Source organism: Mesorhizobium sp. B3-1-9, from assembly GCF_006439595.1.
GTDB lineage: Bacteria > Pseudomonadota > Alphaproteobacteria > Rhizobiales > Rhizobiaceae > Mesorhizobium.
The window spans coordinates 170,678-283,489 of record NZ_VFTJ01000001.1; the positions used below are offsets into that span (position 1 = coordinate 170,678).

103 protein-coding genes and 2 pseudogenes (2 of these 105 only partly in view) are annotated in these 112,812 nt (G+C 64.2%); 58 read left to right on the forward strand and 47 right to left on the reverse strand.

Annotation, left to right across the window (positions count from 1 at the left end):
* Positions 1 to 665, forward strand: the 3' portion of a protein-coding gene (locus FJW07_RS00785; protein ID WP_140853818.1) for an L-fuconate dehydratase. 613 nt of this gene lie to the left of the window's left edge; the window shows 665 of its 1,278 coding nt (coding positions 614–1,278); the start codon falls outside the window, past its left edge; its stop codon occupies positions 663 to 665.
* A gap of 67 nt (positions 666 to 732) precedes the next feature.
* On the forward strand, positions 733 to 1,392 hold the full coding sequence (locus FJW07_RS00790) for a DUF2161 family putative PD-(D/E)XK-type phosphodiesterase (protein ID WP_140853820.1): 660 nt from the start codon (positions 733 to 735) through the stop codon (positions 1,390 to 1,392).
* A gap of 47 nt (positions 1,393 to 1,439) precedes the next feature.
* Here the strand turns inward: FJW07_RS00790 and dgoD are convergent, their stop codons facing one another.
* Positions 1,440 to 2,588 carry a galactonate dehydratase gene (gene dgoD / locus FJW07_RS00795; protein ID WP_140853822.1) on the reverse strand — a complete coding sequence of 383 codons (1,149 nt, stop codon included), beginning with the start codon at positions 2,586 to 2,588 and terminating at the stop codon, positions 1,440 to 1,442.
* Between the two features lie 14 nt (positions 2,589 to 2,602).
* Positions 2,603 to 3,292: a FadR/GntR family transcriptional regulator gene (locus FJW07_RS00800; RefSeq protein ID WP_140644844.1), complete on the reverse strand. Its 690-nt coding sequence runs from the start codon at positions 3,290 to 3,292 to the stop codon at positions 2,603 to 2,605.
* A 268-nt stretch (positions 3,293 to 3,560) separates the two neighbouring features.
* Here FJW07_RS00800 and FJW07_RS00805 point away from each other — a divergent pair, with 268 nt between their 5' ends.
* The 13 genes from FJW07_RS00805 (at position 3,561) to FJW07_RS00865 (ending at position 17,483) form a co-directional block, all read left to right on the forward strand.
* A complete protein-coding gene (locus FJW07_RS00805; protein ID WP_140702368.1) occupies positions 3,561 to 4,553 on the forward strand; it encodes an arabinose ABC transporter substrate-binding protein in 993 nt (330 codons plus the stop codon).
* A 67-nt stretch (positions 4,554 to 4,620) separates the two neighbouring features.
* A complete protein-coding gene (gene araG, locus FJW07_RS00810; RefSeq protein ID WP_140853824.1) occupies positions 4,621 to 6,132 on the forward strand; it encodes an L-arabinose ABC transporter ATP-binding protein AraG in 1,512 nt (503 codons plus the stop codon).
* An 11-nt stretch (positions 6,133 to 6,143) separates the two neighbouring features.
* The gene (gene araH, locus FJW07_RS00815) at positions 6,144 to 7,094 is read left to right on the forward strand and encodes an L-arabinose ABC transporter permease AraH (RefSeq protein ID WP_140853826.1); all 951 of its coding nucleotides are present in this window, start codon (positions 6,144 to 6,146) and stop codon (positions 7,092 to 7,094) included.
* A gap of 103 nt (positions 7,095 to 7,197) precedes the next feature.
* Positions 7,198 to 7,974, forward strand: a complete 777-nt coding sequence (locus FJW07_RS00820) for an SDR family oxidoreductase (protein ID WP_140853828.1) — start codon at positions 7,198 to 7,200, stop codon at positions 7,972 to 7,974.
* A gap of 367 nt (positions 7,975 to 8,341) precedes the next feature.
* Positions 8,342 to 9,073 carry a FadR/GntR family transcriptional regulator gene (locus FJW07_RS00825; protein WP_140853830.1) on the forward strand — a complete coding sequence of 244 codons (732 nt, stop codon included), beginning with the start codon at positions 8,342 to 8,344 and terminating at the stop codon, positions 9,071 to 9,073.
* Positions 9,070 to 10,272: a PLP-dependent transferase gene (locus tag FJW07_RS00830; RefSeq protein WP_140853832.1), complete on the forward strand. Its 1,203-nt coding sequence runs from the start codon at positions 9,070 to 9,072 to the stop codon at positions 10,270 to 10,272. Before FJW07_RS00825 ends, FJW07_RS00830 begins: the two co-directional genes overlap by 4 nt.
* A 25-nt stretch (positions 10,273 to 10,297) precedes the next feature.
* A complete protein-coding gene (locus FJW07_RS00835) occupies positions 10,298 to 11,575 on the forward strand; it encodes a sugar ABC transporter substrate-binding protein (RefSeq protein ID WP_140853834.1) in 1,278 nt (425 codons plus the stop codon).
* Between the two features lie 231 nt (positions 11,576 to 11,806).
* Positions 11,807 to 12,730, forward strand: a complete 924-nt coding sequence (locus FJW07_RS00840) for a sugar ABC transporter permease (protein ID WP_140853836.1) — start codon at positions 11,807 to 11,809, stop codon at positions 12,728 to 12,730.
* Positions 12,730 to 13,578, forward strand: a complete 849-nt coding sequence (locus FJW07_RS00845; protein ID WP_140853838.1) for a carbohydrate ABC transporter permease — start codon at positions 12,730 to 12,732, stop codon at positions 13,576 to 13,578. Before FJW07_RS00840 ends, FJW07_RS00845 begins: the two co-directional genes overlap by 1 nt.
* Before the next feature lie 3 nt (positions 13,579 to 13,581).
* Positions 13,582 to 14,649: a sn-glycerol-3-phosphate ABC transporter ATP-binding protein UgpC gene (gene ugpC, locus FJW07_RS00850; protein WP_140853840.1), complete on the forward strand. Its 1,068-nt coding sequence runs from the start codon at positions 13,582 to 13,584 to the stop codon at positions 14,647 to 14,649.
* A 202-nt stretch (positions 14,650 to 14,851) separates the two neighbouring features.
* Positions 14,852 to 15,337, forward strand: coding sequence for a hypothetical protein (locus FJW07_RS00855; protein ID WP_140644786.1), 486 nt, complete (start codon positions 14,852 to 14,854; stop codon positions 15,335 to 15,337).
* 115 nt (positions 15,338 to 15,452) lie between these two features.
* Positions 15,453 to 16,892: an aldehyde dehydrogenase family protein gene (locus FJW07_RS00860; protein WP_140853842.1), complete on the forward strand. Its 1,440-nt coding sequence runs from the start codon at positions 15,453 to 15,455 to the stop codon at positions 16,890 to 16,892.
* Between the two features lie 9 nt (positions 16,893 to 16,901).
* Positions 16,902 to 17,483 carry a DUF1349 domain-containing protein gene (locus FJW07_RS00865; RefSeq protein WP_140853844.1) on the forward strand — a complete coding sequence of 194 codons (582 nt, stop codon included), beginning with the start codon at positions 16,902 to 16,904 and terminating at the stop codon, positions 17,481 to 17,483.
* Between the two features lie 7 nt (positions 17,484 to 17,490).
* On the opposite strand, the gene FJW07_RS00870 is transcribed toward FJW07_RS00865, so the two are convergent.
* Positions 17,491 to 18,270, reverse strand: a complete 780-nt coding sequence (locus FJW07_RS00870) for a helix-turn-helix transcriptional regulator (protein WP_140853846.1) — start codon at positions 18,268 to 18,270, stop codon at positions 17,491 to 17,493.
* A 110-nt stretch (positions 18,271 to 18,380) separates the two neighbouring features.
* Here FJW07_RS00870 and FJW07_RS00875 point away from each other — a divergent pair, with 110 nt between their 5' ends.
* The 8 genes from FJW07_RS00875 to FJW07_RS00910 all read left to right on the forward strand — a co-directional run bounded on the left by FJW07_RS00875 (position 18,381) and on the right by FJW07_RS00910 (position 29,195).
* On the forward strand, positions 18,381 to 20,522 hold the full coding sequence (locus tag FJW07_RS00875; RefSeq protein WP_140853848.1) for a hydantoinase/oxoprolinase family protein: 2,142 nt from the start codon (positions 18,381 to 18,383) through the stop codon (positions 20,520 to 20,522).
* Positions 20,523 to 20,536: 14 nt separating this feature from the next.
* A complete protein-coding gene (locus FJW07_RS00880) occupies positions 20,537 to 22,732 on the forward strand; it encodes a hydantoinase B/oxoprolinase family protein (RefSeq protein WP_140853850.1) in 2,196 nt (731 codons plus the stop codon).
* Positions 22,733 to 22,737: 5 nt separating this feature from the next.
* Complete coding sequence (locus FJW07_RS00885; RefSeq protein ID WP_140853852.1) at positions 22,738 to 23,256, forward strand: acetone carboxylase subunit gamma; 519 nt, start codon at positions 22,738 to 22,740, stop codon at positions 23,254 to 23,256.
* A 52-nt stretch (positions 23,257 to 23,308) separates the two neighbouring features.
* Entirely contained in the window at positions 23,309 to 24,079 is a 771-nt protein-coding gene (locus tag FJW07_RS00890) for a glucose 1-dehydrogenase (RefSeq protein ID WP_140853854.1), read from the forward strand.
* 18 nt (positions 24,080 to 24,097) lie between these two features.
* Positions 24,098 to 24,925, forward strand: coding sequence for an SDR family oxidoreductase (locus FJW07_RS00895; protein ID WP_140853856.1), 828 nt, complete (start codon positions 24,098 to 24,100; stop codon positions 24,923 to 24,925).
* Between the two features lie 83 nt (positions 24,926 to 25,008).
* The gene (locus tag FJW07_RS00900; protein ID WP_140782496.1) at positions 25,009 to 25,947 is read left to right on the forward strand and encodes an ABC transporter substrate-binding protein; all 939 of its coding nucleotides are present in this window, start codon (positions 25,009 to 25,011) and stop codon (positions 25,945 to 25,947) included.
* 93 nt (positions 25,948 to 26,040) lie between these two features.
* Positions 26,041 to 27,102 carry a betaine/proline/choline family ABC transporter ATP-binding protein gene (locus tag FJW07_RS00905; RefSeq protein ID WP_140782497.1) on the forward strand — a complete coding sequence of 354 codons (1,062 nt, stop codon included), beginning with the start codon at positions 26,041 to 26,043 and terminating at the stop codon, positions 27,100 to 27,102.
* Positions 27,099 to 29,195, forward strand: coding sequence for an ABC transporter permease subunit (locus FJW07_RS00910; protein ID WP_140853858.1), 2,097 nt, complete (start codon positions 27,099 to 27,101; stop codon positions 29,193 to 29,195). The genes FJW07_RS00905 and FJW07_RS00910 overlap by 4 nt, the downstream gene beginning before the upstream one ends.
* Here FJW07_RS00910 and FJW07_RS00915 read toward each other — a convergent pair whose 3' ends face one another.
* From FJW07_RS00915 to FJW07_RS00930, 4 genes are all read right to left on the reverse strand, one after another.
* Positions 29,196 to 30,479 (reverse strand): O-antigen ligase, encoded by a 1,284-nt coding sequence (locus tag FJW07_RS00915; RefSeq protein WP_140853860.1) that lies wholly within the window; start codon positions 30,477 to 30,479, stop codon positions 29,196 to 29,198.
* Positions 30,480 to 30,520: 41 nt separating this feature from the next.
* A complete protein-coding gene (locus FJW07_RS00920) occupies positions 30,521 to 31,612 on the reverse strand; it encodes an acyltransferase (RefSeq protein WP_140853861.1) in 1,092 nt (363 codons plus the stop codon).
* Positions 31,613 to 31,732: 120 nt separating this feature from the next.
* Positions 31,733 to 32,914, reverse strand: a complete 1,182-nt coding sequence (locus FJW07_RS00925) for a polysaccharide biosynthesis/export family protein (protein ID WP_140644846.1) — start codon at positions 32,912 to 32,914, stop codon at positions 31,733 to 31,735.
* Positions 32,915 to 33,100: 186 nt separating this feature from the next.
* Positions 33,101 to 33,778, reverse strand: a complete 678-nt coding sequence (locus tag FJW07_RS00930) for a sugar transferase (RefSeq protein WP_140650473.1) — start codon at positions 33,776 to 33,778, stop codon at positions 33,101 to 33,103.
* A 607-nt stretch (positions 33,779 to 34,385) separates the two neighbouring features.
* Here FJW07_RS00930 and FJW07_RS00935 point away from each other — a divergent pair.
* Positions 34,386 to 34,658 carry an exopolysaccharide production repressor exox gene (locus FJW07_RS00935; protein ID WP_140650471.1) on the forward strand — a complete coding sequence of 91 codons (273 nt, stop codon included), beginning with the start codon at positions 34,386 to 34,388 and terminating at the stop codon, positions 34,656 to 34,658.
* Here FJW07_RS00935 and FJW07_RS00940 read toward each other — a convergent pair.
* The 6 genes from FJW07_RS00940 to FJW07_RS00965 all read right to left on the reverse strand — a co-directional run bounded on the left by FJW07_RS00940 (position 34,632) and on the right by FJW07_RS00965 (position 40,538).
* Entirely contained in the window at positions 34,632 to 36,527 is a 1,896-nt protein-coding gene (locus FJW07_RS00940; protein ID WP_140853863.1) for an ABC transporter ATP-binding protein, read from the reverse strand. The two genes, FJW07_RS00935 and FJW07_RS00940, sit on opposite strands and share 27 nt — an antisense overlap.
* Before the next feature lie 8 nt (positions 36,528 to 36,535).
* Positions 36,536 to 37,402: a serine kinase gene (locus FJW07_RS00945; protein WP_246680639.1), complete on the reverse strand. Its 867-nt coding sequence runs from the start codon at positions 37,400 to 37,402 to the stop codon at positions 36,536 to 36,538.
* 212 nt (positions 37,403 to 37,614) lie between these two features.
* Positions 37,615 to 39,525 (reverse strand): lasso peptide isopeptide bond-forming cyclase, encoded by a 1,911-nt coding sequence (locus FJW07_RS00950; protein ID WP_140853865.1) that lies wholly within the window; start codon positions 39,523 to 39,525, stop codon positions 37,615 to 37,617.
* Between the two features lie 3 nt (positions 39,526 to 39,528).
* Positions 39,529 to 39,945: a lasso peptide biosynthesis B2 protein gene (locus FJW07_RS00955; protein WP_246672384.1), complete on the reverse strand. Its 417-nt coding sequence runs from the start codon at positions 39,943 to 39,945 to the stop codon at positions 39,529 to 39,531.
* Positions 39,929 to 40,228, reverse strand: coding sequence for a PqqD family protein (locus tag FJW07_RS00960; RefSeq protein ID WP_140644804.1), 300 nt, complete (start codon positions 40,226 to 40,228; stop codon positions 39,929 to 39,931). The genes FJW07_RS00955 and FJW07_RS00960 overlap by 17 nt, the downstream gene beginning before the upstream one ends.
* A 157-nt stretch (positions 40,229 to 40,385) precedes the next feature.
* Entirely contained in the window at positions 40,386 to 40,538 is a 153-nt protein-coding gene (locus tag FJW07_RS00965; RefSeq protein ID WP_127229803.1) for a lasso RiPP family leader peptide-containing protein, read from the reverse strand.
* A gap of 500 nt (positions 40,539 to 41,038) precedes the next feature.
* On the opposite strand from FJW07_RS00965, the gene FJW07_RS00970 reads away from it, so the two are divergent.
* The 9 genes from FJW07_RS00970 to FJW07_RS01010 all read left to right on the forward strand — a co-directional run bounded on the left by FJW07_RS00970 (position 41,039) and on the right by FJW07_RS01010 (position 50,750).
* On the forward strand, positions 41,039 to 42,349 hold the full coding sequence (locus tag FJW07_RS00970) for a nucleotidyltransferase family protein (protein ID WP_246680619.1): 1,311 nt from the start codon (positions 41,039 to 41,041) through the stop codon (positions 42,347 to 42,349).
* A 4-nt stretch (positions 42,350 to 42,353) separates the two neighbouring features.
* Positions 42,354 to 43,394, forward strand: coding sequence for a glycosyltransferase family 2 protein (locus FJW07_RS00975; RefSeq protein WP_246680620.1), 1,041 nt, complete (start codon positions 42,354 to 42,356; stop codon positions 43,392 to 43,394).
* A gap of 125 nt (positions 43,395 to 43,519) precedes the next feature.
* Positions 43,520 to 43,897 (forward strand): hypothetical protein, encoded by a 378-nt coding sequence (locus tag FJW07_RS00980; RefSeq protein WP_140644806.1) that lies wholly within the window; start codon positions 43,520 to 43,522, stop codon positions 43,895 to 43,897.
* Between the two features lie 130 nt (positions 43,898 to 44,027).
* Positions 44,028 to 44,912: a glycoside hydrolase family 16 protein gene (locus tag FJW07_RS00985; protein ID WP_140853867.1), complete on the forward strand. Its 885-nt coding sequence runs from the start codon at positions 44,028 to 44,030 to the stop codon at positions 44,910 to 44,912.
* Positions 44,913 to 45,045: 133 nt separating this feature from the next.
* A complete protein-coding gene (locus FJW07_RS00990) occupies positions 45,046 to 46,377 on the forward strand; it encodes a UDP-glucose/GDP-mannose dehydrogenase family protein (protein WP_140644808.1) in 1,332 nt (443 codons plus the stop codon).
* A gap of 90 nt (positions 46,378 to 46,467) precedes the next feature.
* Positions 46,468 to 47,916, forward strand: a complete 1,449-nt coding sequence (locus tag FJW07_RS00995) for a GMC family oxidoreductase (protein ID WP_140853869.1) — start codon at positions 46,468 to 46,470, stop codon at positions 47,914 to 47,916.
* Between the two features lie 11 nt (positions 47,917 to 47,927).
* Complete coding sequence (locus FJW07_RS01000) at positions 47,928 to 48,371, forward strand: hypothetical protein (RefSeq protein ID WP_140853871.1); 444 nt, start codon at positions 47,928 to 47,930, stop codon at positions 48,369 to 48,371.
* 34 nt (positions 48,372 to 48,405) lie between these two features.
* Entirely contained in the window at positions 48,406 to 49,626 is a 1,221-nt protein-coding gene (locus FJW07_RS01005) for a glycosyltransferase family A protein (RefSeq protein ID WP_181182528.1), read from the forward strand.
* 44 nt (positions 49,627 to 49,670) lie between these two features.
* On the forward strand, positions 49,671 to 50,750 hold the full coding sequence (locus FJW07_RS01010; protein ID WP_140853875.1) for a glycosyltransferase: 1,080 nt from the start codon (positions 49,671 to 49,673) through the stop codon (positions 50,748 to 50,750).
* A 4-nt stretch (positions 50,751 to 50,754) separates the two neighbouring features.
* Here FJW07_RS01010 and FJW07_RS01015 read toward each other — a convergent pair whose 3' ends face one another.
* Both FJW07_RS01015 and FJW07_RS01020 read right to left on the reverse strand, forming a co-directional pair.
* The gene (locus tag FJW07_RS01015; protein WP_140853877.1) at positions 50,755 to 51,777 is read right to left on the reverse strand and encodes a phosphoribosyltransferase; all 1,023 of its coding nucleotides are present in this window, start codon (positions 51,775 to 51,777) and stop codon (positions 50,755 to 50,757) included.
* A gap of 46 nt (positions 51,778 to 51,823) precedes the next feature.
* Positions 51,824 to 53,320, reverse strand: a complete 1,497-nt coding sequence (locus FJW07_RS01020; protein WP_140853879.1) for a lipopolysaccharide biosynthesis protein — start codon at positions 53,318 to 53,320, stop codon at positions 51,824 to 51,826.
* 195 nt (positions 53,321 to 53,515) lie between these two features.
* Between FJW07_RS01020 and FJW07_RS01025 the strand changes: the two genes are divergently transcribed.
* The 6 genes from FJW07_RS01025 to FJW07_RS01050 all read left to right on the forward strand — a co-directional run bounded on the left by FJW07_RS01025 (position 53,516) and on the right by FJW07_RS01050 (position 61,092).
* The gene (locus tag FJW07_RS01025) at positions 53,516 to 54,691 is read left to right on the forward strand and encodes a glycosyltransferase (RefSeq protein WP_140853881.1); all 1,176 of its coding nucleotides are present in this window, start codon (positions 53,516 to 53,518) and stop codon (positions 54,689 to 54,691) included.
* 23 nt (positions 54,692 to 54,714) lie between these two features.
* On the forward strand, positions 54,715 to 55,704 hold the full coding sequence (locus FJW07_RS01030; RefSeq protein WP_140853883.1) for a glycosyltransferase family 2 protein: 990 nt from the start codon (positions 54,715 to 54,717) through the stop codon (positions 55,702 to 55,704).
* Positions 55,704 to 56,642, forward strand: a complete 939-nt coding sequence (locus FJW07_RS01035) for a glycosyltransferase (RefSeq protein WP_140853885.1) — start codon at positions 55,704 to 55,706, stop codon at positions 56,640 to 56,642. The genes FJW07_RS01030 and FJW07_RS01035 overlap by 1 nt, the downstream gene beginning before the upstream one ends.
* Positions 56,632 to 57,618: a glycosyltransferase family 2 protein gene (locus FJW07_RS01040; protein ID WP_140650432.1), complete on the forward strand. Its 987-nt coding sequence runs from the start codon at positions 56,632 to 56,634 to the stop codon at positions 57,616 to 57,618. Before FJW07_RS01035 ends, FJW07_RS01040 begins: the two co-directional genes overlap by 11 nt.
* A 28-nt stretch (positions 57,619 to 57,646) precedes the next feature.
* A complete protein-coding gene (gene galU, locus FJW07_RS01045; RefSeq protein WP_140650430.1) occupies positions 57,647 to 58,543 on the forward strand; it encodes a UTP--glucose-1-phosphate uridylyltransferase GalU in 897 nt (298 codons plus the stop codon).
* Positions 58,544 to 58,710: 167 nt separating this feature from the next.
* On the forward strand, positions 58,711 to 61,092 hold the full coding sequence (locus FJW07_RS01050) for a polysaccharide biosynthesis tyrosine autokinase (protein ID WP_140644818.1): 2,382 nt from the start codon (positions 58,711 to 58,713) through the stop codon (positions 61,090 to 61,092).
* A 10-nt stretch (positions 61,093 to 61,102) separates the two neighbouring features.
* On the opposite strand, the gene FJW07_RS01055 is transcribed toward FJW07_RS01050, so the two are convergent.
* The 3 genes from FJW07_RS01055 to FJW07_RS01065 form a co-directional block, all read right to left on the reverse strand.
* Positions 61,103 to 61,816, reverse strand: a complete 714-nt coding sequence (locus FJW07_RS01055) for a metallophosphoesterase (RefSeq protein ID WP_246680621.1) — start codon at positions 61,814 to 61,816, stop codon at positions 61,103 to 61,105.
* Positions 61,817 to 61,966: 150 nt separating this feature from the next.
* Positions 61,967 to 63,046 (reverse strand): acyltransferase, encoded by a 1,080-nt coding sequence (locus FJW07_RS01060; protein WP_140853889.1) that lies wholly within the window; start codon positions 63,044 to 63,046, stop codon positions 61,967 to 61,969.
* A 122-nt stretch (positions 63,047 to 63,168) separates the two neighbouring features.
* On the reverse strand, positions 63,169 to 65,076 hold the full coding sequence (locus tag FJW07_RS01065) for a propionyl-CoA synthetase (protein WP_140853891.1): 1,908 nt from the start codon (positions 65,074 to 65,076) through the stop codon (positions 63,169 to 63,171).
* Between the two features lie 270 nt (positions 65,077 to 65,346).
* Between FJW07_RS01065 and FJW07_RS31935 the strand changes: the two genes are divergently transcribed.
* The 4 genes from FJW07_RS31935 (at position 65,347) to FJW07_RS01085 (ending at position 67,629) form a co-directional block, all read left to right on the forward strand.
* The gene (locus FJW07_RS31935; protein WP_246680622.1) at positions 65,347 to 65,538 is read left to right on the forward strand and encodes a DUF2259 domain-containing protein; all 192 of its coding nucleotides are present in this window, start codon (positions 65,347 to 65,349) and stop codon (positions 65,536 to 65,538) included.
* 392 nt (positions 65,539 to 65,930) lie between these two features.
* Positions 65,931 to 66,218 (forward strand): PqqD family protein, encoded by a 288-nt coding sequence (locus FJW07_RS01075; RefSeq protein ID WP_140644822.1) that lies wholly within the window; start codon positions 65,931 to 65,933, stop codon positions 66,216 to 66,218.
* Positions 66,218 to 66,649 carry a lasso peptide biosynthesis B2 protein gene (locus FJW07_RS01080; RefSeq protein WP_140853893.1) on the forward strand — a complete coding sequence of 144 codons (432 nt, stop codon included), beginning with the start codon at positions 66,218 to 66,220 and terminating at the stop codon, positions 66,647 to 66,649. The genes FJW07_RS01075 and FJW07_RS01080 overlap by 1 nt, the downstream gene beginning before the upstream one ends.
* Positions 66,646 to 67,629: a serine kinase gene (locus FJW07_RS01085; RefSeq protein WP_140853895.1), complete on the forward strand. Its 984-nt coding sequence runs from the start codon at positions 66,646 to 66,648 to the stop codon at positions 67,627 to 67,629. The genes FJW07_RS01080 and FJW07_RS01085 overlap by 4 nt, the downstream gene beginning before the upstream one ends.
* A gap of 121 nt (positions 67,630 to 67,750) precedes the next feature.
* Here FJW07_RS01085 and FJW07_RS01090 read toward each other — a convergent pair whose 3' ends face one another.
* From FJW07_RS01090 to FJW07_RS01165, 16 genes and pseudogenes are all read right to left on the reverse strand, one after another.
* Positions 67,751 to 68,734: a formyltransferase family protein gene (locus tag FJW07_RS01090; protein WP_181175214.1), complete on the reverse strand. Its 984-nt coding sequence runs from the start codon at positions 68,732 to 68,734 to the stop codon at positions 67,751 to 67,753.
* A gap of 7 nt (positions 68,735 to 68,741) precedes the next feature.
* Positions 68,742 to 69,764: a nucleotidyltransferase family protein gene (locus tag FJW07_RS01095; RefSeq protein WP_140853897.1), complete on the reverse strand. Its 1,023-nt coding sequence runs from the start codon at positions 69,762 to 69,764 to the stop codon at positions 68,742 to 68,744.
* Positions 69,765 to 70,045: 281 nt separating this feature from the next.
* Positions 70,046 to 71,032, reverse strand: coding sequence for a dihydroxyacetone kinase subunit DhaK (gene dhaK, locus FJW07_RS01100; protein WP_140782523.1), 987 nt, complete (start codon positions 71,030 to 71,032; stop codon positions 70,046 to 70,048).
* A gap of 79 nt (positions 71,033 to 71,111) precedes the next feature.
* The gene (locus FJW07_RS01105) at positions 71,112 to 71,543 is read right to left on the reverse strand and encodes a hypothetical protein (RefSeq protein ID WP_140782524.1); all 432 of its coding nucleotides are present in this window, start codon (positions 71,541 to 71,543) and stop codon (positions 71,112 to 71,114) included.
* Positions 71,544 to 71,550: 7 nt separating this feature from the next.
* Positions 71,551 to 73,125 (reverse strand): phosphoenolpyruvate--protein phosphotransferase, encoded by a 1,575-nt coding sequence (gene ptsP, locus FJW07_RS01110; protein WP_140853899.1) that lies wholly within the window; start codon positions 73,123 to 73,125, stop codon positions 71,551 to 71,553.
* A 41-nt stretch (positions 73,126 to 73,166) separates the two neighbouring features.
* A complete protein-coding gene (locus FJW07_RS01115) occupies positions 73,167 to 73,469 on the reverse strand; it encodes an HPr family phosphocarrier protein (RefSeq protein ID WP_140782526.1) in 303 nt (100 codons plus the stop codon).
* 19 nt (positions 73,470 to 73,488) lie between these two features.
* The gene (gene dhaM / locus FJW07_RS01120; protein WP_140650393.1) at positions 73,489 to 73,878 is read right to left on the reverse strand and encodes a dihydroxyacetone kinase phosphoryl donor subunit DhaM; all 390 of its coding nucleotides are present in this window, start codon (positions 73,876 to 73,878) and stop codon (positions 73,489 to 73,491) included.
* Positions 73,878 to 74,477, reverse strand: coding sequence for a dihydroxyacetone kinase subunit DhaL (gene dhaL / locus FJW07_RS01125; RefSeq protein ID WP_140853901.1), 600 nt, complete (start codon positions 74,475 to 74,477; stop codon positions 73,878 to 73,880). Before dhaL ends, dhaM begins: the two co-directional genes overlap by 1 nt.
* 11 nt (positions 74,478 to 74,488) lie before the next feature.
* The gene (locus FJW07_RS01130) at positions 74,489 to 76,129 is read right to left on the reverse strand and encodes a dihydroxyacetone kinase subunit DhaK (RefSeq protein ID WP_140853903.1); all 1,641 of its coding nucleotides are present in this window, start codon (positions 76,127 to 76,129) and stop codon (positions 74,489 to 74,491) included.
* 69 nt (positions 76,130 to 76,198) lie between these two features.
* Positions 76,199 to 77,212 (reverse strand): ABC transporter ATP-binding protein, encoded by a 1,014-nt coding sequence (locus FJW07_RS01135; RefSeq protein ID WP_140853904.1) that lies wholly within the window; start codon positions 77,210 to 77,212, stop codon positions 76,199 to 76,201.
* A complete protein-coding gene (locus FJW07_RS01140; RefSeq protein WP_140853906.1) occupies positions 77,205 to 78,311 on the reverse strand; it encodes an ABC transporter ATP-binding protein in 1,107 nt (368 codons plus the stop codon). Before FJW07_RS01140 ends, FJW07_RS01135 begins: the two co-directional genes overlap by 8 nt.
* A gap of 2 nt (positions 78,312 to 78,313) precedes the next feature.
* Complete coding sequence (locus tag FJW07_RS01145) at positions 78,314 to 78,517, reverse strand: hypothetical protein (RefSeq protein WP_140702469.1); 204 nt, start codon at positions 78,515 to 78,517, stop codon at positions 78,314 to 78,316.
* 214 nt (positions 78,518 to 78,731) lie between these two features.
* Positions 78,732 to 79,682 carry a carbohydrate ABC transporter permease gene (locus tag FJW07_RS01150; protein WP_041001244.1) on the reverse strand — a complete coding sequence of 317 codons (951 nt, stop codon included), beginning with the start codon at positions 79,680 to 79,682 and terminating at the stop codon, positions 78,732 to 78,734.
* Positions 79,679 to 80,626 carry a sugar ABC transporter permease gene (locus tag FJW07_RS01155; protein WP_140644837.1) on the reverse strand — a complete coding sequence of 316 codons (948 nt, stop codon included), beginning with the start codon at positions 80,624 to 80,626 and terminating at the stop codon, positions 79,679 to 79,681. Before FJW07_RS01155 ends, FJW07_RS01150 begins: the two co-directional genes overlap by 4 nt.
* Positions 80,627 to 80,734: 108 nt before the next feature.
* Complete coding sequence (locus FJW07_RS01160) at positions 80,735 to 82,066, reverse strand: ABC transporter substrate-binding protein (protein ID WP_140853908.1); 1,332 nt, start codon at positions 82,064 to 82,066, stop codon at positions 80,735 to 80,737.
* A gap of 253 nt (positions 82,067 to 82,319) precedes the next feature.
* Positions 82,320 to 83,008, reverse strand: a pseudogene (locus FJW07_RS01165) (PIG-L deacetylase family protein).
* Between the two features lie 21 nt (positions 83,009 to 83,029).
* Between FJW07_RS01165 and FJW07_RS01170 the strand changes: the two are divergent.
* The 5 genes from FJW07_RS01170 (at position 83,030) to nhaA (ending at position 90,512) form a co-directional block, all read left to right on the forward strand.
* On the forward strand, positions 83,030 to 83,920 hold the full coding sequence (locus tag FJW07_RS01170) for a DMT family transporter (protein WP_140650370.1): 891 nt from the start codon (positions 83,030 to 83,032) through the stop codon (positions 83,918 to 83,920).
* Positions 83,921 to 83,977: 57 nt separating this feature from the next.
* Positions 83,978 to 86,440, forward strand: coding sequence for an ATP-dependent helicase HrpB (gene hrpB, locus FJW07_RS01175; protein WP_140853910.1), 2,463 nt, complete (start codon positions 83,978 to 83,980; stop codon positions 86,438 to 86,440).
* A 380-nt stretch (positions 86,441 to 86,820) separates the two neighbouring features.
* Positions 86,821 to 88,146 carry an ActS/PrrB/RegB family redox-sensitive histidine kinase gene (locus FJW07_RS01180; RefSeq protein WP_140853912.1) on the forward strand — a complete coding sequence of 442 codons (1,326 nt, stop codon included), beginning with the start codon at positions 86,821 to 86,823 and terminating at the stop codon, positions 88,144 to 88,146.
* A 292-nt stretch (positions 88,147 to 88,438) separates the two neighbouring features.
* Complete coding sequence (locus FJW07_RS01185; protein ID WP_140853914.1) at positions 88,439 to 89,002, forward strand: ActR/PrrA/RegA family redox response regulator transcription factor; 564 nt, start codon at positions 88,439 to 88,441, stop codon at positions 89,000 to 89,002.
* A 319-nt stretch (positions 89,003 to 89,321) separates the two neighbouring features.
* Positions 89,322 to 90,512, forward strand: coding sequence for a Na+/H+ antiporter NhaA (gene nhaA / locus FJW07_RS01190; protein ID WP_140853916.1), 1,191 nt, complete (start codon positions 89,322 to 89,324; stop codon positions 90,510 to 90,512).
* Positions 90,513 to 90,564: 52 nt separating this feature from the next.
* Here nhaA and FJW07_RS01195 read toward each other — a convergent pair whose 3' ends face one another.
* The gene (locus tag FJW07_RS01195; protein ID WP_181166940.1) at positions 90,565 to 91,065 is read right to left on the reverse strand and encodes an MmcB family DNA repair protein; all 501 of its coding nucleotides are present in this window, start codon (positions 91,063 to 91,065) and stop codon (positions 90,565 to 90,567) included.
* Positions 91,066 to 91,127: 62 nt separating this feature from the next.
* Between FJW07_RS01195 and FJW07_RS01200 the strand changes: the two genes are divergently transcribed.
* Together FJW07_RS01200 and FJW07_RS01205 are read left to right on the forward strand one after the other, a co-directional pair.
* Positions 91,128 to 91,712 carry a hypothetical protein gene (locus FJW07_RS01200; RefSeq protein WP_140853920.1) on the forward strand — a complete coding sequence of 195 codons (585 nt, stop codon included), beginning with the start codon at positions 91,128 to 91,130 and terminating at the stop codon, positions 91,710 to 91,712.
* Positions 91,709 to 92,092, forward strand: a complete 384-nt coding sequence (locus FJW07_RS01205; RefSeq protein WP_140853922.1) for a hypothetical protein — start codon at positions 91,709 to 91,711, stop codon at positions 92,090 to 92,092. The genes FJW07_RS01200 and FJW07_RS01205 overlap by 4 nt, the downstream gene beginning before the upstream one ends.
* Before the next feature lie 6 nt (positions 92,093 to 92,098).
* Here FJW07_RS01205 and FJW07_RS31575 read toward each other — a convergent pair whose 3' ends face one another.
* From FJW07_RS31575 to FJW07_RS01215, 3 genes and pseudogenes are all read right to left on the reverse strand, one after another.
* A complete protein-coding gene (locus FJW07_RS31575) occupies positions 92,099 to 92,266 on the reverse strand; it encodes a hypothetical protein (protein WP_181182529.1) in 168 nt (55 codons plus the stop codon).
* Between the two features lie 710 nt (positions 92,267 to 92,976).
* A pseudogene (locus tag FJW07_RS01210) lies at positions 92,977 to 93,893 on the reverse strand (IS1595 family transposase).
* An 83-nt stretch (positions 93,894 to 93,976) separates the two neighbouring features.
* Entirely contained in the window at positions 93,977 to 94,198 is a 222-nt protein-coding gene (locus tag FJW07_RS01215) for a hypothetical protein (RefSeq protein WP_140853924.1), read from the reverse strand.
* Between the two features lie 143 nt (positions 94,199 to 94,341).
* On the opposite strand from FJW07_RS01215, the gene FJW07_RS01220 reads away from it, so the two are divergent.
* Positions 94,342 to 94,812, forward strand: coding sequence for a nucleoside deaminase (locus FJW07_RS01220; RefSeq protein ID WP_140853926.1), 471 nt, complete (start codon positions 94,342 to 94,344; stop codon positions 94,810 to 94,812).
* A gap of 13 nt (positions 94,813 to 94,825) precedes the next feature.
* On the opposite strand, the gene cueR is transcribed toward FJW07_RS01220, so the two are convergent.
* Positions 94,826 to 95,215, reverse strand: a complete 390-nt coding sequence (gene cueR, locus FJW07_RS01225) for a Cu(I)-responsive transcriptional regulator (RefSeq protein WP_140650341.1) — start codon at positions 95,213 to 95,215, stop codon at positions 94,826 to 94,828.
* A 226-nt stretch (positions 95,216 to 95,441) separates the two neighbouring features.
* Here cueR and FJW07_RS01230 point away from each other — a divergent pair, with 226 nt between their 5' ends.
* A complete protein-coding gene (locus FJW07_RS01230; protein WP_140682918.1) occupies positions 95,442 to 96,059 on the forward strand; it encodes a L,D-transpeptidase in 618 nt (205 codons plus the stop codon).
* A gap of 158 nt (positions 96,060 to 96,217) precedes the next feature.
* On the opposite strand, the gene FJW07_RS01235 is transcribed toward FJW07_RS01230, so the two are convergent.
* The 3 genes from FJW07_RS01235 to trpS form a co-directional block, all read right to left on the reverse strand.
* Entirely contained in the window at positions 96,218 to 96,787 is a 570-nt protein-coding gene (locus FJW07_RS01235) for a NifU family protein (protein WP_140650336.1), read from the reverse strand.
* A gap of 184 nt (positions 96,788 to 96,971) precedes the next feature.
* Positions 96,972 to 97,463, reverse strand: coding sequence for a universal stress protein (locus FJW07_RS01240; protein ID WP_140647347.1), 492 nt, complete (start codon positions 97,461 to 97,463; stop codon positions 96,972 to 96,974).
* A 102-nt stretch (positions 97,464 to 97,565) separates the two neighbouring features.
* Complete coding sequence (gene trpS / locus FJW07_RS01245) at positions 97,566 to 98,633, reverse strand: tryptophan--tRNA ligase (RefSeq protein ID WP_140853928.1); 1,068 nt, start codon at positions 98,631 to 98,633, stop codon at positions 97,566 to 97,568.
* 234 nt (positions 98,634 to 98,867) lie between these two features.
* Between trpS and FJW07_RS01250 the strand changes: the two genes are divergently transcribed.
* Positions 98,868 to 99,113, forward strand: a complete 246-nt coding sequence (locus FJW07_RS01250; protein ID WP_095766111.1) for a type II toxin-antitoxin system VapB family antitoxin — start codon at positions 98,868 to 98,870, stop codon at positions 99,111 to 99,113.
* Entirely contained in the window at positions 99,113 to 99,517 is a 405-nt protein-coding gene (locus tag FJW07_RS01255) for a type II toxin-antitoxin system VapC family toxin (RefSeq protein ID WP_140853930.1), read from the forward strand. The genes FJW07_RS01250 and FJW07_RS01255 overlap by 1 nt, the downstream gene beginning before the upstream one ends.
* Here the strand turns inward: FJW07_RS01255 and murJ are convergent.
* Positions 99,492 to 101,099, reverse strand: a complete 1,608-nt coding sequence (murJ, locus tag FJW07_RS01260) for a murein biosynthesis integral membrane protein MurJ (protein WP_140853932.1) — start codon at positions 101,097 to 101,099, stop codon at positions 99,492 to 99,494. The genes FJW07_RS01255 and murJ overlap by 26 nt on opposite strands.
* 40 nt (positions 101,100 to 101,139) lie before the next feature.
* Entirely contained in the window at positions 101,140 to 103,941 is a 2,802-nt protein-coding gene (locus FJW07_RS01265) for a [protein-PII] uridylyltransferase (protein ID WP_140853934.1), read from the reverse strand.
* A gap of 186 nt (positions 103,942 to 104,127) precedes the next feature.
* Here FJW07_RS01265 and FJW07_RS01270 point away from each other — a divergent pair, with 186 nt between their 5' ends.
* The 4 genes from FJW07_RS01270 (at position 104,128) to FJW07_RS01285 (ending at position 108,876) form a co-directional block, all read left to right on the forward strand.
* Positions 104,128 to 106,632, forward strand: a complete 2,505-nt coding sequence (locus FJW07_RS01270; protein WP_140853936.1) for a heavy metal translocating P-type ATPase — start codon at positions 104,128 to 104,130, stop codon at positions 106,630 to 106,632.
* 41 nt (positions 106,633 to 106,673) lie between these two features.
* On the forward strand, positions 106,674 to 107,063 hold the full coding sequence (locus FJW07_RS01275) for a DUF305 domain-containing protein (RefSeq protein WP_140650320.1): 390 nt from the start codon (positions 106,674 to 106,676) through the stop codon (positions 107,061 to 107,063).
* Between the two features lie 105 nt (positions 107,064 to 107,168).
* Entirely contained in the window at positions 107,169 to 108,029 is an 861-nt protein-coding gene (locus tag FJW07_RS01280; RefSeq protein WP_140702510.1) for an aldo/keto reductase, read from the forward strand.
* A gap of 214 nt (positions 108,030 to 108,243) precedes the next feature.
* Positions 108,244 to 108,876, forward strand: a complete 633-nt coding sequence (locus FJW07_RS01285) for an MBL fold metallo-hydrolase (RefSeq protein ID WP_246680623.1) — start codon at positions 108,244 to 108,246, stop codon at positions 108,874 to 108,876.
* 5 nt (positions 108,877 to 108,881) lie between these two features.
* On the opposite strand, the gene FJW07_RS01290 is transcribed toward FJW07_RS01285, so the two are convergent.
* From FJW07_RS01290 to mutS, 3 genes are all read right to left on the reverse strand, one after another.
* Positions 108,882 to 109,451 (reverse strand): TetR/AcrR family transcriptional regulator, encoded by a 570-nt coding sequence (locus FJW07_RS01290; RefSeq protein ID WP_140853938.1) that lies wholly within the window; start codon positions 109,449 to 109,451, stop codon positions 108,882 to 108,884.
* 122 nt (positions 109,452 to 109,573) lie between these two features.
* A complete protein-coding gene (locus tag FJW07_RS01295) occupies positions 109,574 to 110,038 on the reverse strand; it encodes a nuclear transport factor 2 family protein (RefSeq protein WP_140702512.1) in 465 nt (154 codons plus the stop codon).
* 90 nt (positions 110,039 to 110,128) lie between these two features.
* Positions 110,129 to 112,812 carry the 3' portion of a DNA mismatch repair protein MutS gene (mutS, locus tag FJW07_RS01300; RefSeq protein ID WP_246680624.1) on the reverse strand. 43 nt of this gene lie beyond the right edge of the window, so the window shows 2,684 of its 2,727 coding nt (coding positions 44–2,727); the start codon falls outside the window, past its right edge — the gene reads right to left on this strand; its stop codon occupies positions 110,129 to 110,131.

The window sequence follows — 112,812 nt, forward strand, 5'->3', positions numbered from 1 at the left end:
GCCAGGAAGCGGTCGACGATGGGTTCAATCACATCAAGCTGAAGGTCGGCCGCGACCGCGCCGACGACATCCGCCGTCTCAGGATCGCCCGCGAGGTCATCGGCCCGGACCGCTATCTGATGATCGACGCCAACCAGGTCTGGGAGGTCGACCAGGCGATCGACTGGCTGAAGGACCTGGCCTTCGCCAAGCCCTTCTTCATCGAGGAGCCGACCAGCCCAGACGACGTCGCCGGTCACGCGAAGATCCGCAAGGCTATCGCGCCGATCAAGGTCGCGACCGGCGAGATGTGCCAGAACCGCATCATGTTCAAGCAGTTCATCGCCGGCGGCGCGATCGACATCGTGCAGATCGATTCCTGCCGCATGGGCGGGCTGAACGAGGTTCTGGCGGTGCTGCTGATCGCCGCCAAATTCGGCCTGCCGGTCTGGCCGCACGCCGGCGGCGTGGGCTTATGCGAATATGTCCAGCATCTGTCGATGATCGACTATGTCGCCGTGTCAGGCAGCAAGGACGGACGCGTCATCGAATATGTCGACCATCTGCACGAGCATTTCCTCGAACCCTGCGTGATCCGTGATGCCGCCTATATGCCGCCGGCTGCGCCCGGCTTCTCGATCGAGATGAAGGCTCGGTCGATCGAGGATTACCTGCATCGCGCCTGAAGCATCGGCGCTGCAAACCGTGCCGCGGCACGCGACCGGACCGCCGCGAATCGGCTATGCCTGTCGCATGCAGGAAACATCCCTCTACGAGCCGGTGAAGCGGTTCCTCGAGAGCATGGATTTCGCCGTCAAGGGCGAGATCGGCGGCTGCGACGTGGTCGGCGTCCGCGCCGGCGAGCCGCCGGTTGTCGTCATTTGCGAATTGAAGCTGCAGTTCAACCTCGAGCTTGTTTTGCAAGCCGTCGACCGCGCGGCGGCCTGTGACGAGGTCTGGCTGGCTGCTTTGATGTCGGCGCGCGGCAAGGGCAGGGAGCACGACCGCCGCTTCCGCGCGCTGTGCCGCCGTCTCGGCTTCGGTCTGTTGGGCGTCGGCAAGAAGGGCGAGGTCGAGCTGCTGCTCAGTCCCGCCGCCCTGCCGCCGCGCCGCGATCCCAGGCGGCGCTCGCGCCTGGTCGAGGAACATCACCGCCGCAAGGGCGATCCGTCCGTCGGCGGCAGCACGCGCAGGAAGCCGATCATGACTGCCTACCGGCAGGAGGCGCTGGCCTGCGCCGCCGCCATGGCCGACGGCCCGAAACGGCCGCGCGACCTCAAGACCCTGTCGCCGCGCGCGGCGACCATCCTGCAACATAATTACTACGGCTGGTTCGCCCGCGCCGAGCGCGGCATCTACGCGCTGACCGAAGCCGGCCTCGCAGCGATCACACCCGCGGCGGTGGCCCTATAAACTATCGCGTGGCGAAAAATTCGCCGGCTTACCACTCGGCGCCCGGCTTACCATTCGGCGAACGAACCGTCCTTGTGGCGCCAGACCGGGTTGCGCCAGCGATGCCCTTCCTTGGCGCGCTCCTTCACATAATCCTCGTCGATCTCGACGCCCAGGCCCGGACCGTCGGGAATGGCGACATAGCCATCCTCGTAACGGAAGACATCCTTGTTGGCGGCATAGTCGAGCAGGTCGTTGCCGGCATTGTAGTGGATGCCCAGGCTCTGCTCCTGGATGAAGCAATTGTAGCTCACGGCGTCGAGCTGCAGGCAGGCGGCCAGCGCGATGGGCCCAAGCGGACAATGCGGCGCCACCGCCACGTCATAGGCCTCAGCCATCGCCGCGATCTTGCGGCATTCGGTGATGCCGCCGGCATGCGACAGGTCCGGCTGGATGATGTCGACGACAGCTTCCTCGAACACCGACTTGAAATCCCAGCGGCTGTAGAGCCGTTCGCCGAGCGCGATCGGCGCCGAGCCGAGCGCGGCGATCTCCTTCAGCGCCTCGCGGTTTTCGCTCAGCACCGGCTCCTCGATGAACATCAGCCGGTAGGGCTCCAGTTCCTTGACCAGGATGCGCGCCATCGGCCGGTGCACGCGGCCGTGGAAATCGACGGCGATGCCGATATCGGGGCCCACCGCCTCGCGCACCATGGCAACCCGCTCGACCGCGGCATCGATCCTGTCATGGCTGTCGACGATCTGCAGTTCCTCGGTGCCGTTCATCTTGAGCGCCTGGAAACCGCGCGCCACGACATCCCTGGCGCCGGCCGCAACTTCGGCCGGCCGGTCGCCGCCGATCCAGGAATAGACCTTGATCGTCTCGCGCAGCTTGCCGCCGAGCAGTTCATGCACCGGCACGCCGAGCGCCTTGCCCTTGATGTCCCATAGCGCCTGGTCGATGCCGGCGATGGCGCTCATCAGGATCGGCCCGCCGCGATAGAAGCCGCCGCGATACATCACCGTCCAATGATCCTCGATCAGACGCGGATCCTTGCCGATCAGATAGTCGGCCAGTTCCTTGACCGCCGCTTCGACCGTCAGCGCCTTGCCTTCGACCACCGGTTCGCCCCAACCGCTGATGCCGGCATCGGTCTCGATCTTGAGGAACAGCCAGCGCGGCGGAACGATATAGGTGGTCAGAGCGGTGATCTTCATGCGGTCGGCCGGTCTCAGTTGTTTTTCAGTTTCTTGGCGCTGACGAGGTCGCGTGCGGCGAGATCGAGTATCTTGTTGGCCGCGTTTCGCGCAGCGACGGCGTCGCGCATCCGCAGCGCCTCGACCACCTCGCCGTGAGCCGCCGCCGCTTCTCTGCGCCTGACCGGCGAGATCGTCGCCGTGGCTTCCAGCGAAAACAGCAGCGCCGTGTCGATCAGCTTGCCGATCTGGCGGAAGATCGGGTTGTGGCTCGCGCCATAGACGATCTGGTGGAAGACGATGTCGGACCGCGAGAATTGCGTCAGGTCTTCGCCGGCGCCGGCCATGCCTTGCCAGGCTGCTTCGAGGTCGGCGATCTCCTGCAACGTCGCGCGCGTTGCCGCGAGTTCGGCGACCAGCGGCTCGATGGCGCGGCGGGTTTCGAGGATTGCGTCGAACAATTTGTCGTCCAGCGCATGCGGCGCATGCCAGGCCAGCACCTGCGGATCGATGATGTTCCATTTGTCCTGGTCGCAGACGACCGTGCCGACGCGTGGCCGGGACAGCACCAGCCCCTTGGCCGCCAGCACCTTGAGGGCTTCGCGTATGACGGTACGGCTGACGCCATATTCGATGCCGAGATCGTTCTCGGTCGGCAGCGACGATCCGGCCGGATAGCGGCCCGAGAAAATGTCGGAGGCGAGCGCTCTTGTCACATCCGGCATGACGCGCGGGCGACGCGCCGTCTCGCGCGCCTCCGCCGCCTCGTCAGCCTTCTTCGGTGTCTCGTTCACCTCAGCCCCTCCTCCAAGGCAGCGAACCCTGGTTTGCGCGCGCTCGGCCCGGCCTTAGCGGATACCGGTGATTTGCGCCAGCGCTACTGAGCGGACTATTTAAATCATTTATCATACCAGATCAATTGACGTGTATGATGAAATTGATTAATGACGGGAGGCCCGGGCTCGGCGCCCGGCCGTTCGCTGGGAGGTAAACATGCGACTTTTGAAAACCGCGCTCGTCGCGGGCGCTCTCGCCGTCTTGTCGGTCACGACAATCGCGTCTGCCTATGCGCAGGACACCAAGATCGGCTTCATCGTCAAACAGCCCGAGGAACCCTGGTTCCAGGACGAATGGAAATTCGCTGACCAGGCTGCCAAGGAAAAGGGCTTCACCCTCGTCAAGATCGGTGCCGAAGACGGCGAGAAGCTGATGTCGGCGATCGACAATCTCGGCGCCCAGGGCGCGCAAGGCTTCGTCGTCTGCACGCCGGATGTGAAGCTCGGCCCGGGCATCGTCGCCAAGGCGGCCGCCAACAATCTGAAGCTGATGACGGTGGACGATCGCCTCGTCGGCGCTGACGGCAAGCCGCTCGAAGACGTGCCGCATATGGGCATCTCCGCCACCAAGATCGGCGAGGCGGTGGGTCAGGCCATCCTCGACGAGATGAAGGCGCGGGGCTGGAAGATGGACGAGGTCGGCGCGATCCGCGTTTCCTATGACCAGCTGCCGACTGCCGTCGACCGCGTCGAAGGCGCGATCTCGGTGCTGAAGGCCGCCGGCTTCAAGGCGGAAAACATCTTCGACGCACCGCAGGCCAAGACCGATACGGAAGCCGCGCTCAATGCCGCGACCGTGGTGCTCAATGCCCATGCCGACATCAAGAAGTGGATTGCCTTCGGCCTCAATGACGAGGCGGTGCTGGGCGCCGTGCGCGCTTCCGAAAGCGTCGGCATTCCGGCCGACGGCATGATCGGCGTCGGCATCGGCGGCGCGGAATCGGCGATCAACGAGTTCAAGAAACCGGCCGCGACCGGCTTCGTCGGCACGGTGATCATCTCGCCGAAGCGCCATGGTTACGAGACGGCGCTGAACATGTATGACTGGATCGCCAACAACAAGGAGCCGGCAAAGCTGACGCTGACCTCCGGCGCGCTGGCCAAGCGCGACGACTATCAGAAGGTGCGCAAGGACCTCGGCATCGAATAGCCTTCCCTGTACAAACAGGCGGCGGCTTGATGCTGCCGCCCGTTTGGCATGCTCAAGGATCTAGGCCGTGTCCTTTCTCCAATTCTCCAACATCAGCAAGACCTATCCGGGCGTCAGGGCTCTGTCCGGCGTGTCGTTCGGCGTCGAAAAGGGCGCCGTGCACGGATTGATGGGCGAGAACGGCGCCGGCAAATCCACCCTCATCAAGATCCTGTCCGGCGACCAGCATGCCGATGCCGGCGAGATAACCATCGACGGCAAGGTCCAGGCCTATGCATCGACCAGGAATGCCTTCGACAACGGCGTCATCGTCATCCATCAGGAATTGCAGCTGGCGCCCGAGCTGACCGTCGCCGAAAATCTCAGCCTCGGCCGGTTTCCGGCGAGCGGAGGCGTCATCGCCCGCCGCCGCATGCTCGACGATGTCGGCGCCAAGCTGAAGTCGGCCGGCATCGACATCGACATGCGCCGCAAGGTCAAGACGCTCTCGATCGGCGAACGCCAGATGGTCGAGATCGCCAAGGCCGTGATGCTCGACGCCCGCGTCATCGCGCTCGACGAGCCGACCTCGTCGCTGTCCTCGCGCGAAAGCGAGATCCTGTTTAAGCTGATCGACCGGCTGCGCGGCGAGGGCAAGGTCATCATCTATGTCTCGCACCGCCTCGACGAGGTGTTCCGCCTCTGCGACAGCCTGACGGTGCTGCGCGACGGCAAGCTCGCCGCGCATCACGCATCGCTGAAAGATGTGACGCGCGATCAGGTCGTTGCCGAGATGGTCGGTCGCGAGATTTCCGACATCTGGGGTTTTCGGCCGCGAAATCCGGGAGAGGTCCGCCTCAAGGCCGATAATCTGAGCGGCGCCAGATTGCGGACGCCGGCAAGCTTCGAAGCTCGCGCCGGCGAGATCGTCGGCTTCTTCGGCCTGATCGGCGCCGGACGCTCGGAGCTGATGCGGCTGGTCTTCGGCGCCGATCCGCGCTCGGGCGGCACGATCGCCGTCGACGGCAAGGTGATTGCCGCCGCCAGTCCGCATGACGCGATCCGCGCCGGCATTGTGCTCTGCTCCGAGGACCGCAAGCATGACGGCATCATCCAGGGCCGCTCGATCGAGGAGAACATCAACATCTCGTCCAGGCGCCATCACACGCGCTTCGGGGTGCTCAGCCGCGCCAGCGAGATCGCGACGGCTGAAACCTTCATCAAGAAGCTCAAGGTACGCACGCCTTCGCGCAGGCAGGACATCGTCAACCTGTCCGGCGGTAACCAGCAGAAGGTCATCCTTGGCCGCTGGCTGTCCGAGCAGGGCATACGCGTTTTGATCGTCGACGAGCCGACGCGCGGCATCGATGTCGGCGCCAAGTCGGAGATCTACGAGCTGCTCTACCAGCTCGCCGAGGACGGCATGGCGATCGTCGTCGTCTCCTCCGAGTTGCCGGAAGTGATGGGCATTTGCGATCGCATCCTGGTGATGTGCGGCGGGCGCATCAGCGCCGAGCTCACGCGCGACCAGTTCGCCGAAAAGGCAATCCTGGCCGCGGCCCTTCCAGACAAGAAAACCCCCGACGCGATCGCATCCTGAGGACATTCGCCATGACCGACCGGTTGAAGAAGATACTGCTCGGCGAGCAGGGCCTCGTCGTGATCTTCATCGTCGCCTTCGCGCTGGTGTCGCTGCTGGTGCCGAACTTCCTCACCGACCGCAACATGCTGGGCCTGCTGCAATCGGTGGTCACCGTCGGCATCGTCGCCTGCACGATGATGTTCTGCCTCGCCGCGCGCGACTTCGATCTGTCGGTCGGCTCCATCGTCGCCTTTGCCGGCATGGTCGCGGTGATGGCCTCGAACGCCACAGGTTCGATCCTGCTTGGCCTTATCGCGGCGATCGCTTGCGGCGCCGTCGTCGGCTGGGTCAACGGCGTCGTCATCGCCAAATTCCGCATCAATGCTCTGATCACCACCTTGGCCACCATGCAGATCGTGCGCGGTTTTGCGCTGATCTCGTCGGACGGCCGCGCCGTCGGCATCAACAGCCCGGACTTCTACCAGCTTGCCTTGTCGAAGCTGCTCGGCATACCGACGCCGATCTGGGTGCTGGCGGTGCTCTTCGCCATTTTCGGCTTCGTGCTCAACAGCACCGTCTTCGGCAAGAACACGCTGGCCATCGGCGGCAATCCGGAAGCCTCGCGCCTTGCCGGCGTCAATGTCGACAGGACGCGGATCTGGATCTTCACGCTGCAGGGCGTGGTCTGCGGCATCGCCGGCATCCTGCTTGCCTCGCGCATCACCTCGGGCCAGCCCAACGCCGCGGTCGGGCTCGAATTGTCGGTGATCTCGGCCTGCGTGCTCGGCGGCGTCTCGCTTGCGGGCGGCAGGGCCACGATGTCGGGCGTCATCGTCGGCGTGCTGATCATGGGCATCGCCGAGAACGCGATGAACCTGCTCAACATCCCGGCCTTCTACCAATATATCGTCAGGGGCGTGATCCTGCTTCTGGCGGTCCTGCTCGACAATCTGCGCTCGTCGGCAATGGGCCGGCGCTGAGCCGGCATGTCGATGTCGGGCCGACAGGGCTGAAGAGACTCGTTTCCGGCCAGACCTTCACGGGCTGGGATCGCCATGGCCGTCTTCGACTGGAGTGACGACGATGACTGAACGCCTTTCAGGCAAACGCATCTTTCTCACCGGCGCCGCCCAGGGCATCGGGCTCGCCATCGCCGAAGCCTGCCTGGCCGAGGGGGCGGGTTTGTTCATGATCGATCGCGACGGCGAGCTCCTGGACAAAGCCGCCTCCGGCCTGTCGGCGCCGCGCGGGCGTCTCGGACACTGCCGGGCCGATATAACCGATGCCTCGGCGGTCGCGTCGGCTGTCGCCCGCGCGGGCGAGGAAATCGGCCCGGTCAACGCGCTGATCAACAATGCGGGGATGAATGTCTTCTCGACGCCGCTCGACGCCAGCGAAGAGGAATGGAACCGCAATTTCGACGTCAACGTCAAAGGCGCGTGGAATTGCAGCAAGGCGGCCTTGCCGGGCATGCTGGCAAGCGGCGGCGGGGCGATTCTCAACATCGCCTCCACGCACGCCTTCACCATCATCCCGCATACCTTCCCCTATCCCGTCGCCAAGCACGCGCTGCTCGGCCTGACCAGGTCGCTGGCGCTCGAATATGCCGGCCAGGGCGTGCGCGTGAACGCGCTGGCGCCGGGCTATGTCGAGACGCAGAAGGCCCTCGATTACTGGAACAGCTTCGACGATCCGGAGGCCGCGCGCGCCAAGACGCTGGCGCTGCATCCGGGTGGGCGGATCGCCACGCCGGAAGAGATCGCCATGGCAGCGGTCTTTCTCGTCTCCGACGAGTGTCCCTTCATCAACGCCGCCTGTCTCGTCGCGGATGGCGGCCTGAGCGTGCTTCACCACCCCTGAAACAAGCCATGAACCATTGATATGCCGCGGGAACTCAAAACCACCGCGACCCGGCATCAGGGCTGATGATGGCCCGCATCGAGCTCGCCGGCGACCGCCTCCGCTATGTCATGCAGTGCGACGAGGGATCCGCCATGTCGAAGGTCGCTGAAATCTGTCCACGAGAGGCTGAGGTCACATAGGACCCTTCAAGCTCCGCTCCAGGTCGTTGCGTATCAGCCCATGCCGGCGCGCATCCGCGCCTGAGACGGCGGGGCTGGATGGCGCATATCCGCGCCGTTCAGCCCAGCTCATTTCGACTGTTGACTCATCTTTCCGTCTGTGCAGAAATTGGTTGGACCATTGAACCATTTTAGGCTCGGCTGGCGTGACCGATTTCCTGCCTCCCATCCAGACCACGGCCCGCGACGACGCGGTTCTGAAGGCGTTGGCGGGTTTCGTTCGGCAGGAGGCTCTGGGGCCCGGTGAAAGACTGCCGACAGAGCGCATCCTGGCTGAACGCCTCAAGGTCAGCCGCAACACGGTGCGTGAGGCGCTGACGCGCTGGGAAGGCCTCGGCCTTGTAGAGCGGCGGCAGGGTTCGGGCACCTACCTCAAGGCCGCCGTCTCGCCCGATATGCTGCACATGCCGCTGACATTAGCCGGTGGCAATGATTTCGCCGGCCTGATGTCCACGCTTGAGATCCGGCGCGCGCTGGAAGCGGAGGCCGCCGCGCTCTGCGCCATTCGTGCCGGCAAAGCTGAACTCGCCGAGATCGAGCGCAAGCTCGACGTCATGGAAGAGGCTTTCCAGACCCGCGCCGGCATGTCCTCGGACGAGGATTGGGAGTTCCACCAAGCGATCTTCCGCGCTTCCGGCAATCCGCTGTTCGAGCAGATCATCGCCGCCATGTACGAGTTGTTCCACCGCTTCTGGGAGCATCCTCTCGGCGTGCGCGACTTCGGCCATGCCAGTTTTCCTTATCACCGGACCATCTTCAATTGCATCGCCGCGCGTGACCCCGATGGGGCTCGTGCCGAGGCGCTAAAACTCATCGCCACCGTCGAGGACGATTTGAAGCGCGGTGCCGCCAACCTCAAACTTTCGGACCGCAGATGAACGAGCAGCCCAACACCTTCGACCCGGCCCCCCTGGCTGGCGATTATCTCGGCGAGGCGGCGACGCTGCTGGCGCATGACGATCCGTTTCCCGACGGCGCGGTGGTGCCGCCGATCTACCAGACCTCGCTGTTCACCTTCGCCAATTATGCCGACATGGCCGACACCTTCGCCGGCCGGCGAAAGCAGCCGATCTATTCGCGCGGCGACAACCCGACGGTGATGGAATTCGAAGCACGTGTCGCCGCGCTCGAAGGCGCGGAGGCCGCGCGCGGCTTTTCCAGCGGCATGGCGGCCATCAGCGCCACGGTCCTTGCCTTTGTCGGCGCCGGCGAGCGCATGGTTGCCGTGCGCAACTGCTATGGCGACGCCTACCGCCTGTTCGAGCGGCTGTTCCCGCGCTTGCACATCAAGGTCGATTATATCGACGGCTCCGATCCCGACGCGGTTGCCGCGGCACTTCCCGGCGCCAAGCTGCTCTACCTGGAAAGTCCGACCTCGATGATGTTCGAGCTGCAGGACCTGGAGCATCTGACGCGGCTTGCGAAGGAGCAGGGCATCGTCACCACCATCGACAATTCCTGGGCCACCCCCGTCTTCCAGAAGCCGATTTCGCATGGCGTCGACCTGGTGCTGCATTCGGCCTCGAAATATCTGAGCGGCCACAGCGACACCGTCGCCGGCGTGGTGGCCGGCTCCGCCGTCCATATCAAGCACATCAACGAGCAGACCTATTCGCAGCTTGGCGGCAAGCTGTCGCCCTTCGAAGGCTGGCTCTTGCTGCGCGGGCTGCGCACGCTGCCGCTGCGCCTGCCGCATCACATGAAGAGCGGACTTACGATTGCCGAGCGGCTGAAGGCGCATGGCAAGGTCGAGCGAGTCAACCATCCTGCCTATTCGAACCACCCCGGCAAGAAGACGCTTGCCGGCTATGCCGGGCTGTTCTCCTTCGAGGTCACCGAGGATGTCGACATCCCTGCCTTCGTCGATGCGCTGAAGTTCTTCCGCATTGGCGTCAGCTGGGGCGGCCATGAAAGCCTGGTCGTGCCGGCCAAGGCCTCGCTCGAGCAGACGCCGGGCATCAATTCGATGGCGCGCTTCGGCGTCAGCCCCCGAACCATCCGCTTCAATGTCGGATTGGAAAATGTCGAGGACCTCTGGGCCGACATCGCCCAGGCCTTCGACAAGTCAAAAAAATAATGGATCAAAAATGGGAGTCCTGAACATGAAAAGACCGACCTTCATGCTTGCCGCCGTAGCCGGCCTGGCGATCTCCGCCAGCGGCGCGCTGGCCGACACCACCATCAAGCTGGTCGAAGTCATCACCAGCCCGCCGCGCACCGAATTCCTGAAGAAGCAGATCGCCGAATTCGAGACCGCCAATCCGGGCATCAAGGTGGAAGTGGTCTCGCTGCCCTGGGGCCAGGCCTTCGAGAAGTTCCTCACCATGGTGCAGGCCGGCGACACGCCCGACGTCGTCGAGATGCCGGAACGCTGGATGGGCCTCTATGCCAACAACGGTCAGCTCGAGGATCTCGGTCCCTTCATGGCCAAATGGCCCGACGCCAAGACGCTCGGCGACCGCGCCAAGCAGTTCGGCTCGACCGTCAACAACACCCAGTTCATGATCCCCTACGGCTACTATGTGAACGCGCTGTTCTGGAACAAGAAGCTGTTCAAGGAAGCTGGTCTCGACGGCCCGCCGGCAACGCTCGATGAGTTCGTCGCCGATTCCAAGAAGATCTCGGCCATCCCGGGTAAATATGGCTACTGCCTGCGCGGCGGGCCCGGCGCCTTCAACGGCATGCACATGTTCATGAACATCGCCGACGGCAAGGGCGGCTACTTCACCGACGACGGTGTCTCGACCATCAACGACGAAGGCTCGGTCAAGGGCCTGCAGATGCTGGCCGACATGTACAAGAACGGTCTGGCGCCGAAAGATTCCGTGAGCTGGGGCTTCAACGAAACGGTGACCGGCTTCTATTCCGGTACCTGCGCCATGCTCAACCAGGATCCGGACGCGCTGCTCGGCATCGCCGACAAGATGAGCGCCGACGACTTCGCGGTTGCGCCGTTGCCGGTCGGCCCGAGCGGCAAATCCTATCCGACGCTGGGCTATGCCGGCTGGGCGATGTTCGCCAATTCCCAGCACAAGGACGAAGCCTGGAAGCTGATGGCGACACTGCTGTCACCAAAGGACAATCTGGAATGGGCCAAGGAAGTCGGCGTCGTGCCGATCCACAACGGCGCCGACCAGGACGCGCATTTCAAGACCGAGCAGTTCAAGGGTTGGTTCACCGAGCTCAACGACAGCTCGAAATATGAAATGGTGACGCCGCCGACGCATCTGGAAAACCTCGGCAACTTCGTCGACCAGGTGGCGATCAAGAATTTTCAGGAAGTGCTGCTCGGCCAGAAGCCGGCCAAGGATGTCGCCGATGAATGGGCCAAGTTCCTGACCAAGGAACAGCAGGACTGGCTGGCGAAAAACAAGAAGTAAGGCGCAGGCCTTTTCCTTCGTCCCGTTTACGGGGAGAAGGTGGCCCGATAGGGCCGGATGAGGGGCAGCGCCGAGTTCTGAGAAGCTAGCGCCGCCCCTCATCTGCCTGCCCGTCCTTCGCAGCAGCTGCGCCGCTGCTACGGAGGGTGAACCGGCATCTTCCCTCGTTCACGGGGAGAAGGACGCTGTCGCCGTCCCCGGCACCCAATCACCACCGTAGAGCCAGAACGTATGACCTACGCAGTGTCCGAAATCCGATCCGCCGCCGCGCCGCGCAAGCGGCGCCTCAGCAAGGCCGCGATCGAGCCGTGGCTTTATCTTTCGCCGGCTATCGTTCTGCTGGTCATCGTGCTCCTGGTGCCGCTGATCATCGGCATCAGCTATTCGTTCCGCAAATTCTCCGCCTTCAAGTCGGAATATGTCGGGCTCGGCCAATACCAGGCGATGCTCTCCGACCAGGTGCTCGGTCAGGCGCTGATCAACACGCTGTGGTGGACGGTCGCCAGCCTGTTCTTCCAGTTCTTTCTGGGCTTGGGTCTCGCATTGCTGCTCGACAAGCCGTTCTACGGCCGCAAGCTCGTGCAGGCAGTTGTGTTCCTGCCCTGGGCCGTGCCGTCCTTTCTCTCCGGCCTCACCTGGGCCTGGCTGTTCAACCCGATCATCGGGCCGCTGCCGCATTGGCTCTTCGCGCTTGGCCTCAAGGCGGAGCCGACCAATGTGCTGTCGGATCCGGCCACTGCCATGTGGGGGCCGATCGTCGCCAACATCTGGTTCGGCATCCCGTTCTTCGCCATAACGCTGCTTGCCGCGCTGAAGTCGATCCCCTCCGAATTGCATGAGGCTGCAGCCATCGACGGCGCCTCGCCCTGGCAGCGCTTCACCAAGGTGACGCTGCCCTTCCTGGCGCCGACCATCGTCATCACCGTGATGCTGCGCACCATCTGGATCGCCACCTTCGCCGACCTGATCTTCGTCATGACCGAGGGCGGGCCGGCCGGCTCGACCAGCACGGTGCCGGTCTACATCTATGTCAGTGCCTTCAAGTCGCTCGACAAGGGGTATGCATCGGCGGTGGCGGTGCTGCTTCTGGTGCTGCTCATTGCCTACGCCATCGGGCTGATCGCTATCCGCCGCACCCTGGTGAGGCACGTCTGATGATCGCCGGTCGCTCCACTTCCTCGCGCATTTTCGGCGGCATCGGGCTCTACGGGGCGGTCGCGGCTTACGTGATCTTCGCGCTGTTCCCGATCTTCTGGACGCTGAAGATCTCGGTGACGCCGGAGCGCCTGCTCTATTCGGAAGGCATCACCTTCTGGCCGTCGCAGACGACCTTCCAGAACTTCGTCACCGTGCTCGAAGCCTCCGACTTTCCACGCTATTTCCTCAACAGCGTCATCGTCTCGGTGTCGACGGCCGCCTTTGTCACCGTCATCGCCACGCTCGCCGGCTACGCCATGTCGCGTTTCACCTTCCGCGGCAAGGCAACGCTGGCCATCTTGCTGTTGCTGACCCAGACCTTCCCGCTGGTCATGGTCATTCCGCCGATCTATCGCATCATGGGCGATCTCGGCCTCACCAACAGCCTGATCGGTCTGATCATCATCTACACAGCCTTCAACACCGCCTTCGCCACTTTCCTCATGCAGTCCTTCTTCGACGGCATCCCGAGGGATCTTGAGGAGGCGGCGATGATCGACGGCTGCACCCGTGCTCAGGCGATGCGCCGGGTGATCGTGCCGCTGACCTTGCCGGGAATGGGCGCCACGCTGGGTTTCGTCTTCACCGCCGCCTGGAGCGAGCTTCTGTTCGCGCTGATGCTGATCTCCAGCGACGAGCAGAAGACCTTCGCCGTCGGCCTGCTCACCTTCATCGGCAAGTTCGCCGTCGACTGGGGGCAGATGATGGCGGCCTCGATCCTGGCGCTGATTCCGGTCTGCGTCTTCTTCGCCTTCCTGCAACGCTATCTCGTCACCGGCCTCACTGCCGGCGCGGTCAAAGGATAATCGATGGCTTCCGTCACGCTGCAAAACGTCGAGAAGGATTATGGCGCGCTGCGCATCCTGCATGGCGTCGACCTCGAGATCGCCGATGGCGAGTTCGTCGTGCTGGTCGGCCCGTCCGGCTGCGGCAAGTCCACGCTCTTGCGCATGATTGCCGGCCTCGAAGAGGTCACCGGTGGTGAGATCCATATCGGCGAGCGGCTGGTCAACGACGTCGCGCCGAAGGATCGCGACATCGCCATGGTGTTCCAGTCCTACGCGCTCTATCCGCATATGGACGTCTCCTCCAATATGGGCTTCAGCCTGCTGCTGAAGAAGGCCGAGAAGACGACGATCGACGACAGGGTCGGTGCCGCCGCCAAGCGGCTTGGCCTCGACTCCTATCTCCGCCGCCTGCCGCGCCAGCTGTCCGGCGGCCAGCGCCAGCGCGTCGCCATGGGCCGCGCCATCGTGCGCGATCCGAAAGTTTTTCTGTTCGATGAGCCGCTGTCCAACCTCGACGCCAAATTGCGCGTCCATATGCGCGCCGAGATCAAGGCGCTGCACCAGCAGCTCAAGACCACGTCGGTCTACGTCACCCACGACCAGGTCGAGGCCATGACCATGGCCGACCGCATCGTCGTCATGCATGACGGCTATGTCCAGCAGGTCGGCCGTCCGCTCGAGCTTTACGACCGGCCGGCCAACACTTTCGTCGCCGGCTTCATCGGCTCGCCCGGCATGAATTTCTTGCCGGCTAAGGTCGCCAGGGACGGCAAGGCCGATGCCGTGCTCGCCGACGGCCAGAAGCTTGGATTGCCGGACGGTTTGCCGCTGCAGGACGGCGATGCGCTCACCATCGGCCTGCGGCCCGAGCATATCAGACTGGTCGACGATGGTGCGCTGAAGGCCGAGGTCGAGGTGGTCGAGCCGCTCGGCCTGTCGACGCAGTTCTATGTCCGGCTGGCCAACCAGCAGATCTGCGTCTTCGTCATGGGACGCAGCGACGTGAGGCCGGGTGACACCATCCGCCTCGCTGCCGATCCGGCGGCGCTGCACCTCTTCGATCCAAAGAGCGGAAATCGGATCGGCTAGCTGGCCAACAGCGACGCGTCATTGGATGGCTTCGCCAGCAACGCACCGGCGGCAGATGTGGGTGTTCAACTCGGGTACGATCGTTGCGCTGGTGATGGCGACAATTTGATCGCTCAAGGGTCGGCGCCTTCGAGAATATCGACAGGTGAATTGCGGATTTTGATTGCTAGACTCCTGCTGATTCGTCTCGACAGGAAAAGGCATGAGCAAGGCCCTCGGCACATTCGCACTGATCACGGTTTTGAGCGCTTTGCTGATGGCGCTGTCATTGGCCGTGGCGAGGCACGGCTACCCCTATGGGGCGTATGGCGTGAAGCGTCTCGACGGTATCGCCGACGCCGGCTCGTTCCTGGCGATCGCCGCCATCTATTTCTTCGGCGCCATGCTGATGATGATCTTGCCGATCCGCGCCGCCGGCATCGTGCTGACCCATGCAGCCGATGCGATCTTCTGGGCGACGATCATGCTCTTCGCGACGATCGTCGGCTCGCTGGTTGCCAGATGGGCCTTCGGTCAGCACGAGGTGCTTTGGGCGCTGTTCAACTGGCGCTTCCTGTTCGTCGCGGCGATCGTGGCGGCGCATCTCACCATGAACGAGCTTCGCCGCAACATCCTGCTCAGAAGCCTGTTCTTCGTCGCCTTCGGCGCGGTCACGCTCGCCTGCCTGTTCTGGTCATTCTCGACCTGAGTCCTAGCTTTGTCGCATATGGCTGGTAGACCTCCTGCCAGGCAATGGCTATATCATTTGTCTGACAATTGACCCGGTCGAAGGCCGCCGCGACCAAAACCCAAGGAAAAACAAGATGACCGTGCTGCGCAAAAACCTGATCGACGGCGAGTGGCTTGGCGAGGCCGGCTCGCGCAACATCAACCCATCGAACACCAACGATGTCCTCGGCGAATATGCTTCGGCCGGGCCGGAGCAGGCAAAGCAGGCCATAGCGGCCGCCAAGGCGGCCTTTCCGGCCTGGTCGCGCTCAGGCCCGCTGGCCCGCCATGCGGTGCTGAAGAAAACCTCCGACGAGATCATGGCGCGCAAGGACGAGATCGGCCGCTCGCTGGCCCGCGAGGAGGGCAAGACGCTGGCCGAGGGCGTCGGCGAGACGATCCGGGCGGCGCAGCTCTTCGACTTCTTCGCCGGCGAGACGCTGCGTCTGTCGGGCGAGATGGTGCCGAGCGTCAGGCCCGGTGTCGGCGTCGAGATGACCCGCGAAGGCGTCGGCGTCGTCGGCATCATCACGCCGTGGAATTTCCCGATCGCCATCCCCGCCTGGAAGATCGCGCCGGCGCTGGCCTACGGCAATACCATCGTCTTCAAGCCGGCCGAGCTGGTGCCTGAAAGCGCCTGGACCATCGTCGACATCCTGCATCGTGCCGGTCTGCCCAAGGGCGTGCTCAACCTCGTCATGGGCAAGGGCTCGGTTGTCGGCCAAGCGATGCTCGACAGCCCCGACGTCAACGCCATCTCCTTCACCGGCTCGGTCGGCACGGGAAAGCGCGTCGCTGCCGCAAGCGTCGAGCATATGCGCAAATTCCAGCTCGAAATGGGCGGCAAGAATCCGCTCGTCGTGCTCGATGACGCGGATCTTGGCACGGCCGTCGATTGCGCCGTCAACGGCGCCTATTTCTCGACCGGACAGCGTTGCACGGCCTCCTCGCGCCTGATCGTCACCGAGGCCATACACGATCGCTTTGTCGACGCCATGAAGGAGCGCCTGGACAAGCTCGTCATCGGCGACGCGCTCGACGCGCAGACTCAGATCGGTCCCGTCGTCGACGCAACCCAGCTCAAGCAGGATGAAGACTACATCGCCATCGGTGTGAGGGAAGGCGCAACGCTTGCCTTCGGTGGCGAGCGGCTCGATCGCAAGACACCGGGTTTCTATCTGCAGCCGACGCTGTTTACCGGTTCGACCAATGCGATGCGCATCTCGCGCGAGGAGATTTTTGGCCCAGTCGCCAACGTCATCCGCGTCAAGGATTATGACGAAGCCCTGACTGTCGCCAACGACACGCCGTTCGGCCTCACCTCCGGCATCTGCACCACCAGCCTGAAGCACGCGACCCATTTCAAGCGCAATTCCGAAGCCGGCATGGTGATGGTCAACCTGCCGACGGCGGGCGTCGACTTCCATGTGCCGTTCGGCGGCCGCAAGGGTTCGAGCTACGGCCCGCGCGAGCAGGGCCGTTACGCCATGGAGTTCTACACCACGGTGAAGACCGCCTATACATTCGCCGGCTAAGAGGGATCGATGGCGTCAACCCTGGACGACATGACATGGCTCAACCCGCCGCCGCGCCACACGGTCGGCGACGGCACGCTCACCGTTCGGACGGGCAAGGACACCGACTTCTGGCGCGAGACCTTCTACGGCTTCTGGCGCGACAACGGCCATTTCCTCTACCGCCCGGTCGAGGGTGATTTCAGCGCCGAGGTCACCGTCCAGGGCGACTACAAGGTGCTCTACGATCAGGCGGGGCTGATGCTGCGCCTCAGCGAAACGCACTGGATCAAGGCCGGCATCGAATACACCGACGGACTGGCCTACTTCTCCGTCGTCGTCACCAACGACACCTCCGACTGGTCGCTGGTCGCCATTGCTGCCGGCAAGGACGGCGTCCGGATCCGCCTGACCCGTCACGCCGAGGCGATCCGCATCCAGTATCTGGACGCTTCGGGTGGCCACTGGAAGCCGGTGCGGCTGGCCTATTTCCCGATCTCGAAAACGGTCGATGTCGGCATGATGTGCTGCTCGCCGCAGCGCGAGGGTTTCGAGGTCACCTTTTCGGACTTCACCATCCGGCCGCCGATTTCGCGGAACCTGCACGACTGACGCGGCGCTACCCGTTCATCCGGTGCTGGAAGAATTGCAGGAACAATTCGCGCTCCGTGGTGATGTCCAGCTTCTCATAGATGCGGCGGCGATGGTTCTTCACCGTGCCGACGGTGATGCCGAGCCGCTCGGCGATGTTGGCGGTCGGATGGCCGGCGAGGATCAGCTGCACCAGCTCGCGCTCGCGTGAGGACAGCTCCGGCCACAGGTTTTGCGGAATGCTGGGTTTCTGCTGCGGCGAGGCGCCGGGACCGCTCGGCGCCGAGGTGCGTGAAAAGTCCGAGCCGCGCGCCTTGATGTCCAGCGCATGCAGCGCCTCGAACACCGGCAGCCGCTCGGTCAGCAGCGCGATCTCGCTGTCCTTGAACGATACGGTCGAGCGGTCGAGGAATATGCCCAGGCACCAGTCGCCGCCGTCGGCGAGCAGGATGCCGACCTCGTCGCAGATTTCCGACTGCGCCAGGAAACCGGCAATGTATTGGCCGCGCTTGGCCTCCTCGTCGGCCAGTCCCTTGAGCGGCATGATGCCGAGCCGGCGCTCGCGCCGCCACGAGGCATAGAAGGGATCGAAGACATAGTAATTGTCGAGATAGCGCCGCACCATCTCGTCCGAGAAGCGCCGGTGCTTGACGAATTCCGGCGTCCTGGTCGCCGAATAGCGCGTCACCGTCACAAGGTCATGCGCGATGTCGGCGCCGATCAGGTCGATCACGCAGTCGACATGCCGGTCGGTGCCGGTGGCGGCGATCGCCTTGGCCAGCGGCGCCCAGATATTGCCCATGCGCATGCCCTTTTCTCGGCGAACCGCGCCGCGCGGTCATTGTGTCTTTAGGCATATGGCGCGATCCGGCTCCGGGAATCTAGCCTGTGGTCATTCTCGGCAAGGGAAAGCGACCCGTGGACCAGATCACCACCAATCCAATCGTCATCGGCATCGACGCTGGCGGCACCATGACCGACACGATCCTTGTGGATCAGGACGGCCACTTCAAGATCGGCAAGTCGGCGACCACGCCTAAGAACGAGGCCGAAGGCTTCCTGGCTTCGGCAGAGGACGCGGCCGATGCCTGGGGCATCTCGCTGCAGGACCTGTTCTCCGGCGTCAACGTGGTGCTCTATTCCGGCACCGGCATGCTCAACACGCTGTTGTCGCGCACCGGCCGCAAGCTCGGGCTGATCACCACCAAGGGCCTCGAGGACATGATCCTGATGGGCCGCGGCCTGCAGGCCTGGGCGGATTATTCCTATGCCGACCGCCTGCACGCGGTCACCCACCATCATCCCGATCCGCTGGTGCCGCGCCGCCGCACGCATGGCGTGACGGAGCGCATCGACCAGTTCGGCGACGTCATCCTGCCGCTCTACGAGCACGAGGTGTATGCCGCCGCCAAGAAGCTCATCGCCGACAAGGTCGAGGCGATCTGCATCATGACCGTCTTCTCGCACGTCAACCCGGTGCATGAGAAGCGCATCGCCGAAATCTGCCGCGAGGAGATCGCTGCCGCCGGCGCCGACATCCTCGTCTACACCAGCCACGAGGTGCGCCCGGTGATCCGCGAGCAGTCGCGGCTGAACTCGGTGCTGATCGAGGCCTACGCCACATCGCGCGGCCGCAAGCAGTTGAAGGGCATCGAGGACGTCTCGAAGAAATACGGCTTCAAATATGGCGTGCAGACGCTGCTCTCCTTCGGTGGCCTGACCTCGATCAACCATCCGCGCCTGCACGAAACGATGATCTCCGGGCCGATCGGCGGCATCCTGGGCGCCGCCTATGTCGGCAAGCTGATCGGCAACGACTCGCTGATCTGCTCGGACATGGGCGGCACGTCCTTCGACATGGGCGTCATCACGCGCGGCCAGACACGCATCGAGAACGAACCGCTGATGGACCGCTTCAAGCTCAACGTGCCGACGTTGCATCTCGACACGATCGGCGCCGGCGCCGGCATGATCCTCAAGGTCGATCCGTTGACCCGCAAGGTCTCGCTCGGGCCGGAAAGCGCCGGCTCCGACCCCGGACCGATCTGCTTCGCCAAGGGCGGCACCGAACCGACCATCGCCGATTGCGATGCCATCCTCGGCCGCCTGAACCCCCACTACTTCCTTGGCGGCAAGGTCGTGCTGCAGGTCGAGAAGGCGAGGAAAGCGTTCGAGGAAAAATGCGCCCAGGTGCTCGGCGTCGGTGTCGAGGAAGCGGCCGAAGGCATGATCGACATGCTGGAGGCCGACGCCAACAACGCGCTGCGTCGCGTCATTTCGGGCCAGGGCATCCATCCTTCGGAATTCACGCTTTTGTCCTACGGCGGCTCGGGGCCGCTGCATCTGGCCGGCTGCTCCAGGGGCATCGGCTTCAAGGACATCATCACCTTCCAGTTCGCCGCCGCCTTCTCGGCCTTCGGCTGCACCACAGCCGACTTCATGCGCCGCCATTCGGTATCGACCCAGATCGACATCGGCGCGCGGGCCAGCGATGACGAGCTGGTCGCCTTCGGCAAGAAGGTCACCAACGTCTGGGACGACCTGACCAAGGCCGCGGTCGATGAAATGGTCGCCGACGGCCACGCGCTTCCCAAGATCAACACCGTGCCGTTCCTGATGATGCGTTACACCGGCCAGTTGGAAGACGTCGAGGTGATGGCGCCGCTGTCGGCGATTCACTCCGCCGACGACATGCGCAGGATCATCGCCGAGTTCGAGGCGGTCTATGCCAAGGTCAACCACCGCGTCTCGCGCTATGGCGAGGCCGGCTTCTCGATCACCGAGCTCGGGTTGATCGCCACCGCCGACAAGGTGAAGCCAACTTTGGTCAAGCGTCCGCTCGGCAAGTCGGATCCGGCGTCTGCCCATAAGGGCGTGCGCGAGGCCTATATCGGCGGCCGCTGGCACAAGGCCAATCTCTACGAGATGGACCTGCTGCAACCCGGTCACGAGGTCATCGGCCCGGCCATCATCGAACATCCGGCGACGACGCTCGTCGTCCATCCGCAGGACCGCGTCCATGTCGATGAATGGACGCTGCTCCACTACACCCACGCTTGAGAAGGGCGAACGCCATGCTGGACAAACCCGCCTCTGCGCTGCGCATCCGCGAACGGCTGATCGAATCCGAACGGCTGATGGAAGAGACCGGCTGCTATGACGGCATCACCGAGCTTCAGCTGCGCAACCAGGACCCGCTGAAATTCGAGACGCTGCACACGAAGCTGCGCGCCTACTGCGTCTCGGCGCGCGAGATGGCGCGCCGCATCTCCGCCTCGCCCGGCGTGCGCGAGGTCGGCGAGATGGTCGTCGCCATCTACACGCCGGAAGGCGACGCGATCGCGCTTTCCAACGGCATCATGGTGCATGTGCACACGATGAGCCGCTTCATCAAATGGATGATCCGCAACAGCTACGAGGAAAATCCGCAGATCCGCGACGGCGACATCTTCGCCAACAACGACGCCTTCATCGGCACCGTGCAGGTGCCGGACGTGATGGACGTCGTGCCGATCTTCCATTCCGGTAAGCTCGTCGGCTGGGCCGGCGCCGTCTGCCACGAGCTCGAAGCCGGCGGCATCACGCCAGGCGGCGACGTCGCGCTGGCGCAGGAGCGCTTTACCGAAGGCCTGTTCGTCTGCGCCGAAAAGGTCGGCCAGAACGACGAACTGCGGCGCGACTACGTCATCCGCTGCGAGCGCAATCTCAGGATGCCGATCTACTGGGTGCTCGACGAGAAGGCCAAGGTCGCCTCCTGCATCGACATGCGCGAAAGCGTCAAGGCGCTGATCGACGAGATCGGCCTCGACTACTGGATGCAGGTGTCGAAGGAGTTCATCGAGGAAGGCCGCCGCGCCCAGCTCGCCCGCACGCGCCAGCTCACGGTGCCCGGCATCTACCGCGGCCACACTTTTTACGGCCACGTCACCAAGGGCAAGCCCGGCTACCAGCCGCTCGGCGATCCCGACTGGCTCTACAACATCCCGATCGAGATGGAGATCACCAGCGACGGCAAGATCAAGATGGACTTCGAGGGCACGCAGCCCTGGGGCTATCATTCGATGAACTGCACGCCGGCCGGCATGGATGGCGGCATGTTCGTGACGCTGACGCAGCACATGAACTTCGAGGGCCTGGTCAATGACGGCGCATGGATGGCGACCGAGTTGAAGCTGCCGCACGGCACCTGGACCAACCCCGACAATGAGATGGTGGCGACCGCCACCTCCTGGGCGCTGTTGCTGCCCGCCTATGGCGTCTTCCAGCGGCTCTTGTCGCGCTCCTTCATCGCGCGCGGCTTCGTCGAGGAAGCCTTTGTCGGCCAGGTCAACAGCCCGATGATCGAGATGGGCGGCACCAGCCAGTACGGCACGCCCTTCGGCATGGCGCATTTCGAATGCGCCGCCGCCGGCTCGGGCGCCTTGGCCATCAAGGACGGGCTGGACACAGCCTATGTCGGCTGGAATCCGGAATCCGACATGGGCAACATCGAGATCTGGGAACAGAACATGCCGATGCTCTATATCGGCAGGTCGATCGTTCCCAATTCCGGCGGCGCCGGCAAATATCGCGGCGGCTGTTCCTTCCTGTCGACCTGGCTGGTTTCCAAGACCGATCATCTCAGGCTGGTGACCTCCGAGCATTCCTCGCGCGTCTTCGACAATGGCGGCCTGTGCGGCGGCTATCCGGCGCCGACCTGCCAGAAGCATCGCGCGGTGCGGGATTCGAACATCTTCGAGCTGGCCGAAAATGGCGCGCCGCTGGCGCACCACACCGGCACCAATCCCTACCGCTCGGAGCTGGAACTGCGGCTGGAAGGCGAGCATGTGACGCTTGAAGGGCCGTACATCACCGCGCCGCACAAGACCGGTGACGTCTTCACCCACTCCTATAATGGCGGCGGCGGTTACGGCGACGTGCTGGAGCGCGATCCCGTCAAGACCGCCTGGGACGTCGAGAACGGCTTCCTCACCAGGGAAGCGGCCGAAGGCATCTTCGGCATCGTGCTCGACGAGGACGAGGAGGGCTTCCCCGTCGCCAATCTGGAAGCCACCAAGCGCCATCGCGCGGAAATGCGGGCGAAGCGCCTGGCGCACGCCAGGCCGGTTTCGGAATGGATGGCCAAGGAGCGCGAGCGGGTGAAGGCGGCCGGTTTCGCACCCGAGGTGAAGAAGATGTATGCCAGCGCCATCAAGCTCTCGCCGCGCTTCACCAAGGACTTTTCGACCTTCTGGGATGTCGATGCCAAATCGACCTTCGGCGTGGAGTAAGGACCATGACCTCATACAGCAAGGAAGTCATCGCCGATCTGGTTGCCGGCACGCTGCCGTGGCCGCAGACGCGCCGCATCATGAGCGCCTACAAGGACGACGACCGTTTCTTCAAATATGTCGCGGTGCTGCAGGACCGTGTCGGCTGGGAGGACCCGATCCTGCTCCCGGTCGGCGACCACCTCTTCATCTGCCAGAGCGGCGACGAGCGGGTGACGAAATGCGAATGCGGCCACTCCTTCGGCGACTACCGCAGGAACTGGAAGCTGAAGGCCGCGATCATCGTGCGCGACACAGAGGAGACGCTGCGCGAGATCTACCCCAACAGCGACCTGCCGGATCCGGATTGGATGGAAATCCGCGAATTCATCTGCCCTGAATGCGGCACGCTGCATGAGGTCGAGGCGGCTGCGCCCGGCTATCCGATCGTGCATGATTTCGAGCCGGACCTCGAAGGCTTTTATCGCGACTGGCTCGGCAAGCCGCTGGAGTCGTCAACGAGAGCAATTCCAGGAAAAGTGTGAAGCGGTTTTCCGTCCGGAATTGCGTCAACAGAGTGGGAGGCTGATGCCGCAGATGGGTCGCGTCGCAGGCAAGGTGGCGCTCGTAACCGGGGCCGGTCTCGGCCTCGGGCGGGCGTCTTCGCTCCTTCTGGCGTCGGAAGGCGCGAAGTTGGTCGTCAGTGACATCGACGAGAGGCTCGCCGGCGATACAGCGGCGGAGATCGTCAAGGCTGGCGGCGAGGCGCTGGCGTTGCGCCATGATGTGTCGAAGCCCGAAGACTGGCCCGCCGTCATGGCGGCGATCGAGCAGCGCTTCGGCCGGCTCGACGTGCTGGTCAACAATGCCGGCATCGCCATTGCCCGGAACATCGAGGACACGACGTTAGCCGAATGGCGGCGCACCATGGCGATCAACCTTGACGGCGTCTTCCTCGGCTGCCAGGCAGGCATCAAGCTGATGAAGAAATCCGGTGGCGGATCGATCGTCAATCTCTCCTCCATAGACGGCATCATCGGTGAGGCGGATCTTGCCGCCTACTGCGCCTCCAAGGGTGGCGTGCGCACCTTGACCAAGGCTGTTGCGGTGCATTGCGCCGAGCAGCGCTACGGCATTCGCTGCAACTCGATCCATCCCGGCTATATCTGGACGCCGCAGACGGAAAACTACCTGCGCGATCTGGGCACGCTCGAGCAGGAGAAGGCGAAGGCCTTGTCGCGCCACCCCATTGGCTTTCTCGGCGAACCCAACGACATCGCCTTCATGGTCCTCTATCTCGCCTCGGATGAATCGAAATTCGTCACCGGCTCCGAAATGGTGGTCGACGGAGGCTATCTTGCAGTGTGAACGCGGAGACCGCTTGCGATGACCAACCTCACCGGCCGCGGCGCCATCGTCACCGGCGGCTTTTCGGGCATGGGTTTTGCCATCGCCACGGCGCTCGCCAAAGCAGGCGCCAATGTCGCCGTCGGTTCCTATGTGGCGCCTCCGCGGCCGGGCAGGGCGGACGCCGCTTATTATCCCGGCGCCGACGAGATCGAGCGCGTGAAGTCGGCGCTGGCCATGCACGGCACCAAGGTGCATGCCGCCCATCTCGACGTGCGCGACAGCGCGCTCACCAACCTCTTCTTCGCCGAAGCCCAGGCGGCCATCGGCCAGGCAGATATCCTGGTCAACGCCGCCGGCACCACGGCAGAGCAGCCGGTCTGCGGCCATTCCGACGACCTGTGGGACAAGATCGTCGACACCAATCTCACCGGCGCATTCCGCGCGACGCGCGCCGTCCTGCCCGGCATGATCGAGCGCGGCTGGGGCCGGATCGTCAACGTCGGCTCGACGGCGGCTTCCGTCGGCTGGAAGGACAATCCCGCCTATTGCGCCTCCAAGGCCGGCCTGCTTGGGCTCACCCGTTGCGTCGCGCTCGAAGGCGCTGCGCATGGCGTCACCTGCGTGATGATCAGTCCGACCTGGGTTGAGACCGAGCTGATGCGCCGCAATGTTGCGCAGGTCGTCGAGCGCGAAGGCAAGGGCCGCAGCGCCGAGGAATTGATGGACGAATTCAGGAAAGGCAACCCCCAGGGGCGCATGATGCAGCCGGAAGAGATTGCAGCACTTGCGGTCTTCCTCTGCACGGACCTGGCCAAGGGGATTACCATGGAAAACATCCAGATCACTGGCGGCGCATTGTGGTAGCGTCGGACGAGGGAGTGGATCCCGGCTCTCATGGGAGAAGGCCGGCGTAGAAGAAGGGCTATCAACCAGCTAGGGGAACTGACATGAGAATGAAAACTGCCTTGCAAGGGGTCGGTCTCGGCCTCGCGCTGATGTGTGCCGCGACGACGGCCGGCCAAAGCGCCGATCTCGGCGCCAAGGACGAGCCGATCAAGCTCGCGATGTTGGAATGGACGGGCGCGCATGTTTCGACCCACATCGCCGGGCAGCTTCTGGAGAAGCTCGGCTATCACGTCGAATACGTCACCGCCGGCAACTTCCCGCAATTCTCGGGGTTGGCCGACGGCTCGCTCAGCGCCTCGGTCGAGATCTGGCTCAACAATGTCGGCGACATCTATCCGAAGGTGCTGGCGGAGAAGAAAATCGAGGACATCGGCAAGCTCGACCTGAAGACGCAGGAAGGCTGGATCTACCCCAAATTCATGGAGAAGGTCTGCCCGGGCCTGCCGGACTGGAATGCGCTGAACAAGCCAGAATGCGTGCAGGCGCTGGCGACGCCCGAGACAGCGCCCAACGGCCGCTTCCTTGATTATCCAGCCGATTGGGGTTCGCGCGCGGCCACCATCCTAGCCGACAACAACATGCCTTACACCGCGGTGCCATCCGGTTCCGAAGGCGCGCTGGTCGCCGAGTTGGAAGCGGCCGAGGCGGCCAAGACGCCGCTGATCATGATGTTCTGGGGCCCGCACTACGCGCTGGCCGAGAGCGATGTGGGTTGGGTGACGATGCCGCCCTGCAAGGAGCAGACCAACGAGCACTGCATCACGCCTCCGGACGTCGACAAGATCGTCTGGTCGGGTTTCGGCGCCAAATGGCCCGCGGCCTACGCCTTCCTGAAAGCCTTCAAGATGGATGCGACCGAACAGCAGAAGATGATGCTGGCCGTCGACAAGCAGGGCAAGGACCTCGACGCCGTCGTCAAGGAATGGATCGACAAGAACGAGACGGTGTGGAAACCTTGGCTCGACGCCGCCAAGGGATAATTCGCCGATGTGCCTGACAAAGGCCAAGGGCAACAAGGGCCCGGTTTCCGCAATGCGCGGAGCCGGGCGGACGATCGGCACGGGTCGATAGGAATGGACACTGCCGCCCGCCCGGTCAAGCTTGCCTGCCGCAACGTCTGGAAGGTCTATGGCCGGCGCCCGGGCTACTATTTCGACTCGCGCGGCTATGTCATCGATCCCGACGCGCTGGCCGAGCGCTTGCGTGCGGAGGCGCATCTGCCGGCCGTGGTCGACGCCAGTTTCGAAGTGGCGACCGGCGAGATATTCGTCATCATGGGCCTGTCCGGCTCCGGCAAGTCGACCCTGGTGCGCTGCCTGTCGCGCCTGGTCGAGCCGAGCGCCGGCGAAATCCTGCTCGACGGCAGGAACCTGCTCGCCGCCAGCGGCAAGGAGCTCATCGAATTGCGCCGCCACGCCATGGGCATGGTGTTCCAGAATTTCGGCCTGCTGCCGCATCTGAGCGTATTGGGCAATGTCGCCTTCCCGCTGAAGATCCAGGGCAAGTCGGCGAAGGAGCGGGAGGCCCGCGCCCGCGAGATGATCGCGCTGGTCGGGCTCGAAGGCCGCGAGGCGTCCCTCCCGCACCAGCTCTCCGGCGGCCAGCAGCAGCGCGTCGGCATCGCCCGCTCGCTCGCGGTGGGCCCGGAGCTCTGGTTCCTCGACGAGCCGTTCTCGGCGCTCGATCCGCTGATCCGCAAGCAGATGCAGGATGAGTTCCTGCGCCTGCAGCGCATGCTGAAGAAGACCATCATCTTCATCACCCACGACATCGCCGAGGCCTTCCGCCTGGCCGACCGGCTGGCGATCATGCGGGCGGGCAAGATCGTGCAGATCGGCCGACCGGCCGACATCGTGCTCAATCCGGCCGACGATTATGTCGCGCAGTTCACCGAGGACATGCCGCTGCTGCGCGTCATCACGGCCGGCGACATTGCCGCGCCGGCCAATGGCGCCGCGCTGCCGGAACGGAGCATCGCCGCCGACACCAGCCTCGAGGCGCTTATTCCGCAGCTCGCCTCCGGCGTGGCGGCCTTCGCGGTGCCCGGCGCCGGCGACGGCCCGCCGGCGGTGCTCAGCGCCGGCGCGGTGCTTGCCGTGCTGGAGCGCGAGCAGGCAAGACGTACGCGCTCATGACGGCCCCGGCCGCGATCGCACCACCCCCGCAAAGGATCGCCATCGCGCCGGCCCTTGTCCCCTGGTGCGGCCTGGCCGTGCTGACGGTGCTTTGCCTGCTGCTGAAAACCGAGCTTCCCTGGCTGGTCAGTTTCCCCAAGGAATGGACGCTGCCGCTAGCCACTTACATCAACGCCGTGACCGACGTTGTCGTCGCCGTCATCCAGCCCGGGTTCCGGACGCTCTCCGCCTTGCTCGATGCGCCGATGCGCGGCGCGCGGTTGGCGCTCGCCTGGTTGCCCTGGCCGGCGGTGATGCTGGCTGTCGCCGCGCTGGCGCTGAAATCGAGCGGCGAGCGGCTGGCGCTCTTCGCGCTCGCCACGCTCGCCTATATCCTGCTTGCCGGCTACTGGCCGCAGAGCATGAACACGCTGGCGCTGGTGCTGCTTGCCGTGCCGATCTCGACCGTGCTCGGCTTCCTGCTTGGCGTTCTCGGCTACGCTCGCCCGCGCTGGCGTCCTGCGCTGCTCGGCGCGCTCGACCTGATGCAGACGGTGCCGGCTTTCGCCTACCTCATCCCGCTGCTGCTTCTGTTCGGCTTCGGCCCGGTGGTGGGCCTGATCGCCTCGGCAATCTACGCGACGCCGCCGATGGTCCGCAACACCATGCTCGGCCTCGACCGCGTGCCGGCGGCAATCAGCGAGGCCGGCCTGATGAGCGGCTGCACGCGCCGCCAGCAATTCTGGCAGGTCGAGGTGCCGACGGCACTGCCGCAGCTTCTCGTCGGCTTCAACCAAACGACGATGGCGGCACTGTCGATGGTCATCGTCGCCGCCATCATCGGCGGCTTCGAGGATATCGGCTGGGAGGTCCTGTCTTCCATGCGCAAGGCCGAGTTCGGCCAGAGCATCCTCTCCGGCCTGGTGATCGCGCTGCTCGCCATCCTCATCGACCGTCTCACCATCGGCTTCGCCAAGGCGCCGGAGACCGGGCCGACGCGGGCCATGCGCTGGATGACGCCGCGCCGGCTGGCTGTGTCGCTGGCGGTCGCGCTGGCTCTGGCCGTGGTCATCCGGCTTGCCGCGCCCGATGCGACGCTCCTGCCGGAAACCGGGCTGCGCATGCAGATGGGCGCCGTCAACCAGTGGCTGCTGGGACTCGTGCGCGACTATGCCTGGTTCTTCAACGGCGTGCGCAATGCCGTGCTCTATTGCCTGCTTTTGCCGATGCGCGTCGGCATTTCGGGCGCGACGACGCCTGCAATATGGGGCTTCGCCCTGCCGCCGTCGGTACTGGCCGTCTATGTGGTTTTGATGGCGGCCTTGGCTGGGTTGGCCCTGCGCCGTTTCGGCTGGCGGGCAGCGTTCGCCGTGGTCGCCGCCGGCCTTGTTCTCTACACCGGCTTTCTCGATCTGCCCTGGCCTGTCTTCATCCTTGCCGTCGCCTTGCTTGCCGGTCAGGTGGCGGGCTATCGCCTCGGTATCTTCGCGCTGGCCGGCTTCGGGCTGATCCTGGTCAACGGCCTGTGGCCGCAACTGGTGCAGTCGCTCTATCTCTGCACGCTGGCAGTCCTTCTTTGCCTTCTGGTCGGTGGCGCCCTCGGCACATGGGCGGCGCAAAGCGACCGCGTCTCGCGCATCCTGAAGCCGATCTGCGACGCGCTGCAGACCATGCCGCAATTCGTCTTCCTCATCCCGGCGCTGATGTTCTTCAAGGTCGGCGAGTTCACGGCGCTGATCGCCATCATGCTCTACGCCATCGTGCCGCCGATCCGCTATGTCGAGCATGGATTGCGGCATGTGCGTGCCGATGTCGTCGAGGCGGTCGAGCAGATGGGCGCGACGCCGATGCAGACGCTGCTGCAGGCCAAGCTGCCGCTGGCGCTTCCCGTCGTCATGCTCGGCCTCAACCAGACGATCATGGCGGCGCTCTCGATGTTGGCCATCGCTGCCCTCGTCGGCACGCGCGATCTTGGCCAGGCGGTCTATGTCGCGCTCGGCAAGGCCGATGCCGGCATGGGCCTCATCGCCGGCCTGTCGATCGCTTTCCTGGCGATCCTGGCCGACCGGCTCATCCAGGCCGCGGTCGCGCGTTCGGCCGTTATTTCCCGCTGATCAGATGGGCGCCGGCATGCGGCCGCTGGCATGCCTCTCGTCCTCGGCGGGAATGGCCACTCTGCGGCGCCGGAAAGCCGGCAACGGGGTCAGGCTGAACAGGCCATAATAGACGATGAAGGATGCCATGAAGTAGGGGCCGAGCATCTCAACCTCGAAGAAGGAGCGGATCAGCATCAGGCCGATCGCGCCGGCAAGCACCACTGAATCGGCGCTCCAGTCGCCGAACACCACTTTCGACACGTGGCCGTAGAAAGAACGCAGGATGACCAGCGCCAGCAAGGTGACGCCGATAAAGCCGATTTCGACCAGTGTCTCGACATAGGTGTTGTGGAAGTGGAAGCCGGAGCGGGTCGAGATGTAGAATTCCGCCCACAGCCGCTCCGGATCGGCAAATCCCTGCACCCAATAGGCGGCATAGCCATAGCCGAGCAGCGGATGCTGCTGCGCCGCCTCCCAGCCCTGCTCCCAGAGATAGGTGCGGCCGGTGAGCGTCGAATCCTTGCCGAAGATGCCGAGCACGACATCCAGCAGGCCGAGGTTGAGCGCCGCGACCACCCCTGTCACCAGCGCGCCGGCGCCGACGATAAACAGCACGCGGCGATAGCGCAGCGACAGCACCTTGGTCATGCTGAGCAGCGCCACGATGCCGATCACCGCCGGCAGCGAGGCCACCGACGTTGCCGAATGGGCGATGGCCAGCATGTAGACCGATAACAGCATGATCGGCGCGGTCCAGACGAAGCCCACCCAGTTGCGCCGGTAGAAGGCCAGGAACGCAAGGCAGAAGAAGATGCCGAGCGATGAGAAGAAGCCGATCTGGTTCTTGGAGCCGAAGGCGCCGACGAAATTGACCGTGCCGTCGATCGTGTCGAGCGCGTAAGCGCCGACTTTCAGGGAATAGAGCAGAACGAAGAAGATGCCGATCAGCGAGCCTACCACCAGCGTGCGCACGTTGATGGTGCGCGCCGCGACATAGGCGCAGACGATGTGCGAGGAATATTGCACCGCCGCGCGCGCGCTGATGCCCGCTGCCTGGGACCAGAACACCGAGAAGCAGACATAGGCCGCAAGCAGAATGGGCAGCCAGGCGCTGGAGAGCTTCCAGGTGAAGCGCCGGTAATCGACGAACAGCAGCGGCAGCCAGACGGCGTAGTAGGCGAGGATCAGGATCTGGCCGAAATTGGGCGAGTAGGCGAAGGCGAGCATGGAAACCGCGACGGCGAAAGTGCCGTAGGTCTCGTTGCGATAGGGATCGATCAGAATGGATTTCGGAATCTTCATACCGGATTTTGTCCGTTGAGCCCTTCTTGTGCGACGAACCGCTACGCCACGGCCCGCGCGCGCTGCATCTGCCGCTGCAGGAAGCGCCGCACCGGCTCGTCATAGATGCGCGTGGCGATGTCGGCGATGACGACGACCGAGGCCGCCATCACGATGCCGAACCAGGGATGATGCGCGAACGGATCGATCGAGAAGGCCTTGCCGGCCCCGGCGATGATCATCAGCATCGGCGTGTGGATGATGTAGATCGGGTAGGAAATCCGCCCGAGCCAGCCATAGAAGCCTGATAGAAGCGGCGCGGTCGGCGCCACCGCGCCGGTCATCACCATGAGCGGGAAGACGATGACGATGGCGGCGAGGTCGTAGACGACGCGCGCGCCGCCGGCCGGAGCGATGGCGAAGACGGCAAGCGTGAGCAGGATCACGCCTTCGACCCAGAAGCCGCGCCGCAGGAAGCCGAGGCTGCCCTGCCAGCGCGCCATCGATCGGCAGAGCAGCACGCCCAGGAAGAACGAGAAAGTTACGCGCGGCAGGCCGCTGAGGATGGTCTTGCCAGTCATGCCGAAATCGAGCGTGCCGGCGAAGATCGAGGCGACGACGAGCAGCACGAGGCTGGCGCCGACGATCCCCGTCAGCACCCGCCGCGAGAGGAGCGCGAAGACCGCGACATAGGCGATGTTGACGATGAGTTCGAAGAACAGCGACCACGAAGCGGGATTGAGCGGAAAGATCGTGTGATAGGCGTCGCTGACCAGCGGGATGAAGAGCATGCCGGTCGTCAGCTGCATGCCGATCTCGGACAGCGGCATGTATTCGGCCGGCATGAGCCTGTTCTTGACCAGCAGGTAGAAGAAGCCGAGCAGCGTGCCGGCGAGATAGAGCGGATAGAGCCGGATCAGGCGGATGGCCACGAAGGAGCCGAAGCCCATGCCGTTCTCGATCTTGCGGTCATAGGCATGCGCGATGACGAATCCGCTGAGCAGGAAGAACAGATCGACCGCGAGATAGCTCGACGGCAGCACCTTGCCGTCGGCCAGGAACGGCGAGAAATGGTAGAGCATGACGCTGATCGCCGCCACGCCGCGGATGGCGTCGAGATTCAGATAGACGTGACGCTGGGCTGCGGGCTGCATGTTATGCCTTCAAGCGGTCCAAAACAGATCGCCCGCCCGCGCCGCAACGCGAACGAGCCTGGCTTGTCCCTCCCGCCTCCGGTTCCCGGCTCGCTTCGGGCAAGCTTCGGTCCGGCGGCGCTACTGGCTGGCCGTCGGCGCCAGCTTCACCTTGATCACGTCGCCCGGCAGGACAGGCGTGTCTTCCTTGGCTTCGATCTCGCTCGTCTTGCCGTCGGCAACCCGCACCAGCGAATAGAGCAGGGCCGGCTCCTCATCTCCGGTGATGCTGGCCGCCGTCGCGGGGTCCGACGCCTGCGCGATCAGGCCCTTCTGCATGCCGGCCTTCAACGTCGCCTCGTTCAGGTCGGCCTCGGCCTGCTGCCGGTTGGCGGTAAGGGTGGAATTCAGCGAGTTCCTGGCATCGATGGCGTCCTGCTCGGCCTTGCTGATCGACTGCTTGGCGGTGAGGATGGCCGTCTCGTAATCCAGGATCTTGCCCTGCAGGTCGGTGACCGACTGCTGCGAGGAAAGCAGGCGCGCATTGGCAACCAGGCCCTTCTGCGCCAGTGGACCGATGCTTTCGGCCTGCTTCTCGGCCAGATCGACCTGCTTCTGCTGGTTGGCGATCTTCTTTTGCAGCGATTCGATTTCCGACTGCAGAACGCCCTTCAAATCGTCGAGCGCATCGAGCTTCAGCTTCAGCGATTTCTGGTCGGAGACCAGGATCGCCGTTTCGTCGGCGACGATGGTCGCCAGTTTCGGATCGCCCCCCTCGATTTCCTTGGGCACCTCGAAAGTCGTCTTGCCTGCGAGGTCGGCATCGATCCTGGCTCGTTTGACGAGCAGGCGGATGCGCTGATCGTCATAGATATCGAAGCTGCCCTTGGCGGTAACCAGATCCTTCCCGAGCTGCGGGCCGTAATCGGCGTTGCGCCTTATGCCGCCGGCGATGCTGACTGCCTTGAGCACCGTCAGATCGGGCACGAAGGGAAACTGGCCGGGGTTCTGGACTTCGCCGGAAATGTAGAACGGCCGGAACTGCGCCATCTCGACCGAGGCTTCCGGCTTGTCGGGCAGCGCCAGCTTGCGCTGCAACGCCAGCCCGATCGCCGAAGCGACTTCCGCCGTCGTCTTGCCGGCGGCCTGCATGTCGCCGACGAACGGCACCGAGAGCGTCCCGCTCGGGCCGACCGAATATTCGCCATTGAGGGCTGACCAGTCGCGGAACGTGCCGTCGACCGTCTGCCATTCGGCGACGCGGATGTTGAGCTTGTCCTGTGGGCCAAGCTGATAATCGCCGGCGGCGGCCAGCTGCGGCATGGCGAGCGACGCCGCAACAAACAACGCGCCCGCGAAGCGGGCCGTCGTCTTGGACAGGAGACTGCAGGCGTAAGACAGTCCGAAGGGGTTTTTTGTCAAATACGTTTCCGATTCGCTTTGGCCCCATCCGCCCGATGAGATCACTGCCGGATGCCTGCCCCGAATCTGGCGGAGCAGGCCCGTCGGTCAATAGCTGCCGCGTGACATCCACACGGCAGGAACGGTCTTGAAGATGATGCGAATATCCTCGGACAAAGACCAGTTCTCGACATAGTGGCGATCGAAGGCGACGCGCGTGTCGTAGGATACGTCGTTGCGGCCGCTCACCTGCCACAGCCCGGTCAGCCCCGGACGCGACTTCAGGTAATAGACCGCGGCGCTGCCATAGATCTCCAATTCGTCGCGCACGACCGGGCGCGGGCCGACAAGGCTCATGTCGCCCTGCAGGATGTTGAGGATCTGCGGCAGTTCATCGAGGCTGAGCTTGCGAAGCACCTGCCCGACGCGCGTGACGCGTGGATCGTTCTTCAGCTTGCGTGTCGCGATCCATTCGGCGTTGGCATCGGCATTGGCCGCCAGATACGCAGCGAGCACGCGCTCGCCATCCGGCACCATGGTGCGGAATTTGAGGCAGGAGAAAATCCTGCCGCCGCGGCCGATGCGCTTGTGGCCATAGAAGATCGGACCGTTGTCCGAAAGCTTGACCAGCAGCGCGACCATTAGGAAAAGCGGGCTGAGCAGGATCAGCCCGGCCAGGGAACCGACGATATCGAAACTGCGTTTGAGCAGACCGCCGATGGGGGGTGGAAAATCAACGCCGACCTGCGCAAAACCCGCATTAGCCGACTTGGCGACGTCCCTCATGCAGAAGCTCCATACGTTGAACGGATGGTTTACGACAAGATATCAAAAAAATGCTGCAGCGCAACACACAATTTCCCATCGGACTGAAATGCTCACGTCATGAATTGACTAAATAATAAACCTGCCCTGCCCAAATTTTCACCTTTGTGGCACGTTTATGACAAGGTGAGAGCGAACCAGGAAAATGTAGTCCGCCTTTTAGGCCATTTTTGGACAGTGCATTCTTTGCTGCAGAAGAAACGCGGTTGCGCGCCGTCGGAAGCACTCGCTATGGTAAGTTATTCAGATAAAATACTAATCAAAGTGGTGAGTTTTACTGAAGCGGCAGGCGGCTAATTGAATAGCTGCCGGAGCCAGAGTGTGCGACGCAGCATGGCAGAGTCGATCTCGTAAAATCGTTGGAAACCATACCTGCACGGCCTTGCTCCGGCCGACCCGCCTTAATAGAGTCGCAAATTGTTCCTGTCATAGTCTGCATGGGTAAGGAAGGTCGGAAGCAACCGGCCGGATAGGGCAGCCAGAAAAAGCTCTTTGGCGCAACGGGGAGTTACGCGGGTGGGTAAGTCGCAGCTTCTGCATGCTCGTCTCGGTTGAGAGGCCGGCGAACATGTCTCTGCCAAAATTCATAGTCGGGATGATCTTCGCGCTCGCGATCGTCATCGGCTGGTCTTATTTCGATGGCGCGTCGGCGGGCACCATCCTCCTTCGCGCCGTCGTCTGTGCCGTCATCATCCAGGCCGGCTATTTCCTCCTCGTCTTTGCCATGATTGGCGGAACCACGCCGACATCGGCCGACAAGGCCCGCGAGGCCGACCGCGGCACGATCCTGAACAAGGTCGCCGACGGTGAAAAGCTAAGCGCCAGACGCAGCCTCCACTGAACGTTCGACCGGCGCCGGGACCAGTCCCGTCTCGACCGATGACGCGCCTTCGCGCTCGGCCTGCTCGCCGGACAGCATCCTGGCAAGGCGGCTGCCGGCCTTTGCCTTCAGCCGCCGATATTGTCCGACCTCGACGATGCGTCCGTTCTCGATGGCCACCACCCAGTCGGCGAAGGCAATCATCGACGGCCGGTGCGCGATGGTCAAAATCGTCATTTGGCCGCGCAGCGCCTCGATCGATTGGGCGATCAGCGACTGATTCTGCCAGTCGAGCGCGCTCGTCGCCTCGTCGAGGATGAGCAGCGAAGGCTTGCGCAGCAGCGCCCGCGCCAGGGCGATGCGCTGCCGCTCCCCGCCGGAAAGCCGCACACCGCGGTCGCCCACCACCGTCTCCAGCCGCAATGCCAGGCGCTCCACGAAATCGGCCGCATGGGCGTTGCGCAAGGCCGCCCATAGTTCCTCGTCGCTGGCCGCGGGCGCGGCAAGGCGCAGATTGGCGGCGATCGTGTCATGCAGCAGGAACACGTCCTGCGGCACATAGGCGACCCGATCGCGCCAGGCCCTGCGATTTTGCGCCGTGATCTCCACGCCGTCGGCCAGGATGCGTCCCGCGGTCGGTTCGAGCAGGCCGAGCAGCATGTCGGCGATCGTGCTCTTGCCGGAACCGGAAGGGCCGATCAGCGCCGTCACCTTGCCGGCCGGCAGGCCGAAGGTGATATCGCTGACCACCGGCTTGCCGTCGCCCTCGCCATAGGCGAACGCCACATCGCGGATGTTGAGGCCGGTCTCGAGCGACAGTCTTGCCCCTTGTTCGGCCATGCTTTCTTCCGGCTCGCGCTCGGCATCGAAGCGGGCCTGGAGGCTTTTCATCGAAGCATAGGCCGGCAGGTTGATCAGCACCTGCTGGGTCTGGAGCTGCATATCCATGAAGCGCGGCGCGACCCGCATGAAGACCAGGAGCAGCACGACGATCTCGGCCAGCGACAGGTGGAAACGGACCAGCGCGACATAGATGAAGAGGCTGAGCCCAATCACGCTCGTAACCTGGAACAGGGCGGTGCCGAGCGAACTGTTGCGGACGAAGGCGATGTTGTCGGTCTTCATCTTGTCCAGCGTCGCGCCCAGCTCGGCAAAGTAGCTTGCCTCGACATTCAGGCTCTTGGCGACCTTGATGCCGCCGAGGAACTCGGAGACCGTGCGGTACTGATCCTGGCGATTGCCGGTCAGCGTGCGGCCATAGGCGCTGGCGCGCGCCCTGAACGGCTGCAGCGCAACCAGCAGCACCAGGCCGATGAAAATGGCGAAGGACGTCATCACCGGCGAGATGAACAGCGAGACCACGAGATAGCCGGTGAGAAGCAGCGTCGCCTGGGTCAGCATCAGCAGCGAGAAGGCGGCCACCTGCACCCGGTCGACATCGCCGTTCAGCGCATGGTCGAGATCGGAGCCGCGGATGCGGGTGAAAACGCCCCAGCGCGCCTTGCCGACGCTCTCGAACAGGTTCATGCGCACGCGGTTGACGAAGTCGTAGAGCAGCCGCGCCATGTAGACCGACTTGAAACGGTTGAACGTCGCTTGCAGCGCCACCAGCGCGACGAGCAGGCAGAGCACGGTCGCGAGCGACAGCGTTCCGCCAGGCACCAGCCAATGCAAGGCCTCCGGCACCCGCACCGCATAGTCCTGGTCGGGCTTGCCGATCAGGCGCAGCAGCGGAACGAGCAGCAGGATCGAGATGCCTTCGGTGAGACTGCCCAGGATCAGGAAGGCAAGCGCCGTCGTCGTGCGCCGTCCGCCGACATGCGCCATCATGGCGCCGAAACCGGCGATGTCCCGGAAAAGCGACAGGCGAAACTTCGAGGACCAGCCCATGCCCTGGCTCACCTTGTTCCGGACGCCAGGTCGGTTTCGATCGCGGCGACCGCTTCATCGATCCTGGCGAGTCCGGCCGGCACTTCGAGGCGGCTGACGCCGACCCGTCCGGCGACCTGCGCGCATTGGTTAAGATGCGCGGCGGCAAGATCGCCGGGCAGCGCCTGCCGGCCGAACCGCGTGACATAGGAGAATTTGATGATCGCCGGCAACGCGGCGGCGCCGATCAATGGCGAGATCGCCGCCCGCCCGCCGCGCTCGAGCACATAGATGCGCGATACCGGCACCGCCTCGGCGGCAAATCCGTCATGCAGCCGATGCTGCGCCTTGTCGATCTGCGGATGCACCTGCGGACGCACCTCCGCCTGCTCGAGGCGAATGGCGCCGGCCGCGTCCGCCGAGAGCTTGAGCTGCGGAAATCCGGGCAGGATCATCGGCCGGTCAGGATCGGACAAATCCAGCGCCACGACGTCGTCGGTGAGCAGGCGGTGACCGGCGCGGATCATCGCGCCCGCCGTCGTCGACTTGCCGGCGCCCTTGTCGCCCATGAAGATCACGCTCCTGCCGCCGACGGCAATGGCGCTGGCATGCAGGATGAGCAGCCCGCGCCGATGCAGGGCAAGCGCCATCACCGGCCCGAGCAGCGGAAAGGCGAGCAGCGGGTCGTCGATCCCCGGCGCCGGATCGACATCGATCCGGCTGGCGTCGCTGATCATGAAGGTGCCGACCGCCTGCCAGGAAAGATATTGGCGCGTCGCCTCGAACCGGAACGCCGTGGCGCCCAGCGATGCGCTGTCGGGAAAGTCGACCGGCCTGATAGCGATATCGAGGTCGGGTGTCGCCGGCGTCGTCGGTTCCAGTTCCGGCAAGGCCACTTCCGAGCTGACGATCAGCCCGTAGGCCTTGTAGAAATGGCGGACGCGTCCGCTCGGCGCCGTCGTCTCGGTGGCTGGCTCGGGCCGCGCAAGACCGTGATGGCGTTTCGTTGAATCGCCATCACGGTCTAACTCTTTGTTAGGGCATGATCTTTCTCCGAAAACCGGTTCCCACTTTTCGGGATCACGCTCTAGGGAAGCGATCGGAAGGTTCATGCGGGGCCTCCTTGGACTTGCCGCAGCCACAGCGACAGCGAAACCGAGCGCCAGACATGCTGGACGTCGGGCAGCGTCGCCTGCTCGGGCTGGCGCAGCATGCGCTCATAAACCGCGTTCACTTCAGGCAGGTTGACATAGGGCGCGATCCGCTCGCTGTCCGATATCAAAAGCTTGTCCAGAAGCTCGCGGTGGTTGCCGAGCATGCCCTTGACCAGGTTGGCGGTAAAATCGATCTTGTCGCGCCGCCATTGCACCGCCGGCGGCAGAACGCCTTGCATCGCTCGGCGCAGCACATGGCGGCCAAAACCGTCCTTGAGCTTTTCCTCGCCGGGCAGCGCCAGGCAGAATTCGACGAGCGGCTTGTCCCAGAACGGATAGCGCGGCTCGACGCCGAAATTGGCGGCGGCCTTGTCGAGCACTTCGAAGGCGTGCGGCACCAGCCCGGTGGACAGAAGCCAGCGATGCGTCAGCGCTTCGCTGGCGCTCACGGCGGCGGGCATGTAGCTGCTGCGATGAAAGCGCTCGGCAAGGTCGGTGCGCCTGGCAAGGTCCGGATTGACCAGGCCCGCCCAGGCGCGCGGTGCCGATGCCGGCCTCTGCCGCACCTTGCCGACAAGGCGTCGGGCCATCGATCGCATCCGGGCGATCCGCCAGGCCGGTCCGTAGATGGTCAGGAACTTGAAATAGAGGGAGAGCATGCCCTCGCCATAGGTGTTTGCCGCGCTGTGCAATTCGCGCCACAACTCGAGCCACCGGCCGGCATTGGCGAGTTCGTGAAGGTGTCCATGGCCCTGCGAGACGACCTCGTCGCCGCCATGTCCATCGAGAAGCACTTTGACGCCTTTTGCGCCCGCCGTCCGGTAAAGGTCGCGCGTCAACGACAGGCCGGGCGCCAGGAACATGCCCTCCTGCTCCTCCAGGATGCGCTCGAACTCGGCGAAGGGCGCGTAATTGCTCACCGCAATCAACGTGGCGTCGAGCGGATTGCCGTCGAGCACCGCATCGATGAACGGCTTCTCGTCCATCGACGAGCCCTTGTCGAAAACCAGCGAGAAGGTCTTGAGCCTCGGGTTGCGCTGCGCGGCCGCCCTGAGGCCCGCGAGACAGGCGATCGAGGAGGAATCGAGCCCGCCGCTCAGCATGGCGCCGACGGCCGGCGTGCCGCGCATCCGGTTCTCCACCGATTGCGCGAAGAGATGCCTGAATTCCTCGGCCGCGTCCGAGCGCGGCGGCCGTTGCGATGGCTCGATCTGCCAGTAGCGCCGCAGCACCACCTGGCGGCCTGCGACCGTGATGCCGTGCCGTGCCGGCAGGCGGAAGATCTCGGCGTAGGGCGTGGCCTGCGGATCGTCCGGCAGGCCGGCGAGGAAGCCGGAAATCTGGTGCTCGCTTAGGCGCCTGCCGATGCCGTCCAGCGCAAGGATCGGCCCGATCTCCGAGGCGAACGCGAAGCGCCTGCCGGTCGAATGATAGTAGAAAGGTTTGACGCCGAAATGGTCGCGCGCGCAAAACAGCGCCTGGCGCTCGCCGTCCCATATGGCGAAGGCGAAATCGCCCTGCAGATAGGTCGGGCAGGCCTCGCCCCATTTGAGGTAGGCGCGCATGATCAGCACCGCGTCGGCGATCGACCGGTCGCGCATGCCGAGCCGCGCCAGAAGCTCGTCGCGATTGTCCAGCCGGCAGTCTGCGGTGATGGCGAGCTTGCCGCCGGCCATCGTCAGTGGGCCGGGACCATCCTCGCCGGTCGTGTCGAGCCAGGCGTGGCCGAGCGCCACGCTGCCCTCCGTCCACCACGAGTTGCCGTCGCGGGCACGGTGGCGCATGCGCGAAAGCATCTGCTGGATATCGCCGGCCCCGGCGGGCTGGCCATTGTCGCTGAGCACGATTCCGGCGACGCCACTCATCGCTCACGACCCATGGTCGACCAGATGGGCAAATCCTTTGATCGAGCCGCCAAGCACGATGTGGTTGCCGCTCATCAGCCAAGCATGCGCCTTGAGCTCGCTGCCCGTTCCTTTCTCGATGCCGATGCTGATCTTTGAGGCGCTGCCCTGGCGGGCGAGCAGATACTGTCCAGCCAGCGCCTGGGTAAGGCAGCTGGCGCCTGGCACGAGCCGCGCCGCGGCGGCGACGCCCCATGCGACACGCCGCAGGTCGGCGATGCTGGCATCGCGTCCGGCGTCCAGCCGCGTCACCAGGCTGCGGACACGGTTGTAGGAAGACAGCGTCAGCGCAAGCCGTACTGCGCTCACCACCGTCAGGCAGCGCGCCAGAAACAGCATTTCCTGGCCGCTCAGCGAGCGGAGCCTAGACCAGTTCCTCACTGTGGAGCCTCGCAAGCCCTGCTTCGCTCAGCCCCTTGAGCAAGCCCTCGACATCGGCCTTGCAGCGTTCGGCGTCGACATTGTAGCGCGCAAGCACGGCGCTGCGGATATCGAGGACCGTTCGCGGCTCCTGGATCTGCTCCCAGATGAAGGCGCCGACGCCGTTCAGGCTGTAATAGACATTGGATTTCAGGTGGAGCAGCGCCAGTCCGGCGCCGAATTCACAAGCCACCGCCTCGTTGGTAGCGACGACGCGGTCATCGTCCGAAGGGTTCCAGTGCATCCTAAAACCTCGTTGCTGGCCCGCCACGCCGTCAGACGTTTGCCCTGGATCGGTTGCCGACGATCCCCGGCAGGAAGCCGGGGGACAAAAGCCCCCCGGGCTCACCTGTTGGAGAACACCCGGAGCCCCAACTTAGACTCCCGGATGCCTGTAAGCTTTAAGAGAAAGTCAGCTCGCCGATCGGCGTGTGCGCGGGAAAGCTCGCGTCGAGCGCCGTCGTGCCAGCACCGCCCTGCGTGATCGTTTCAATCGAACCATGAACCGTCAGGCTGGGGGTTTCGTACTCATGCTTTTCAACATTCTGTTCCATTTTACTCTCCAATTAAGGACTGGAAGCGGCTGCAGGCTGCCGCCAGCATATCGCTATGCTGCAATGCGATTGCTGCACGGCACCATCCATGAGTCAAGCCTGATTTACCAAGCATTAATCAATTCTTGGTTGCGCTCGCCTTCGTTGGTAATCAAGGTGTAGGCGCCGTCATCCTAAACCTCAGCCGTCCACGAATTCAATCGTAGGTCTTTGCCATTTAAATAAGCATCTGATTTAGTTATGATAATTTGCTAGGCGAGAAATTCATTTCGCAAATGCGAAGAATTTTCTGCAAGAACTCGCCACGTTCCGGCTCGCGTCGGCATGTCCGGTTTTGTCTTCAAAAGTGATTGAGCGTGCAGCGGTTTTAAACGCTGTGGTTGCAGTCACAAGCCGGCCTCTGCCCGGTTTTGGGCGAGCTCGTCAATTTTCCCGATGCTTTTCTTCGCAGGTGCGGTATAAACCGCACGGGCGGCATCTTGCGGAGAACGACATCGGGCATGGCGATGCAGGATGGCTCCTATGAAAGGCTGCGCGCCGCCGGCTGCGCTGACGAAGTCGCCTATGTGCAGGCCTGCCTGAGGCTGTTTTTCGCGCCAGGCGTCGACATCACGGGCGGCCGGGTCGACATGCCCGCGCCGACAATCTCGTCGGCCCCGGCAATCTCAGCGACCCCAACAATCTTGGCAGCCCCAACAATCTTGGCAGCCCCAACAATCTTGGCAGCCCCAACAATCTCGGCAGCCCCAACAATCTCGGCGGCCAATGTCGCCGACATCGCCAGGCTGAACAAGGTCGCCGTCTTCCTGCTCAAGGCGCTCGCGCATACGCCCGGGAATGCCGCGCCACCGGAGTTGCCTGCCTGGCTCGACGGCTACCGCCGGCGCACCATGTCGATGAATGCCGCCTGCATCGGCGATTCTATGGCCATCGATCGCGTACTGCGCGAGAGCCGGGTCGATTTCGTCTTCCTCAAGGGGCCGCTGCAGCAGCATCTGCTCTATGGCGACCACTTCATGAAGCCATCGGGCGACGTCGACATACTGGTTTCGCCGACCGGTTTCGCCAAGGCCCGCGATGCGTTGCGCACGATCGGCTATGAGGTTGCCGGCAAGTCGCGCTCGGTCTGGTGGGTGCGCTTCCTCGGCGAGCAGCATATGGTTCGCGAAGACGGCACGAGGGCCTCGACCGTCGACCTCCACCACCGGCTCCAGCAGCCGGGGTCGCCCAGCCCCCGCGACATCGACGGCTTCCTGCGCCGCAAGCGCGAAGTCGCGGTGGCCGGCGCCGCCATGCCGATCATCTCGGCGGCCGACACCTTGCTTTTGTCCGCGATCAGCGTCGCCAAGGCCTTTTTCAACCGCGAGCCCTGCGCCGGCTATGTCTGCGACGTCAGGGCCAGCGCCAGCCGCCTGAGCGAAGCCGAGCAGCGGATGGTTCTCGACCACGCCGCCGAGCAGGGCCTGGCGGACACGCTGCTCTTGGGGTTGCGTGCCGCCGACGTGCTGCTCGGCGCCGTCGGTACGCTGCTTTCGGATCGCGCCGCCCGCATTCTGGCGCGCATCGACAACGCCGATCTCTTCCACATGGTGGTCGCGCCCTGGCTCGCGTCGCTGCGCTGGCCGCAGCGCCGCCATGTGCTGTGGGAGCTCTGCGGCCGCGAGCCGGTCCGTTACCTGGCTGAAGCCGGCTGGGCTGCCTCCGCCGACCTCAGCCGGCGCATCTTCGAGCGCCCGGCCATGATTGAGCCGGCGCGGAGCGAAATGATCAAAATCGTGGGCGGGGCGGCCACTCATGCAAGCGAAAGGTGAGCCCATGCCCGTGACGACGCCTGTGACGAGCCCGATGGCGACCTTGGGGGTCTGCGTCATCATCGCCGCCCGCAATGCGGCGCGCACGATCCCCGCCGCCATCGCTTCGGCGCTGCGCGAGAGGGAAGTCGCCGAAGTCGTCGTGGTCGACGACGCTTCCACCGACGACACCCGCGACGTGGCGTTGGCCGCCGACGACGGCAGCGGCCGGCTTGCCGTCATCCGCCTCGACGTCAATCGCGGTCCTTCCGCCGCGCGCAACGCCGCTATCCGGGCTTCAAGATCGCCTTTCATCAGTATTCTCGACGCCGACGATTTCTTCCTCGAAGGCCGCTTCCGCCGGCTTTTCGCCAGCACCGACTGGGATTTCGCGGCCGACAACATCATGCTGATCCGCGACGATGCCGCGACAGACTTTGCCAAGGTCGCCGCGCCGCCTTTCGCGGCCGATCCGGAATTTCTCGATTTCGAGCGCTTCATCGACGGCAACATCTCGCGCCGCCGCGTCCTGCGCGGCGAACTCGGTTTCCTGAAGCCGGTAATCAGCAGGGCTTTTCTCGAACGGCATGGGCTGGCTTACGATGAAAGCTTGCGTCTTGGTGAAGACTACGAGCTCTATGCGCGCGCTGTCGCCCGCGGGGCGCGCTTCAAGGTCATCAAGTCCTGCGGCTATGGCGCGATCGTCCGCGCCGATTCGCTGAGCGGTCGCCATCGAACGCAGGATCTGAAGCGTCTTGCCGATGCCGACCTGGCGCTGCTGGCGCTCGACAACCTTCCGGAGCGCTCGAAGGCCGCGTTGCGGCGCCACGAGCGCCATGTCCGCGACAAATACCGGTTGCGCAATTTCCTCGACGTCAAAGCCGAGCGTGGGCTGGCGTCGGCCGCGGCTTATGCCTTCGCCAGCCAGTCGAATCTGATCCCGATCGTGCGCGGCGTCGCCACCGACAAACTCGACGCGCTGTTCCGCCGCGCCGGGATTGCTGCAAAGCAACAAATACCGCCGACGCGCTTCCTGATGGCGGCGACGAGCGCCGCAAACGAATGATCCCGCATCACGCCGCAAGCCGTCATCCCTCAAAAAATCCGCATTCGCAAAACTATGATGTTGCCTAGTCGCCGCGGTAGTGGCAGTCTATGCTGCAATGCAGCAATTTCGAAAGGCCGACAGGGATGGCTTCGATTTTTGGCTTCAGATCCCGGGATCCGGCTCGCGACCGCCAGACCGATCTCCAGCGTTTCGACCGGCTGGCGAAGCTGTTCGACCAGATCGCTGCCGAGATCGAGGCGGAGAAGACCGGGCTGGAGAATCGCTACAGGTCGACGGCCGCCAACGCGGCCTTTCTGGTCGAGGCGATGGAGAATGGTTCGGCGTCGACCAGCAAGGGCTCGGATGTCAGCGCGATGACGAATTCGATCCTGAACTGCGAGCGGCGCATTGCGGAGCTCGTTCGCCAAAAAGGCCTGGTTAAGGAACTGCGTCATTCGCTCGACGCGATCGTCGAGGATGGTGCCGATCGGTCGGCACCGCAGTCCGCGGCAAGAGGCTGACGGCGCCTTCGGGTGTCGTCATCGGTACGAGACATTAGAGGAGTTCAAGAGGGCGAAGGTTCGGAAGCGGCTCGCTCGCGCGGGCCAAGGAAGACTTTGGGTTGGGCGGACAACACAAGGTGAGTTTGTTATGAACGCAGATCCCAGCAACACCTCCACCATGGCGGTGTGCGACAAGTCGCATACGCCCGGGAATGGATTAAACAGCCTGCGGCTCGGCGTGATCGGCGCCTTGTTCGCCATCGCAGCGACCCTTGCGGCGAGTCCGCATCCGGCGCACGCGCAAGGGACGCAACAGGAGCTGCAAAGCGCGCCGTCCTTCGTCGATAATTTCTCGAATTTCGACCGGTCCCGCTGGTTCGTCTCGGACGGCTGGACCAATGGCGCCCATCAGAATTGCACCTGGTCGAAGGATCTCGTGCGGCTTTCCGATGGCGTGCTGTCGCTGGGCTTCGAAAAGCGCAAGCTGAAGGACCGCGATTTCGCCTGCGCCGAGATCCAGACCAAGCAGCGCTACGGCTACGGTGTCTACGAGGCGCGCATGAAGACCGGCACCGGCTCAGGCCTCAACGCCGCCTTCTTCTCCTATATCGGTCCGCAGGACAAACAGCCCTGGGACGAGATCGACTTCGAGGTCCTCACCAAGGATCCGTCGAAGGTGCAGGTCAACAGCTACATCCAGGGCAAGCCGAAGAACGGCAAGCTGGTCGACGTCGAAGGCGGCGCCGACAAGGGTTTCAACGACTACGGCTTCGTTTGGGAGAAGGACCGGCTGCGCTGGTATGTCAACGGCAAGCTCGTCCATGAAGTGACCAATCCCGACGAGTTGCCGACGCATTCGCAGAAAATCTTCTTCAGCCTCTGGGGCAGCGACAAGCTGACCAACTGGATGGGCGCCTTCGTCGATCCCGGCAGCAAAGTGACCATGGAGGTCAAGCGCGTCGCTTTCACCGCTTTGGGCCAGCCATGCCAGTTTCCTGAATCGCTGGCATGCAGCATAAGTAACAGCAACTAGGCATGATCCCGAAAAGTGGGAACCGGTTTGCGGATTAAGATCATGCCGAACCAACTAGGCCGTTGGGCCTGAGGGACATCTGAACCGGCCGGACCACCTTTTGTGGCCCGGCCTTTGACAGGAATAGAACCAAATGAATTTGACGGTGTTTGGGATTGGCTATGTCGGTCTCGTCCAGGCCGCTGTGCTTGCCGAGGTCGGCCACGAGGTGGTGTGCGTCGACATCGACGAGAAGAAGGTGGAGCGGCTCAACCAGGGCCTGATCCCGATTTTCGAACCGGGCCTGGAGGCCCTCGTCAAGGAAAACCACGCGGCCGGCCGCATCCGCTTCACCACGGACGCGGCAGCGGCGGTCAGGCATGGCCAGATCCAGATGATCGCGGTCGGCACGCCGCCGGGCGAGGATGGCTCGGCCGATCTGAAATATGTGCTCGCCGTCGCCGAAACCATCGGTCGTGAGATGGACAGCGCCAAGATCGTCGTCGGCAAATCGACCGTGCCGGTCGGCACCTGCGAAAAGGTGAAGGCCAGGATCGCCGAAACGCTGAAGAAGCGCGGTCGCGAGGATCTCGGCTTCGATGTCGCCTCGAACCCCGAATTCCTCAAGGAGGGCTCGGCGGTCGCCGACTGCATGAAGCCGGACCGCATCATCGTCGGCACGTCCAGCGAGGACACCGAGATGGTGATGCGCGAACTCTACGCGCCGTTCAACCGCAACCACGAGAAGATGATCGTGATGGATGTGCGCAGCGCCGAATTCACCAAATACGCCGCCAACTGCATGCTGGCGACCAAGATCAGCTTCATGAACGAGATGGCCAATCTCGCCGAGCAGCTGGGCGCCGACATCGAGGAGGTGCGCAAGGGCATCGGCTCGGATCCGCGCATCGGCTACCACTTCATCTATCCCGGCCTCGGCTATGGCGGCTCCTGCTTCCCGAAGGACGTGCGCGCGCTTATCAAGACCGCCGAGGGCGTCAAGTTCGACGCCAAGCTGCTGCGCGCCGTCGAGGAGCGCAACAATGCGCAAAAGTCGGTCCTGTTCGACAAGGTCAACCACTATTTCAAGGGCGCGCTCAGGGGCAAGACATTCGCCGTCTGGGGGCTGGCCTTCAAGCCCAACACCGACGACATGCGCGAGGCGCCGTCGCGCACGCTGATGGAAGCGCTGTGGGCGGCCGGCGCCAAGGTCCAGGCCTACGATCCCGAGGCGATGCAGGAATGCCAGGCGATCTACGGCCTGCGCGACGACCTGCTCTTGTGCGGCACCAAGGAAGCCGCGCTGCGCGGCGCCGACGCGCTGTTGATCTGCACCGAATGGAAGAGCTTCCGCGCGCCGTCCTTCGACGCGCTCAAGGATGCGCTGACCACGCCGGTCATCTTCGACGGCCGCAACCTCTACGATCCCAAGGTGATCGCGCGCTACGGCATCGAATATTTCTCGATCGGCAGGATGGCGGCATGACGATGGCCGCTTGCCTCGAGGACGATGGCCGCCGCGAACGACAACGGGGCCGACAATGACCATGCGCGTAGAGCAGGAGGGTTGGATCTGATGGTGCTCGACGTTCGGCCCGAACAAATCGCCAGCGAGCATTTCGATCTCGTCGTCATCGGATCCGGCTTCGGGTCGTCCTTCTTCCTGCACGAATTCCTGAAGCGGCGCAAAGCCCGCGTCCTGGTGCTGGAATGGGGCCGCCACAACACGCATGAGTGGCAGCTCAGCCAGAACGCCAACACCGACATAGACGATGAAACCACCTACGATACCGACAATCCCGACAAGCCGTGGAACTACACGATCGGTCTTGGCGGCGGCACCAATTGCTGGTTCGCGCAGACGCCGCGTTTCCATCCCAACGACTTCAAGCTGAAGAGCACCTACGGCGTCGGCAATGACTGGCCGATCAGCTATGACGACCTCGAACCGTTCTATGGCGATGCCGAGGAGGTCATGTCGATCTCCGGCGATCCCGACATGGCGCGGATGCTGCCGCGCTCGCGGCCGTTTCCGCAGCCGCCGCATCGCATGTCGACACCCGACCGCATGATGAAGGCGGCGCAGCCGGATCAGCATTTCGTCATGCCGACCGCCCGGGCGCGCGTGGCGACCTCGCAACGCGCCTCATGCTGCGCCAATCTCAGATGCTGGCTGTGTCCGGCGGACGCCAAGTTCACCGTCAACAACGGGCTGATGCATGTGTTCCAGCATCCGGACGTCTCGGTCTGTTTCGGCGCCGAGGTGCGCCGGTTCGATCATGCCGGCGGTGCGGTCCGCTCCGTCACCTTCGTCCACAAGGGCAAGGAATATTCGGTCGGCGGCGATCTCTTCATCCTCGGCGCCAATGCCATACAGAGCCCCGCGATCATGCTGCGCTCCGGACTTGGCGGCGAGTTCGTCGGCTTGGGCTTGCACGAATCCTATGGCTGGAATTACGAAGCCTATCTCGGCGGCGTCGACAATTTCGACGGCTCGACCATCACCACCGGCCTGAATTTCGGTCTCTATGACGGGCCGCACCGGGCCGAGCATGCGGCGGCGCTCGTCTATTTCGAGAACCGCTGGCAGCACGGCATGCGCGCAGAGAAGGGAAGGCTGCGGCAGGTGCTGCCGCTGGTCATCGTCACCGAGAACCTGCTCGACCCGGAAAATCGCGTCGTGCTCGACAAGGACGAGAACGCCTTCGTGACCTTCAGGGGCGCGTCGGACTACGCCACCAAGGGCATGGCGAAAGCGCTGGAAAGGTTGCCGGAACTGCTCAAGCCGCTGCCGGTCGAACAGATTTTCGATCGCGGCATAAGGCCGACCGAATCGCATGTGCAGGGCACGTTGCGCATGGGCACGGGCCCGGTCGATTCCGTGGTCGACCGCGACATGATCCACCACCAGTTCAGGAACCTCGTGGTCGTCGGCACCAGCACCTATCCGAGCTGTTCCTGCGCCAATCCAAGCCTGACCGCGGCTGCCCTGTCCTTGCGGGCGGCGGGGAAGCTGGCGGCATGAGGGAGGGGTCGATGAAGATCACGCGCCGCACCGCACTGGCCATCGTCGCCGGCGGCATTGCCTCCACCGGCATCGCGGCCGCTGCCATCTCGTCCTTATCGGACGAGGATCTGGTTCGCGTCACGCTCGAAAAATATTTCGGGCCGCTCAACATGCGCATCGAGCACCTGCAGCAATTCGTGCTCGAATTCCAGAACCGCAACCCCTGGATATTCCCGAGCGCTAAGGTGGCCGATGCGGTGACGCTGGCGGAAACGGTGAAGCTCGGCAAGGCGCGCGAGCTGCTGCCTCAGGACAAGCGGCGCGACCTCCGCCATTTCGACCGCTGGGTTATCGCCGAGTTCCACATGCTGACCGATTATGCCTGGCGCAACTCGCCCGACGATCCGATCCGCTTCACCGGCTGGCATCCATGCACCAATCCCTTTGCCAATCTCGATCTGCAGAATGCGTAAGGCAGGCGGAACAGAAGACAGTATGAGGTCACCAATGGCTGCACCGCGGAAACCGACGGTCACCGTCATCGTTCCTACCTTCAACCGGGAAAAGTTCCTGCCCGAATCCATCGCCAGCCTGCTCCAGCAGACCGTGGCGCCGGATCAGATCCTGATCGTGGACGACGGCTCGACGGATAACACCAGCGCGGTGGCGGCCTCTTTCCCCGCGCCGGTGGAATATTACCGCAAGGAGAATGGCGGCAAATCGACGGCGCTGAATTTCGCCCTGAAGCACTGCACGGGAGATTTCGTCTGGATATTCGACGACGACGACGTCGCGCACCCGACGGCGCTCGAGCGGTTTCTCGCCGCCTTCGAGCGGGAGCCGGCCGCCGATTTCGCTTTCGGTGAATATGCGCGTTTCCAGCAGTCGGCTCAGATCCAAGAGCAGAATTACGAGATCGTCGCGTTCGGCCACGTCAGCCAGGACAATTTCTTTCCGTCCCACCTCGAATATTGCCACGTCCACCAGCCGGGTCTGCTGGTGCGCCGCAAATGCTACGACGAGGTTGGAGGCTTCAATGAAACCCTTGTCCGGTCGCAGGACTACGAGATGATGCTGAGGCTTGGGCGCCGGTTCAAGGGCGTCAGGGTCGACGGCCTCATGTTCTTCCAGCGCCAGCACGACATGGTCCGCGGCAGCACCAAGGTGGTGATTTCCTATACCGACCGGATCAAGGCCTGGGGCTCGTACGACCGGGTGATCATGGAAGAAGTCTACAAGTCGGTCGATCTGCATGAGTATCTCGACCGCTCGGAGCAGGCCTTGCCGAAGACGGCCGATCTCGAGATGCAGGCATTGCTGCAGCGTTCGAGCATCATGGCCAGGAAGGGTCTATGGCACCACGCGGCCGAAGACATCCGCCGCTACGCCCTGCTTGCCGAACGAGCCGGAAAGACCTCGCTCAGCGACAAGGAACGCGCCATCGTGCGGCGTACATTCGAAGCCTACGATACGGGCCTGGCATCCGCCCCCGCCGACGAATTCGTCTCGGCGGTGAAGGCATGGAAGTCGGGAGCGCTGAGGGCCGACATCGTCAGGGAATACATGCATTCGTTTCCTCACTACCTGGCGCAGGACTTGAAGGCGGGAAAGGTGATCCCGGCATCGAAGTTGTTGCGGGAGTACTCGACGCTGTCGCTTTCCGCCTCGGTCAGCCGCCTGTGTCAGGCAATGACTTCGAAGCTTCCATTGGCGCGCAGCGCAAGCTGATCGGCCCGCATGCTCATCCGCCGGGCCGGATTAGGAGTCGAATGATGAAAGTGCTTTTTGCGAGCGGCAACGGATACATTCCCGAGTTCACCGGCGGCGTGCAATCCAACACCCACCATCTGGTCGAACAGCTGATCGAGCACGGCCACCAGGCATCGGTCCTCGCCTCGCTGTTCGGCGACGGCATGTTCGGCCTCAAGGCGCGCGCCAAGATGAAGCTGTTGCGGCAGCCCGCGGTTGTCGACAATTTCCCCGGCTATCCGGTGATGCGCGCCTGGTACCCTTGGGAGGCGGCCGGCTTCGCCGTCGGGAAAACCAGACCCGATGTCGCCGTCGTGCAGTGCCACAAGTCGGTCCTGCTCGGAAAGGCGCTTCTGGCGGAGGGAGTGCCGCTGGTCGTCTATCTCCACAATGTCGAGTTTCACGAACTCGCCGGCGATCCGCGCGAACTCGGTTCGGCTATATACATCGCCAATTCGGAGTTCACGGCGCGCACCTACAAGGAAAAATTCGGCATCGAGTCCATCGTTCTTCCGCCGACCATCAACGACGCGCTCTACTGCACGCACACGACTGGCGAATTCGTCACCATGATCAATCCCTATGAGGAAAAGGGTTTCGATCTGGCGGTCAAGATTGCGGCCGCCTGTCCGGAGATTCCCTTCCTGTTCGTGGAAAGCTGGAAGCTGGACGACGACCACCGCGCCCGCGTCGAGAAAACCATTGCGCCGTTTTCGAACATCAAGCTCGAAAACCGCACCAACGACATGAAGACGGTCTATGGCCGCACCAGGATCCTGCTTGCCCCGAGCAAATGGGAGGAAGCCTGGGGCCGCGTCGCATCCGAGGCGCATTGCAGCGGCATCCCGGTCGTCGGATCGAAGCGTGGCGGCCTGCCCGAAGCCATCGGGCCCGGCGGCGTGTTGCTCGACTACGATGCTCCGGTCGCTGACTGGGCCGCGGCGGTCCGGCGCCTGTGGAACGACCGCCCGGAATACGAACGGCTTTCGGCCGCGGCTATCGCCTTCTCCAAACGCCCGGAGCTCGACCCCGCGCGGCAATTGGTTGTGTTTCTCGATCTTCTCGAAAGGGCGGCCCGGCAGGGCGTCCGCCGCGCCGCCTAATTTCTTATGCCGGGCGCTTCACCCGGTTCTTCAGCGCCTGGTAGCCGCGCTCGCCGAGCAGCGCGCGCGCCGTCGCCTTCACGGCCTGCTTTCGCCCGTCGAGTGAATTGATTTGTCTCAGCCGCGCCGGCAGGTTGCGCGCCGCCTGCTGCAGCGCCGGCAGCGACAGCGGATCGGGCAGGCTCACCATGTTGGCTTCGACGCACAGCACCGGCTTGCCGGAGAGCTTGGCGATCCTCTGCGCCTGCTCGTGCTCGCTCTCGATGAACAGGATGGCGTCCGACTTGCGGTAGAACTCGGCCTTGAAGCTGCCATGCGCGCCGAGCCGCTGCCGCTCTGCCTTGTTGGGCAGATCGAGCATGATGAGATGATCGTATTTGATGTCGCGGCTGGCGAGCCATGCCTCGGTCAGCTTGCGGTATTTTTCCAGCCGGCTCGTCACCAGCCAGCCGATCTTGCGGGTCGGCCCGAGCAGCGGCCGCGCCTCGGCCAGGAATTTCTCATAGGCCGGGCCGTCGTCGTTTTCTTCCTCGGTCGGATCGAGGCAAAGCACGCCGTCAATGTCGACGCAACATTGCTCGAGGAAGACATGGTGCATGAAATTCCACTGGAACATCCTGGGATGCGGCACGGCCTCGAAGACCATGTCGGTTTCCTCGTGCTGCAGCGACAGGCCGAACACGGCGGCGAAGATGAAATCGCCCTCGATGCCGCTGGCCGCGACCTTTTCGCGCGCATCGCGCATGGCGGTGCCGCCGATGATGCTGTCGTCGATCACCAGGATCTTGCGCATCTCGGAAGCCTGCCGGTCGAGGCCCGCCCAGCGTTTCGTGATCCCGGAAGTATAGATCCTGCCGGCCAGGAAGCTGTCGAGATCGGTCATCGGGATGTTCGCGATCAGGCTGACCATGGTGCCGGCGAGGATGCCGCTCCTCGGCACGCCGACAACCAGGTCGATGTCGCGCGGCAGCCGGTGCAGGTTGCGTACGATCGCGTCGTTCATGTCTGAAATCGATCGGTAGTTCATGCGGTTATCCCTGTCCTGAAGTCAGCATTTCGCGAGCAGGCCGGGCTCATTTGGCCCCGCTCGGGGCTGCGAGGACCCCTCGTGCCGGGATCAGCCGCAAGGCCTCGCGAAGCGCTTCGCGGCCGGCGCTGAAGGCAAGTGCGACGACAATGGTGGCAAGATAGGAGAGCGCCGCGCCGGCGGCCAGCGCAACGACGGGCGGCGCCTGCAGCATCGGTTTGGCGAGCCAGACCAGGCCAAACGCCAGATGCGCGCCAAGCACGAAAGGCAATGCCGCGTGAAGCACATGGCTGGCCTTCAGCGGTCCGTGCCTGCCGACATAAAGCCACAGGAAGGGCGTGCGCATATATTCGCTGATTGCGTAGGCGACCGCGACGCCCAGCGCCCCGTAGGGCAGGCCGATGGCGAAGGCCAGCACCGAGGTCACGGCGGTGACGATACCCCAGCGCATGAAGTCGCCTGAGCGGCCCTGGCTTACGAACAGCCATCCCGCGGGGTTGTTGAGCGGCTGCAGCAATCCGGCAAAGCCTAGCGCCAAGAAGATCGGCGCGCTCCCCCGCCACTGCTCGCCGAGCACGAAGGGAATGAGCGTGTCCGACATGGCGGTGGCGAAGGCGACACCCGGTAGCGCGACCAGAAGGATAAGCGGCATGACACGCAGATAGGCGCTGCGGTAGCGGTCCGGCTCGTCCTTCAATCGCGACAATGCCGGCACCATCACCTTCGACAGCGGGTTGGTGATCTGGCTGAGCGGGAAGAGCAAGAGCTTGTAGGCGCGGTCGTAAAGGCCGAGCTGTGCCTCGCCCCAGTATTTGCCGATCAGCACATTGTCGAGGTTGCGGGCGAAGAAATTGGCGAAGTTGAAGCCGGTGATGCCGGCGCCGAAATTGATCAGCGCGCCGATGCCTTCGACCTTGCGCGGCAGGCCGGGACGCCAGCGCGAAAAATACCAGTAGCACAAGGTCGGCAGCACCGCGCTCGCCAGCGTGCCGGCGAACAGCGCCCAATAGGAGCGATCGATGAAGGTCCAGGCGATCGAGACGACGACACCGACGATGGCGCTGGCGATGTCGATGATGGCCAGCCGCGTGAACTCCATGCGGCGCGTCAACAGCGCCACATGCTGGGCTCCCAGGCCATAGGCTATGATCTGCAGGCCGAAGGCGGCAACGAGGCCTGTCACGCGCGGCTCGCCATAGAAGGCGGCGACCAGCGGCGCCGAGGCCGCAAGCACGCAGGCCAGCAGCGCGCTCACCGCCACGTTGATCCAGAACAGGTAGTTGACCTCATCGTGACGGATACCGCTCTTCTGGATCGTCGCCTGGGTCAGGCCGAAATCCTGGAACAGCGCGATGAAGGCAAGCACCGGCGCGCACATCGCCACGACGCCGAAATCCTGCGGCGACAACAAGCGCGACAGCACGATGACGGAAATGATCTGCGTCGCCACCCGCACGCCTTGCGCGATCGCGGTGACGACCGCGCCGCGTCCGACCGATTTGCGCAGAGAGCCCTCAGGCGGATCGAATGCACTGGTTTCCAAATTCAGGATCCCTGATCTTGCATCGGTCCGACATCGTCGCGACCGGCGCCCGCCGCCATGCATAAGCTACCGCAAGATGTTTTTGCAGTGCAACAAAAAATCTGCGGGCGCTTGCTACGCCGCACCAAAATTGTTGCGATGCAGCAAAAGCTGTACTAGCATCCCCGATGGGTGGGCCAACAGCGGTCGAGTTACATGCTGCATGTCTTGTACCTTGTGCATGACGTATCCGACCCGGCGGTGCGCCGGAGGATTCAGATGCTCAAGGCAGGCGGCGCCAGGGTCACCTTGGCGGGCTTCCGCCGCACCACCGGCCCGGTCGCCGAGATCGAGGGTGTCGAGCCTGTCGACCTTGGCGCGACGCGCGACGGCCGATTCGCGCAGCGCATCGGCGCGGTCGCCAAGGCAGCCGTGTCGATCGGCGCGAAATTGGGCGCCGTGTCCAGGCCCGATCTCATCATCGCGCGCAACCTCGAAATGCTGGCGCTGGCCCGCCGTGCCAATGGCGCGCTCGGAGCGAGTGTGCCGATCGTCTATGAATGCCTCGATATCCACCGTCTTGTGCTGCGCGACGATTTCGTCGGCAGAACGCTGCGTGGCGCCGAACGTCATCTCGCCCGCGACGTGAAGCTTCTGGTGACGAGCTCGCCGGCCTTCATCGCCAATTATTTCGAGCCGTTCGGGCAGATCGGCGCGCCTGTCGAGCTGATCGAGAACAAATATTTCGAGGTGGCATCCGTTGTCGCCGCGCATTCTTTCGAGGATGACAGCCCGGCGACGCCGCCTTGGCGCATCGGCTGGTTCGGCGCGCTGCGCTGTCGCCGCTCGCTGGAGCTGCTGGCCGATTTCACCCGCCGCCAGGCGGGCCGTTTCGAGGTCGTGCTGAGAGGCCGCCCGGCGCTGTCCGAATTCCCGGATTTTCACGGTTTCGTCGAGGCCGAGCCCTGGCTTTCGTTCGAGGGGCCTTACCGCAATCCGGAGGACATGGCCGCAATCTATGGGCAGGTGCATTTCTCCTGGGCGATCGATTTCTTCGAAGCCGGCCAGAATTCCGAATGGCTGCTTCCCAACCGCCTCTATGAGGGCTGCCGCTTCGGCGCGGTGCCGATCTCGATGGCGGACACCGAAACCGGCAGGTTCCTGAAACGGCAAGACATCGGCGTGCTCCTGCCCGAAGCGACGCCCGAGGGCATCGAGGCGATGCTGAGCCGGATGGATCAGGATCGATATCGCGGCCTGAAGTCGCGCGTGTTGGCGCGCAACCCCAGAACCTGGAGCTACGACCGCAGCGATTGCGCGGCCTTCGTCGACAAGCTGCGCGGCCTTGCCGCAATGCCTTCAAATTTTGCGACGACGGAGGCGGCGGCGTGATGGCGGGGGACTCGCAAGACCCGATGACGCAGGCCACCACATCGATCCTGATCGTCATTCCATGCCTCAACGAGGCAGCCCATATCGGCGGCCTGCTCGACCAGTTGCGGCCCGCTGCGGCGCGGCTCGGCGGCCGCATCGTCGTCGCCGACGGCGGCAGCACCGACGGCACGCAAGCCATCGTCGAAAAGATCGTGGCGAAGGATGCCCGGGTCGTCCTGCTCGCCAATCCGAAGCGTCTCCAGAGCGCCGCCATCAATCTCGCGGTGGCGACCCTTGGCGAAGGCGCCGACTACCTCATCCGCATCGACGCGCATGGCGGCTATCCGGACGATTACTGCGAGCGGCTGGTCGAGGAAGCCCTTGCCACCGGCGCCGATTCGGTCGTCGTTTCGATGCTGACCGCCGGCACCGGCGCCGTGCAGAAGGCGGTCGCGGCGGCGCAGAATTCCAAGCTCGGCACCGGTGGCTCGAAGCACCGGCACATGTCCGAGGGCGAATGGGTCGATCACGGCCACCACGCGCTGATGCGCATCGCCGCTTTCAGGCATGTGGGCGGCTACGACGAGAGCTTCAGCCACAACGAGGACGCCGAGCTCGACTACCGCCTGCGCCAGGCCGGCTACCGCATCTGGATGAGCGGCAGGACGCAGATGGTCTACTATCCGCGCTCGACGCTGAAGAGCCTCTATTTCCAGTATCTCGGCTATGGCCGCGGCCGCGCCAGGAACGTCCTGAAGCATCGCATGGTGCCGAAGGTTCGTCAGATGATCCCGCTGCTGGTGGCGCCCGTGGTGCTGCTCGCCCTGTTTTCCTTCGTCCACTGGACCGCGGCGGTGCCTTTCCTTTTGTGGATGGCCGTGTGCCTCGGTTACGGGCTGGTGACGGCGCTACGCCAGCGCAACGCCAGCATCGCGCTGGCCGGGGTCTCGGCGATGGTCATGCATTTCGGCTGGTCCGTCGGCTTCTGGCAGCAGCTTCTGGCGTCGCGCTCCCAGCGCGAGGTGGCGTGATGGCCAGCCGCTCGATCGACATCTGCATCTGCACCTTCCGCCGGCCGGAGCTGGCCGACACGCTGCGCTCCGTCGCCGCGCTGGAGAAGCCCGAGGGCGCGGTGATCGGCATCGTCATTGCCGACAATGACGACGAGCCCAGCGCGCAGAAGCTGGTGAAGGCATTGGCCGAGGAACTGAAGCTGCCGGTCCGCTACCGCCACGCGCCGGCGCGCAACATCTCGATCGCCCGCAACGCCTGCCTCGACGCCAGCGTTTCGGATTTCGCCGCTTTTATCGACGACGACGAGACGGCGTCTCCCGGCTGGCTGGTCGAATTGATGGCGGCGGCCGACGCCACGGGCGCCACGGCGGTGCTCGGACCGGTGCGGGCGCATTATCGCCAGGACGCGCCGGACTGGATGCAGAAGGGCGACTTCCATTCCACCTTGCCGGTTTGGGTGCGCGGCGAGATCCGCACCGGCTACACCTGCAACGTTCTGCTCAAAATGACCGATGCGAGCCTGCGCGGCCGGCGCTTCAGCCTGGCGCGCGGCCAGACCGGCGGCGAGGATACCGAGTTCTTCGATGCCATGGTCAAGGCCGGCGGCCGCATCGCCTTTGCACCCGAGGCTTTCGTCGACGAGGTTGTGCCGCGCGCCAGGGCCGCGTTCGACTGGCTGCGCCGCCGCCGCTTCCGCTTCGGCCAGACGCATGGCCACCTGATCGGTCGCGGCGCCGGCGGCGTGCGCTGCGCCGGCCAGGTCGGGCTGGCTTCGGCCAAGGCCGCCTATTGCTTCGGCATGGCCATTTTGACCGCGATCAGCCCGGTTCGACGGAACCGCAGCGTGCTGCGCGGCATTATGCACGTTGGCGTCATCAGCGGTTTGGTCGGCGTCCGCGAAATCCGCCAGTACGGCCTCACTTCGCCAGAACAAGGAAACAAGCGTGCAGCCTGACGTCAGCTTCGTCATCGCCGCCTATAACGCGGAGGCCACTCTCGACCGCGCCATCGCCGGCGCGATCGCGCAACTTGGCGTGACCGTCGAGGTCATCGTCGTCGACGACCAGTCGCGCGACGGCACGCTGGATGTGGCGCGCGCTTATCCGCAAGATATCGTCAAGGTGGTGGCGCTGCCCGCCAATCGTGGTCCTGGCGGCGCCCGCAATGCCGGCCTCGACCTGGCGCGCGGCCGCTGGGTGGCAGTGCTCGATTCCGATGACGCGGTCCTTCCCGACCGCCTGGCCACGATGATCTCGCGCGCCGAAGCGGCGGGTGCGCAAATTGCGGTCGACAATGTGCAGGTCGTGCGCGAGGACGGCACGCCCGACGACATCATGTTCCCGGCCGGCTATCTCGAAGGCCTGCGCGAAATCTCGCTGGCCGACTACATCGCCGGCAATCTGGTCTTCGAATCGCGTTTCAATCTCGGCTATCTGAAGCCGATCTTCCAGCGCCGCTTCCTCGACGACAACAGGCTGCGCTACGACGAGAAGCTGCGCATCGGCGAGGACTACATCCTCCTGGCGAGCGCGCTGGCCAGCGGCGGCCGCTGCGTGGTTGAGCCGACAGTCGGCTATGTCTACCACATCCGCTCCGGCTCGATCTCGCGCGTGCTCGAATTGCATCACGTCGAGGCGATGACGCGCGCCGACGCCGCCTTCGCGGCGGCATATCCCATGGACAGCAGCGCAAAGGCGGCCTTCGCCAGGCGTGGCCGCAGCCTGCGCAAGGCGGCGTCGTTCCTGTCCCTGGTTCAGCATATCAAGGCACGCGCCCCGCTCAAGGCGATCGGCGCGGCGCTCAGGGATCCGGCCGCGATCGGGCATATGTCGATGCCGATCGCGGTCCGGCTCAGAAGGGTTGCGGCGCAAGTTCGCCGTGGGGGTGGGGAGATGAAGCATGCGGGCGATTTGATAGCCGGCGATAGGTAGAAATCTTTTCTCTCAGAAGGAAGAGCAGATGCAGAAAGTCAGGAAGGCAGTCATCCCGGTGGCGGGGCTCGGAACGCGGTTCCTGCCGGCGACCAAGTCGATGCCGAAGGAGATGCTGCCCGTCGTCGACAAGCCTGTCGTGCAATATGCCGTCGACGAGGCGTTCGAGGCCGGCATCGAGCACATCGTCTTCGTCACCGGCCGTAACAAGGCGGTCATCGAGGACTATTTCGACCTGCATCCTGAACTGATCGGCACGCTGGAGCAGACCGGCAAAAAGGCGCAGTTGCAATCGCTGGAAAGCCTGTTGCCGGAGGCCGGCGCCACCTCCTTCATCCGCCAGCAGTCGCCGCAAGGTCTCGGCCACGCCGTCTGGTGCGCGCGCGACGTGATCGGCAATGAGCCCTTCGCGCTGCTGCTCCCCGACATGGTGTCCTTTGGTGCGCGCGGTTGCCTTGCCGAGACGGTCGATCTTTATCAGCGGACCGGCGGCAATGTGATCGCTGTCGAGCGCTGCGATCCCTCCGAAACCGGAAAATACGGCATTGTCGGCCGCGGCGCCGACGTGGCATCCGGCTTCGAAGTGACGGCGATGGTCGAAAAACCCGCGCCGGCCAATGCGCCGTCGAATTTCTACATCAATGGTCGCTACGTTCTGCAGCCGGAGATATTTGCGCTGCTCGGCAACCAGCAGCGCGGCGCCGGCAACGAGATCCAGCTCACCGACGCCATGGTGCGGCTGGCCCAAAGCCAGCCTTTCTACGCGCGGCCTTTCGATGGCCGCATGTTCGATTGCGGCTCCAAGGAGGGCTTCATCGAGGCCACCATCGCCTTCGCCCTGGCGCGCGACGACATGAAGGGGCCTGTCCTCGAGATGTTGCAGCAATTCGTCCGGTCGCATGAGCGCCGGGAAGTAGCCGCATAATGCCCATCTTTCGGGTGCATATACGAACCCGCGATGGCGCGACAGCCACTCAAGCGCCAGGGCCTTCCGGCCCGGCGCATCCTGGCAACGACGTTGCGCGGTCTTTTCTGGTCACGACGCCGATCTACCAAGGCCGATAGCGCCTGCAACCTGGAATTGGACCGAAGATGAACTATGCCAACTTCCCTCTCGACAAGAGGATGCCGTTGCCCAGCACCGATCCGGAAAAGGGTGAAGACTTCATCGACATCGAGCGTCTGCTTGGCATGGCCGCCCGACAGGTCAAGGTGGTGGCGGTCTGCGCCATCATCGGCCTGTTCCTGGGCGTGATCTATCTGCAGACCACACCCAAGCAATATATGTCGGTGGCGAGCGTCCTGATCGACGAGGGCCTGAACAAGGTCGTCGACGATATCTCGGCGGCGTCGCAAACCATGCAGACCGACGCTTCGCTGCTCAGCCAGATCGAGATCCTGACGTCCGCGCGCCTTGCATCGGTGGTGGTCGACAAGCTGAAGCTCGACCAGAACGAAGCGTTCATGAACCCGCCGCAATCGGCTCTGGCCAAGGGCATCGGTTTCTTGCGCGGCGCGGTCGGCTATTTCCGCGGCAGTTCGGCCGATGACATCCCCGGCATGCAGAATGTCGACGAAGCGACGCGCCAGGCCATGATCAAGACGGCACGCCACGATTATGCCGTGCTGAAGCTGCAGAGCGAGGTGCTGGCGCAGCGCAACGGCCGCAGCTACGTCATTTCCATCGGCTACCAGGCGCCCGATCCTGCCTTGGCCACGGCCATCACCAAGGCCTATGCCGACGCCTATCTGGCCGACCAGCTCAATGCCAGCTTCGACGCCACCGAGCGCGCGGCCTTGTGGCTGCAGGGCCGGCTCACGGAGTTGCGCGAAAGCTCTCAGCAGGCGGCGATGGCCGTCGAGAAGTTCAGGGCCGAACATGGATTGTCCGCCAACAGCGACGGCCAGCTCTTGAGCGACAAGCAGCTCGCCGATCTCAACGCACAGCTCATCGTCGCCCAGGCCGATACCGCCAGAGCCAGCGCCCGCTACCAGCAATACAAGGCGATCGTCGACAGCGGCTCCGAAAGCGCCTTCAACGATTCGGCCATCGGCGCCGACCAGCCGAGCAGCTCGGTCATCATCGCGCTCAAGACCCGCTATCTGGCCGTCGCCAAGCGCCTGCAGGACGTCGAGACGAATTTCGGCAAGGATCACCCGCAGGCGATCGCGTTGGCCAAGGAAAAGGCCGATGTCTCGGCGCAGATCTTCGGCCAGCTGAAGCAGCTCACCGAAAGCTACCGCAACGATTTCGAGGTGGCGCAGGCGCGCGAGACGGCTTTGCGCGACAAGATTTCCACCGCCGCCGGCAAGAGCTCGATCGACAACCAGTCGCAGGTGAAGCTGAAGGAGCTCGACCAGCAGGCCCAGGCGCTGACCACGCTCTATCAGACCTTCCTCAGCCGCTATGAGGAAGCTTCGCAGCAGCAGTCCTTCCCGGTCGGCAAGGTCCGCATCATTTCCGACGCGACGATGCCGCTCGCGGCTTCCAGCCCGCGCACCTTGCGTGTGCTGGCGCTCTCGCTGGTGCTCGGCCTGATGCTTGGCGCCGGCTTCGGCGGCCTCAACGAGTTCAACGAGCGTTTCTTCAGGACGGGCGAGGACATTCGCGACCGCGTCGGCCTGAAATTCCTCGGTTATCTGCCGACGATCGGCGGCGGCAAGGCCAAGGATAGCAAAGCCGACGACCTGCCGGCCGACGGCAAGGTGGCCAGCCTTTCCGCGGCTGAGAGACGGGCGCGCATGCGCGTCAGCATCGACGCCCCGGCCTCGATGTTCGCCGAGACGCTGCGCAACGCCAAGATCGCCTTCGACGTGGTGATGGAAGACCGCGGCAGCCGGGTGATCGGCGTCATTTCGGTGCTGCCCGGCGAAGGCAAGTCGACGGTCGCCGCAAACCTTGCCGGCCTGCTCGCCGCCAACGGCGCCAAGACCCTGCTCATCGACGGCGACTTGCGCAATCCTGGCTTGAGCCGCAGCCTCGGCATGGAGGCCGAGCAGGGCCTGATGGAAGCGGTGGTCAACGGCCAGACCTGGCAGTCGGTCGGCAAGGTCGACCGCCAGACCAAGCTCGCGATCATTCCCGCCGTGCTGCGCGGCCAGTTCTCTCACACCAGCGAGCTTCTTGGCTCGGCCGGCATGCGGCGCTTCATCGACAACGCCAAGGAGACGTTCGAATACATCATCGTCGACCTGCCGCCGCTCGGCCCCGTCGTCGACGCCAAGGCTTTCGCGCCGCTGGTCGACGGCTTCGTGCTGGTCACCGAATGGGGCCGCACGCCGCGCAACATGGTGCGCTCGATGCTGGAATCCGAGCCCTATATGGCCAATAAGGTGATCGGCGCGGTGCTCAACAAGGTCGATTTGAAGAAGCTGGCCAAATACGGCTCGCTCGGTGGCTCGGAAAGGTTCTTCGACCGCTATTCGACCTATTATCTGGACAAGTCGGAATCGCGCGCCAAACAGGCTGCGTGACGCGCCGTCTTCAATCTCTTGAAGACAGCAGCCGGCCGTATTTGCCGACGATCCTGAGCGCGGTCAGCCGCCCGGTTTGGAAGGCGCCGGTGTCGATGTCGAGCCGGCGCCCGTCGAGCGTCGGAATCTCCACGACCGTGTGTCCGTGCACCACCCAGCGGTCGAGACGGTGCGCAGCCTCGAAGAACTCCTCGCGGATGTTGAGGAGGTCGCCCTCGTCCTGCGCCTCGAGCGCGATGCCGGGCCGGATACCGGCATGGACGAAGACGAATTCGTCGGAGCAGACCATTATGGGCAGCGTGCGCAGGAAGTCGACATGGCCGGCGGGAATGGCCTCGCGTATATGCGCGTCCGTCCGTTCGCTGGAACTGTAGAGGCTTGCCAGGCGGTCCGGATCGACGCCGTAGGAGAACAACGTCTCGCGCCCGCCATAGCCGAGCCAGGTCTCACGCGAGAGATGACCGTCCAGATAGAGGAGCAGCGCGACTTCATGATTTCCCACGAGGCAGATGCGATGGAAGCCCTTCGGCGGCGGCGCCATCAGATGGTCGATCACGCGCCGCGAATGTGGCCCGCGGTCGATATAGTCGCCCAGCATGATGATGATCTTGCGGCCGCGGAAGCGCTGCGCGTCGATCTGGATCTTTTGCTCCAGCGCGCGCAGTTCGTCGTGGCAGCCATGCACGTCGCCGATCGCGTAGACGACCGTGTCGCGCATGTCCATGACGAGGCGCTCGCGTGGCGCGGGTCGAGGGCGTCTCGATCGTTGGAAAAGATTCACGGATTGAGGCTCGGCTATTTGCACTGATCTGCGCCTCGATATCATGCCGAATGCAAACAATTCCACACCGGCGCGCGATCGGCAGTCGCGTCGTCAGGCGGCCTTCAACCGATAGCGGAACAGCGTGTAGTCCAAGAGCAGCCGGATCCGCGGCTCGGCCTCGGCCGCGATCAGCCAGCTCACCGCGATCATGGCAGCGGCGACAACGGGAATAGCGGCCAGATAGGGCACGCCGGCGCGCATCAGGGCGCCGAGCATCGCAGCACCGACGACATCGTGGATGAGATAGAGCGGATAGGTCATCAGTCCGATCCGCCGCCAACCGCGCCAGGACAGGTCTAGGCGCAGCGACCACGCCATCAGCGCCACCGCCGCGAGGAAGACGACGATCGGCACCGTGTAAGGCATCGCGGCTTCCACCTTGACGCTGTGCACGTCGACCGAGCTCGCGATCTGCAATGCGCCCCCGAACAGGAACAGCGCCGCGAACGCAAGCCGCAGCAGGCTTACCGCCTTGAAGCGCATCAGCCACAGGAGCACGCCGACGGCGAAGAACGCGCCGTGATGCACCAAGGCCAGCTGCAGCCAGCGCGTCTCGGCGAGATCGGTCCAGCCGAAGGCGAAATAGGCGCACCAGAACAATGTGCTCGCGAGGCCGATGACGATGGCCACTATCTCCATCAGGTCGAATCGGCCGAACCGCAGCAGGACCCAGACGATGGCATAGAACGCAATCTCGATACCGAGCGTCCAGTAGACGCTGTCCACCCAGGGTTCGAAGGGCACGAACAGCCCGGTGCGGACGAGGCGGATCACGGCGTCCGTCGGCCAGGAGAGGCCGACAGCGAGCAGGACGATGGCGGAGATCGGCGCGCAGATCCAGACCGCCGGCAGCAGCCGCCGGAAGCGCGCCTCGAAGAATTTCAGCGGCGTGGAATTCTCAGCGCTGAAGGCGATGACGAAACCGCTGATGACGAAGAAAACCTGCACGCCGACCCAGCCGGAACCGGCGAAGGCCATTTCGGGATGCGGCGGGATGCCGCCGGTGGCGCGCGCTGAAACGCCGTCGGGGAAGGCCCAGACCCAGAAGCCATAATGATAGAACATCACCATGACGGCAGCCAGGAAACGCAGGATGTCGACACCGCCGAATGTCGTCTTGTGCTGAGCCATGCCGTGCCTTCGGTATGGCCCCCCTCGCAAACTTTAAAGTCTATTGCTGCGCTGCACAACAAGCGATTGCGGTGCGGGACAAATTCGTGAATTCTTCCTTAACGCGGCCGTCTGCTTGGCGACTACACCCCGATGCCGCGGCCCTTCAGCGCCGCCGTGATCTCGTCGAGAATGGCGGGATCGTCGATGGTCGCCGGCATTGTCCATTCCTCCTTGTCGGCAATCTTCTGCATCGTGCCGCGCAGGATCTTGCCGGAGCGGGTCTTGGGCAGCCGCTTGATCGTCACCACCGTCTTGAAGGCGGCAACCGGGCCGATCCGCTCGCGCACCAGCCCCACCACCTCGCTTTCGATCGCGCCGGTATCGCGCGACACGCCGGCATTGAGAACGACGAAGCCGAGCGGCACCTGGCCCTTCATGGCATCGGCAATGCCGATGACCGCGCATTCGGCGACATCGGGATGGGCCGCCAGCACCTCCTCCATGGCGCCCGTCGAGAGCCGGTGGCCGGCGACGTTGATGATGTCGTCGGTGCGGGCCATGACATAGAGATAGCCGTCCTCGTCCATCATGCCGGCGTCGGCCGTCTTGTAGTAGCCGGGGAACTCTTCGAGATAGGCCTGGCGGAAGCGGGCGTCGGCGTTCCACAGCGTCGGCAGGCAGCCGGCGGGCAATGGCAGCTTGACCACGACATTGCCGAGCGTGCCGCGCGGCACTTCGTGGCCGGCATCGTCGAGGATGCGGATGTCGTAGCCCGGCATCGGCACGCCGGGCGAGCCGTATTTCACCGGCAACAGCCCGAGCCCCGCCGGGTTGATCGTCATCGGCGAGCCGGTCTCGGTCTGCCACCAATGGTCGATCACCGGACGGTCGAGCTTCTGCTCGGCCCATTTGATGGTTTCGGGGTCGGCGCGCTCGCCGGCCAGGAACAGGGTGCGGAATTTCGACAGATCGTATTTCGGCACGAACTCGCCCTTGGGATCCTGCCCTTTGATGGCGCGGAAGGCGGTCGGCGCGGTGAACAGCGCCACCACGCCATGCTCTGCGATCACCCGCCAGTAGGTGCCGGCGTCCGGCGTGCCGATCGGCTTGCCTTCGAACAGCACGCTTGTGCAGCCATGCAGAAGCGGCCCGTAGACGATATAGGAATGACCGACCACCCAGCCGACGTCGGAGGCAGCCCAGAACACTTCGCCGGGCTTCACGCCGAACTCGTTGTCCATGGTCCATTTCAGCGCGACCATGTGGCCGCCATTGTCGCGCACGATGCCTTTCGGCTGGCCGGTCGTGCCGGAGGTGTAGATGATGTAAAGCGGGTCGGTGGCCAGCACCGGCACGCAGTCGACATTGGCGCCGGCTGCCCGCTCGCGGGCAACCGCATCCGCATAGTCGAAGTCGTAATTGTCCTTCATCTCGCAGCGCAACTGCTCGCGCTGCAGGATGAGGCAGGCGTCGGGCTTGTGCTTCGACATCTCGATCGCCTTGTCGAGCAACGGCTTGTAGGCGACCACGCGTCCCGGCTCCAGCCCGCAGGACGCGGTGATGATCAGCTTCGGCTTGGCGTCGTCGATACGGGTGGCGAGCTCATGCGAGGCGAAGCCGCCGAAGACCACCGAATGCACGGCGCCCAGCCTCGCGCAGGCGAGCATGGCGATCGCAGCTTCCGCCACCATCGGCATGTAGATGATGACGCGGTCGCCCTTGCCGATGCCGCGATGCCTCAGCACCGAGGCCAGCGCGACGACCTCGCGCTTCAATTCGGCATAGGTGAATTTCCGGATCGTGCCGGTGATGGCGCTGTCATGGATCAGCGCCAGCTGGTCGGCGCGTCCGCCGGCGACATGGCGGTCGATTGCGTTGTAGCAGGTGTTGCAGGTGGCGCCGATGAACCAGCGGCCATAGACGCCTTCCGCCGGATCGAAGACCTTTTCGGCTGGCGTGTACCAGTCGATCGCCTTCGCCGCCTCGGCCCAGAACCCTATGGGGTCGCTTTTCCAGCCCTCATAGACTTCGCGGTAGCGTGAGGCCATATGGTCTTCCTCCCCAGGAATAGCTTTCATCAACCGGCAAATAGCCTAAGCCGGTTCCACCGGCCATGTCTTCCTGCATTTTGGTCCACTCCGCTCTCGCCTTGCCGGCCAATATGCGGCAGCATCGGGTTTCGGCCGAAGGAGAGGGAGATGAGAGATTTGCCTGCCGTGGCGCTCCCTGTGCGTCGTGTTTGCCGGCGCGCCGGCACACGGCCGCGCGGCGCACCATCGGCTTCTCGCTGGATGCTGCAGGGTTAGGACGGCAGGCCGATGAAGGTGCTGCACGAGGACAAGGCCGTGCCTGGTTCGCGCACCTGCCCGACATCCTGCAGCCTGTCGGAGATCTATGAGTTCGCACCCAAGGGCAAGCCGGTGGCGATTGCCGCGCTGGTCCAGCGCTTCAGCCAGGGCTTCGAAGGCCGCGACCGCCGCTTCATGGCGGTGACGGGCCAACTGCCCTGATCGCCTGGTCCTGGTCGCTCAGACAAGGGCCAAACGGTTCTTCCGCCTTCTCGCGAGAGCGCCGTTTATGCCTGGTCTGCGATATCAGCCGGCTTAGAGCGGTAGCGCGGCCAGCATCAGCCCGACGCCGCCGGCGATCAGGATGGCCGCCGCAAGCGCCTTCCGATGGCGCTCGAACGCCGTCGGAGCCCGTTCCCAATTGTAACGCATACACATCACTCCCCAAAGCCCGGCGGACTCATAGCTTACCCAAGGGCAGGAAGGCAAGACTTCGCTAATATTCGCCCCGCGACGGGCAAGGCCTGCCGAGCTATCGTCCCCTTCGCCACCCCACAGCGATGGACAGCCTTGCTGTGCCGCGCTAATTGCTCTTCAGCGAAGGGAGCGGGCGGATGGCGGAAATCGGCTCTGAAACGGTGCTGCGCATGGCGGACGATGCGTCCGTGCAGCATGTCGGCGATGGCGCCGTCGTGCTCTTGGCGCGCAGCGGCCAGCTTTACACCTGCAACGACACGACCGAGGCTTTCCTCGACAAGGTGAACGGTGCGCGCAACCTCGACCAGATCGTCGACCTGCTGTCGGACGAGTTCGAGGTCGACAAGGCAACGCTCGACCAGGACATGGCCGAATTGGCCGCCGAACTGGTGGCCGAAGGCATCCTCGCCGACCCGGGCGCGTGATGGCCGACGGCCCTGCCCTGCGCATCCTGTTCCGCGTCCATTTGTGGCTCAGCGCCCGGCTGATGCCGGTGCTGGTCGGGCGGCGCGATTTCGAAGGTGTGTTGAAACTGGCGCCGCTGCAGTCGCCGGCGCCCTATCGTGACTTGCCCTGGACCTACATCGTCCACCGCGTCAAGCGAACGGTGCGGCGTCCCTGGCTGATGCGCGACCGCAGGTGCCTTCGGGAAGGCCTGCTCGGTTTTCGCTTTCTGCGCATGGCCGGCCTTGATGCGGAGCTGCGTTTCGGCGTCGATGCCAAGTCGATGAACGAGCCTCGCCTGTCGGCGCATTGCTGGGTCTGCCTCGACGACAAGCCGGTGGTCAGCGACAGCCAGCCCGGCATGGTGGAGATCTACCGCCACCCGGCCAAGATGAAGGCGCCAGCCGCTTGAGCGACCAGACTTTCCGCTACGACCTCAACGGTCAGGTTCTGGGCATCACCGCCGCGCGTGCCGATCTGTGGCCGAGCTTCGACCTGATGCTCGGCGCCTTGCGTGTGGACGAGCCTGTCCAGCCCGGCTTTCGCGTCGACATCGTCGAAACGCTTGAGTTGCACGAGAACCCCGAAGGAAAGCTGGCTTTCGACGGCGAAGTGCCGGTGGACGGCCATTGCCGCATGATCGACGCCGGAAGCGTCTTCCATCTCGTCTTCCCGGGCCAGCAGACCGTGTCGATCCACGACGGCGGGGGCCAGGCCGAAATCCGTCTTCATCCGGACAGCAAGATCAAGTGGACCCTGCTGATGATGGTGCTGGACGCAGCGCTCGACGCGGACGGCCAGCATATGCTGCACACCGCGGGCCTCACCTTGCCTGGAAAGGACGGCCTGGTTCTCATTCATGCGCCAAGCGGCACAGGCAAGTCGACCACATCGCTCGCGCTTGCGTCGCGGGGCTTCGGCCTCTGCTCGGACGACGTGATGATCCTCAACGCAAGCGGGCAGGGCATCACCGCCTGGGGCATGCCGCGCAGGGTGAAGGTCCACCGCAACACGGCGGCGATGCTGCCCTTCGTGGCGCCTTGCCTGGGCGAAAAATGGGACACCGAGGGCGAGCAGTCCGTTTCGCTGGACCGCCTCGGCGAAATCATCCGCGTCGAGGATGTGGGCGCCAGACCCGTCGCCGCGCTCCTGCATCTTGCGCGTTCGGCAGGCACCGAGACCCGGCTGCTGCCGATGGCCAGGACCGACGCCATGGTGGCTTTGGCCACGGACAATGTGCGGACCGGCATGACCGGCCTGCTGTCGCTGCAGAAGAGGCGCATGGCGATGATCGCCGCCCTGGTGAAGGCGGTGCCGACCTTTACGCTCGAAATCGGGGCAAGTCCCGCCGATGCGGCCGCGTTGATCCAGGCTGCCCTTGAGGCGTGTTAGAGCAATTCCAGGAAAAGTGTGGGCGGCTTTGCGTCCGGGAATTGCGACAAAACAAAAGCCTGGAGCATGATCCCGAAAAGTGGGAACCGGCTCTCGGAGAAGATCATGCTCCAGCAAAGAGTTAGCCCTTCGCGCCGAAACGCCGGATGTGGAAGGATCGCTGTTCCCGCCGGGCCTGGCGGGGTTTCGACTGCCATCGCAACAACAGCCTGGACAGCTTGTTGTAGCCCAGATGGACGACGCGGGCGTCGGCGCAGTCGAACTCCACCAGCCCCCATCGGCATTTCGCCGCTTCGCCGCTGGGTGGCCCCAGGCGGCGGACCGGCTGAGCCAACCGGACCGGTCTTCCATTGATCAGCACACTGACCGGAACACTCGGTCCGACGATCCGGCACAGTCGGGCGACATGGTCGCTTGACGACTGCGTGCCGACGATCAACGGGCCCTGTTCGATCTGCGCCCAGACATATGCCCCATCCGGCTGGGGCAATCCGGCAAGCCCGCCACGGCAAAACTCGGGCGCAATATCCGCCGCGAGCGCAGCCATCGCGTCGGCCAGGGCCCGGTTCACCGTTGCGGCCGAATGCCAGTCCTCTGCTACAAAGCCAACATGCGCGAGGATGTCGCCCTCGTCGAAGCCGGACGTCATCTTGTGCAAGGTCACGCCGCCATGGGCTTCATGCATCTGGTCGATAACCAGCCGGTGTATCGGATGCGGGCCGCGATAGTGCGGCAGAAGCGCGGGATGCAGGTTGAGGCCGCCGTTTGGAAACAGCTCCAGCACGGTTCGCGGGATCAGCTTGCCATATCCGAAACAGATCAGAAGATCGGCGCCGAGCACGTCGAGCTCTCGCCCGAGCGTATCCCAGTCGTAGGGCGGGCTGAATTCGATCAGCCGGGGCATGGCGTGTCTGGGATGAAATATCAACGCAAACCGTCGCCGCAGGCGACGGCGCAGGACACTGAAGCTGAAGCGTTTGCCGGCACGTGGGCCCGGCACGACCACGGCGGCGATGCCGTGGCCGCCATTTGCCCAGCGCGCAAGCATGGGCGCGGTGACGGGAGAAACCTCGGTGACGAACACGGCCGAGAGCGGTTTCTCCATCCCAGGCTCAGGCTGGATATGGTCGCGGCCGCGCCAGCCTCTGCACCCAGCGGAAGGCATCGCGGCTGAGGCGCGAGCGCAGCTTTTCGCGGGAATTGACCCGAAGCAGCATGTTGCCGGTGATGAGCCATTTCGCCAGCCGTATCGAGAGGTCAGGCTTGATGCGGTTGGCAAGCTCGATCGCGCGTGGCGCGCCGAACAGGCGTCCGGTGACGTTGAGGACCGTGGCCAGCTCGAGCTCGATGCCGGTCATGCGGGCGGCCTCGAGCAGCCGCGTTTCCTCCTCCGGCGATTTCAGCCCCCGCACGCCTTGCAGCACGTCGACGCAGAGCTGCAGCCGGTGGAATTTGTGGCCGCCGGCGGCATGGACGATGGCGATGGTGAGCAGCGCGGCCGGCGTGTCGGTTTCGCCGTCGTCGATCGCCTGCAATTCCCGAAACCCGAGCGACAGGCGCCGGCGCATACCGGTGTCGTGCACCAGATCGCCATGCAACTCGATCAGCAGGCTGGAGTTCTCTTTCTCCAGCCATTTGAACTCCTGCAATTCATGCGACTCGGCCTCGTCGCTGCCGAGCTCGAAGCCGCATTCGCCGATGGTCTTGTTGGCTTCCTCGATGCTGGCGGGGTCGACGAGAATGTCGATGTCGGTGAAGGGACGGTCCGCAACCTGGCGATAAAGCTTGCGTGCGAAAACCGGTCCCTTGACGATCCGGGCCGGCACGCCTTTCGCCGCCAATGCCTTCATGATGCGGTCGCCATGGTACTGCAACAACATCGACTGACCGGTCGCCATCGTCGCTTCATCGCGCAACTCCGACAATTTCCGCTGCAAGGCTGTGTCCTGCGGCAGTTGAGCGTCGCCGATTTCCCTCAGTTTGCGCAGCATGATCGGTAGCACGCCGTGGAACTCCGCATTGGCGAGCAGCGCCAGCAGGGTTTTGGCCGCAAGGCCATTGCCCGCGGCCGGTGCCTCGGGGTCGGCGAAGGTCAGCAGCAGTTTCTCATCGGCAGGCGCAAGAGAAGGCAGCATCGATCTGGTCGAGATTCGTCCATGGAAGACAGATATGGCGAACATGGTTGCAGAAAAGCATCAGGGATGCCAGCAGCGCGAGGGCAAACCCCGCGCATGAATTGACAGTGCGAATAACTTTGCCGCATTCTCACAAGCTGGAGTCGGAGGGCACGAAAATGACCAAGAAGCAATATCAAGCACCGGTGCTGCGCAAGGTGGGCAAGCTGTCCGCTGTCGTCGCTGGCCCGTCAAAGGTGGTCTAGGCCATCAATCCGCAGCTTCAGCTCGGCTGAAACCGCTTACATCCCCCAGCGCAGCGTCGCCGTGTGAACCGGCGCGTCCCAAAGTGCTGACGTTTCGTCATCAAGCATGGTCAGCGTGATCGAGCATCCCGCCATGTCGAGCGACGTCACATAGGACCCGACCAGCGAGCGGACAACCGTCACGCCCTGTTTCTCGAACATTCTGCGGGCGCTGTTGTACATCACATATAGCTCCATCGACGGCGTGCCGCCGAAGCCGTTGACGAACAGCAGCGCCGGCCCCTTGGCGCGATCGCCGAGGTCGCCGGCAATCGCGGCACAGACCTCTTCGGCGATGGCATCGGCGCTCTTCAAGGCGTCGCGCCGCCGGCCTGGCTCACCGTGGATGCCGACGCCGAATTCCATCTCGCCGTCGCCGATCTCGAAGGTCGGCTTGCCGGCAGCGGGCACCGTGCCGCTGGTCAGCGCCACGCCCATCGAGCGCGTCGCGGCGTTGACGCGGTCGCCCAGCGCCTTGAGCGCGGGCAGCGGCATGCCTTGCTCGGCCGCCGCGCCGACGATCTTTTCCACCACCAGCGTGCCGGCGACGCCGCGCCGCCCGGTCGTGTAGGACGAGTTCTCGACCGCGACGTCGTCATTGGTCACCACCTGCAGCACGCCGTCCGCCATCTCGGCCGCCATGTCGAAATTCATCACGTCGCCTTCGTAGTTCTTGACGATGAACAGGCAGCCGGCGCCGGTGTCGACGGCCTCAACGGCCGCGAGCATCTGGTCGGGCGTCGGTGAGGTGAAGACCTGGCCGGGGCAGGCGGCGTCGAGCATGCCATGGCCGACAAAGCCGCCATGCAGCGGCTCGTGGCCGGAGCCACCGCCCGAGATCAACGCCACCTTGCCTGGCTTCAGTTCCCTGCGGCGGATGAATTTGTGCTCCTCGCCGAGCACGAGGATGTCGGCATGGGCCGCCGCAAAGCCATCGAGGCTCTCGGTCAGGACCGTGTCCACCGAATTGATGAATTTCTTCATGGCAGTCCTCCCGGCGGTCTTTAGTTTACGCAATTCCGAACGGAAAACCGCCACACACTTTTCCTGGAATTGCTTTTGCTCAGCCGCTGCTCTTGCCGGCGATGCTGGTAATTTTCTGGATGAATTCGTTGATCGCCCGGTCGAGCGCGGCGTTCTGCCTGTCGTCGCCGAAATCCGGCACGATGAGCGAGACATGACGTGTCTTGCGCGGACCGGAAGCCGCGGGCACCTTGCCGGGATGCGCCTGGTGATAGGCGGCCATGAACTGGTCGCGCTCGGCCTGGCTGAAGTGGCAGACGGAAAAGATGGACGGCAGATGCTTTGACGGGATCGGGATCGAATAGGCCGGGCTGGAAATCTGCGTGACGAAGCTGCGGTGCTTGCCGAGCGCATCGGCAAGGCGCTGGCGCATGCCCGAAGGTCGCTGGTCGATGACCTGCGACAGGATCGTCTTGTAGGCGCGGATCGCCTCTTCCGAGCCTGTTTCCGGTATCTTCTCGGTCCTGGCCATGCCGCGCCTACACCGGCACGTCCGCGATGGCCGCCTTGGCCATGGCGAGTTGCGCGGGAGCGACCGACAGGTCGCGCAGGCCGGCCTCGAGCAGCGTTGGGATGGCTGCCGGATCGCCGCCCGCGTCGCCGCACAGGCTGACCGGGATACCTCTTTCCCGCCCGAAGGCGGTGACCGCAGCGATCAGCCGCAGCACCGCCGGGTGACGGACGGAGTTGAGATGCGCCACGGCTGCGTTGTCCCGCGCGGCCGCCATCACATATTGCGTCAGATCGTTGGAGCCGATCGAGAAGAAGGCGACATCGGCGAAGGCCTCCGGCGCCAGCGCCACCGACGGCACCTCGACCATGATGCCGAGCGGCGGAAGCTTGTGCGCCACGCCCTGCGCGGCAAGCGCGGCTTGCTCCCCGGCGAATAGCGCGGCGGCTTGGCTGTACTCGTCAGGCGTGGCGATCATCGGGAACATCACCTTCAGATTGCCGTGGATGGCGGCGCGCAGCAATGCCCGTATCTGCACGCGGAAGACATCGCGCCGCGCCAGCGACAGCCTTATGCCGCGCAGGCCGAGAAACGGATTGGTTTCCTCGACCGTGAAACCCGGTATCGGCTTGTCGCCGCCGGCATCGACGGTGCGGATGGTCACCGGCTTGTCGCCGGCCCAGTCCAGCACCTTGCGGTAGGCACGGTATTGCATCTCCTCGTCCGGCAATGTCTTTCCGAACAGGAATTCGGTCCGCATCAGGCCGACGCCGTCGCAGCTTGCGATATCGATGCCGTCGACGTCGGACGGGTAAGCGATGTTGACCTGGACACGCACGGTGGTGCCGGCCTTGGTCACCGCCGGCTCCGTCAGGAATGTCCGCGCCGCGCCCTGCCGGTCGGCGAAGGCGGAGGCGGATTGCCGGAAGGCTTCGATCTCGGCCGGCGACGGCGAGAAAACGATCCCGCCGCGCTCGGCATCGAGCAGCGCCGCACCGGTGAGCGGTCCAGCCGGGATGTCGAGACCGACGACCATCGGCACGCCGCGTGAGCGTGCCAGCATGGCGACATGGCTGGCGGTGCTGCCGCGCTTGAGCGCAATGCCGCCGCCTTTGCTCCAATCGGTTTCGAGAAAACGCGTCGGCGCGATGTCCTCGCCATAGAGGATCGCGCCCGGGGGCGCCGCGGCCTCGCTGTCCTCGCTCAGCGCCCGCAGCACCTGATCGCGAATGTCGCGCAGGTCCGCGGCGCGGGCGCGGAAATAGTCCTGGTCCGACGCTTCGTAGCCGGCGACCTCGCCGTCCAGCGCCGCGCGCCAGGCGGCGTCCGCTGCTTGCCCGGAACCGATCGACGCGAAGGCCGGACCGCCCAGCGCGTCGTCCTCCAGCATGGCGATGTGGAATTCGAGGATGTCGGCGGCGTCGCCATCGGCGGTTTCGATCAGCGCCGCCAGCCGGCCGACGGCCTTGCCGATCGCCACTTCCAGCGCAGCCCTCTCTTCCGCCGCGCCCACCTTGGCTTCGTAGCCGGCCGGAGGCTGGTCGAGATCGAACAGCGGACCTTCGGCGTAACCGGGGGAGGCGGGGATGCCGTCAATCCGCATGGCTCGCGTTCCTTGCGAGCACATCGACATGCAGATACGTCTCAAGCGGACCTGGCATGATCCGCGTCCTCGTCGAAGTCACGCTGCACCAGATCGACCAGCGCTTTCACCGCCTGGGCCGCGCCGTCACCCGTGGCGCGGATGTGCAGCATGGTCCCTTTCGGCGCCTTGGCCGCCATCACCTTGACGATGCTCTTGGCGTCGAACCAGGGACCGTTGGCGGCCACCGCCACTTCCACCTCGGCCGCGAACGACTTCGCGAGCTTGGTGAACTTCACCGAAGGGCGCGCGTGCAGGCCCACGGCGTGGGTGATCAGGACCGTTGCTTCGGCGGATGCGGACATTCAGTCGGTTCCCGTTCGTTCACGACGGCGACAATTCATGCGCCGTCGCCACCACTTCCTTGAGCGAGGCGCCGCCAGAGGATTCGGTCGCCGCCATCACCGCGCCTTCGACGATCGGCGCGTTGCAGACGACTATTCTGTGGGAGCGCGGCTCGCCGATCATCTCGACCGCCATCTCCGAATTGGTCTCGGCGCCGCCGAGATCGACAAGTATGGCGACGCCCGCTTCCGACCAGGCCTTGTCGATCGCATCCATGATCGCCTCGACGCTGGTGCCGAGCCCGCCATGGCCGTTTCCGCCGCACCATGCAAGCGGCACTTCGTCGCCCACCATCTGGCGCACCATGTCGGCCGTGCCCTCGGCGACCAGGGGGGAATGCGACACGATGACGATACCGACATTGCTCATCAAATACCCTCTATCGCTTCCGCGACTGCGCGCACCAGAAGCGCGGTCGAGCGCGCTCCGGCGTCCATATGCCCGATCGAGCGCTCTCCCAGGAAGGAAGCGCGTCCGCGCAGGGCCTTCATCGGCACCGTGGCTTCCGCCGCCTTGTCGGCCGCATCGACGATTTCGGTGGCCGTCTTGCCTTGCATCAGCGCCTCATACACCGGCTGCAGCACGTCGAGCATGGTTTTTTGCCCCGGCTGCGATTTGCCGCGCGCCGCGACCGCCTCGATCGCCTTGCCCAGCGCCGCGGCCAGCCCGTTTCGATCGGGTGCTGCTGGCATGTCCTTGCCGAGCGCCATGAACAACGTGCCGAACAGCGGCCCGGAGGCGCCACCGACGGCCATCACCAGCTTGGTGCCGACCGCCTTCAGCGCCTCGGGCAGCGGCTTGGCCGAAAAGGCGTCCGCCTCGGCGCGCACGGCCTCGAAGCCGCGCTTCATGTTCAGCCCGTGGTCGCCGTCGCCGATCGCCTGGTCGAGCGCGGTCAGTTCCTCGGCATGCGCCGCGATCGTATCGGCCGCCGCCGCGATCAGTCTGGAGAAATCGGCTGCGGCCATTTTTCTGCCCTTCATGCCGGGGCAAACAGCGCCGCCACGGCGGCGAAAACCTCGGCGACCGCGAAGGCGCCGGGATCCGCTGTGTCAAGTTGCCTGCCGATATAGGCGGAACGCCCGGCCTTCGCCTTCCGCATCGCGGCGGTTGCCTCGGCGCCTTGCCGCGCCGCTTGTGTCGCCGCTTCCAGTCCGGTCGCGTCGAGAATCCGCAGCGCCGGCTCCAGCGCATCGACCATGGTGCGGTCGCCGACCTTGGCGCCGCCATAGAAAGTCATCCGGTCGAGCCCGGCGAGCAAGGCTTTGCTGACCGACGCGCCGGTGCCGAGCGACTGCGACGCGGCGGTGAAGAAGATCGACAACAGCACGCCGCTGGAGCCGCCCATCGACGTGCCCAGCGTATCGCCGATCGCGGCGGCGGTCGCGGCGCGATCGGCAAGCGGCAGCGTCTCGATGCGCTCGAGGATGCTGCGCGCCCCGGTCGCCACGGTCGAGCCGGTGTCGCCATCGCCTGCCTTGGCGTCGAGCGCGTTGAGCGGCTCCTCCAGCGAGATCAGCCTTTGGCAGACGGCTCTGATCAGCCGCTCGGCGGCCGCATCGCGGCTGGAGGTCTTGATGGTTGCGCCGATAGCAGGTCTTGCCATCGCCACGACGACCGGAGCGCGAACCGGCTTCGCCGGCAGCCAGGCATGCGGGCCGACGGGCGCGAGCAGCGCCGCCTCGCGCTCGGCGTCCAGCTTGATCAGCGACAGCGAGAAGCCGTTCATGTTGAGCGCCGTCATCAGATGCCCGGGGCCGATCGTCAGCGCCACGGCCTTGGCGAGCGGCGAGGCGAGCACCGCATTGGCGATCAAGGACATTTCGAGCGGCGGCACCGAGCCGAGATTGTTGATCAGCAAGGCATAGCGGCTGCCGGTGTCGAGCCGCGCGGCGAGGCGCTCCGCCATGATGGCGACGAATGCGCCGGCGCTCTGCAGGGCGATGCGCTCGACGCCCGGCTCGCCATGGATGCCGAGGCCAAGCTCGCCGTCTTCGGCGCCGAAGCGCTCCTCATGCGCCTGTCCGGGGATCGAGCAGGAGGACAGCGAGATGCCGAGCGAAAAGATGTCCTTCGCCGCCGCGCGCGCCGCGGCCGCGACCGACGCCAGGTCACGGCCGCTTTCCGAAAGATGCCCGGCGATCTTGTGCACGAACAGCGTGCCGGCGACCCCGCGCGGCTGCGCGATCTCGGGCAGCGCGATATCGTCGCCGACGATCGCCATCTCGACCGCCAGACCCTCCGCGCGCGCCTTCTCCGCGGCCAGCCCGAAATTGAGCCGGTCGCCGGTGTAGTTCTTGACGACCAGCAGGCAGCCGGCGGGGCCGGTCGTGGCGCGGATCGCCGCCAGCACCGCCTCGACGCTCGGCGAAGCGAAGATCTCGCCGGAGACGGCCGCCGTCAGCATGCCGGCGCCGACGAAGCCGGCATGCGAGGGTTCATGCCCGGCGCCACCACCGGAAACGATCGCCACCTTCGTCTTGTCCCAGTCGGCGCGCAGCACGACCTTGATCTCGGGATAGCCGTCGAGGCGGGCGAGCGCGCCCGATCCCACCGTGGCGAGGAAGCCGTCGAGCGCTTCGGTGACGATCGTGTCCTTGCGGTTGAAAAAGTGCTTCATGGATTTCGTCCAGTCCGTATCGTCAATCGGTGTGCCAATAAGGCGCGAGGCGGCTACATCAGTCCCCCGCTACATCAATCTCTGCCCGTCCGAGCCGAAATAGAGCGGCGCGACGTAGCGGATCGTCACCTTGTCCCCCTTTGCGAGCGGCGTGTCGGGATCGGTCAGCGTCACCAGCTTCTTCGCTCCCACGGTCACATGCAGATGGTTCTGGTCGCCGAGATGCTCGACCCAGTCGACCACGCCGTCGGCATGGCCGTTCATCGCCTTCTCGATCGCGAGATGCTCGGTGCGGGCGCCGATCGTCGCCGTTCCGGCCGGCGCACCGCCGTCGGGCAGCAGTCCGGCCGGCAGGAGGTTGATCGCCGGCTGGCCGAGGCGCGCCGCGACATGAAGGTTTGCCGGCTCCGAATAGATCGCGCGCGGCGTGCCGATCTGCACCAGCATGCCGTCGGCGAGAATGCCGATGCGGTCGGCCATGGTCATCGCCTCGATCTGGTCGTGCGTGACATAGAGCATGGTGGCGCCGAGCTCGGACTGGATGCGCTTCAGCTCGAGCCTGAGATCGGCGCGCAGCTTGGCGTCGAGCGAGGACAGCGGCTCGTCCATCAGGTAGATCGCAGGCTTGCGCACCAGGGCGCGGCCGATGGCGACGCGCTGCATCTCGCCGCCCGACAGTTTCGTCGAGCGGTTGTCGAGCTTGTGGTCGATGCGCACCATGCGCGCGACTTCCTCGACGCGCCGCCGCACAGCCTCTTCGGGAAACCGCCGCGCCGGCGAGCGCAGCGGGAAGGCGAGATTGTCGAACACCGAAAGATGCGGATAGAGCGAATATTGCTGGAAGACAAAGGCGGTGTCGCGTTCGGCCGGCGACAGCGCGGTCGCGTCATGGCCGCCGATATGGATCGTGCCGCTGTCCGGCCGCTCCAGCCCGGCGACCAGCCTCAGCGTCGTCGTCTTGCCGGCGCCGGTAGGACCGAGCAGCACGACGAATTCGCCGTCCTTGATGGCAAGGTCGAGATCGTTGATCGCGACGGTGTCGCCGAAACTCTTGGTCACGCCTTTGATGTGGACATCAGCCATGGCGCGCCTCCACTGCTTGATCATGCATGGCGGTCCTGACCGCGCGTCCGGAGCCCTTTTCGAACAGCGACAGCCGGGCGCTGCTCAAGGCCAGTCCGACCTGTTCGCCGGGGCTGAGGTGGATGCCGGCCGGCACCCGCGCCTTGATGATGCCGTCGGCCGTCTCGACCGCGACGATCTGCGTGGTGCCGAGATATTCGGTGCCGTAGATGGCGCCGCGCAGCTTCGAGGCATCGTCGAAGCGGATGTGCTCGGGCCGGATACCGAGCGCCATGTCGGCCGGGGCGATATCCTCGCGCACTTCCGGCACCGCCACCTTGGCGCCCTGCACGACGATCTCCTTCGCGCCCCTGGCGAGCCCGCCGCCGAACTTCAGGAAATTCATCGGCGGCGAGCCGATGAAATCGGCGACGAACATCGTTGCCGGCCGGTCGTAGATCTCGCGCGGCGTGCCGAACTGCTCGATGACGCCGTGGTTCATCACCGCTATTTTGTCGGCCATGGACATGGCTTCCATCTGGTCGTGCGTGACATAGACGGTCGTGGCGTGGATGCGGTTGTGCAGCTCGCGCAGCTCATGCACCATCAGGTCGCGGAACTCGGTATCGAGCGTGCCGAGCGGCTCGTCCATCAGGAAGCATTTCGGCCGCCGCACGATGGCGCGGCCGAGCGCGACGCGCTGGCGGTCGCCGCCGGCGAGGCCGGAGACCGACTTGTCCAGCAGATGGTCGATACGCAGCAGCTTGGCGGTCTCCTCGACGCGGCTGCGGATCTCGGCCGACGCCATGCCCTGCGCCAGCAACGGAAAGCCGATATTCCGGCGCACGTTCATATGCGGGTAGAGCGCGAAGAGCTGGAAGACGAAGGCGATGTCGCGCTCGCGCGCCCGGCGCATACTGACGTCCTCGCCGCCGAGCAGGATCTTGCCGCCGGTCGGCAGCTCGAGGCCGGCGATCATGCGCAGCGTCGTCGTCTTGCCGCAGCCGGACGGGCCGAGCATGACGAAGAACTCGCCGTCCTCGACCACGAAATTGGAATCCTGCACGGCGACGAATGCGCCGAAGGCTTTCCTCAGGTTTTGAACACGGATCTCGGCCATCGTTATTCCGGGAATTTCGAGACGATGATGAACATGACCGTACCGGCAAGCATGGTGATGAAGGAATAGGTGTAGAGCGACAGCGCGAAGGGCTGGAACAGCATCAGGAAGCCGATCGCGATGATCGCTGTCGCGATGTTTTCCATCAGGCCGCGCCTTGCCCAGCGGGGCCAAGAGGAGCGCTTGGAGACAACGGTGCGGCTCATGCGTTCCTCCCTTTCTTCTCGTTCAAGGGGAGAGATGGTTGCCAGGTGATTCCCCCACTCCGTCGCTGCTTCGCAGCGCCACCTCTCCCCCCTCCGGAGGGAGAGGAAGGGAGCCTGGCTGAATGAAGTTCGCGCCCTTCCTCTACCCCGTCGATCGGGCGAGAGGTGTCGGGCGAAGCTCGACGGAGTGGGGGTCGACTTATTCCCACACCGCTCATTTGCGCACCGCGCCGAAGGTGATGCCGCGCAGGAGCTGCTTGCGCAGCAGAATGGTGAAGACGAGGATCGGCACCAGGAAGATGGTCGTGCCCGCCGCCACCGCCGGCCAGTCCTGGCCGCCCTCGCCGATGATGGTCGGGATGAAGGGCGGCGCTGTCTGCGCCGTGCCGGAGGTCAAGAGCGCTGCGAATGCATATTCGTTCCAGGCAAAGATCAGGCAGAAGATGGCGGTCGCGGCGATGCCGGTGGTCGCCTGCGGCAGCACGGTGCGCCAGAAGGCTTGCAGCCGCGTATAGCCGTCGATCATCGCGGCCTCCTCGTATTCGCGCGGGATCTCGTCGATGAAGCCCTTGAGCAGCCAGACCGCCAAAGAGACGTTGACCGCGGTGTAGAGCAGGATCATGCCGAGCGCGGTGTCGGAGAGGCCGAGTTCGCGATACATCAAGTAGATCGGGATCGCCACCGCGATCGGCGGCATGAAGCGCGTCGACAGGATGAAGAACAGAAGGTCGTCGGCCAAAGGCACCTTGAAGCGTGAGAAGCCATAGGCCGAGAGCGTGCCGAGGAACACCGCGCAGAAGGTCGAGCCGAAGGCGATGATCAGCGAGTTGACGAAGCGCGGCAGGAAGTTCGACGGCCCGGCGATCACCATGTTGCGCTTGCGCACCGTCTCGTCGCAGAAGCCGGTCGCCGGCCCGAGCGAGTTGATGTATTCCGGCGTCTGCCGGGTGCGGGTCGTGAACAGGTTGCAATAGCCCTCGATGCTCGGCTGGAAGACAATCTTCGGCGGGTAGGCGATCGAATCCGGCGGCGTCTTGAAGCTGGTGGCGAAGATCCACAACAGCGGCACGATCGAGATCAGCGCATAGGCTATGATGATCGTGCCGGCGATCAGCTTCGCGTTCGACGAGGGTGCTACGACGGAATGGGCGGTGGTCAGGCTCATCTCTGCTTCACCTTGTTGAGCGCCTTGACGTAGATGTTGGCCAGCCCGAACACGGCGACGAACAGGATGATGGCGAAGGCCGAGGAATAGCCGGTGCGCCAGCTCTCGAAGGCCTGCCGCTTCAGCGTGATCGAGGCGACTTCCGTGGTCGAGCCGGGTCCGCCGCCGGTCAGCAGGTTGACCATGTCGAACATCTTGAAGTTCTCGATGCCGCGGAACAGCACGGCCAGCATGATGAAGGGCAGCGCCATCGGCAGGGTGATCGACCAGAACTGGCGCCAGTTGGAGGCGCGGTCGACCTCGGCCGCTTCATAGATGTATTCGGGAATGGAGCGCAGGCCAGCGAGGCAGATCAGCATCACGTAAGGCGTCCACATCCAGGTGTCGACGATGATGATCGCCCATGGCGCCAGTTCGACATTGGACAGCATCTGGACATTCGTCGGCGGAATACCGGTGACGAAGGAGATGACATAGGAAAACAGCCCGATCTGCGGCTCGTAGAGGAAGCGCCAGAAATTGCCGACCACCGCCGGCGACAGCATCATCGGCACCAGGATGATGGTGGTCCAGAAGGCGTGGCCACGGAACTTGCGGTCGATCAGCCAGGCCAGCGTGAAGCCGATGACGGTCTGCAAGAGGATCGTCCAGAACACGAAATGCGCCGTCGTCTGCATGGCGATCCAGATGTCCTGGTCGCCGAGGATGCGCTGGTAATTTGCGAGCCCGAGGTTCTTCACCACCTCGTTGGGGCGGTTGGCGCGATAATTGGTGAAGGAGAGATAGATCGCCCAGAACAGCGGGAAGATGTTGATGGCCAACAGCAAAAGGATCGTCGGCGAGATGAACAGCCAGGCGAGGCCCTTGTCGCTGATGCCCCGGATCTTCTTGGCCAACGGCTCCGGCGTCGCCCGGGCAACGTTGTCCGCAGTCCGATTGAGCATTGTAAGTCCTGCTTCGGTCACGGGTAAGTCTCGGCTATGGAATCTATCTGAACTGCGTCCCGTGCCAAGGGCGGCACGGGACGCGTCGATGTTGCTCGGGAGGAGCGGTTACATCTTGCCGTCGTCCTGGAACACCTGCGTCCAGTCCTTGACGAGACCGTCGAGGGCGTCCTTGGCCGAGCCCTGACCGGCGACGACATAATCATGGAAGCGCTTCTGCGAGGCCTGCAGCAACGGCGCGTAGCTGGGCTCCGCCCAGAAATCCTTCACGATGGCCATCGAGTCGAGGAAGGCCTGCGCATAGGGCTGGCTGGACGGGAATTTCGGGTCCTTGACCACCGAGTTCAGGCAGGAATAGCCGCCGAGCGACCACCACTTGGCCTGCACGTCCTTGTTGGCGAACCACTTGATGTATTTCAGCGCCGATTCCTGCTTGTCGGAATAGGAAACCACCGAAATACCCTGGCCGCCGAGTTGCGCGAACTGGTCGCCGTCGGGACCCTTCGGATTGACGAAATAGCCGATCTTGTCGCCGCCGACATTCTCGTCCTTCTGCAGGCCGGGCCAGGTGAAGGCGAAGTTCATATGCATCGCCACCTGTCCGGATTTGAAGGCGTCGACGCCTTCGCCCATGTAGCTGTTGGAAGCGCCGGGCGGCGTGCAGCAATCATAGAGCGCCTTGTAGAATTCCAGCCCCTTCACCGATTTTTCGGAGTTGACGTAGCCTTCCATCTCATAGGGCTTTTTCGGGTTCTCATACTGGAAGCCATAGCTGTAGAGCACGTCCATGGCGCCCATGGTGATGCCTTCCGAGCCGCGCTCGGTGTAGATCGAGGCGCCATAGACGGTCTTGCCGTCGATCTGCCGCTTCTGGAAGAATTCGGCGATCTGCTTCAGCTGGTCGAAAGTGGTCGGCGGGGCGAGGTCCCAGCCATATTTCTCCTTGAACTCCTTCTGCAGCTCGGGCTTGGAGAACCAGTCCTTGCGATAGGTCCAGCCGACGACGTCGCCCATGGCCGGCAGCGCCCAGTAGTTCGGCGTGTTCTTCGGCCATTCGGAATAGCCGACCACGGTCGCCGGCACGAAGTCGTCCATGCTGATCTTCTCCTTGTCGAAGAAGTCGTTCAGCTTGACGTAATGGCCGTTCTCGGCGGCGCCGCCGATCCACTGGCTGTCGCCGATGATCAGGTCGCAGAGCTTGCCGTGCGAGTTGAGCTCGTTGAGGAAGCGGTCGGCGTAATTGGTCCACGGCACGAACTCGAACTTCATGCCGATGCCGGTTTCCTTGGTGAAGTCCTTGGACAGTTCCACGAGCGCGTTGGCCGGATCCCAGGCCGCCCAGCACAGCGTCAGGTCTTCCGCATGCGCGACGTTCGAGACGGCTGTCGACGCAAAGATCGCCGAGGCCAGTCCCAACGCCAGTTTCAAGGTCGATTTCATGCCTTACCTCCCATTTGCGAAACGCGTCCGGATGACGGTTTCAAGAGCCCCTCAACCCTCGCTCCTCCGAGGGCCTGAACACGGCGAGCTATGCGTCGCTATGGTGCGCGATGCGCCGCCGATGTTTAGTAATTTGTTTAGTGATGCCATTTTTACTAAACAACGCAAGCGAATTCGTTGCTGCGCCGCAGCATGACGAAACGGGTGATTGAAATCGTTGGGAAACGGTCGCCGGACGCTGCGCCCGCCGCGGTCAGCCGGCCCGGTCGGCGGGGCCTGGGCTTGCCGTCACCGGCCGGATCGGCGGCGCCGGCGGCAGGAGCGCGCGTATATCCGCGAAGGGGAAGGTCGGCTCGAAGCGGAAGCCCTCGGCCAGCGCGCCGGCGGCGCCGTTGCATTGCCCGGCGCGAAACTCGTTCTGGAGGCGTGCCCTGTGCACATAGTGCTCCGGACCCTGCGAGTGATGCGCGCGGATCGCTTTCGCCTTGATTGCGAGATCTCGACATAATGCGTCGGCGAAAAGCCGGTGCCGCCGAGCGTATCGGCATGCAGCACAGGGACGGCGAAGGATGCGGCCATGCGCACGCCATCGGACAGGGCGCGATGGTCGCCGTGGTAGTCGTAGGGCGCATGGGTGATCGCGAGGTCGGGTTTCACCTCGCCGATCAGCGCCTTCAGCACCGAAATCAACGCTGCATCGGCAATGAGCGCGCCGTCGGGAAAGTCGAGGAAACGCGGCTCGACGCCGAGCAGCCCCGCCGCCTTGGCCGCCTCCTCGCGCCGCAGGCGGGCAAGCGCCTTCGGGTCGCCCTTGCCGCCCTTGGCACCATCGGTGGCTATCGCAAAAGTCAGCTCTGCGCCTTGCGCCGCATAGGCGGCCAGCGTACCGAACATGAATATCTCGATGTCGTCGGGATGTGCCCCCAGCGCCAATATCTTCACGTCTTCTCTCCCGGAAATGGTATGCCGAACGGAATCCTGCTCGCCCTGATCGCCTATGCAAGCTATTCGTTCAGCGACGGGGTCATCAAGAGCCTGGGCGGGCAGTTCACCGTCTTCGAGATCGGCTTCTTCTCGACCTTGTTTGCCGGCTGCTTTCTGTTCTTTACCAAGCCCAATGACGAACGCTGGCGCGATTTCTGGCGCACCAAAAGGCCGTGGGCGGTGCAGGCGCGCGCCTTGGCGGGCATCGCGTCGGGTGTGCTCAGCGTTTATTCCTTCACCACCATTCCGCTGGCGGAAGTCTACGCGCTGATCTTCCTGGCGCCGCTGCTGGTCACCATCCTGTCGACGGTCATCCTGAAGGAAAAGGTCGGTCCCTGGCGGTGGCTGGCCGTGGTCGCCGGCTTCTTCGGCGTCATGCTGGTGGTGCGGCCGGGCTTTCGCGAATTGCATCTCGGCCATCTCGCCGCCTTCGCCAACGCCTTCCTCGCCGCCACCAGCGTCATCCTGATGCGCTCGCTCGCCAAGCAGGAAAAGCGCACGACGATTCTCGGCGCCCTGGTCGGCTATGGCCTTGTCTTCAACGGCGTCGGCGCGGCCGCGACGTCGTTCTCGCTCCCCAATCTCGGGCAATTGGTCTGGCTGATGCTGGCCGGTGTCTTCACCGCCGGCGGACAACTTCTGCAGCTGCTTGCGGTCAAATACGCGCCTGCGAACCGCATCGCACCGACGCATTACTCGCAGATCGTCTGGGCGGTCATCCTCGGCGCGCTGTTCTTCCAGGAATATCCCGACTGGCTGTCATTGGTCGGCCTGGCGGTGGTCGGCGCTTCCGGCCTGCTGACGATGGTGCGCGAAGAGGTGAGGCTCGGCACCGTGCGCTGGAATCCGTTTTCGCGCACCAGGCTTTGACCGCGCACCGGCCCTCGCAAGTTGCATGGCGACCGCGACCGCTGATATGCGGGCCAGATGACGACAAAACCCCTGCCGGAGCTTCCGGTCACTGCCGTGCTGCCGGCGCTCGGCGAAGCGCTCTCGCAGCGCAGCAGCGCCGTGCTGGTGGCGCCGCCCGGCGCCGGCAAGACGACGCTGGTGCCACTGGCGCTGCTCGACGCGCCCTGGCTGGGCAAAGGCCGGATCGTGCTGCTCGAACCGCGCCGGCTGGCCGCTCGCGCCGCTGCCCGCCGTATGGCCGAGCTGCTCGGCGAGGAACCTGGCGGCACGGTCGGCTATGCCATGCGCATGGAGAACCGCACGTCGGCGCGGACAAAAATCCTGGTCGTCACCGAAGGCGTGCTCTCCCGCATGATTCTCGACGACCCGGAACTGCCCGGCGTTTCGGCGGTGATCTTCGACGAATTCCATGAGCGCTCGCTCGACGGCGATTTCGGCCTGGCGCTGGCGCTCGACGTGCAGGGCGCGCTGCGGCCTGACCTGCGTCTGCTGGTCATGTCGGCGACGCTCGACGGCGCCCGCGTATCGAGGCTTCTGGCGCAGGCACCGGTGATCGAAAGCGAGGGCCGCGCTTATCCGGTCGAGGTCCGCTACGACGAACGGCCGGCCGGCCTGGCGATCGAGGACGCCATGGCCAAGGCCGTGCGCGCGGCCCTGGCCGGCGAGCAGGGCAGCGTGCTCGCCTTCCTGCCCGGACAGCGCGAGATCGAGCGCACCGCCGAGCGGCTTCAGGGCAATGTCGCCGCCGACACCGACATCGTTCCGCTCTACGGCCAGCTCGACAACCGGGCGCAGGATCAGGCGATCAGACCGGCGCCGGCCGGCCGCCGCAAGGTGGTGCTGGCGACCTCGATCGCCGAGACCTCGATCACCATCGACGGCGTGCGTGTCGTCATCGATTCCGGCCTGTCGCGCCTGCCGCGCTACGAGCCGGCGAGCGGCCTGACCAGGCTTGAGACGGTGCGCGTCAGCAAGGCTTCGGCCGATCAGCGCGCCGGCCGCGCCGGCCGCACTCAAGCCGGCGTGGCGGTTCGCCTGTGGCGGGCCGAGCAGACCGCGTCGCTCCCCGCCTTCTCGCCGCCGGAAATCCTCGAGGCCGATCTGTCCGGACTGCTGCTTGACTGCGCCGCCTTCGGCGTCGCCGATCCGTCCAGCCTTTCCTTCCTCGATCCGCCGCCGGCCCCGGCGCTCAGCGAGGCGAGGGTGCTGCTGAAGGCGCTGCATGCCATCGACGATGCCGGCCGGCTGACGAAGGCGGGTGCCGCCATGCGCAAGCTGGCATTGCCGGTGCGGTTGGCGCATATGGTGGCCGAAGCGGTGAGAGGCGGTCATGCGCAGGAAGCGGCGACACTTGCCGTATTGCTGACCGAGCGCGGATCGGGCGGCGACAGCGCCGATCTCGAACGCCGCCTGATCCGCTTTCGCGGCGAGAAATCGCCGCGCGCCAACGCCGCCAGGCAGCTCGCCGAGCGTTTGGCCAGACAGGCCGGCGGCGGGCAGGGCGGCGAGGCGGTCTCCGCCGGCTCGCTCCTGATCCATGCCTGGCCGGATCGCGTGGCGAGAGCGCGCGGCGAGCGCGGCCGCTTCGTGCTCGCCAACGGCTCGGGCGCCATGGTCGAAGCCGCTGATCCGCTCGCCAATGAGACCTGGCTGGTGGTCGCCGACCTGCAGGGCAAGGCGCAGAACGCCCGCATCACCGCCGCCGCGCCGGTCGGCGAAGCCGATATCCGCGCCGCTCTTGCCGATCGCATCGAGACGAAGCGCGAGACGACCTTCGACCGCGAGCGCCGCGCCGTGCGGGTGCGCGAGACCGCGCGGCTCGGCGCCATCACCTTGTTCGAGCGTATGCTGCCGGCGCCGTCGGGCGCCGATGCCGATCAGGCTATCCTCGACGCCTTACGGGAGCACGGCCTGTCGCTGCTCGATTGGGGCAAGGATGCCGAGACGTTGCGGCAGCGGCTCGGCTGGCTGCATCGCGGTCTGGGAGCGCCCTGGCCCGACGTTTCGGATGAAGCGCTGGTCGAGGGCCTCGACGATTGGCTCCTGCCGTTTCTCGCCGGCGACGCCTCTTTCGCGGCCATCAAGCCGGCGACTTTGTCGTCGGCACTCATGGCCTTGGTCCCGCACGACCTGCAGCGCAAGGTCGACGCGCTGGCGCCGACCCATTTCGACGCGCCGTCGGATAGTCACGTGCCGATCCGCTACGACGGCGAATGGCCGGTGCTTGCGGTCCGCGTGCAGGAGCTGTTCGGCCTCGACCGTCATCCGGCGATCGCCAACGGCACCGTGCCGCTGACGCTGGAGCTTCTCTCGCCGGCGCACCGCCCCATCCAGACGACGCGCGACCTCCCTAACTTCTGGCGCGGTTCCTGGGCGGACGTGCGTGCCGACATGCGCGGTCGCTACCCCAAGCATGTCTGGCCGGAAAATCCGCTGTTGGCCGCCGCCACCAGCCGTGCCAAGCCCCGCGGAACGTAGGCTTGCCCAGAAGTTTTGGCGAGCCTCGCGTTAACGGACGGCATATATTGGCGATTGGCGCAAACACCCATCGCTTCGTCATCCACGGGCGGAGCAAGGAGCGAAGCGACGCGCGCAGACCCGAGGATCCATTCCGCGACGTCGACGCGTTGCCACGGTTCAGAATTCCCTCCGCTGCTCTCTACGATCGAGGTAACGGAATGGATCCTCGGGTCTGCGCTCCGCTTCGCGTCGCTCCGCCCGTGGATGACGAAGTTGCGACGGCCCCGGCCAACCACCAAGCGCTCATGATGGTGAACCGAAACACCGGCTGCCAATCGCTCAAGTCGCCTTTACAGCGCTACTAGCGCTTACCCTCCCGCGGTTATAATCGTAAGTCGATGATCAACATCCTGCGCGCGCCCGATTCCCAGCAAAGCCAGCGGCTGCGGCTCAACACGCTGATCCGCCTGCGCTGGCTGGCCATCGTCGGCCAGAGCCTGACCGTGCTGGTCGTCGCCTATGGCCTAAAATTCCCGCTGCCGGTGTCGATGTGCTTCGCGCTGATCGCCTGCTCGGCCTGGATGAATCTGTGGCTCACCTTCCGCTATCCGGCGGCGCACCGCCTGACCCCGCTTTCGGCCTTCGCGATTCTCACCTTCGACGGCATCCAGCTCACCGGCCTGCTCTACATGACCGGCGGCCTGACCAACCCGTTTTGCGTGCTGCTTTCGGTCCCGGTCGTCATCTCGGCCGCTTCGCTGCCGCTGCCCATGACCGCGGTGCTGGGCGCGCTGGTCATGATAGCCGCCACGTTGCTGGTGTTCTTCCACCTGCCACTGCCCTGGTATGAGGACGCGCCGCTGCCGATGCCGTTCATCTATGTCGCCGGCATGTGGATGGCGGTGTTCGCCTCGATCGCCTTCACCGCCATCTATGCCTTCCGCGTCGCGGCGGAGGCGCGCCTCCTCGCCAACGCCCTGGCCGCCACCGAACTGGTGCTGCAGCGCGAGCAGCATCTGTCGGCGCTGGACGGGCTGGCGGCGGCGGCCGCGCACGAACTCGGCACGCCCTTGGCGACCATCACCGTCGTCGCCAAGGAGATGGAGAAGGCACTCGGCAAGGACCCGAAATACGGCGAGGACGTGAAGCTCCTGCGCTCGCAAAGCGAGCGTTGCCGCGAGATCCTGAAGCGGCTGACCAGCCTTTCCTCGGAAGGCGAAGCGCATCTGTCGCGCATGCCGCTCACCTCGCTGGTCGAGGAGGTGACGGCGCCGCATCGCGATTTCGGCATCTCGATCCGGCTGCGGCCCGGCGAGTGTATCGGCCCCGAGCCCGTCGGCCAGCGCAGCCCCGGCGTCATCTATGGGCTCGGCAACCTGGTCGAGAATGCCGTCGATTTCGCCCGCAAGTCGGTCACCGTCAGCTGGAGTTGGGACAATGACAAGGTCATCTTCTCGATCACCGATGACGGGCCGGGCTTTCCGGCCGAGATCATCGACCGCATCGGCGAACCCTATATGTCGACGCGCCAGGGCACGGAGGCCGGCGGCGGCCTGGGGCTAGGGCTGTTCATCGCCAAGACCTTGCTGGAACGATCGGGCGCCACCATCGATTTCCGCAATTCGAGCGGGCTTGGCGAAGGCGCGGTGGTGCAGATCGCATGGCCGCGCGGCGTGTTCCTCAACCAGGACCACGCCTCGGCCACCATGTTCGACAATGCCTAAAGCAATTCCAGGAAAAGTGCGCAGCGGTTGGGCTCGGCGACTTCGCCGTAGTTTTCCGTCCGGAATTGCGAAACGGTGAAAAAGCCCTGCATTTACTGCATGGCAGCTCTGTTGCCGGCTGTAAAAATTGGACATTGCCCCTGCGGGACTGTATCTGCGTAAAAGTGAGGCATGCCGCCCAAAACCGTGCAGCTTTTTTGGGAAACGGCGCGCCTGGAAACAAGAACTTAAGGCGCATTCGCTAGAATTCGTTCCGGGGCGAGGTGGTTCAAGTCAGTAGGATGCCGATAAGATGAGCGGAGACGAAACGACTGTTGCAATGGTCGAGGGCGAGGACACCTCGCTGCTCATCGTCGAGGACGACAAGCCGTTCCTCACTCGGCTCGCTCGGGCTATGGAGACTCGGGGCTTCGTGGTCGAGACGGCGGAGAGCGTGGAGGAGGCGGTCGCCAAGGCGCGCGCCCATCCGCCGGCCTATGCGGTGGTTGACATGCGGCTCGGCGACGGCAATGGCCTCGATGTCGTTGCCGCCATTCGCGAGAGACGCGAAGATGCCCGCGCCATTATCCTGACCGGCTACGGCAACATCGCCACCGCGGTGACAGCGGTGAAGCTCGGCGCCATCGACTACCTCTCCAAGCCCGCCGATGCCGACGACGTCTTCGCCGCGCTTACCCGGACCTCAGGCGAGCGCGCGGCGCCGCCGGAAAACCCGATGTCGGCCGACCGCGTGCGCTGGGAGCACATCCAGCGCGTCTACGAAATGTGCGACCGCAACGTGTCCGAGACGGCGCGCCGGCTGAACATGCATCGGCGCACCCTGCAGCGGATCCTCGCGAAGCGGGCTCCGCGCTAGGCAAGCGTCGTCATCCACGGGCGGAGCGGGAGCGAAGCGGACGCGGAGACCCGAGGATCCATGCCGTGACCTTGGCCGGAGGATGCAGCGGAGCAGAATTCTGCGCCGTCGGCACCGCTCCGATGTAACGGAATGGATCCTCGGGTCTGCGCTGCGTCGCTTCGCTCCTTGCTTCGCCCGTGGATGACGAAGAGACGGACGTTTCGGCCAATTTTCGAAGCATCGGCTGCGGTGTCGCCCGTAAGCCTTGCATCTCCACTGACGTTGCGCATCATTGGACCACAGATTCCCGGCCAACAGGCTAGGTTAGCGAGGCACCATGCAAGACGAACGGCCGAAATCGATCCTGCGTGAATTCCTCGACGGCGAGGCCGCTGGCGGCATCATCCTGATGGTGGCGGCAGCCCTTGCGCTGATCGTCGCCAACTCGCCTTTGGCCACAACCTATTTCGCCGTCCTGCACGCCTATCTCGGACCGCTCAGCGTCTCGCATTGGATCAATGACGGGCTGATGGCGGTGTTCTTCCTGCTGGTCGGGCTGGAGATCAAGCGCGAGATGCTGGATGGTCAGCTCTCGACCTGGCCGCGCCGGGTGCTGCCCGGCATCGCCGCCGCCGGCGGCATGCTGGTTCCAGCGCTGGTCTATGTCTTGATCAACCGCGACAATGCGGCGGCACTCTCCGGCTGGGCGATCCCCACCGCCACCGACATCGCCTTCGCACTCGGCGTGCTTTCGCTGCTCGGCAGCCGGGTGCCGGCCTCGCTGAAGGTCTTCCTCACCGCTCTCGCCATCATCGACGACCTCGGCGCCGTCATAATCATCGCGCTGTTCTACACCAGCGGCCTGTCGCTCGCCTATCTGGCCGCCGCCTTCGTCGTCATCGCCTTGCTGGTCGTGCTCAACCGCATGCGGGCCATGAAGCTCTGGCCGTATCTGCTGCTCGGCGCGCTGCTGTGGGTGCTGGTGCTGAAGTCGGGCGTGCACGCCACGCTTGCCGGCGTTGCGCTGGCGCTCACCATCCCGCTTGAGCGTTCTCCGGGCATCAGCCACGATCTCGAGCATTCGCCGCTGCACCGGCTGGAACACGGCCTGCACAAGCTGGTGCCCTTCCTCGTCATCCCGATCTTCGGCTTCGCCAATGCCGGCGTCTCGCTCGGCGGCCTGAGCTTTGCGGCCCTTGTCGAGCCATTGACGCTGGGCGTCGCCGCCGGCCTGGTGCTGGGCAAGCTGGTCGGCGTCTTCGGCTCCTCGGCGCTCGCGATCCGCTTCGGCCTCGCCGACCTGCCGGTCAATGCCGGCTGGCTGCACATGCTGGGCATTTCGCTGCTTTGCGGCATCGGCTTCACCATGAGCCTGTTCATCGGCCTGCTCGCCTTCGCCAGCGACCCGGCGCTGCAGGACGCGGTGAAGGTCGGCATCCTCGCCGGCTCGCTGATTGCCGCCCTCTTGGGCGCCGCCATCCTGCTCATGGCACCGGCGGGCAGCGGAGTGGAAGAAGAAGTGGAATAGGTCAGCTGCAACGCCTATTTCCTCTCCCGCCTAGTGCGGCGAGGAACAGGCGCTACTCGCTCTCGCCATCCAGCGCCGGCACCGCGACGCCGGCGAGCTCCGCCGCCAAGAGCCGCGCGGCGCCCGCGCGGGCCATCCGCAGCATCAGCGCCTTGCGCGTCGCTGCCGCCATGCGGTGCTCGGGCGCATCGCGCAGGATCTCCGCGCCGTAGCCGTCGGAAAGGATGAAGCCGCACTCCTCGGGAAAGATGTCCTGGGGAACGCCGGGATGGGTGGCGAAGAAGAAGCGGTCGGAATGCAGCCGGTAGTCGGGCCATTTACGGTCGACCCTGAAATCCTCGATCGAGGATTTGATCTCGATGATCCAGACGTCGCCCTGCCTGGTCAGCGCGACGAGATCGGCGCGGCGGCCTGTCGCCAGCGAAAGCTCCGGCAGCACATGCGCGCCCATTTCGGTCAGCAGCCGCTGCACGCCGCGCCGCACCAGCATGGCGCGCTCCGACTGGCGGCCGTCGATCAAAGGGTTGAGGGGAATCGGGGAAACAATGGGCATGGCAGCCACCATGCCAGATTTTGTTCATGGTTTGAACCCGTTTTTCTATGGCGATTATATATTTGACAGACCCGGATTACACGCGGGCAATTTGTATGCTAAGTGGTGTCTCAATCGGGGGAGATTGGGTGGCGTCTAGAGAGCAAGAGCGCGGCTGGTGGATGTTGCCGTGGGGCTTCGCTTTTGGCGGAGCGGCATTCTTTGGATGGGTCTTAAGCCTAATCCTTCCGGCTATCTCAACATTCTCGTCGGCGATTATTGCAATTACCATCGCCACATCGGCATTTGTCTACTCTGGGACCGCACTCCATCTGTACCTCAGTCGGCCGTCTGCCGACCTCGTGAGGCCGAAGGTCCTGTTTTTCAAGAAAGAAGCACCCGGCATATTTCTCATCTCGCCGGCATCGTGGCTGTCATATGGCTTCGGGTACTCACTGTTCCTCGCCCAAAAGGACGGGTTCGAGCGGTTTTTAGGCATCGCTGAGGTATTCAATATTCAGGATGACAGGAAGGTACAGCTGTCAGTGATCCATCGCGCAGAAGGCGCGGACGACATATGGACTAGCCTCACGTCTGGATCAGCGGATCACTTCAAAGAAATAATCATAAAACCTGGCACCCCTAGAATCGGGTTGGACAGACCATGAAGCATGCCAAAGTCGCCAAAGTGATCAATAAATTCAAGGTCGCCCTCAATGTCGGGAAAGACGACGGCGTAGAGGTAGGGCACGATTATATTGTTTACCGACAGGGGGAGGAGGTTCTCGACCCCGACACGGGTGAAAGTCTCGGAATATTTGAAGAGGTCATCGGTCGCGGCGTTGTCACCTATGTTCAGGATCGCATCGCGACACTGGAGTCCTCAGAGATCTTAGAGGGCGGGAGAAGGGTAATACGAAAGTCAGCAAGCGGTTTGTCGGCTCTGCAGGGATTGTTTGTTCCTACCACGGAAGAAGTTGTTAACGAGCCCGACCAGATCAAACCATTCCATCAAGCAATCGTCGGAGACCTCGCGAAGCGCGTCTAGACCCGCCTAGTCATCCTTACCCTTCTTATCGCCCTTCGGCGGCAGCGACTTCGCCATCTTCCTAAGTGCTTCATTCAACGGCTCTTCGGAATCGACGGTGCCAATCTTACGCGCCAGTTCGCGGAACTTGTCCACTTGACTCTTGCCGGTCGTTAATGATTCCGGTTTTTTCATGGGGTTGGAACTTTCCCAGTTGTACAATCTGTTGCGGACACCATCAGCCGCAATCAATATCTGTCACTTACCACCGGCAGTCTCCGCTCACCTAAAGTGCCCGCTTGGCATAGCATATTTGTCGAGCTTTTCCCTGCACCATATTCTGCGGAAGCATCCCGACATAAGCATGATGGATATGCTGTGCCTCCCGGCGATGATCAAGAGCGGCCTATGGGTCGCGGACAAGCGAGGATGCGCTTGTGTCTTCTATGTCCATCCAGAGACAGGCAGGCAATACAAAGCCGCAATAAAGGCCGCCGGTGCCGGCTATGAAACGTACATCTCGACATTCCACCGCTGCAATGATCGTCAGCGGCAGTCGATTGTTAGCCGCGGAATTATCTTAGTTTGATGGGAAGGTCGGCGGGTAACCGCGTGGGTTACCCGCCGGTATTTGAACGCGATGGGGCCTGCCATCGAACCCCACAATGCGCCCCCACTGTTGCCAGTGGTGCTACGGCCGGCAGATTATCACCGTGTCGCGCGTTCATCGTTGTTCTAGCCGCTAGGAACGAATCAGACTCTATCAGGTCAAAGAGTCAAGCGGAATCCCCGCTATTCACATCCCGGCCATCCACAGCTATTTGCGCCAGCATTTCCGAAAGGGCTCTCCCTTCCAAAGCGGAAGCTTTAGCTGGATCGGTTTGCGGTAATGACCCTTCTTGGCGTCAAGCAGGTTGCCGGTACGTGAGGCGCTTGCCCTTGGCGCCCTTTAAGACAATGAGCGACCGCACGTTGTCTTCGATCCCGAGCGCCGAACGGTTGCTGTAGCGGAAGTCAAATTCCGCCAGATAGCGGTGCAGATGGTGTCCGGCGCAATGCTGGTAGACGCCCTTCATGCCGCGCTTGAAGATCGAGTAATAGCGTGTTCGTATGGACGTTGCCGCGAACGTATTCGTCCTTGGAATGCGTGACGAATTCTTGGCTCGCGCGGCGATAGACGCCGGACTCGTCAGTCATGATAGCTTTCGCGAGCAATGTTGGCGCGCACGATAGGCATGACGGTTCCCATACGGGCGGCATCCACATGGAAGGAATAGGCGCGACAGCCACGCCCGACCAACGTAACTACGGTGTTCTTGTGCGCGCCGCCGCCCGACTTGACCGGCGTACCTTTGAGACGACCGATATACGTCTCGTCAACCTCGACTGTCTTGCCGTTGCCGCCCATAGGCGTGAAGTCACCCGAGCGCATGGTTTCACGAATGCGATGGCAAAGGAACCAAGCGGTCTTGTAGGTGATTTCCAGAGCACGGTGCAGCTGGTGAGCCGAAACGCCTTTCTTGCTGGCGCACATGGCATGCAAAGCCTGGAGCCAAATGTGCAGCGGAAGCTTTGACTCTTCGAAGATCGTGCCCATGCGGACAGTGAACTTCTTGCGGCAATCCGAGCACTTGTAGAGACCGTGGATTTCGACGCCGTGCGGGTTCTTCTTGGAGGGCTTCGTGCGACCGCCCTTCAATGCGTAGTGCTTTTCCATGGAGCCGCAATGATGGCAAACCGGACCCTGCGGCCACAGCACACCCTCGACGTGTTCGAAGGCGGCGGCTTCGTCATGAAAGTAGGGGCGGGAAAGAACGGACATAGCGATAACTCCTTGGAATCATTATCGCACGTCGATTTGGGTCTGTCAAATATATAATCGCCTTTCTATGGGCTTCGCTGCACTTATTGCGAGTCGCCCGCCCGGAATTCATCCGCCAGAAGCCTGGCCAGGTGGTCGCGGCTCAGGCTCAATGTCTCTTTCAGGAACCACAGGAAGTTGCGCGGGCCGTCGGTCGGCAAGCCGCTTTCCTCGGCCTGGGTGATAACCGCGCGCTGGCGCTCGATCCGCTGTTCAATCTCGCGGATATGCTGCTCGACCCGTTCGATGTCTTCCTGCATGCCCATGGCCCAGCAATCTCATTGTGCGGTTGTCAAAATAGCACCAAACCGGAAATGGTCGGAGTTCAAAGCCAAGCGGGAGGCTCAAGAGAAGTTTAGTTCTTGCTAATCAAATCCCCTGGCAGCAATCTCACCGTGGAGGAATTCCCATGACCCGCGATCAGATGCTCGCCCACCTCCGGTCCGCTGACGCCGTCGCGCGCGAGGCGGCGGCGCATGGCCATCATCCGTTCGGTTGCGTGCTTGTCGGGCCGGACGATCGTGTTTTGATGCGGCAGGGCAATCTCGACACGGTGCGCCATGCCGAGACGGAGCTCGCCCGCCGCGCCGCGGCGGCCTATGAGCCGGAGTTCCTGTGGCAATGCACGCTGGTCTCGACCGGCGAACCCTGCGCGATGTGCGCCGGCACGATGTATTGGGCGAGTATCGGGCGGCTGGTCTACGGCTTCGAGGAGACCGATCTCCTGGCGCTCACCGGGGATCACGCGGAGAATCCGACGATGAACCTCGCCTCGCGCACCGTATTCGCCGCCGGCCAGAAGAAGATCGAGGTCTTCGGCCCGTTCCCCGAAATCGCGGACGAACTGCTCGCATCGCACCGCCATTTCTGGAAGCGCTGACAGGCCTCGGACCTCAGGCTGCTCCCGCCATGTCGTCCAGGATCGGGCAGTCCGGCCGGTCATCGCCATGGCAGGCGTGGATCAGTGTCTGCAGCGTCGAGCGCATCGACTGCAATTCGCGCAGCTTCTCCTCGATCGCCCTGACATGGGCGGCGGCGATCTCGCGCACGTCGTGGCTGGCGCGGCCGCGGTCCTGATAGAGCGCCATCAGCTGCCTGCAATCGTCGATTGAGAAGCCGAGATTGCGCGCACGGCGCAGGAAGGCCAGCCGGTGGATATCGTCGCCGGAGTAATCGCGATAGCCGTTCTCGGCCCGCGCCGGACGGATCAGGCCGATCTCCTCATAGTAGCGGATGGTCTTGGCCGGCAGGCCGGAACGCTCGGCGGCATCACCGACATTCATGGCGCTCTCCTCGAACCCAGGCGGCTCTATGAGCCGCCTCATTGATTTTGTTTCACAATCCTGTGAGGCCTGTTGCGGAAATGCCGCAGTTCGGCACTTACCCGCGTGCAAGATCTTGCATATAGGCAGTGCGCGCTTGGCAAGCAAAAGAAATGCCAGCATGAATGATGACAACAAAGCGGCCGACTCGTGCCGCTGGCATCCAGGCGGGGCATCGGACCTTTTCATGCGCTTGAAGTCATTTGCAATCCTTGCCGCTCTTGCGCTGTCGACCGCGATCAGCGGGTGCAGCACCATCGGTGGGCAAATGTTCACCAACAACTATGGCGCGATGAGCGATGCCGGCTATCAGCTGCCGCGCATCCCGATCGAGAAGGTCCCCGCCAGGTACCACCGCCAGGAAGTGCGGTACGACTCGCCGGAGAAGCCGGGCACCATCATCGTCGATACGCAGAACAAGTTCCTCTATTTCATCGAGGGCGACGGCATGGCGATGCGCTACGGCATCGGCGTCGGCCGCGAGGGTTTTGAATGGCACGGCACCGCCCATATCGCGCTGAAGCGCGAATGGCCGACCTGGACGCCGCCCTCGCAGATGATCAAGCGCCAGCCCGAGCTCGCCAAATTCGCCGGCGGCATGGAGCCGGGCCTGAAGAACCCGCTCGGCGCGCGCGCCATGTATCTCTTCAACAAGGGCGGCGACATGGGCTACCGCCTGCATGGCAGCCCGGAATGGTTCTCGATCGGCAAGGCGATGTCGTCGGGCTGCATCCGGCTGATGAACCAGGACATTATCGACCTCTACGACCGCACGTCGGTCGGCGCCAAGGTCATCGTGATGTGATCACGAAGGCCGAGGCCAAAAGCTTTCGCAAGCGGACCGTCTAGGCAACAACAAGACGTCCAAAAACAGAAAACCGGGCTGTTGGGGCCCGGTTTTTTGTTTTTGCGTCTTGGGTCGGAAGTCGCCTCGCCGCACTACGCGGCCGGCGAATTGGATTCTCAGGCGACCTGCTCGACCTGCTGGACTTCCGGAACAAAGTGGCGAAGCAGGTTCTGGATGCCGTGCTTCAGCGTTGCCGTCGACGACGGGCAGCCGGCGCAGGCGCCCTTCATGTGCAGGAACACGGTGCCGTTCTCGAAGCCGCGGAAGGTGATGTCGCCGCCGTCCTGGGCAACGGCCGGGCGCACGCGCGTGTCGAGCAGTTCCTTGATGGTCAGCACCAGCTCTTCGTCGGCCTTGTCGTAGAACTCGCCGGTCTCGCCGGCTTGGCTCGCCGGAGCGGTCGTGGCCATGACCGGCGCACCGGACATGAAATGCTCCATGATGGCGCCGAGGATCGCCGGCTTCAGGTGCTGCCAGTCCGGACCGTCCTTGGTCACGGTGATGAAATCATAGCCGAAGAAGACGCCGGTGACGCCCGGGATCTCGAACAGACGGCCGGCCAGCGGCGAGGCCTCCGCCGCGGCTTCGGCGTTGCGGAAATCGGCTGTGCCTTCGCCCAGCACTTCCTTGCCCGGCAGGAATTTCAGCGTCGCCGGGTTCGGCGTCGATTCGGTCTGGATGAACATGGGTATCTCCAGGCCCTTCCCGGGCCGATAGTTTGGAATAATTCTAAATAGGCTCTATCGGCTGGACATTCAAGCGAAACGCGTCGCCCGAACGACCGGCTGGCGGAATGTTTTTGCCGGGTCCGTCACGGCTTTTGAAATGGTTGCAGTGATCAGGTCGGCGGAGGCCGGGGATTGAGGTGGCTTAAGCTAAGCTGTCGATCTCCTCGTCGGACAGATTCTGCGGCACCACCGTGACTGGAATGGGGAAGGCCGCTCCCCGGCCGGCAACCGCGCTGACCAGCGGTCCAGGGCCTTCCTTGCCGGCGCCGGCTGCCAGCACCAGGATGGCGATGTCCTGGTCTTCCTCGATCAGCTTGTGGATTTCTTCCGTGGGCTTGCCCTCGCGCACGACCAGCTCCGGTTCGATGCCGAGCTTCTGGCGCACCTTGTTCGCATAGCCGTCGAGCGCCGCGCGCGCCGTCGCATTCGCTTCCTCGCGCATGATCTTCTCGACCCCCAGCCAATGCTGAAAATCGTCCGGCACAATGACATAGAGCAGCACCAGCACGCCGCTGGTGCTTTGCGCCCGCTTCGAGGCATAGGCGACTGCGCGCTCGCATTCCGGCGTATCGTCGATGATCGTCAGGAATTTCCTGCGATGGCCGGCTTCGCGGCTGAGGCGTTTGGAGACCATGTCTATCTGCTCGGTATGGTTCGGCCGCAATCTGCCACTGCGGCCGACCGGCGGCAAGCCGCCGGCTGGCGCGGCAATGGTCCTATGGGACCAACTCGTCGGTCAGTCCTGCAACAGGCCGATAATGTCACGCACCGTCTTCATCGTGCCCTCGGCGATGGCGCGGGCGCGGTCGCCGCCGTCCTTGAGCACGGTGTCGACATAGGCGCGGTCGCCCTCGATGCGGCGCATCTCGGAAGCGATCGGCGCCAGCTTCTCCACGGCAAGGTCGGCCAGAGCCGGCTTGAACACGGAGAATTGCTGACCGCCATATTCCTTCAGCACGTCTTCCTTCGAGATCTCGGCGAGACCGGCATAGATGCCGACGAGGTTTTCGGCCTCGGGCCGGCTTTCCAGCCCCTCGATCTCGCTCGGCAAGGCCTCCGGGTCGGTCTTGGCCTTGCGGATCTTCTTCGAGATGGTGTCGGCATCGTCGGTCAAATTGATGCGCGAGAGATCCGACGGATCCGACTTCGACATCTTCTTCGAGCCGTCGCGCAGGCTCATGATGCGCGCCGCCGGACCACCGATCACCGGCTCGGTGATCGGGAAGTAACCGTTCACCGTCTCTTCGCCGACCTGCATTTCGACGCCGACGCCGAGCGCGGCGATCTTCTCGGAGAAGTCGTTGTTGAATTTCTGCGCGATGTCGCGGGTAAGCTCCAGATGCTGCTTCTGGTCCTCGCCAACCGGCACATGGGTGGCGCGATAGAGCAGGATGTCGGCAGCCATCAGGCTCGGATAGGCGAGCAGGCCGAGCGAGGCGTTCTCGCGGTCCTTGCCGGCCTTGTCCTTGAACTGCGTCATCCGGTACATCCAGCCGATGCGCGCCACGCAGTTGAAGATCCAGGCGAGCTCGGCGTGCTGCATGACCCGCGACTGGTTGAAGACGATGTGCTTCTTCGGGTCGATGCCGGAGGCCAGGAACGCCGCGGTGATCGACCGCGTCTGGTCGCCCAGGTCCTGATGCACCAGCTGCGCCGTCAGCGAATGCAGGTCGACGACGCAGTAGATGCAGTCGGACTGTTCCTGGAGAGCGACGAATTTCTTGATGGCGCCGAGATAGTTGCCGAGATGCAGGTTGCCGGTCGGCTGGACGCCCGAAAAGACGAGTGGCTTGAAGGCGGACATGAATTCCTCATGGCTTGTGGAGGGCCGTATAAGCATGATTCCAAAAAGTTGCAGACGTTTTGGAGCCAATCACACGGCTGGAAACCGCGCGCGGCGAAAGTCTTGCGACGGCGCGCTTATGGACGAAGCCGGCCGCGCGATCAAGAGGCGCGGACCGAGCTGGCATGGCTCATCGGTACGTTGACATCGCCACGCATAAGCTACATCTTTCTAGCTACATAAAGGAATGTAGCGATGACTATCAACATCAACAACAAGGAAGCCGACAGGCTGACGCGCGCTTTCGCCAAAGCTGAAGGGGTAGGCATCACCGAGGCAATCGTGATTGCCATGCGCGAGGCCCTGGAGCGGCGGCGCAATCGCGAGACGCCACTGGAAACGGCGGCGCGACTGCGAGCCGAGTTTGGAATCAAGCTTAGCGAACAAGCGCGCAAACCGTTGCCGCAGTCCGTTTATGATGAACTTTCCGGCGACGACTGATGTTTGTCGACGCAGCAGCCATCGTCGCGATCCTGAGCAACGAGACGGAAGCCGAGCGATGCGCGCAGGCCGTCATGGAGGCATCGGCACCGTTCACGTCGGCGATAGCCGTTTGGGAGGCCGCGATGGCGCTCGCGCGACCAGAAAAGCTGGCGATTCCGGTCGCAAGAAGCGCGGAGATTGTAGCTCGCTTTCTAGAAGAGCGGGCCATTGCCTTGCGCGAGCTTCCGCCTGCGGCCGAGGCAACATCCCTATCCATCGAGGCCGCTTCGCGGTTTCGCAACAATGCTGTCCGCCTAAACATGGCGGACTGCTTCCACTACGCTTGCGCGCGATACTACGCCGTTCCGATGCTTTCCACGGCCAATGAATTCCGGCTCACGGATCTGGAGACTGTTCCCTGACGGGTGGTGGCGCCTTGGGTGAACGACGTTTCACATTGCGCCGGACCATGCCGAAATCGGCGCCGCCGGTGCCGAAGGCGGCGATGAAGTAGAGCGCGGCGCCCCCGGCGACAAGGCCAAGCACCGTCGTCGCCTTCACCACGAGCGGCGAGCCAGGTCCAATCTGTGTGGCAAAGTGGCGCTCCGCGAAGTAAAGCGCCACGGCCATGATTACGGCGGAGAGCACCAGCCGGGGAATGCGTCTCAAGAGCGGCACGTCGCGGCCCCAATGGCCGCGCCTGATCAGCATGCCGAGCAGCATCAGCGCGTTGACCCAGCCGGCGACGGCCGAGGCCACAGCGATGCCCGGTGCGCCCATCGACGGGAACAGGCTCAGCGCCGTGGCGACATTCACGCCGACCGAGATCGCGGCAAAAATCATCGGCGTCCGGGTGTCCTCGCGTGCGAAATAGCCGGGCGTGAACGCCTTGATCAAAACGAAGGCGGGCAGGCCGAGGCCGAAGATCGCCAGGATCGAGGCGACGATCGGCGTCGAGTGGTTGGCGGCGAAGGCGCCGCGCTCATAGACCAGCCGCACGATCGGTTCCGACATCACCCAGAGCGCGGCTGCCGCCGGCAAGGTCATGAACAAGGTGAACTCGACCGAGCGGTTCTGCAGATTGGCGGCCTCGATCAGATTGCCCGATTTCAGCGCCCGCGACAGTTCCGGCAGCAGCACGATGGCGACGGCCACGCCGACGACGCCGAGCGGGAGCTGGTAGATGCGATCGGCATAGGCAAGCGACGACACCGCGCTGTTCTGCGCCGAGGCGATCGCCGTGCCGATCAGCTGGTTGATCTGGGTGATGCCGCCGGTGATCGCCGCCGGCAGCGCCAGGATCAGCAACCTCTTGACGTTGGGCGTCATCTTCGGCCAGCGGAAGCCGATCGAGATGCCGGCATTGCGCACCGCTATCCAGACGATGGCAAGCTGCACGATGCCCGCAGCCAGCACGCCCCAGGACAAGCCGAAACCGACATCATGCGCGTCCAGCCCGTGATACCAGGCATAGGCGAGCACGCCGATCAGGATGATGTTGAGGAAGGCGGGCGCGATGGCCGCCGCGAAATAGCGGCGCAGCGAGTTCAGCATGCCGGCCATCATGGCGCCGAGCGACATGCAGATCAGGTACGGGAACATGATCGTCGCAAGCCGGACGGTCGTCTCGAACTTGCCTGGAATGTTGGCAAAGCCCGGCGCCACCAGGTAGCGCACGATCAGCGGCATCGCCAGTTCCATCGCGATTGTCAGTGCCAAAAGCGCCGAAAACAGCACACCGAACACTTCCTCCGAAAAGCGCTTGGCGCCTTCGGTGCCATGCTGCTCGATCTCCTTGGCGAACAGCGGCACGAAAGCGGCGTTGAAGGCGCCCTCGGCAAACAGCCGGCGGAAGGTGTTGGGGAACTGGAAGGCGGCGTTGAAGGCGTCGGCGACCGGCCCGGTGCCGAGTGCCGCCGCCATCAGCATCTCACGGCCGAAACCCAGCGCCCGGCTCATCAGCGTGCCGGAAGCGACGGTGGCGAATTTCTTGACAAGGCTCATGCTGGGGACGACTGCCAGAAAAATTGCGTCAAATGGATGGTCACTCGGCCGCTGCCTTGGCCTTGCCGTTGCGTTCGGACGAATTGCCTTCGAGCGTATCGATCAGCCGCTTGTGGATGGTGGCGGTGCGCGTCGGGCTGTCGATCTTCAGTCCGGTCAGGTCGGTGACGTAAAACGTGTCGATGACCTTCTCGCCGAAGGTGGTGATATGCGCCGAGGCGATGTCGAGCGACAGGTCCGACAGCGTCCCGGTGATCTCGGACAGCAGGCCCGGCCGGTCCAGCCCCTCGACCTCGACCACCGAAAAGCGGTTCGACAGCGTGTTTCGGATCTCGGCGCGGGGCGGAATCCTGAAAGCCTTGGCGCCGCGCTTCGGCTTGGTGCGCTTCTCGATCATCTCGGGCAGCCAGCTCTTGCCGGACAGCACGTCCTCGATCAGCCGGCCGACCCGCTCGGCGCGCCGGCGCTCGTCCTCGTCGAGGTCGAATTCCCTCGAGATCAGGATCGAGTCCAGCGCCCGCCCGTCCGAGGTGGTGAAGATCTGCGCGTCGACGATGTTGCCGCCGGCCGCGGCACATGCCCCGGCGATGATCGAAAGCAGGCGCGGATGGTCCGGCGCCAGCACGGTGATCTCGGTCACCGCTTCGAACTCATGCGTCTTGACCATGGTGGCGAGCTTCTTGCCTGCCGCATCCGCCTCGCGGACGAACTCGGCGTGTCGCAACTGGTCGGGCAGATCCACGGTTAGCAGATAGTTCTCGTAGTGCAGGGCGACGTAGCGTTTGCGCTCTTTCGCCGGCCATGCCGCCAGCGCCTCGGCCAGCCGCTCGCGCGCCGCCGTCGTGCGCTCGGCGCGCGATACCTCGGAAAAGCCGCCGGTCAAAAGCAGCTCCGTCTCGAAATAGAGTGTGCGCAGCAGCTGGCCTTTCCAGCCATTCCACACGCCCGGCCCGACGCCCCTGATGTCGCAGACGGTGAGGATCAAAAGCAGCTTCAGCCGCTCGACCGACTGTACGATGGAGGCGAAATCCTCGATCGTCTTGCGGTCGTTGAGGTCGCGCGTCTGCGCCGTCATCGACATCACGAGATGGTTCTCTACCAGCCAGGCGACGGTCTCGGTGTCGGCCGCCGACAATCCCATATGCGGACAAATGCGCCGCGCGATCCTGGCCCCGGCTTCCGAATGGTCCTCCGGCCGGCCCTTGGCGATGTCGTGCAAAAGCACGGCGACATAGAGCGCCTCGCGGCTCTTCTTCAGTCCCGGCATCAGCGTATGCGACAGCGGATGCACCTTCGCGCCGTCGCCGCGCTCGATCTCGGCCAGCACGCCGATGCAGCGGATCAGATGCTCGTCCACGGTGTAGTGGTGGTACATCGAGAACTGCATCATGGCGACGATCTTGCCGAAGTCCGGGATCAGCCTGCCGAGCAGCCCGGCCTCATTCATGCGCCTGAGATTGAGCTCGGCATTGCGGTCCGAGGTTAGGATGTCGAGGAACAGCCGGTTGGCTTCCTCGTCGCGCCGGAGCGACTTGTTGACGAGCCCGAGCGAGCGGGTGAGCAGCTTCAGCGCGTCGGGGTGGAACTCCAGCCCGTGCTTGTCGGCGAACCAGAACAGCCTGAGCAGGTTGACCGGATCGCGCTCGAACACGCTGTCGTCGGCGATGTTGATGCGGTGGTTGTCGACGATGAAGTCGGAGGTGCCGGCAAGCTTGCGCTTGCGCCGCGAGAAGGTGAGGAAGATGCGGTTGAAGCCCGGCACGTGCTTGGCCTGCTCTTCCTCGAGCGCCGCGCAGAAGATGCGAGTGAGGTCACCGACATCCTTGGCGACGAGGAAATAGTGCTTCATGAAGCGCTCGACCGCCGACAGGCCGGGATGCGTCGTATAGCCCAGACGCTCGGCAATCTCGCGCTGGATGTCGAAATGCAGCCGCTCCTCCGCCTTGCCGGTGAGGAAATGCATGTGGCAGCGCACCGCCCACAAGAAATCCTCGGCCTTCTGGAATTCGCGATATTCGGCCTCGGTGAAGACGCCCTTCTCGACCAGCTCCTCGCCGGTGCGCACGCGATAGAAATATTTGCCGATCCAAAACAGCGTCTGCAGGTCGCGCAGGCCGCCCTTGCCGTCCTTGACATTGGGTTCGACAAGGTAGCGGCTTTCGCCGGCCTTGGCGTGGCGCTCGTCGCGCTCGGCGAGCTTGGCCTGCACATATTCCGGCCCGGTGGTGCGCACCACTTCGTGGTCGAAGCGGGTGAGCAGTTCTTCATAAAGTTTCTGTTCGCCCCACAGAAAGCGCGCCTCGAGGATCGAGGTGCGGATGGTGATGTCGCTGCGCGAGAGCCTGAGGCACTCGTCGATGTTGCGGGTGGCGTGGCCGACCTTCAGCCCCATGTCCCACAGCATGTAGAGCATGTATTCGACGATCTGCTCGCCCCATGGGGTCTGCTTGTAGGGCAGCAGGAAAAGCAGGTCTATGTCGGAGCCCGGCGCCAGCGTGCCGCGGCCGTAGCCGCCGACGGCAACGACCGCCATGCGCTCGGCCGCGGACCGGTTCTTGACCCGGTAGACATGGGTGGCGGCAAAATCATAGAGCGCCCGGATCAGCTCATCCATCAGATGCGAGAGCCGCTCGGCGCAGGCATTGCCGCCGCCATCCTGCTTGAGCATGGCTTCGGCGATCTTTCGCCCTTCCGCCATCCTGGCCTTGAGCAACTGGAGGACGGTCGTGCGAACAGCCGGTCCTGAACCGTCGCCGGCGCTCGCCGCCGTCAACGCGGTCAAGTCGCGGCGCAAGGCGTCGCCATCGATGATTTCGTCGAGTTTGAGGGAGATCTTTGCCATTCGGCGGCGTCTATAGCCTGTTTTCGCGGCGCTGTGTATGGGGCCGGCCGCCGCGTTTTCAGCGGTGAGCAATAGCCAGGATACGCGGCTGCAAGACCAAAGCCGCAAAAATCCAAACCGGCCCTTGACCTTCCGGTTACTGGAAGCACTACCTCCGCCTCAAGTTCGAGATTCAGAGGCCTGGCCATGACCCATTCCGACCATCACCATCATCATGCGCATCGCGGCGGCTGCTGCTCCGCGAAGGATGCCGCGCCCGGCGCCGAAGCGGTGGTTCGCGATCCTGTCTGCGGCATGACGGTCGATCCGGCGGCCGGCAAGCCGACGGCCGTGCATGGCGGCCGGACGTTTCATTTCTGCAGCGAACGCTGCCGCACGAAATTCCAGGCCGAGCCGGAAGCATATCTTTCCGCCACCGACCCCGTCTGCGGCATGAATGTCGACCGCGCGAGCGCGAAGCACTTCGTCCGCCACGAAGGGCAGGGCTTCTATTTCTGCTCCGCCGGCTACAAGGGCAAGTTCGAAGCCGAGCCGGCAAAATACCTCGCCGGCCGGCCCGAGCCTCAGCCGATGCCGAAGGGCACGCAGTACACCTGCCCGATGCATCCCGAGATCGTCCGCGACAAGCCCGGCTCCTGCCCGATCTGCGGCATGGCGCTGGAGCCGATGGGCGTGCCGACCGGCGAGGAAGGCCCGAATCCCGAGCTCGTCGACTTCACCCGCCGGTTCTGGGTCAGCGCGGCGCTCTCCGTGCCCCTCCTGACCATCGCCATGGCGCCGATGCTGGGCTTCAGCTTCGAAAACCTCGTCGACGGCCGCGCCAAGATCTGGGTCGAGCTGGCGCTGGCGAGCCCGGTGGTGTTGTGGGCGGCGTTTCCGTTCTTCCATCGCGGCTGGGAGTCGATCCTGAACCGCAGCCCCAATATGTGGACGCTGATTTCGCTGGGCGTCGGTGCTGCCTATCTCTTCAGCCTGGTCGCTACGCTGTTCCCGGATGTCTTCCCGCATCAGTTCCGCGGCCATGACGGCGCCGTGCCGGTCTATTTCGAGGCCGCCGCCGTGATTGTCGCGCTGGTGTTTTTGGGGCAGGTGCTGGAACTCAGGGCCCGCGAGCGCACCGGCTCGGCCATTCGCGCGCTGCTCGACCTCGCGCCGAAGACCGCGCGGCTGATCGGCGCCGACGGCTCCGAGACGGACGTGCCGCTCGACAGCGTCAAGGCCGGAGACAAGCTGCGCATCCGCCCCGGCGACGCCGTGCCGGTCGACGGCACGGTGCTGGAGGGACGCTCGGCCATCGACGAATCCATGATTACGGGCGAACCGCTACCGGTCGAAAAAACGGAAGGCGACGCGCTCACCGGCGGCACGCTGAACAAGAACGGTTCGCTGGTCATGCGCGCCGAAAAAGTCGGCGCCGAGACCACGCTGTCGCGCATCGTCGAGCTGGTCGCCAAGGCGCAGCGCTCGCGCGCGCCGATCCAGGGTCTCGCCGACCGCGCGTCCTTCTATTTCGTCCCGGCTGTCGTGCTGGTGGCGACCCTTGCCTTCATCGCTTGGGCGATCCTCGGTCCCGAACCGAGCTTGATCTTCGCCATTGTCTCGGCGGTGTCGGTGCTGATCATCGCCTGTCCCTGCGCGCTCGGCCTTGCGACACCGATGTCGATCATGACCGCGACCGGGCGCGGCGCGCATGCCGGCGTGCTGATCAAGGAAGCGGCGGCGTTGGAGCGTTTTGCCTCGGTCGATACGCTGATCGTCGATAAGACCGGCACGCTGACCGAGGGCAAGCCGCGGCTTACCGATGTCGTTGCGGCCGACGGCATCGACGAGAACGAGCTGCTGGGCCTCGCCGCAGCGCTCGAAAAGGGCTCCGAGCATCCGCTGGCCGAGGCGATCGTCGAGGGCGCCGCCGCGCGCGGTCTGAAGCTGGCCGACGCGGTCGATTTCGAAGCCATCACCGGCAAGGGCGTTTCGGGCACGGTTTCGGGCAGGAAGGTCGCGCTCGGCAATGCGGCAATGATGGCGGATCTCGGCGTCGAAACGCCGGCGGCCAATGCCGAAGCGATGCAGGCCGAAGGCAAGACGGCCATGTTCGTGACCGTCGCCGGCAGGTTCGCCGGCATCGTCGCTGTCGCCGACCCCGTTAAGGCAACGACAGCCGAAGCGATCAAGGCCCTGCATGACAAGGGCCTGCGCATCATCATGGCCACTGGCGACAATGAGCGCACGGCAAAAGCGATCGCCGGCAGGCTCGGCATCGACGAGGTCCGCGCCGGGCTGCTGCCGGACGAGAAGGGCGCGCTGGTCGAGGAATTGCGTGCCAAGGGTGCCGCCGTCGCCATGGCCGGCGACGGCGTCAACGACGCGCCGGCGCTGGCCAGCGCCGATGTCGGCATCGCCATGGGCACCGGCGCCGATGTCGCGGTCGAAAGCGCCGGCATCACGCTGATCAAGGGCGACCTCAACGGCATTGTGAGGGCACGTACGCTGGCTCAGGCGACGATCGGCAATATCCGCCAGAACCTGTTTTTCGCCTTCCTCTACAACGTGCTTGGCGTGCCGGTGGCGGCCGGCGTCCTTTACCCGCTCACCGGCATGCTGCTGTCGCCGATGCTCGCGGCGGCGGCCATGAGCCTGTCGTCGGTGTCGGTCATCGCCAATGCCTTGCGGCTGAGAACATTGAAACTGTGAGCAAAGCCCCCAGATACGCTATCCAACAGAAGGAGACCTGAATGACCTTGGCCAAGAAAATCGTGCTGCTGCTGATGGCCGCAGGAATGCTGCTTGCCGTCTTCCTCGAAAGCGTGCCGGCTTCGTCGGAAGAGATGAAGCATGACATGTCCAAGATGGCGATGGGTGCCCAGAGCCCGGCCACCGTCGGCTACGAGGCCGCGATGAAGAAGATGCACAAGGACATGATGATCAAATACACCGGCAATGCCGATGTCGATTTCGTCCGCGGCATGATCCCGCATCATCAGGGCGCCATCGACATGGCCAAGGTCGTGATCGCCAACGGCAAGGATCCGGAAATCCGCAAGCTCGCCGAAGGCGTCGTCACGGCGCAGGAAGCCGAGATCAAGGAGATGCAGGACTGGCTCGCCAAGCATCCGGCGAAGTAGCCGCTGCGGGAAATCCGGGCAGCCAGGTATCCAGGCGGCCACGAGCCTTCGGTCTGGATTTCCGGCCACGGCTGTGCTGCGATCCGGCTTCACGCGGAGAAAGCCATGCCCCCGTCAATCAACCGCTCGTCGATCAGAACCCTGAAGCTGCCGTCCGGCGAAGCCGTTCCGGTGCTCGGCCAAGGCACATGGAAAATGGGCGAGGATCGACGGCGCCGCGCCGATGAGGTGGCGGCGTTGAAGATGGGGCTCGATCTCGGTATCACGCTGATCGACACGGCGGAGATGTATGCCAGCGGCGGCGCCGAGGAAGTGGTGGCTGAGGCCATCGTCGGGCGCCGCGACGAGACCTTCCTGGTCTCCAAGGTGCTGCCCTCCAACGCCTCGCGCGCCGGCGTGAAGCGCGCCTGCGAGAACAGCCTGAAGCGGCTCGCCACCGACCGCATCGATCTCTATCTGCTGCATTGGCCGGGCAGCGTGCCGCTTTCGGAAACCGTGGAGGCGTTCGAGGCGCTGAAAACGGAAGGCAAGATCCGCCACTGGGGCGTCAGCAATTTCGACACCGACGAGATGGAGGAACTGGTCGGCTTTGACCATGGCGGCGACGTCCAGACCAATCAGGTGCTCTACAATCTGTCGCGGCGCGGCCCCGAATTCGACCTCGCCCCGTGGTGCGCGGAACGCGGCATCCCGCTGATGGCCTATTCGCCGGTCGAGCAGGGCGCGCTGGCTCGCAATACCCGGCTGGAAATCGTCGCTGCCCGCCACAACGCCACCGCCGCGCAGATCGCGCTTGCCTGGGTGATGATGCAGGACGGCGTCATCGCCATCCCGAAGGCCGGTCGCCAGGAGCACGTGCGCCAGAACGCCGCCGCGCTTGACATCAAGCTGACGCCGCAGGATTTCGCCGATCTCGACCGCGCCTTCCCTCCGCCGACGCGTAAGCGTGGGCTGGAAATGATCTAGCCGCCACTTCGGAATGCGCGGTTGAAAGAGAGCAAGCGTTGGAACGAACTTCAGCCGGACCTCATCACACGACCTATAAAATCGGCGACTTGACCGTCACCTCGCTGCGCGACGGTATGTCGACATGCCCGTCCGGCGACTGCGCCAGCCGGGAGACAAGCCTTTTGGCGACGGTCTTCCGTCGCAGGTACCGCTCTTCGACGGCGCGCTCAGATTGTCGGTCAACGCCTTTGCCATCGACGACGGCCACGAAGTCGCGCTGATCGATACGGGATCCTCGAACGCCTGGCACCCGACGATGGGCTTGCTGCCGCAGGCGCTGGGCGAAGCGAAGATCGCCGTCGATCGGATACGCACGGTTGCCTTCACCCACACCCATCTCGATCATATCCAAGGTCTCGTCCTTCCGGATGGTCGGGACGGCTTTCCGCAGCTCTCCCGCTTGCTCGTCCCCCGGCCTGAACTCGACATGTTCCGATCGGAAGCGAGGTTGAGCCGCTTCCATGATCGAGCGCAGCCTCTGGATCCGGGGCAACGCCTGGGCGCGAATATCGAGGCGGTCGCCGCGCCGGGCCACGAAATCGGCCATACCTGCTTTCGCGTCACCAGCAGCGGCGAAACAGTGTTGGTCTGGGGCGACCTTGTGCATGTGCCGTCGCTTCAGTTCGATCGGCCGGAGGTCGCATGGGAATTCGACGCCGACCAGGAACAGGCGCGGGCAACCCGGCTGCGCATTTTAGCCCTTGCCGCCGACAACGCCTGGTGCGTGGCGGGAGCGCATCTCGATTCACCGGGCGTCGGCCGGGTTTCCCGAACCGAGACAGGCTTCCGCTTCGAACCGCTGTAGGAACGCTAGGTCTTGGCCGGAATCCCAAGCCGCGTGCGCAGTCGCCGCAATGCCCTTGAAAACACATCGAGGTCATTGGCGGCGCGGGCCAGCGTGAGCGCGCCCTGGATGGCGGCGACGGCTTCCTCGGCCAACTCGCTGGCCTCGCCCGGTCGGTGCCCGGATCGCGCCAGCGCATCGGCGAGATGCATGACCCATCGGCCGAAATAGTCTCTTATCTGGTCGGCGAACAGGTCGCGCGATTCATCCAGCGCGAAGGCGCCGATCAGGCAAACGCGGCGCCCCGAGCGGAAATAGCTGTCCGTCGCCGCGAGCATCCGTTCGACCCCGGTCAGCGGATCGGCGCTGTCGCGCAACGGCGCGAAGACATTGTCCTCGAACCAGCCGTCGATATGGGCAATGACAGCCCTCGCCATCTCCTCCTTGCCGCCGGGGAAGAAGTGGTAGAGGCTTCCCTTGCCGAGCCCCGTCGCCTCGCCGATCAAGGACAGGCTGGCGCCTTCATAACCATGCTCGCGGAAAACTTCCGCAACGACCCCCAGCAGCCGATCGCGGTCTGGCGCGATGCGCCGCATCCATTCGCCCCCTAGTGCCGGATGATTTCAGGTCGAATCGACCTGAAATCATCCGGCTCTACATCAAAGAGATAGAGCATGATGTCGCCCGAAAACCGCTTCACACTTTTCGGCATCATGCTCTAGAGCCCGAGTTCCGAAAGGCCGGGATGGTCGTCCGGCCGGCGGCCGAGCGGCCAATGATACTTCCGCTCGCTTTCGGTGATCGGCAGGTCGTTGATGCTCGCCACGCGCCGGCGCATCAGCCCGGCTTCGTCGAACTCCCAATTCTCGTTGCCGTAGGAGCGGAACCAATGCCCGCTGTCGTCGCGCCATTCATAGGCGAAGCGCACCGCGATGCGGTTTTCGTTCCAGGTCCAGACCTCCTTGATCAGGCGATAGTCCAGCTCGCGCGACCATTTGCGCTTGAGGAAATCGACGATTTCGCCGCGGCCGGAGACGAACTCGGCTCGGTTCCGCCAGATGCTGTCCTCGGTGTAGGCGAGCGAGACCCGCTCAGGATCGCGGCTGTTCCAGGCATCCTCGGCAAGGCGCGCCTTTTGCGCCGCTGTCTCGGCCGTGAATGGCGGCAATGGCGGACGGCTCATGAGATCTCCTGTCGGTTTCGATCGTCGATAATCGACATTGTACCGATCGGTACAATGAGTCAATGGCCAGAGTGACGAGCGGGACAGGTGCTATCGCTTTGTCGCCAGCCCCTTCAGCCGGTAGAGCGCCTCCAGCGCCTCGCGCGGCGTCATCTCGTCGGGATTGATGGCGCCGAGCGCGTCGTCGAGCGCATCGCTTTTCGCCGGTTTCGGGGCTTCGCGCTTCACCGCCACAGAAAACAGCGGCAGGTCGTCGACGAGCCGATTTGTCTTGCCCGAGACTTCGCCCTCTTCGAGTTGGTGCAGCACTTCCTTGGCGCGGGCGACGACCGCTTCCGGCAGGCCGGCCAGCCGTGCCACCTGCACGCCGTAGGAACGGTCGGCCGCGCCCTTGCCGACCTCGTGCAGAAAGACGACATCGCCTTCCCATTCCTTGACCCGCATGGTGACGTTGTGAAGCCGGGGCAATTTGCCGGCCAGCGCGGTCATCTCGTGGAAATGCGTGGCGAAGATCGCCCGGCAGCGGTTCTTCTCATGCAGATATTCCACCGCCGCCCAGGCGATCGACAGTCCGTCGAAGGTCGCGGTGCCGCGGCCGATCTCGTCGAGGATGACCAGCGCCCGCTCGCCCGCCTGGTTGAGGATCGCCGCCGTCTCGACCATTTCGACCATGAAGGTCGAACGTCCCCGCGCCAGATCGTCCGAGGCGCCGACGCGCGAGAATAGCCGGTCGACGACGCCGATATGGGCGCTTTGCGCCGGCACGAAGGAGCCGGTCTGGGCGAGGATGGCGATCAGCGCATTTTGCCTTAGGAACGTCGATTTGCCGCCCATATTGGGGCCGGTAAGCAGCCAGATCGCGCCGGCCTTGGCGCCGCCGTCGGGCGAGAGGTCGCAATCATTGGCGACGAATGGCCCGTCGCCCGAGCGCCTGAGCGCCTGTTCGACCACCGGATGTCGCCCGCCGGCAATGTCGAAGGCGAGGCTGGCATCGACCGTGGGCCTGCACCAGTCTTCGCTTTCGGAGAGCAGCGCCAGCGCCGCCGACACGTCGAGCACGGCCAGCGCCTCGGCGCCGGCGCGGATCTTGTCAGCCTCGCTCACCACCTCGGCCGTCAGCCGGTCGAATGTCGCGAGCTCGATGCTCAGCGCCTTGTCGGCGGCATTGGCGATCTTCGATTCCAGCTCCGCCAGTTCGGTCGTGGTGAAGCGCATGGCGTTGGCCATGGTCTGACGATGGATGAAGCGCGCCTTGGCGGCGTCGCTGCCGGTCATGATCGCGTGATGGTTGGCGGTGACCTCGATGTAGTAGCCGAGCACATTGTTGTGCCGGATCTTCAGCGAGCGGATGCCGGTCTCCTCGATCAGCGACCGCTCCAACCCGGCGATCACTTTTCGCGATTCGTCGCGCAACGCCCGCATCTCGTCGAGCTCGGCATTGTAGCTCGACCGCACGAAGCCGCCGTCACGCTTGATCAGCGGCAGCTCGTCGTCGAGCGCTTCGCTGAGGTGACGGGCGAGCGCCTCGGGCAAGGCGTGGATCGCAGCAAGCGCGGCGGTGAGCTCGGCGGGCAGGGCGGCCGCCGCAAACAATTCGGCGATCGCGCCGGCTGCCTCGAAGCCAGCGCGCAGCGCGCCAAGATCGCGCGGGCCGCCGCGGTTGAGCGCCAGGCGGGAGAGCGCTCGCGGCATGTCGGCGACGCTTTTCAGGCTCGCCCGCAAACCCTCGCAAAGCCGCGTCTCGGAGCGGAAAAAGGAGACCGAATCCAGTCGCGCCGCGATCGTCGCCGGATCGGTCAGCGGCGCCATCAGCCGGTCGGCCAGCAATCGCGCGCCGCCGCCGGTCACGGTGCGGTCGATCGCCTTGAACAGCGAGCCGTCGCGGCTGCCCGACAGCGTGCGCAGCAATTCCAGATTGGCGCGCGTCGCCGGATCGATGAACAGCGTCGAGCCCTGCTCCTCGCGCTCGGGTCGCGACAGCGGCGGCCGCTCCGCCTTCTGCGTTTTTTCGACATAGGCTATGGCGCCCGAGATCGCCGACAGCTCGGCGCGCGAAAACGTGCCGAAACTGTCTGGCGTCGCGACCTCGAAGAAGCGCGCGATGCGGCTTGTGGCCGAAGCCGAATCGAACAGCGAAGGCGGTTGCGGGCTGGCGACCCGGCCCAGCACGTCGAACACCGGCCTGAGCTCCGGATCGTGGAAAACCGGCTCGGCGACGATCAGCTCGCGCGGGTCGACGCGAAAGATGTCGGCAAGCAGTCGCTCGGCGCTCGTCTCGGCGACGCGGAAGGCGCCGGTCGAAATGTCGATCCAGGCCAGTGCGAAACTCGCCTGACTGGCCGCGCCGCCCCCCTTGACGCGGCCGAGCGCCATCAGGAAGCTCGATTCCGAGGGTGCCAGCAGCTTGTCCTCGGTGATGGTGCCGGGCGTGACCAGCCGCACCACGTCGCGGCGCACCACCGATTTGGAGCCGCGTTTCTTGGCTTCGGCGGGGTCCTCGATCTGCTCGCAGACGGCAACGCGAAAACCTTGCGCGATCAGCTTCTGCAGATAGTCGTCCGCCGCATGCACCGGCACGCCGCACATCGGGATGTCGTGGCCCTGGTGCTTGCCGCGCTTGGTCAAAACGATGCCCAGGGCCTGGCTCGCCTTCTCCGCGTCGTCGAAGAACAGCTCGTAGAAATCGCCCATGCGGTAGAACAGCAGCGAATCCGGGTTCGCCGCCTTGATCTCGATGAATTGCTCCATCATCGGCGTGACGCCGCTCGTGGCGG

What these genes read in the sequence shown, in the direction of transcription:
- FJW07_RS00790 (WP_140853820.1), top strand. Translation starts at nt 733, where the DNA reads ATGCAGGAAACATCCCTCTACGAGCCGGTGAAGCGGTTCCTCGAGAGC.
- dgoD (WP_140853822.1), bottom strand. Translation starts at nt 2,588, where the DNA reads ATGAAGATCACCGCTCTGACCACCTATATCGTTCCGCCGCGCTGGCTG.
- FJW07_RS00800 (WP_140644844.1), bottom strand. Translation starts at nt 3,292, where the DNA reads ATGCCGGATGTGACAAGAGCGCTCGCCTCCGACATTTTCTCGGGCCGC.
- FJW07_RS00805 (WP_140702368.1), top strand. Translation starts at nt 3,561, where the DNA reads ATGCGACTTTTGAAAACCGCGCTCGTCGCGGGCGCTCTCGCCGTCTTG.
- araH (WP_140853826.1), top strand. Translation starts at nt 6,144, where the DNA reads ATGACCGACCGGTTGAAGAAGATACTGCTCGGCGAGCAGGGCCTCGTC.
- FJW07_RS00820 (WP_140853828.1), top strand. Translation starts at nt 7,198, where the DNA reads ATGACTGAACGCCTTTCAGGCAAACGCATCTTTCTCACCGGCGCCGCC.
- FJW07_RS00830 (WP_140853832.1), top strand. Translation starts at nt 9,070, where the DNA reads ATGAACGAGCAGCCCAACACCTTCGACCCGGCCCCCCTGGCTGGCGAT.
- FJW07_RS00835 (WP_140853834.1), top strand. Translation starts at nt 10,298, where the DNA reads ATGAAAAGACCGACCTTCATGCTTGCCGCCGTAGCCGGCCTGGCGATC.
- FJW07_RS00840 (WP_140853836.1), top strand. Translation starts at nt 11,807, where the DNA reads ATGACCTACGCAGTGTCCGAAATCCGATCCGCCGCCGCGCCGCGCAAG.
- FJW07_RS00845 (WP_140853838.1), top strand. Translation starts at nt 12,730, where the DNA reads ATGATCGCCGGTCGCTCCACTTCCTCGCGCATTTTCGGCGGCATCGGG.
- ugpC (WP_140853840.1), top strand. Translation starts at nt 13,582, where the DNA reads ATGGCTTCCGTCACGCTGCAAAACGTCGAGAAGGATTATGGCGCGCTG.
- FJW07_RS00855 (WP_140644786.1), top strand. Translation starts at nt 14,852, where the DNA reads ATGAGCAAGGCCCTCGGCACATTCGCACTGATCACGGTTTTGAGCGCT.
- FJW07_RS00860 (WP_140853842.1), top strand. Translation starts at nt 15,453, where the DNA reads ATGACCGTGCTGCGCAAAAACCTGATCGACGGCGAGTGGCTTGGCGAG.
- FJW07_RS00865 (WP_140853844.1), top strand. Translation starts at nt 16,902, where the DNA reads ATGGCGTCAACCCTGGACGACATGACATGGCTCAACCCGCCGCCGCGC.
- FJW07_RS00870 (WP_140853846.1), bottom strand. Translation starts at nt 18,270, where the DNA reads ATGCGCATGGGCAATATCTGGGCGCCGCTGGCCAAGGCGATCGCCGCC.
- FJW07_RS00880 (WP_140853850.1), top strand. Translation starts at nt 20,537, where the DNA reads ATGCTGGACAAACCCGCCTCTGCGCTGCGCATCCGCGAACGGCTGATC.
- FJW07_RS00885 (WP_140853852.1), top strand. Translation starts at nt 22,738, where the DNA reads ATGACCTCATACAGCAAGGAAGTCATCGCCGATCTGGTTGCCGGCACG.
- FJW07_RS00890 (WP_140853854.1), top strand. Translation starts at nt 23,309, where the DNA reads ATGGGTCGCGTCGCAGGCAAGGTGGCGCTCGTAACCGGGGCCGGTCTC.
- FJW07_RS00895 (WP_140853856.1), top strand. Translation starts at nt 24,098, where the DNA reads ATGACCAACCTCACCGGCCGCGGCGCCATCGTCACCGGCGGCTTTTCG.
- FJW07_RS00900 (WP_140782496.1), top strand. Translation starts at nt 25,009, where the DNA reads ATGAGAATGAAAACTGCCTTGCAAGGGGTCGGTCTCGGCCTCGCGCTG.
- FJW07_RS00905 (WP_140782497.1), top strand. Translation starts at nt 26,041, where the DNA reads ATGGACACTGCCGCCCGCCCGGTCAAGCTTGCCTGCCGCAACGTCTGG.
- FJW07_RS00910 (WP_140853858.1), top strand. Translation starts at nt 27,099, where the DNA reads ATGACGGCCCCGGCCGCGATCGCACCACCCCCGCAAAGGATCGCCATC.
- FJW07_RS00915 (WP_140853860.1), bottom strand. Translation starts at nt 30,479, where the DNA reads ATGAAGATTCCGAAATCCATTCTGATCGATCCCTATCGCAACGAGACC.
- FJW07_RS00920 (WP_140853861.1), bottom strand. Translation starts at nt 31,612, where the DNA reads ATGCAGCCCGCAGCCCAGCGTCACGTCTATCTGAATCTCGACGCCATC.
- FJW07_RS00925 (WP_140644846.1), bottom strand. Translation starts at nt 32,914, where the DNA reads ATGCCGCAGCTGGCCGCCGCCGGCGATTATCAGCTTGGCCCACAGGAC.
- FJW07_RS00930 (WP_140650473.1), bottom strand. Translation starts at nt 33,778, where the DNA reads ATGAGGGACGTCGCCAAGTCGGCTAATGCGGGTTTTGCGCAGGTCGGC.
- FJW07_RS00935 (WP_140650471.1), top strand. Translation starts at nt 34,386, where the DNA reads ATGTCTCTGCCAAAATTCATAGTCGGGATGATCTTCGCGCTCGCGATC.
- FJW07_RS00940 (WP_140853863.1), bottom strand. Translation starts at nt 36,527, where the DNA reads ATGGGCTGGTCCTCGAAGTTTCGCCTGTCGCTTTTCCGGGACATCGCC.
- FJW07_RS00950 (WP_140853865.1), bottom strand. Translation starts at nt 39,525, where the DNA reads ATGAGTGGCGTCGCCGGAATCGTGCTCAGCGACAATGGCCAGCCCGCC.
- FJW07_RS00960 (WP_140644804.1), bottom strand. Translation starts at nt 40,228, where the DNA reads ATGCACTGGAACCCTTCGGACGATGACCGCGTCGTCGCTACCAACGAG.
- FJW07_RS00965 (WP_127229803.1), bottom strand. Translation starts at nt 40,538, where the DNA reads ATGGAACAGAATGTTGAAAAGCATGAGTACGAAACCCCCAGCCTGACG.
- FJW07_RS00970 (WP_246680619.1), top strand. Translation starts at nt 41,039, where the DNA reads ATGGCGATGCAGGATGGCTCCTATGAAAGGCTGCGCGCCGCCGGCTGC.
- FJW07_RS00975 (WP_246680620.1), top strand. Translation starts at nt 42,354, where the DNA reads ATGCCCGTGACGACGCCTGTGACGAGCCCGATGGCGACCTTGGGGGTC.
- FJW07_RS00980 (WP_140644806.1), top strand. Translation starts at nt 43,520, where the DNA reads ATGGCTTCGATTTTTGGCTTCAGATCCCGGGATCCGGCTCGCGACCGC.
- FJW07_RS00985 (WP_140853867.1), top strand. Translation starts at nt 44,028, where the DNA reads ATGAACGCAGATCCCAGCAACACCTCCACCATGGCGGTGTGCGACAAG.
- FJW07_RS00990 (WP_140644808.1), top strand. Translation starts at nt 45,046, where the DNA reads ATGAATTTGACGGTGTTTGGGATTGGCTATGTCGGTCTCGTCCAGGCC.
- FJW07_RS00995 (WP_140853869.1), top strand. Translation starts at nt 46,468, where the DNA reads ATGGTGCTCGACGTTCGGCCCGAACAAATCGCCAGCGAGCATTTCGAT.
- FJW07_RS01000 (WP_140853871.1), top strand. Translation starts at nt 47,928, where the DNA reads ATGAAGATCACGCGCCGCACCGCACTGGCCATCGTCGCCGGCGGCATT.
- FJW07_RS01005 (WP_181182528.1), top strand. Translation starts at nt 48,406, where the DNA reads ATGGCTGCACCGCGGAAACCGACGGTCACCGTCATCGTTCCTACCTTC.
- FJW07_RS01010 (WP_140853875.1), top strand. Translation starts at nt 49,671, where the DNA reads ATGAAAGTGCTTTTTGCGAGCGGCAACGGATACATTCCCGAGTTCACC.
- FJW07_RS01015 (WP_140853877.1), bottom strand. Translation starts at nt 51,777, where the DNA reads ATGAACTACCGATCGATTTCAGACATGAACGACGCGATCGTACGCAAC.
- FJW07_RS01025 (WP_140853881.1), top strand. Translation starts at nt 53,516, where the DNA reads ATGCTGCATGTCTTGTACCTTGTGCATGACGTATCCGACCCGGCGGTG.
- FJW07_RS01030 (WP_140853883.1), top strand. Translation starts at nt 54,715, where the DNA reads ATGACGCAGGCCACCACATCGATCCTGATCGTCATTCCATGCCTCAAC.
- FJW07_RS01035 (WP_140853885.1), top strand. Translation starts at nt 55,704, where the DNA reads ATGGCCAGCCGCTCGATCGACATCTGCATCTGCACCTTCCGCCGGCCG.
- galU (WP_140650430.1), top strand. Translation starts at nt 57,647, where the DNA reads ATGCAGAAAGTCAGGAAGGCAGTCATCCCGGTGGCGGGGCTCGGAACG.
- FJW07_RS01050 (WP_140644818.1), top strand. Translation starts at nt 58,711, where the DNA reads ATGAACTATGCCAACTTCCCTCTCGACAAGAGGATGCCGTTGCCCAGC.
- FJW07_RS01055 (WP_246680621.1), bottom strand. Translation starts at nt 61,816, where the DNA reads ATGGACATGCGCGACACGGTCGTCTACGCGATCGGCGACGTGCATGGC.
- FJW07_RS01060 (WP_140853889.1), bottom strand. Translation starts at nt 63,046, where the DNA reads ATGGCTCAGCACAAGACGACATTCGGCGGTGTCGACATCCTGCGTTTC.
- FJW07_RS01065 (WP_140853891.1), bottom strand. Translation starts at nt 65,076, where the DNA reads ATGGCCTCACGCTACCGCGAAGTCTATGAGGGCTGGAAAAGCGACCCC.
- FJW07_RS31935 (WP_246680622.1), top strand. Translation starts at nt 65,347, where the DNA reads ATGAAGGTGCTGCACGAGGACAAGGCCGTGCCTGGTTCGCGCACCTGC.
- FJW07_RS01075 (WP_140644822.1), top strand. Translation starts at nt 65,931, where the DNA reads ATGGCGGAAATCGGCTCTGAAACGGTGCTGCGCATGGCGGACGATGCG.
- FJW07_RS01080 (WP_140853893.1), top strand. Translation starts at nt 66,218, where the DNA reads ATGGCCGACGGCCCTGCCCTGCGCATCCTGTTCCGCGTCCATTTGTGG.
- FJW07_RS01090 (WP_181175214.1), bottom strand. Translation starts at nt 68,734, where the DNA reads ATGGAGAAACCGCTCTCGGCCGTGTTCGTCACCGAGGTTTCTCCCGTC.
- FJW07_RS01095 (WP_140853897.1), bottom strand. Translation starts at nt 69,764, where the DNA reads ATGCTGCCTTCTCTTGCGCCTGCCGATGAGAAACTGCTGCTGACCTTC.
- dhaK (WP_140782523.1), bottom strand. Translation starts at nt 71,032, where the DNA reads ATGAAGAAATTCATCAATTCGGTGGACACGGTCCTGACCGAGAGCCTC.
- FJW07_RS01105 (WP_140782524.1), bottom strand. Translation starts at nt 71,543, where the DNA reads ATGGCCAGGACCGAGAAGATACCGGAAACAGGCTCGGAAGAGGCGATC.
- ptsP (WP_140853899.1), bottom strand. Translation starts at nt 73,125, where the DNA reads ATGCGGATTGACGGCATCCCCGCCTCCCCCGGTTACGCCGAAGGTCCG.
- FJW07_RS01115 (WP_140782526.1), bottom strand. Translation starts at nt 73,469, where the DNA reads ATGTCCGCATCCGCCGAAGCAACGGTCCTGATCACCCACGCCGTGGGC.
- dhaM (WP_140650393.1), bottom strand. Translation starts at nt 73,878, where the DNA reads ATGAGCAATGTCGGTATCGTCATCGTGTCGCATTCCCCCCTGGTCGCC.
- dhaL (WP_140853901.1), bottom strand. Translation starts at nt 74,477, where the DNA reads ATGGCCGCAGCCGATTTCTCCAGACTGATCGCGGCGGCGGCCGATACG.
- FJW07_RS01130 (WP_140853903.1), bottom strand. Translation starts at nt 76,129, where the DNA reads ATGAAGCACTTTTTCAACCGCAAGGACACGATCGTCACCGAAGCGCTC.
- FJW07_RS01135 (WP_140853904.1), bottom strand. Translation starts at nt 77,212, where the DNA reads ATGGCTGATGTCCACATCAAAGGCGTGACCAAGAGTTTCGGCGACACC.
- FJW07_RS01140 (WP_140853906.1), bottom strand. Translation starts at nt 78,311, where the DNA reads ATGGCCGAGATCCGTGTTCAAAACCTGAGGAAAGCCTTCGGCGCATTC.
- FJW07_RS01145 (WP_140702469.1), bottom strand. Translation starts at nt 78,517, where the DNA reads ATGAGCCGCACCGTTGTCTCCAAGCGCTCCTCTTGGCCCCGCTGGGCA.
- FJW07_RS01150 (WP_041001244.1), bottom strand. Translation starts at nt 79,682, where the DNA reads ATGAGCCTGACCACCGCCCATTCCGTCGTAGCACCCTCGTCGAACGCG.
- FJW07_RS01155 (WP_140644837.1), bottom strand. Translation starts at nt 80,626, where the DNA reads ATGCTCAATCGGACTGCGGACAACGTTGCCCGGGCGACGCCGGAGCCG.
- FJW07_RS01160 (WP_140853908.1), bottom strand. Translation starts at nt 82,066, where the DNA reads ATGAAATCGACCTTGAAACTGGCGTTGGGACTGGCCTCGGCGATCTTT.
- FJW07_RS01170 (WP_140650370.1), top strand. Translation starts at nt 83,030, where the DNA reads ATGCCGAACGGAATCCTGCTCGCCCTGATCGCCTATGCAAGCTATTCG.
- hrpB (WP_140853910.1), top strand. Translation starts at nt 83,978, where the DNA reads ATGACGACAAAACCCCTGCCGGAGCTTCCGGTCACTGCCGTGCTGCCG.
- FJW07_RS01180 (WP_140853912.1), top strand. Translation starts at nt 86,821, where the DNA reads ATGATCAACATCCTGCGCGCGCCCGATTCCCAGCAAAGCCAGCGGCTG.
- FJW07_RS01185 (WP_140853914.1), top strand. Translation starts at nt 88,439, where the DNA reads ATGAGCGGAGACGAAACGACTGTTGCAATGGTCGAGGGCGAGGACACC.
- nhaA (WP_140853916.1), top strand. Translation starts at nt 89,322, where the DNA reads ATGCAAGACGAACGGCCGAAATCGATCCTGCGTGAATTCCTCGACGGC.
- FJW07_RS01195 (WP_181166940.1), bottom strand. Translation starts at nt 91,065, where the DNA reads ATGCCCATTGTTTCCCCGATTCCCCTCAACCCTTTGATCGACGGCCGC.
- FJW07_RS01205 (WP_140853922.1), top strand. Translation starts at nt 91,709, where the DNA reads ATGAAGCATGCCAAAGTCGCCAAAGTGATCAATAAATTCAAGGTCGCC.
- FJW07_RS31575 (WP_181182529.1), bottom strand. Translation starts at nt 92,266, where the DNA reads ATGAAAAAACCGGAATCATTAACGACCGGCAAGAGTCAAGTGGACAAG.
- FJW07_RS01215 (WP_140853924.1), bottom strand. Translation starts at nt 94,198, where the DNA reads ATGGGCATGCAGGAAGACATCGAACGGGTCGAGCAGCATATCCGCGAG.
- FJW07_RS01220 (WP_140853926.1), top strand. Translation starts at nt 94,342, where the DNA reads ATGACCCGCGATCAGATGCTCGCCCACCTCCGGTCCGCTGACGCCGTC.
- cueR (WP_140650341.1), bottom strand. Translation starts at nt 95,215, where the DNA reads ATGAATGTCGGTGATGCCGCCGAGCGTTCCGGCCTGCCGGCCAAGACC.
- FJW07_RS01230 (WP_140682918.1), top strand. Translation starts at nt 95,442, where the DNA reads ATGCGCTTGAAGTCATTTGCAATCCTTGCCGCTCTTGCGCTGTCGACC.
- FJW07_RS01235 (WP_140650336.1), bottom strand. Translation starts at nt 96,787, where the DNA reads ATGTTCATCCAGACCGAATCGACGCCGAACCCGGCGACGCTGAAATTC.
- FJW07_RS01240 (WP_140647347.1), bottom strand. Translation starts at nt 97,463, where the DNA reads ATGGTCTCCAAACGCCTCAGCCGCGAAGCCGGCCATCGCAGGAAATTC.
- trpS (WP_140853928.1), bottom strand. Translation starts at nt 98,633, where the DNA reads ATGTCCGCCTTCAAGCCACTCGTCTTTTCGGGCGTCCAGCCGACCGGC.
- FJW07_RS01250 (WP_095766111.1), top strand. Translation starts at nt 98,868, where the DNA reads ATGACTATCAACATCAACAACAAGGAAGCCGACAGGCTGACGCGCGCT.
- FJW07_RS01255 (WP_140853930.1), top strand. Translation starts at nt 99,113, where the DNA reads ATGTTTGTCGACGCAGCAGCCATCGTCGCGATCCTGAGCAACGAGACG.
- murJ (WP_140853932.1), bottom strand. Translation starts at nt 101,099, where the DNA reads ATGAGCCTTGTCAAGAAATTCGCCACCGTCGCTTCCGGCACGCTGATG.
- FJW07_RS01265 (WP_140853934.1), bottom strand. Translation starts at nt 103,941, where the DNA reads ATGGCAAAGATCTCCCTCAAACTCGACGAAATCATCGATGGCGACGCC.
- FJW07_RS01270 (WP_140853936.1), top strand. Translation starts at nt 104,128, where the DNA reads ATGACCCATTCCGACCATCACCATCATCATGCGCATCGCGGCGGCTGC.
- FJW07_RS01275 (WP_140650320.1), top strand. Translation starts at nt 106,674, where the DNA reads ATGACCTTGGCCAAGAAAATCGTGCTGCTGCTGATGGCCGCAGGAATG.
- FJW07_RS01280 (WP_140702510.1), top strand. Translation starts at nt 107,169, where the DNA reads ATGCCCCCGTCAATCAACCGCTCGTCGATCAGAACCCTGAAGCTGCCG.
- FJW07_RS01290 (WP_140853938.1), bottom strand. Translation starts at nt 109,451, where the DNA reads ATGCGGCGCATCGCGCCAGACCGCGATCGGCTGCTGGGGGTCGTTGCG.
- FJW07_RS01295 (WP_140702512.1), bottom strand. Translation starts at nt 110,038, where the DNA reads ATGAGCCGTCCGCCATTGCCGCCATTCACGGCCGAGACAGCGGCGCAA.